This is a genomic window from Streptomyces sp. NPDC058758, assembly GCF_042746075.1.
Taxonomy (GTDB): Bacteria; Actinomycetota; Actinomycetes; order Streptomycetales; family Streptomycetaceae; genus Streptomyces.
Window position 1 is genome coordinate 1 of the sequence record NZ_JBHYPS010000013.1, and the last position, 115,343, is coordinate 115,343.

The 115,343-nt window shown below is 74.7% G+C and carries 88 protein-coding genes, 1 tRNA gene and 1 pseudogene (1 of these 90 running past the window's edge); 45 read left to right on the forward strand and 45 right to left on the reverse strand.

Features of this window, described 5'->3' with window-relative positions; all coding sequences use genetic code 11:
• The first annotated feature begins 492 nt into the window (after positions 1-492).
• From ACFW6A_RS17685 to ACFW6A_RS17740, 12 genes and pseudogenes are all read left to right on the forward strand, one after another.
• Positions 493-1,932 (forward strand): hypothetical protein, encoded by a 1,440-nt coding sequence (locus tag ACFW6A_RS17685; protein ID WP_386484114.1) that lies wholly within the window; start codon positions 493-495, stop codon positions 1,930-1,932.
• Between the two features lie 11 nt (positions 1,933-1,943).
• Positions 1,944-2,975 (forward strand): glutamate ABC transporter substrate-binding protein, encoded by a 1,032-nt coding sequence (locus ACFW6A_RS17690; RefSeq protein WP_351842934.1) that lies wholly within the window; start codon positions 1,944-1,946, stop codon positions 2,973-2,975.
• Positions 2,976-3,008: 33 nt separating this feature from the next.
• A complete protein-coding gene (locus ACFW6A_RS17695) occupies positions 3,009-4,286 on the forward strand; it encodes a hypothetical protein (protein WP_386484118.1) in 1,278 nt (425 codons plus the stop codon).
• Positions 4,283-6,841, forward strand: coding sequence for a tetratricopeptide repeat protein (locus ACFW6A_RS17700; protein WP_386641375.1), 2,559 nt, complete (start codon positions 4,283-4,285; stop codon positions 6,839-6,841). The genes ACFW6A_RS17695 and ACFW6A_RS17700 overlap by 4 nt, the downstream gene beginning before the upstream one ends.
• 2 nt (positions 6,842-6,843) lie before the next feature.
• Complete coding sequence (locus ACFW6A_RS17705; protein ID WP_386641378.1) at positions 6,844-8,256, forward strand: PP2C family protein-serine/threonine phosphatase; 1,413 nt, start codon at positions 6,844-6,846, stop codon at positions 8,254-8,256.
• Between the two features lie 50 nt (positions 8,257-8,306).
• Complete coding sequence (locus tag ACFW6A_RS17710) at positions 8,307-9,632, forward strand: VWA domain-containing protein (protein ID WP_386641381.1); 1,326 nt, start codon at positions 8,307-8,309, stop codon at positions 9,630-9,632.
• 1,358 nt (positions 9,633-10,990) lie between these two features.
• A pseudogene (locus ACFW6A_RS17715) lies at positions 10,991-11,872 on the forward strand (FHA domain-containing protein); the annotation flags it as partial.
• A 74-nt stretch (positions 11,873-11,946) separates the two neighbouring features.
• Positions 11,947-12,354, forward strand: a complete 408-nt coding sequence (locus ACFW6A_RS17720; RefSeq protein WP_351842922.1) for a globin — start codon at positions 11,947-11,949, stop codon at positions 12,352-12,354.
• Between the two features lie 237 nt (positions 12,355-12,591).
• Positions 12,592-15,918 carry an FtsX-like permease family protein gene (locus tag ACFW6A_RS17725; RefSeq protein ID WP_386641384.1) on the forward strand — a complete coding sequence of 1,109 codons (3,327 nt, stop codon included), beginning with the start codon at positions 12,592-12,594 and terminating at the stop codon, positions 15,916-15,918.
• Positions 15,918-18,770: an FtsX-like permease family protein gene (locus ACFW6A_RS17730; protein ID WP_386641387.1), complete on the forward strand. Its 2,853-nt coding sequence runs from the start codon at positions 15,918-15,920 to the stop codon at positions 18,768-18,770. Before ACFW6A_RS17725 ends, ACFW6A_RS17730 begins: the two co-directional genes overlap by 1 nt.
• Positions 18,767-19,714 (forward strand): ABC transporter ATP-binding protein, encoded by a 948-nt coding sequence (locus ACFW6A_RS17735; protein ID WP_351842916.1) that lies wholly within the window; start codon positions 18,767-18,769, stop codon positions 19,712-19,714. Before ACFW6A_RS17730 ends, ACFW6A_RS17735 begins: the two co-directional genes overlap by 4 nt.
• Positions 19,715-19,764: 50 nt before the next feature.
• Entirely contained in the window at positions 19,765-20,385 is a 621-nt protein-coding gene (locus ACFW6A_RS17740) for a hypothetical protein (protein WP_386484571.1), read from the forward strand.
• Between the two features lie 147 nt (positions 20,386-20,532).
• Here the strand turns inward: ACFW6A_RS17740 and ACFW6A_RS17745 are convergent, their stop codons facing one another.
• The 7 genes from ACFW6A_RS17745 to ACFW6A_RS17775 all read right to left on the reverse strand — a co-directional run bounded on the left by ACFW6A_RS17745 (position 20,533) and on the right by ACFW6A_RS17775 (position 29,257).
• On the reverse strand, positions 20,533-21,195 hold the full coding sequence (locus ACFW6A_RS17745) for a hypothetical protein (protein ID WP_351842912.1): 663 nt from the start codon (positions 21,193-21,195) through the stop codon (positions 20,533-20,535).
• Entirely contained in the window at positions 21,192-21,617 is a 426-nt protein-coding gene (locus tag ACFW6A_RS17750) for a thioesterase family protein (RefSeq protein WP_030494013.1), read from the reverse strand. The genes ACFW6A_RS17745 and ACFW6A_RS17750 overlap by 4 nt, the downstream gene beginning before the upstream one ends.
• A 7-nt stretch (positions 21,618-21,624) precedes the next feature.
• Positions 21,625-23,289, reverse strand: a complete 1,665-nt coding sequence (gene ettA / locus ACFW6A_RS17755; RefSeq protein WP_351842910.1) for an energy-dependent translational throttle protein EttA — start codon at positions 23,287-23,289, stop codon at positions 21,625-21,627.
• A gap of 192 nt (positions 23,290-23,481) precedes the next feature.
• The gene (locus ACFW6A_RS17760; protein ID WP_386641390.1) at positions 23,482-24,930 is read right to left on the reverse strand and encodes an LAETG motif-containing sortase-dependent surface protein; all 1,449 of its coding nucleotides are present in this window, start codon (positions 24,928-24,930) and stop codon (positions 23,482-23,484) included.
• 224 nt (positions 24,931-25,154) lie between these two features.
• A complete protein-coding gene (locus ACFW6A_RS17765; RefSeq protein WP_351842906.1) occupies positions 25,155-25,634 on the reverse strand; it encodes a single-stranded DNA-binding protein in 480 nt (159 codons plus the stop codon).
• Between the two features lie 187 nt (positions 25,635-25,821).
• Positions 25,822-27,633 (reverse strand): GTPase, encoded by a 1,812-nt coding sequence (locus ACFW6A_RS17770; protein WP_351842903.1) that lies wholly within the window; start codon positions 27,631-27,633, stop codon positions 25,822-25,824.
• Position 27,634: 1 nt separating this feature from the next.
• Positions 27,635-29,257, reverse strand: a complete 1,623-nt coding sequence (locus ACFW6A_RS17775) for a dynamin family protein (protein ID WP_386641393.1) — start codon at positions 29,255-29,257, stop codon at positions 27,635-27,637.
• Positions 29,258-29,556: 299 nt separating this feature from the next.
• Here ACFW6A_RS17775 and ACFW6A_RS17780 point away from each other — a divergent pair.
• Positions 29,557-29,629: transfer RNA gene (locus tag ACFW6A_RS17780), tRNA-Arg, on the forward strand.
• A 232-nt stretch (positions 29,630-29,861) separates the two neighbouring features.
• Here the strand turns inward: ACFW6A_RS17780 and ACFW6A_RS17785 are convergent.
• The 4 genes from ACFW6A_RS17785 to ACFW6A_RS17800 form a co-directional block, all read right to left on the reverse strand.
• Entirely contained in the window at positions 29,862-30,128 is a 267-nt protein-coding gene (locus tag ACFW6A_RS17785) for a hypothetical protein (RefSeq protein WP_351855602.1), read from the reverse strand.
• A gap of 538 nt (positions 30,129-30,666) precedes the next feature.
• On the reverse strand, positions 30,667-31,482 hold the full coding sequence (locus tag ACFW6A_RS17790; protein WP_351855600.1) for a hypothetical protein: 816 nt from the start codon (positions 31,480-31,482) through the stop codon (positions 30,667-30,669).
• Between the two features lie 532 nt (positions 31,483-32,014).
• On the reverse strand, positions 32,015-34,318 hold the full coding sequence (locus ACFW6A_RS17795) for an ABC transporter permease (RefSeq protein ID WP_386641396.1): 2,304 nt from the start codon (positions 34,316-34,318) through the stop codon (positions 32,015-32,017).
• Entirely contained in the window at positions 34,315-35,025 is a 711-nt protein-coding gene (locus tag ACFW6A_RS17800) for an ABC transporter ATP-binding protein (protein ID WP_386641399.1), read from the reverse strand. Before ACFW6A_RS17800 ends, ACFW6A_RS17795 begins: the two co-directional genes overlap by 4 nt.
• A gap of 149 nt (positions 35,026-35,174) precedes the next feature.
• Here ACFW6A_RS17800 and ACFW6A_RS17805 point away from each other — a divergent pair, with 149 nt between their 5' ends.
• A complete protein-coding gene (locus ACFW6A_RS17805; RefSeq protein WP_386641402.1) occupies positions 35,175-36,107 on the forward strand; it encodes a sensor histidine kinase in 933 nt (310 codons plus the stop codon).
• Positions 36,104-36,841 carry a response regulator transcription factor gene (locus ACFW6A_RS17810; RefSeq protein WP_351855591.1) on the forward strand — a complete coding sequence of 246 codons (738 nt, stop codon included), beginning with the start codon at positions 36,104-36,106 and terminating at the stop codon, positions 36,839-36,841. The genes ACFW6A_RS17805 and ACFW6A_RS17810 overlap by 4 nt, the downstream gene beginning before the upstream one ends.
• 21 nt (positions 36,842-36,862) lie before the next feature.
• On the opposite strand, the gene ACFW6A_RS17815 is transcribed toward ACFW6A_RS17810, so the two are convergent.
• Together ACFW6A_RS17815 and ACFW6A_RS17820 are read right to left on the reverse strand one after the other, a co-directional pair.
• Positions 36,863-37,948: an ABC transporter substrate-binding protein gene (locus ACFW6A_RS17815; RefSeq protein WP_351855588.1), complete on the reverse strand. Its 1,086-nt coding sequence runs from the start codon at positions 37,946-37,948 to the stop codon at positions 36,863-36,865.
• A gap of 289 nt (positions 37,949-38,237) precedes the next feature.
• On the reverse strand, positions 38,238-38,621 hold the full coding sequence (locus ACFW6A_RS17820) for an ArsR/SmtB family transcription factor (protein ID WP_386484507.1): 384 nt from the start codon (positions 38,619-38,621) through the stop codon (positions 38,238-38,240).
• A 95-nt stretch (positions 38,622-38,716) separates the two neighbouring features.
• Here ACFW6A_RS17820 and ACFW6A_RS17825 point away from each other — a divergent pair, with 95 nt between their 5' ends.
• The 3 genes from ACFW6A_RS17825 (at position 38,717) to pucL (ending at position 43,139) form a co-directional block, all read left to right on the forward strand.
• Positions 38,717-40,735: a heavy metal translocating P-type ATPase gene (locus ACFW6A_RS17825; protein ID WP_386641407.1), complete on the forward strand. Its 2,019-nt coding sequence runs from the start codon at positions 38,717-38,719 to the stop codon at positions 40,733-40,735.
• A 107-nt stretch (positions 40,736-40,842) separates the two neighbouring features.
• The gene (locus ACFW6A_RS17830) at positions 40,843-42,018 is read left to right on the forward strand and encodes a winged helix DNA-binding domain-containing protein (RefSeq protein ID WP_386641410.1); all 1,176 of its coding nucleotides are present in this window, start codon (positions 40,843-40,845) and stop codon (positions 42,016-42,018) included.
• 200 nt (positions 42,019-42,218) lie between these two features.
• Positions 42,219-43,139, forward strand: coding sequence for a factor-independent urate hydroxylase (pucL, locus tag ACFW6A_RS17835; protein WP_351855577.1), 921 nt, complete (start codon positions 42,219-42,221; stop codon positions 43,137-43,139).
• Positions 43,140-43,154: 15 nt separating this feature from the next.
• On the opposite strand, the gene crcB (ACFW6A_RS17840) is transcribed toward pucL, so the two are convergent.
• Positions 43,155-43,502, reverse strand: a complete 348-nt coding sequence (gene crcB / locus ACFW6A_RS17840; RefSeq protein ID WP_351855575.1) for a fluoride efflux transporter CrcB — start codon at positions 43,500-43,502, stop codon at positions 43,155-43,157.
• On the reverse strand, positions 43,499-43,912 hold the full coding sequence (gene crcB / locus ACFW6A_RS17845; protein ID WP_351855572.1) for a fluoride efflux transporter CrcB: 414 nt from the start codon (positions 43,910-43,912) through the stop codon (positions 43,499-43,501). Before crcB (ACFW6A_RS17845) ends, crcB (ACFW6A_RS17840) begins: the two co-directional genes overlap by 4 nt.
• 444 nt (positions 43,913-44,356) lie before the next feature.
• Here crcB (ACFW6A_RS17845) and ACFW6A_RS17850 point away from each other — a divergent pair, with 444 nt between their 5' ends.
• Positions 44,357-45,625: a transposase gene (locus ACFW6A_RS17850; protein WP_351855570.1), complete on the forward strand. Its 1,269-nt coding sequence runs from the start codon at positions 44,357-44,359 to the stop codon at positions 45,623-45,625.
• A 79-nt stretch (positions 45,626-45,704) separates the two neighbouring features.
• Here the strand turns inward: ACFW6A_RS17850 and ACFW6A_RS17855 are convergent, their stop codons facing one another.
• From ACFW6A_RS17855 to ACFW6A_RS17870, 4 genes are all read right to left on the reverse strand, one after another.
• The gene (locus ACFW6A_RS17855; RefSeq protein ID WP_351855567.1) at positions 45,705-47,765 is read right to left on the reverse strand and encodes a helix-turn-helix domain-containing protein; all 2,061 of its coding nucleotides are present in this window, start codon (positions 47,763-47,765) and stop codon (positions 45,705-45,707) included.
• A 180-nt stretch (positions 47,766-47,945) separates the two neighbouring features.
• Entirely contained in the window at positions 47,946-48,953 is a 1,008-nt protein-coding gene (locus ACFW6A_RS17860; RefSeq protein WP_351855564.1) for an AfsR/SARP family transcriptional regulator, read from the reverse strand.
• Positions 48,954-49,290: 337 nt separating this feature from the next.
• The gene (locus ACFW6A_RS17865) at positions 49,291-49,758 is read right to left on the reverse strand and encodes an anthrone oxygenase family protein (protein WP_351855561.1); all 468 of its coding nucleotides are present in this window, start codon (positions 49,756-49,758) and stop codon (positions 49,291-49,293) included.
• Between the two features lie 119 nt (positions 49,759-49,877).
• Positions 49,878-51,455 (reverse strand): von Willebrand factor type A domain-containing protein, encoded by a 1,578-nt coding sequence (locus tag ACFW6A_RS17870; RefSeq protein WP_351855558.1) that lies wholly within the window; start codon positions 51,453-51,455, stop codon positions 49,878-49,880.
• A gap of 287 nt (positions 51,456-51,742) precedes the next feature.
• On the opposite strand from ACFW6A_RS17870, the gene ACFW6A_RS17875 reads away from it, so the two are divergent.
• Entirely contained in the window at positions 51,743-52,459 is a 717-nt protein-coding gene (locus ACFW6A_RS17875; RefSeq protein WP_386641415.1) for a DNA-binding response regulator, read from the forward strand.
• 49 nt (positions 52,460-52,508) lie between these two features.
• Here the strand turns inward: ACFW6A_RS17875 and ACFW6A_RS17880 are convergent, their stop codons facing one another.
• A complete protein-coding gene (locus ACFW6A_RS17880) occupies positions 52,509-53,396 on the reverse strand; it encodes an ABC transporter permease (RefSeq protein ID WP_351857255.1) in 888 nt (295 codons plus the stop codon).
• Positions 53,393-56,038, reverse strand: a complete 2,646-nt coding sequence (locus ACFW6A_RS17885) for an alpha/beta fold hydrolase (RefSeq protein ID WP_351857257.1) — start codon at positions 56,036-56,038, stop codon at positions 53,393-53,395. The genes ACFW6A_RS17880 and ACFW6A_RS17885 overlap by 4 nt, the downstream gene beginning before the upstream one ends.
• A gap of 211 nt (positions 56,039-56,249) precedes the next feature.
• On the opposite strand from ACFW6A_RS17885, the gene ACFW6A_RS17890 reads away from it, so the two are divergent.
• Positions 56,250-56,426: a hypothetical protein gene (locus ACFW6A_RS17890; RefSeq protein WP_158821969.1), complete on the forward strand. Its 177-nt coding sequence runs from the start codon at positions 56,250-56,252 to the stop codon at positions 56,424-56,426.
• A gap of 162 nt (positions 56,427-56,588) precedes the next feature.
• Here ACFW6A_RS17890 and mmsA read toward each other — a convergent pair whose 3' ends face one another.
• From mmsA to iolC, 4 genes are all read right to left on the reverse strand, one after another.
• Entirely contained in the window at positions 56,589-58,091 is a 1,503-nt protein-coding gene (gene mmsA, locus ACFW6A_RS17895; protein WP_351845047.1) for a CoA-acylating methylmalonate-semialdehyde dehydrogenase, read from the reverse strand.
• Positions 58,092-58,114: 23 nt separating this feature from the next.
• Entirely contained in the window at positions 58,115-60,004 is a 1,890-nt protein-coding gene (gene iolD, locus ACFW6A_RS17900; RefSeq protein ID WP_351845049.1) for a 3D-(3,5/4)-trihydroxycyclohexane-1,2-dione acylhydrolase (decyclizing), read from the reverse strand.
• Entirely contained in the window at positions 60,001-60,822 is an 822-nt protein-coding gene (gene iolB, locus ACFW6A_RS17905) for a 5-deoxy-glucuronate isomerase (protein WP_351845051.1), read from the reverse strand. The genes iolD and iolB overlap by 4 nt, the downstream gene beginning before the upstream one ends.
• Positions 60,823-60,883: 61 nt before the next feature.
• Entirely contained in the window at positions 60,884-61,852 is a 969-nt protein-coding gene (iolC, locus tag ACFW6A_RS17910) for a 5-dehydro-2-deoxygluconokinase (RefSeq protein WP_351845199.1), read from the reverse strand.
• A 179-nt stretch (positions 61,853-62,031) separates the two neighbouring features.
• Here iolC and ACFW6A_RS17915 point away from each other — a divergent pair, with 179 nt between their 5' ends.
• Together ACFW6A_RS17915 and ACFW6A_RS17920 are read left to right on the forward strand one after the other, a co-directional pair.
• Entirely contained in the window at positions 62,032-62,943 is a 912-nt protein-coding gene (locus tag ACFW6A_RS17915) for a sugar phosphate isomerase/epimerase (protein ID WP_351845053.1), read from the forward strand.
• Positions 62,944-63,207: 264 nt separating this feature from the next.
• Positions 63,208-63,405, forward strand: a complete 198-nt coding sequence (locus tag ACFW6A_RS17920; RefSeq protein WP_351101846.1) for a MerR family transcriptional regulator — start codon at positions 63,208-63,210, stop codon at positions 63,403-63,405.
• Between the two features lie 66 nt (positions 63,406-63,471).
• Here the strand turns inward: ACFW6A_RS17920 and ACFW6A_RS17925 are convergent, their stop codons facing one another.
• Positions 63,472-65,760 (reverse strand): MMPL family transporter, encoded by a 2,289-nt coding sequence (locus tag ACFW6A_RS17925; RefSeq protein WP_351845055.1) that lies wholly within the window; start codon positions 65,758-65,760, stop codon positions 63,472-63,474.
• 165 nt (positions 65,761-65,925) lie between these two features.
• On the opposite strand from ACFW6A_RS17925, the gene ACFW6A_RS17930 reads away from it, so the two are divergent.
• Positions 65,926-66,579: a TetR/AcrR family transcriptional regulator gene (locus ACFW6A_RS17930; protein ID WP_351845057.1), complete on the forward strand. Its 654-nt coding sequence runs from the start codon at positions 65,926-65,928 to the stop codon at positions 66,577-66,579.
• Here ACFW6A_RS17930 and ACFW6A_RS17935 read toward each other — a convergent pair.
• Positions 66,557-67,765: a cation:proton antiporter gene (locus tag ACFW6A_RS17935; protein WP_351845059.1), complete on the reverse strand. Its 1,209-nt coding sequence runs from the start codon at positions 67,763-67,765 to the stop codon at positions 66,557-66,559. The genes ACFW6A_RS17930 and ACFW6A_RS17935 overlap by 23 nt on opposite strands.
• Before the next feature lie 64 nt (positions 67,766-67,829).
• On the opposite strand from ACFW6A_RS17935, the gene ACFW6A_RS17940 reads away from it, so the two are divergent.
• The 3 genes from ACFW6A_RS17940 (at position 67,830) to ACFW6A_RS17950 (ending at position 71,324) form a co-directional block, all read left to right on the forward strand.
• Positions 67,830-68,774, forward strand: coding sequence for a PrsW family glutamic-type intramembrane protease (locus ACFW6A_RS17940; protein ID WP_351845061.1), 945 nt, complete (start codon positions 67,830-67,832; stop codon positions 68,772-68,774).
• A gap of 48 nt (positions 68,775-68,822) precedes the next feature.
• The gene (locus ACFW6A_RS17945) at positions 68,823-69,047 is read left to right on the forward strand and encodes a heavy-metal-associated domain-containing protein (RefSeq protein ID WP_030749905.1); all 225 of its coding nucleotides are present in this window, start codon (positions 68,823-68,825) and stop codon (positions 69,045-69,047) included.
• Positions 69,048-69,119: 72 nt separating this feature from the next.
• Complete coding sequence (locus ACFW6A_RS17950; protein ID WP_351845063.1) at positions 69,120-71,324, forward strand: heavy metal translocating P-type ATPase; 2,205 nt, start codon at positions 69,120-69,122, stop codon at positions 71,322-71,324.
• 369 nt (positions 71,325-71,693) lie between these two features.
• On the opposite strand, the gene ACFW6A_RS17955 is transcribed toward ACFW6A_RS17950, so the two are convergent.
• Both ACFW6A_RS17955 and ACFW6A_RS17960 read right to left on the reverse strand, forming a co-directional pair.
• Positions 71,694-72,983: a citrate synthase gene (locus tag ACFW6A_RS17955; protein WP_043224185.1), complete on the reverse strand. Its 1,290-nt coding sequence runs from the start codon at positions 72,981-72,983 to the stop codon at positions 71,694-71,696.
• 178 nt (positions 72,984-73,161) lie between these two features.
• The gene (locus ACFW6A_RS17960; RefSeq protein ID WP_351845066.1) at positions 73,162-75,393 is read right to left on the reverse strand and encodes an ATP-dependent RecD-like DNA helicase; all 2,232 of its coding nucleotides are present in this window, start codon (positions 75,391-75,393) and stop codon (positions 73,162-73,164) included.
• 99 nt (positions 75,394-75,492) lie between these two features.
• Here ACFW6A_RS17960 and ACFW6A_RS17965 point away from each other — a divergent pair, with 99 nt between their 5' ends.
• Positions 75,493-75,966 carry a DUF937 domain-containing protein gene (locus ACFW6A_RS17965; protein WP_351845068.1) on the forward strand — a complete coding sequence of 158 codons (474 nt, stop codon included), beginning with the start codon at positions 75,493-75,495 and terminating at the stop codon, positions 75,964-75,966.
• 84 nt (positions 75,967-76,050) lie between these two features.
• On the opposite strand, the gene ACFW6A_RS17970 is transcribed toward ACFW6A_RS17965, so the two are convergent.
• The 3 genes from ACFW6A_RS17970 to ACFW6A_RS17980 are packed head-to-tail and all read right to left on the reverse strand — an operon-like array spanning position 76,051 to position 79,153.
• The gene (locus tag ACFW6A_RS17970; RefSeq protein WP_351845070.1) at positions 76,051-76,854 is read right to left on the reverse strand and encodes a sugar phosphate isomerase/epimerase family protein; all 804 of its coding nucleotides are present in this window, start codon (positions 76,852-76,854) and stop codon (positions 76,051-76,053) included.
• Positions 76,851-78,005 carry a dihydrodipicolinate synthase family protein gene (locus ACFW6A_RS17975; RefSeq protein WP_351845071.1) on the reverse strand — a complete coding sequence of 385 codons (1,155 nt, stop codon included), beginning with the start codon at positions 78,003-78,005 and terminating at the stop codon, positions 76,851-76,853. The genes ACFW6A_RS17970 and ACFW6A_RS17975 overlap by 4 nt, the downstream gene beginning before the upstream one ends.
• Entirely contained in the window at positions 78,002-79,153 is a 1,152-nt protein-coding gene (locus ACFW6A_RS17980; protein WP_351845073.1) for a Gfo/Idh/MocA family oxidoreductase, read from the reverse strand. The genes ACFW6A_RS17975 and ACFW6A_RS17980 overlap by 4 nt, the downstream gene beginning before the upstream one ends.
• Before the next feature lie 198 nt (positions 79,154-79,351).
• Here ACFW6A_RS17980 and ACFW6A_RS17985 point away from each other — a divergent pair, with 198 nt between their 5' ends.
• Positions 79,352-80,398 carry a LacI family DNA-binding transcriptional regulator gene (locus tag ACFW6A_RS17985; RefSeq protein WP_351845075.1) on the forward strand — a complete coding sequence of 349 codons (1,047 nt, stop codon included), beginning with the start codon at positions 79,352-79,354 and terminating at the stop codon, positions 80,396-80,398.
• Positions 80,399-80,588: 190 nt separating this feature from the next.
• Here ACFW6A_RS17985 and ACFW6A_RS17990 read toward each other — a convergent pair whose 3' ends face one another.
• Both ACFW6A_RS17990 and ACFW6A_RS17995 read right to left on the reverse strand, forming a co-directional pair.
• Entirely contained in the window at positions 80,589-81,176 is a 588-nt protein-coding gene (locus ACFW6A_RS17990; protein WP_351845077.1) for an AAA family ATPase, read from the reverse strand.
• Positions 81,173-82,114, reverse strand: coding sequence for an EamA family transporter (locus ACFW6A_RS17995; protein WP_351845079.1), 942 nt, complete (start codon positions 82,112-82,114; stop codon positions 81,173-81,175). The genes ACFW6A_RS17990 and ACFW6A_RS17995 overlap by 4 nt, the downstream gene beginning before the upstream one ends.
• Before the next feature lie 99 nt (positions 82,115-82,213).
• Here ACFW6A_RS17995 and ACFW6A_RS18000 point away from each other — a divergent pair, with 99 nt between their 5' ends.
• A complete protein-coding gene (locus ACFW6A_RS18000; RefSeq protein WP_351845080.1) occupies positions 82,214-83,125 on the forward strand; it encodes a LysR family transcriptional regulator in 912 nt (303 codons plus the stop codon).
• Positions 83,126-83,436: 311 nt separating this feature from the next.
• The gene (locus ACFW6A_RS18005) at positions 83,437-85,278 is read left to right on the forward strand and encodes a glycoside hydrolase family 3 protein (RefSeq protein ID WP_351845082.1); all 1,842 of its coding nucleotides are present in this window, start codon (positions 83,437-83,439) and stop codon (positions 85,276-85,278) included.
• 42 nt (positions 85,279-85,320) lie between these two features.
• Here ACFW6A_RS18005 and ACFW6A_RS18010 read toward each other — a convergent pair whose 3' ends face one another.
• The 8 genes from ACFW6A_RS18010 to ACFW6A_RS18045 form a co-directional block, all read right to left on the reverse strand.
• Positions 85,321-86,769: an aminopeptidase gene (locus ACFW6A_RS18010; protein WP_351845084.1), complete on the reverse strand. Its 1,449-nt coding sequence runs from the start codon at positions 86,767-86,769 to the stop codon at positions 85,321-85,323.
• An 86-nt stretch (positions 86,770-86,855) separates the two neighbouring features.
• On the reverse strand, positions 86,856-87,185 hold the full coding sequence (locus ACFW6A_RS18015) for a hypothetical protein (RefSeq protein ID WP_351845201.1): 330 nt from the start codon (positions 87,183-87,185) through the stop codon (positions 86,856-86,858).
• Positions 87,186-87,418: 233 nt separating this feature from the next.
• On the reverse strand, positions 87,419-87,790 hold the full coding sequence (locus tag ACFW6A_RS18020; protein ID WP_351845086.1) for a hypothetical protein: 372 nt from the start codon (positions 87,788-87,790) through the stop codon (positions 87,419-87,421).
• Between the two features lie 49 nt (positions 87,791-87,839).
• Positions 87,840-91,583 (reverse strand): ABC transporter ATP-binding protein, encoded by a 3,744-nt coding sequence (locus ACFW6A_RS18025; RefSeq protein ID WP_351845088.1) that lies wholly within the window; start codon positions 91,581-91,583, stop codon positions 87,840-87,842.
• Between the two features lie 107 nt (positions 91,584-91,690).
• Positions 91,691-92,014, reverse strand: coding sequence for a hypothetical protein (locus ACFW6A_RS18030; protein ID WP_351845090.1), 324 nt, complete (start codon positions 92,012-92,014; stop codon positions 91,691-91,693).
• Positions 92,015-92,110: 96 nt separating this feature from the next.
• Positions 92,111-93,793, reverse strand: a complete 1,683-nt coding sequence (locus ACFW6A_RS18035) for a thiamine pyrophosphate-binding protein (RefSeq protein ID WP_351845092.1) — start codon at positions 93,791-93,793, stop codon at positions 92,111-92,113.
• A gap of 74 nt (positions 93,794-93,867) precedes the next feature.
• A complete protein-coding gene (gene speB, locus ACFW6A_RS18040) occupies positions 93,868-94,833 on the reverse strand; it encodes an agmatinase (protein ID WP_351845094.1) in 966 nt (321 codons plus the stop codon).
• A 69-nt stretch (positions 94,834-94,902) separates the two neighbouring features.
• A complete protein-coding gene (locus ACFW6A_RS18045) occupies positions 94,903-96,375 on the reverse strand; it encodes a sodium:solute symporter (RefSeq protein WP_351845096.1) in 1,473 nt (490 codons plus the stop codon).
• 162 nt (positions 96,376-96,537) lie between these two features.
• Here ACFW6A_RS18045 and ACFW6A_RS18050 point away from each other — a divergent pair, with 162 nt between their 5' ends.
• The gene (locus tag ACFW6A_RS18050) at positions 96,538-97,980 is read left to right on the forward strand and encodes a PucR family transcriptional regulator ligand-binding domain-containing protein (protein WP_386484043.1); all 1,443 of its coding nucleotides are present in this window, start codon (positions 96,538-96,540) and stop codon (positions 97,978-97,980) included.
• Positions 97,981-97,989: 9 nt separating this feature from the next.
• Here ACFW6A_RS18050 and ACFW6A_RS18055 read toward each other — a convergent pair whose 3' ends face one another.
• Positions 97,990-98,595: a hypothetical protein gene (locus ACFW6A_RS18055; protein WP_351845100.1), complete on the reverse strand. Its 606-nt coding sequence runs from the start codon at positions 98,593-98,595 to the stop codon at positions 97,990-97,992.
• A 165-nt stretch (positions 98,596-98,760) separates the two neighbouring features.
• Between ACFW6A_RS18055 and ACFW6A_RS18060 the strand changes: the two genes are divergently transcribed.
• From ACFW6A_RS18060 to ACFW6A_RS18075, 4 genes are all read left to right on the forward strand, one after another.
• On the forward strand, positions 98,761-99,915 hold the full coding sequence (locus tag ACFW6A_RS18060) for a helix-turn-helix transcriptional regulator (RefSeq protein WP_351845102.1): 1,155 nt from the start codon (positions 98,761-98,763) through the stop codon (positions 99,913-99,915).
• Positions 99,916-99,986: 71 nt separating this feature from the next.
• On the forward strand, positions 99,987-101,144 hold the full coding sequence (locus tag ACFW6A_RS18065) for an acyl-CoA dehydrogenase family protein (RefSeq protein ID WP_351845104.1): 1,158 nt from the start codon (positions 99,987-99,989) through the stop codon (positions 101,142-101,144).
• Positions 101,145-102,017 (forward strand): acyl-CoA thioesterase II, encoded by an 873-nt coding sequence (locus ACFW6A_RS18070; RefSeq protein WP_351845106.1) that lies wholly within the window; start codon positions 101,145-101,147, stop codon positions 102,015-102,017.
• A 21-nt stretch (positions 102,018-102,038) separates the two neighbouring features.
• Positions 102,039-102,980 carry a cation diffusion facilitator family transporter gene (locus ACFW6A_RS18075; RefSeq protein WP_386641430.1) on the forward strand — a complete coding sequence of 314 codons (942 nt, stop codon included), beginning with the start codon at positions 102,039-102,041 and terminating at the stop codon, positions 102,978-102,980.
• On the opposite strand, the gene ACFW6A_RS18080 is transcribed toward ACFW6A_RS18075, so the two are convergent.
• Positions 102,977-103,759, reverse strand: a complete 783-nt coding sequence (locus ACFW6A_RS18080) for a phosphatase (RefSeq protein WP_351845110.1) — start codon at positions 103,757-103,759, stop codon at positions 102,977-102,979. The two genes, ACFW6A_RS18075 and ACFW6A_RS18080, sit on opposite strands and share 4 nt — an antisense overlap.
• 43 nt (positions 103,760-103,802) lie before the next feature.
• Entirely contained in the window at positions 103,803-104,402 is a 600-nt protein-coding gene (locus tag ACFW6A_RS18085) for a TetR/AcrR family transcriptional regulator (RefSeq protein ID WP_351845112.1), read from the reverse strand.
• 86 nt (positions 104,403-104,488) lie between these two features.
• Here ACFW6A_RS18085 and ACFW6A_RS18090 point away from each other — a divergent pair, with 86 nt between their 5' ends.
• The 9 genes from ACFW6A_RS18090 to ACFW6A_RS18130 form a co-directional block, all read left to right on the forward strand.
• Positions 104,489-106,096, forward strand: coding sequence for a carboxyl transferase domain-containing protein (locus ACFW6A_RS18090; RefSeq protein ID WP_351845114.1), 1,608 nt, complete (start codon positions 104,489-104,491; stop codon positions 106,094-106,096).
• Between the two features lie 11 nt (positions 106,097-106,107).
• A complete protein-coding gene (locus tag ACFW6A_RS18095; protein WP_386641433.1) occupies positions 106,108-108,042 on the forward strand; it encodes a biotin carboxylase N-terminal domain-containing protein in 1,935 nt (644 codons plus the stop codon).
• Positions 108,039-108,974 carry a hydroxymethylglutaryl-CoA lyase gene (locus ACFW6A_RS18100; protein ID WP_351845116.1) on the forward strand — a complete coding sequence of 312 codons (936 nt, stop codon included), beginning with the start codon at positions 108,039-108,041 and terminating at the stop codon, positions 108,972-108,974. Before ACFW6A_RS18095 ends, ACFW6A_RS18100 begins: the two co-directional genes overlap by 4 nt.
• A gap of 2 nt (positions 108,975-108,976) precedes the next feature.
• The gene (locus tag ACFW6A_RS18105; protein WP_351845118.1) at positions 108,977-110,137 is read left to right on the forward strand and encodes an acyl-CoA dehydrogenase family protein; all 1,161 of its coding nucleotides are present in this window, start codon (positions 108,977-108,979) and stop codon (positions 110,135-110,137) included.
• A gap of 188 nt (positions 110,138-110,325) precedes the next feature.
• Positions 110,326-111,375 (forward strand): ABC transporter substrate-binding protein, encoded by a 1,050-nt coding sequence (locus ACFW6A_RS18110; protein WP_351845120.1) that lies wholly within the window; start codon positions 110,326-110,328, stop codon positions 111,373-111,375.
• A gap of 4 nt (positions 111,376-111,379) precedes the next feature.
• On the forward strand, positions 111,380-112,249 hold the full coding sequence (locus ACFW6A_RS18115) for a siderophore-interacting protein (protein ID WP_351845122.1): 870 nt from the start codon (positions 111,380-111,382) through the stop codon (positions 112,247-112,249).
• Positions 112,250-112,392: 143 nt separating this feature from the next.
• Positions 112,393-113,832 carry an aspartate aminotransferase family protein gene (locus ACFW6A_RS18120; protein ID WP_351845124.1) on the forward strand — a complete coding sequence of 480 codons (1,440 nt, stop codon included), beginning with the start codon at positions 112,393-112,395 and terminating at the stop codon, positions 113,830-113,832.
• Complete coding sequence (locus ACFW6A_RS18125) at positions 113,819-115,102, forward strand: SidA/IucD/PvdA family monooxygenase (RefSeq protein WP_351845126.1); 1,284 nt, start codon at positions 113,819-113,821, stop codon at positions 115,100-115,102. Before ACFW6A_RS18120 ends, ACFW6A_RS18125 begins: the two co-directional genes overlap by 14 nt.
• Positions 115,099-115,343, forward strand: partial view of a GNAT family N-acetyltransferase gene (locus ACFW6A_RS18130; protein WP_351845128.1) — the 5' end (the start) only. The gene runs 304 nt beyond the window's last position; the window shows 245 of its 549 coding nt (coding positions 1-245); the start codon lies at positions 115,099-115,101; its stop codon lies off the right edge, out of view. Before ACFW6A_RS18125 ends, ACFW6A_RS18130 begins: the two co-directional genes overlap by 4 nt.

Genomic DNA, 115,343 nt, shown 5'->3' on the forward strand with positions numbered 1-115,343 from the left:
CCTTGGGGTGGGGGGGGGGGGGGGGGGTGGGGGGGGGGGGGGGGGGCGACCTCGCCGGCGCCCCGGCGGCGGGGGGGGGGGCCCCCCCCCCGCGGCCCCCCCCCACCGGCATGTTCGCCCGTTCGAACGATCCCCCGGACGGAACCGATCCGGGGGATCCGGCGTATTCGGGGTGAAGGGTGTGCGGGGAGGTGCTCGGGTGGGCGGGCAGGGAGATGTTCGGGTGGGCGGGCGGAAAGGTGTTCGGGCGGGCGGGAAGGTGATGGGGGCGGGTTCGAGGAAGGTTCCGGAGGGCGTGCGCGGAGGCGCCGAGGGAAATCCGGGAGAAGTCCGGGGCGAGTCCGGGGACGGTAGGGGGCCTCGCCTGCGGAAGTCCCGTCCGGGTGGGGCACGATAGGCACAAGATCGTGTCATTCCCGGTGTGCGGGTGGGTCGCCTGCGGCCATACTGCTCGCCGGGGTCGATCGACGTCGAGACCGAGGGGGAGGTCACGTGACACAGCCACCGAGCGCGCCCGCCGCCGCGCGGGGCCCAGCCGCCGCGCCCGCCCGGCCGGCGGTGCCGGGGCAGGTCTCGCGCGCCGCCGCCGGGGCCGCGCCGCCGCCCGCGCGCGGAGCGTGGGCCGTCGGGCGCGAGGTGCTGCGGGAGGCCGCGACCACCGAGCCGGGCCGGCTGCGGATCCTGGGCGCCGTCCTGGCGCTGCTCGTCCTCGCGCTCGGCACGATCGCCGGACTCGAGGCCGCCGACCGGGCCACGTCCGCCGAGGACGTCGTCGGACGCAGCCAGCCGCTGAGCGCCGACGCCGCCGCGATCTACCGCTCCCTGGCCGACGCCGACTCCACGGCCGCGGCCGGCTTCCTCGCCGGGACGCTCGAACCCGCCGAGTCCCGCGCCCGCTACGACCGGGACCTCGCCACCGCCTCCCGGCTGCTGGTCAAGGCCGCGGCGAACACGGCCGGTTCGGACGAGTCCGCCCGCGAGATCACCGCGCTCAACGAACTCCTCCCGCGGTACGCGGGCCTCATGGAGCGGGCGCGGGCCGCCAACCGGCAGGGCCTGCCGCTGGGCGGCGCCTACCTGCGGTACGCCAACCAGGAGATGACGTCCCGCCTGCTGCCCGCCGCCGAGCGGCTGTACGCGGCGGAGACCGCCCGGCTGCACCGCGACGACGACGAGGCCCGCGCCTGGCCGTACCTGGCGCTGGGCGCCGGGGCGCTCGCCCTCGGCGTCCTGGTGTGGGCGCAGCGGCGGGAGTACCGGCGGACCAACCGGGTGTTCAGCCGGGGGCTGCTCGCCGCGAGCGCCGCCTCCGTGCTGGTGCTGCTCTGGCTGGCCGGGGCGCACACCGTGGCCCGCGCGGAGCTGGGCTCCGCGCGGACCGAGGGGCAGCAGTCGCTCCAGCTCCTCAACGAGGCGCGGATCAGCTCCCTCAAGGCCCGTGCCAACGAGAACCTGACGCAGGTCGCCCGGGGCGCGGTGCTCACCGAGGACGGCAAGAACGACAAGTACGAGGCGGAGTACGCCACCGGCATGGCGGCGCTCACCGACGCGCTCGCCGGGGCCACCCGGCTCGCCGACGACGAGGCCGGGCGGGCCCCGCTGACCGAGGCGACGGCCCGGGCCTCCGAGTGGCGGGAGCGGCACGCGGCCGCGCGGGAGCTCGGCGAGGCGGGCGACTACCAGGCCGCCCTGGACCGGATCATCGGCCCGAAGGGGGCCCGGGAGCCGAAGGACTCGGCCGGCTGGTCCTTCGACCAGGTCGACGCGGCCCTGGAGCGGGCGCTCGCGCACGAGCAGGAGCAGTTCACCGACTCCGCGCGCGGGGCGGTGGACGCGCTGACCGGGCTGCCGCTGGGCGCGGCGGCGCTGGGCGCCCTCGGCGCCCTCGGCGCGGTGCTCGGCATCAACCGAAGACTGTCGGAGTACCGGTGAGAGGGGGCGGAATGGCACACGGCGGCGAGCCGGTGGCGCGACGGGCGGCACGGCGGCTGCGGGGCTGGGGCGGAGTGGCCGCGATGGGCGCGGCCTGCGCGCTGACCGCCTCCCTCACCCTGCTGCCGCTGGCCAGGGACGCGGCCGAGGCCGGCCCGCCCGCCGGCCCCTCCGGGCCGGGACCGGGCGTGGCCACCGGGCTCCAGGTCAGGGCCGACACCTGCGCGCACCCGGAGGCGTCGCTGCGGCCCTCGACCGAGGACGGGCCCTCGGTCACCGCGATCAAGCAGCGGGGCAAGCTGATCGTCGGCGTCGACCAGTCCAGCTACCGCTGGGGCTTCCGCGACCCGGAGACCGGCACCCTGGAGGGCTTCGACATCACCCTGGCCCGGGCGATAGCGAAGGACCTCCTGGGCAGCGAGGACGCGGTGGTCTTCCGCGCCGTGCCCACCAACCAGCGGATCGCGGCGCTGGACGGCGGCAAGGTGGACCTGGTGGTCCGCACGATGACGATCAACTGCAAGCGGATCCAGCAGGTGGCCTTCTCCACCGCCTACTTCCGGGCCGGGCAGCAGGTCCTGGCGCCCAAGACCTCCCCGATCACCGGCTACGACGCCTCGCTGAAGGGGCGGCGGATCTGCACCGCGGAGGGCTCCACGGCCCACGACGCCCTGGAGGAGGAGTCCTTCGGCGCGGTCATCAGGGACGAGGGCGACGGCACCCCCGCCGACCGGAACCTGCTCACCGTGCCCAACCAGCTGGACTGCCTGGCCCGGCTCCAGATGGGCGAGGTCGACGCCGTCGTCACCGACAACGCGCTGGGGGCCGGCCAGGCCGCGCAGGACCCGGCGGTGGAGCTGAAGGGGAAGCCGTTCACCGAGGAGTACTACGGGGTGGCGGCGAAGCTCGGCAACGACGACCTGGTGCGCCGGGTCAACAAGGTCCTGGAGGACTACCGGAAGGGCCGCTGGCAGGAGGCGTACGGGATCTGGCTGGAGGCCGGGCTCGGGAAGGCCGAACCGCCCGAGCCGCTGTACAAGTAGCCCCCGCACGAACCGAACGAGATGAGGAGAGCGATGGGCGTCACGGGGCCCCCTGGGCCGGTGATGGACCGGGACGAGGTGGACCGTGCGCTGGCGCGCCTCGGCGCGGAGCACAAGGCGGTCGAGGACTCGCTCCTCGCGCTCCAGGACCACGCCGGGCGGCGGCTGCTCGAAGGCGCCGGGCTGACCGGCACCACCCGGGAGCGCTGGGCGGAGACCGAGCGGGCCATCACCGTGCTCTGGAGCTGCTTCGACGCGTACACGGCGGCGCTGCGGGAGGCCCGGGAGATCCGGTCGCGGCGCAAGTGGCCGAACCGGGAGGAGCTGGCGGAGCTGACCGAGCGGCTGCGCGGGGAGACGGTCCACGTGCCGGGCGGCGCGGGCGAGCGGGCGCTGCTCGCGGAGCGGTTCACCCTCGACGGGCTCGTGCGGCGGATGAACGAGCTGTACGCGTCCTCGCTCGACGTGGTGGTCACGGCGGACGCCGTGTGGTCGGCGCTGCCCGCGCGGATAGACCTGCTCGCGGCCGAGCTGGGGCGGACCCGCTCGCTGGCGCACTCGGTCGGGGTGCGCCCCGGCGAGCACCCGGCCGGCGACGAACTGGAGTCGATCACGGCCGAGCTGGCGGAGCTGCGGTCCCTCGTGGTGACCGACCCGCTGGCGTTCTGGCGCCCCGCGGCGGGCAGTTCGGCGCCCGGCGGGGGCCGGCCCGACACCGTGCGCTACGACCGGGCGGCGCTCGCCCTGGAGGACGTGCGGCGGGAGGTCGAGGCGGTCCTCGCGGTGCGGCAGGACTCCGAGGAGCGGCTGCTGCGGCTGCGGGACGTGCTGTCCCGGGCGGACCGGACCCTCGCGGAGGCCCGGGTGGCGCGCGGCGAGGTGCTCGCGAAGATCGCCGCCTCCGAGGTGCCGGCCGTGAGCGGCCCGCCGACAGCGCTCCAGGAGCGGCTCCAGGCCGCCGCCGAGTACCGCCGGCACGCCCTGTGGCACCGGCTCTCGCCGCTGCTCGACGCGCTGGAGCGGGAGGCGGAGGAGGAGCTGCTGCGGGCCCGGGACTCGCTGACGGCGGTGACGGCGCCGCTCGCGGTGCGGGCCGAGCTGCGCGGCCGGCTGGACGCGTACCGGGCGAAGGCGAACCGGCTCGGCGGGGCGGAGGACCCGGTCCTCACCGAGCGGTACGACACGGCGCGCCGGATGCTGTGGAGCGCGCCCTGCGACCTGCGGGCGGCGGAGCAGGCCGTGCTGCGTTACCAGGGGGCGGTGGCGGAGCTGCTGTCCGGGCCCTCGGACACGGGAGGACGACAGTGGTGAGCGGTCAGGCGGCGGGCGGGGCGGCAGGCTGCCAGCGGCCCACGTGCGAGGGCGCGTACGAGGACGTGGGCGGCGGCGAGCTGTACTGCGACACCTGCGGGCTGGCACCGGTGGTGGCGCCGAGCGGACGGCTCCAGGCCAATCCGACCGGGGTCGCGGTGCCGGGGAAGCACGGCGCCGGGACGGGCACGGGTTTCGGGAGGCCGTCCGAGGCGGCGGCCTGGGGGCCCGACTCCTCGTCCGCGCGCAGCGGTTCGCGGGCGTCCTCGCGGGCCTCGTCCCGCTCGTCGTCCTCGCGCCGCTCGGTCTCCGGGCGGCTGTCGCGGGCGCTGTCCGGGCAGGCCACGGGCCGCTCGGTGTCGGTGCGCAGTTCCGGTTCGTCGACCGCGCAGTCGGCGCGGAACCGGCTGGGCGCGGGGCTGGTCTCGATCCCGGAGGTGCCGCGTCCCGACCCGCGCGCGGCGGTGATGGCGCACCCCGAGGTGCCCGAGCGGAAGCGATTCTGCTCCCGCTCCGACTGCGGTGCGCCGGTGGGGCGTTCGCGCGGCGACCGGCCGGGCCGCACCGAGGGCTTCTGCACCTCGTGCGGGCACCCGTACTCCTTCGTGCCGAAGCTGCGGGCGGGCGACGTGGTGCACGGGCAGTACGAGGTGGCGGGCTGTCTCGCGCACGGCGGCCTCGGCTGGATCTACCTCGCCGTCGACCGGGCCGTCTCGGACCGGTGGGTGGTCCTCAAGGGCCTGCTCGACACCGGCGACCAGGACGCCATGGCGGCGGCGATCTCGGAGCGCCGCTTCCTCGCCGAGATCGAGCACTCCAACATCGTCCGCATCTACAACTTCGTCGAGCACCTCGACCCGCGCACCGGCTCCCTCGACGGCTACATCGTCATGGAGTACGTCGGCGGCAAGTCGCTCAAGGAGATCGCCAACGACCGGCGGACCCCCGAGGGCCGGCGCGACCCGCTCCCCGTCGAACAGGCCTGCGCGTACGGCATCGAGGCCCTGGAGGCGCTCGGCCACCTGCACAGCCGCAACCTGCTGTACTGCGACTTCAAGGTGGACAACGCGATCCAGTCCGAGGACCAGCTCAAGCTCATCGACATGGGCGCGGTCCGGCGGATGGACGACGCCGAGTCGGCGATCTACGGCACGGTCGGCTACCAGGCCCCCGAGGTGGCGGAGGTCGGCCCCTCGGTCGCCAGCGACCTGTACACGGTCGCCCGCACGCTCGCCGTGCTCACCTTCGACTTCCAGGGCTACACCAACGTCTTCGCGGACTCGCTGCCCGAGCCGCAGCACATCGACGTCTTCCAGCGGTACGAGTCGTTCTACCGCTTCCTGGTCCGCGCCACCGACCCGGACCCGGCGCGCCGCTTCGCCTCCGCCGAGGAGATGGCGGAGCAGCTGACCGGGGTGCTGCGGGAGGTCGTGGCGCTCCAGTCGGGGCGGCCCCGGCCCGCGCTGTCCACGCTCTTCGGTGCGGAGACCCGGGTCACCGACACCGTGCTCTTCGCCGAGCGGACCGAGGACGTGTCGGTGCTCGGCGCCCGCCGCACCGGCCGGGCCCGGCGCTCCGCTCCCCCGGCCGCGGCGGGCATCCCGGCCGGGCAGCAGCTCGGCTCGCTGCTCGCCCCGCTCGACGTGGCGGCCACCGCGCTCGCGCTGCCGGTGCCGCGGGTCGACCCGGCGGACGCCAACGCCGGCTTCCTCGCCGGTCTGCTGGCCGCCGCGCCCGCCGAACTCCTCGGCGCGCTGCGGGCCGCGCCCGCGGACACCCCCGAGCTGCGGCTGCGCGCCCTGCGGGCCCAGCTCGACCTGCGGGACCTGGTCTCCGCCGGGCAGACGCTGAACGCCCTGGAGCAGTGGGACGCCGACGACTGGCGGGTGGTGTGGCACCGGGGCGTGGCCTCGCTGGTGGGCGGCGACCTGACCCACGCGGCGCTCGCCTTCGACGCCGTCTACGACGCCTTCCCCGGCGAGCCCGCGCCCAAGCTGGCGCTCGGCGTCTGCGCCGAGGTGCTGGGCCAGCTCGACAACGCGACCGAGTACTACCACCTGGTGTGGGCGACCGACCCCGGTTTCGTCAGCGCCGCCTTCGGGCTCGCCCGGGTGCGGCTCGCCGCCGGGGACCGCGCGGGGGCGGTCGCCGCGCTGGAGTCCGTACCGGAGTCGTCCATCCACTACACGGCGGCGCGGGTCGCGGCCGTCCGGGCGCGGCTGCGGCGGCGCCCGCCGCGCGAACCGCTCGGCGCCGACCTGACGGCCGCCGCCGCGCAGGTCTCGGCGCTGGGCGGCTTCGGCCTGGACCCGGTGCGCCGGGAGCGGTTGTCGACGGAGGTGCTCGGTACGGCCCTCGACTGGGTACTCTCCGGGAGTCCCGGTGCCGCGCCGGGCGGCGGGGAGCCGCTGCTCGGAAGCTCCCTGGACGAGAGCGGGCTCCGCTTCGGCCTGGAGCGCGCCTACCGGGTGCTGGCCCGGCTCGCCCAGCGGGGCGAGGAGAGGATCGAACTGGTGGAGCGGGCCAACCGCTACCGCCCCAGGACGTGGGTGTGAGGATGGACCAGAAGCCCCAGCCGCCGTCGCACGGCCTCGCCGCCTGCCCGAACCCGGAGTGCGCGGAGCCCGTGGACCCCAGGGACCGCTACTGCGGGGCCTGCGGCTACGACCTGTCGGCCGCCGCGGAGCTGCCGGCCGGCCAGGACCGGCCGACCATGCCGATCGCCGCGCCCGTCTGGCCCGAGGCGCCGCCCCGGGACCCCGGCTCGCTGTCGACGCTGACCCAGCACCCCGGCGAGCTGCCGGGCACGGACTCGGGCGGCCGGGACCTGCCGACGGTGCCGGTGCGGACGGACGCGCCGGTGGAGCCCCCGGCGCCGGCCCCGCCGCGCGGGGAGACGGTGCGGGGCGGGGGCGACTTCGAGCTGGCCGCGCCCGACCCGCGGGCCGCCGTGCGCGCCGACCCCAAAACCGCCGCGGAGCCCGGGAGCGGCGCCGCGGAGCCCGGGAGCGGCGCCGCGGAGCCCGGGGCCTCCGGCGGGGGGCCGGCCGAGGGGATCTGCGTGGCCTGCCGGGCCGGGCGGGTCGACGGGGACGGGTACTGCGAGAACTGCGGGCACGCCCAGCCCCGCGAGCGCGACCACATGGAGCGGGAGCTCGGCACGGTCGCCGCGGTCAGCGACCGGGGCCTGCGCCACCACCGCAACGAGGACTCCTTCGCGCTCACCGAGACCCGCCTGCCCGACGGCCGGCCGGCGTCCGTCGCGATCGTCTGCGACGGCGTCTCCTCCGCCCACCGCCCCGACGAGGCGTCCGCCGCCGCGGCCCGCGCCGCCGGCGCCGTGCTCGACGAGGCCCTGCCCCGCGGCACCCACCCGCAGCAGGCGATGCACGAGGCGATCGTCGCCGCCGCCGAGGCCGTCACCGCGCTGGCCCGCACCGCGGACGGCGGCGCGGGCGCGGACTCCCTGCACGGCGGGAACTCCCCCGCCTGCACCATCGTCGGATCCGTCGTCACCGACGGGCTGCTCGTCGTCGGCTGGGTCGGCGACAGCCGCGCCTACTGGGTGCCCGACGACCGCACCGCGCCCGCCGCCCGCCTCACCGAGGACGACTCGTGGGCCGCGCAGATGGTCAAGGCGGGCCTGATGAACGAGGCGCAGGCGTACGCGGACGAACGCGCCCACGCCATCACCGGCTGGCTCGGCGCCGACGCGTACGAACTGGAGCCGCACACCGCCGCGTTCAAGCCCGACCGGCCCGGGGTCGTCGTGGTCTGCACGGACGGGCTGTGGAACTACGCCGAGGCCGCCGAGTCCATGGCCGGGGCGCTCCCCGCCGACGCGGCGCTCCGGCCGCTGCACGCGGCACGGGTCCTCGTCGGCCACGCCCTCGACGGCGGCGGACACGACAACATCACGGTCGCGCTGACGCCGTTCGCCCCGCCGCCCGCGGGGGCAGGCTCTTCCTGACCCCCCGTCACCCGCCGCGTCCGCACGCCCCTCCGAGGAGCCGAAACCAGATGGCGAACTTCGCCAAGCCGTCCGTGCCGCAGTTCTCGGTGGACGTCTACCAGAACGAGTACCTGCCGGTCGGCGGGCGGGACGTCGACGCCGTCGTCACCGTGACCGCGACCGGCGGCGGCACCAGCGGGGCCGCCGGGGTGACGGCCGGCGGGCCCGCCGGCGTGGTGATCGTGGTCGACTGCTCGGGCTCGATGGACTACCCCCCGACCAAGATGGAGGGCGCCCGGGCCGCCACCGCCGCCGCGATCGACACCCTCCGCGACGGCACCTCCTTCGCCGTCGTCGCCGGCAGCCACGTCGCCACCCCGCTCTACCCCGGCGACGGGCGGCTCGCGGTCGCCGGCGCCCGGACCCGCGCCGAGGCCAAGGAGGCCCTGGGCCGGCTCCGCGCCGACGGCGGCACCGCGATCGGCACCTGGCTGCGGCTCGCCGACGCGCTCCTCGGCGGCGAGGACCTGGTCATCCGGCACGCCGTGCTGCTCACCGACGGGCGCAACGAGCACGAGTCGCCCGAGTCCCTGCGGGCCGCGCTCGACGCCTGCGCGGGCCGCTTCACCTGCGACGCGCGGGGCGTCGGCACCGACTGGGAGGTCAAGGAGGTCACCGGGATCGCCGCGGCGCTGCTCGGCTCCGCCGACATCGTCGCCGATCCCGCCGGTCTCGCCGCCGACTTCACGGCCATGATGGAGAACGTCATGGGCAAGGGCGTCGCCGACGTGGCCCTGCGGCTGTGGACGCCGCTCGGCGCGGAGGTCGTCTTCGTCAAGCAGGTCGCCCCGGCCGTCGTGGACCTCACCGGCCGGCGCGTCGACGGCGGGCCGCGCGCCGGGGACTACCCGACCGGCTCCTGGGGCGACGAGTCCCGCGACTACCACGTGCGCGTGCGGGTGCCGGCGAACGCGGTCGGGCGGGAGATGCTCGCCGCCCGGGCCTCCCTGATCGTCCCCGACCCGGCCGGCGGCGACGCCCGGCCGGTGTCCCAAGGACTGATACGGGCCGTGTGGACGCACGACGTGGCGATGACCACGGCCATCAATCCGCAGGTCGCCCACTACACGGGCCAGGCCGAACTCGCGGACGCCATCCAGGCCGGTCTGGACGCCCGCAAATCGGGCGATCAGGACGGAGCGACCGCGAAACTGGGCCGCGCGGTACAGCTGGCCGCCGCCTCCGGGAACGCGGATACCGCGAAACTCCTTTCGAAGGTGGTGGACGTGGTCGACGCGGCGGCGGGTACTGTGCGGTTGAAGGCGAAGGTCGCGGAGGCGGACGAGATGACACTCGAGACCCGTTCCACCAAGACCGTTCGCGTCAAGAGGTAGCCCGGCCACCGGGCCGGACGACGAGAGGGGGAAGCACCGACATGCCGACCTGCCCGAACGGACACCAGTCGGTCTCCGACGACTGGTGCGAGGTCTGCGGCCATCGCATGGCCGGGGCGGGTGCGCCGGCGGGTGCGGTACCGCCGCCTCCCCCTCCGCCCCCCGGTCCCCCCGGCCCCCCGCCCCCACCCCCGGCGTACGGCTACCCCCACCCGACCCCCGCCCCCGGCGGCCCCGACAGGCCCGGCTTCCCGAATGCTCCCGGCCCCGGGGGCGCCTCCGGCTTCCCCGGTAACCCCGGCGGCCCCGGCGCACCCGGTGGCCCTGAGCGCCCCGGTTTCCCGGGTGGCGCCGGCCCTTCGGGCGGCCCCGGCGCGCCCGGCGGCGCCGACCGCCCCGGCTTCCCGGGCGACCCGGCGGGTGCCGGGAGGTCCGGCTTCCCCGACGGTCCGGGTGCGCCCGGCGGCCCTGAGCGGCCCGGCTTCCCGGGCGGCCCCGGCCTCGCGGGCAACTCCGGCTTCCCCGGTGGCCCCGGTCCCTCCGGGGGCCCTGGCGCGCCCGGCAACTCCGACGGTCCCGGCGGCCCCGGCGCTTCGGGCTTCCCCGGTGGTCCCGGCCCCTCGGGCGGCTCCGGCTTTCCCGGTGGACCCGGCGGTCCGGCGGGCTCCGGCGGTCCGGCGGGCTCCGGCGGTCCCGGTTTCCCTCACCGCCCGGGCACGCCCGGCGGTCCGGCGGGCCCCGGCGGCCCTGGGTTCCCCGGTGCGCCCGGCGGGCCCGGCTTCTCCGGTGGCCCCGACGGCCCCGGCTTCCCCGGTGGTCCGGCGGATGCCGGGAGATCCGGCTTCCCTGACGGTCCCGGCGCGCCCGGCGGCCCTGAGCGCCCCGGCTTCCCGGGCGGCCCCGGCCCTTCGGGCGGTCCCGGCGCGCCCGGCGGTCCTGAACGGCCCGGCTTCCCCGGCGGCCCCGGCCCTTCGGGCGGTCCCGGTGCGCCCGGCGGCCCTGACAGGCCCGGCTTCCCCGGCGGTCCGGCCGGTGCCGGCGGACCCGGCGGTCCGGCGGGTGCCGGAGATCCCCGCTTCTCCGGTGGACCCGACGGTCCCGCACGCCCCGGCGGCCCCGGTTTCCCCGGCGGGCCCGGCGCTCCGGCGGGTTCCGGCGGCCCCGGTGCCCCGGGTGGGCCCGGGTTCCCCGGCGCGCCCGGCGGTCCTGAACGGCCCGGCTTCCCCGGTAACCCCGGCCCCTCCGGCGGCCCTGGCGCGCCCGGTGGGCCCGGTGGCCCTGAGCGCCCCGGGTTCCCCGGTGGGCCCGGTGGCCCCGGCTTCCCCGACGGTCCTCGTGCGGCCGGTGGGGGCGGTACGCCGCCGCCTCCGCCCGGGGGGTCGTACCAGGGGGGCGGGTTCGCCTCCGGCGGGGATCCGAACGCGACCGCCCAGGCGGAGCTGTGCCCGCAGTGCCGTACGCCGCGCGAGCACATGGCGCCGTACTGCGAGGAGTGCCGGTGGAACTTCCTGACCGGTACCGCGACCTCGTACACGCCGATCGCGCCCGCCCCGCAGCCGAACCGTCCCGCCGGGCCGCCGCCGGGGCTGAACCTGCCGCCGGGCTTCCAGTCGCCACCGGCACCGGCACCGGCACCGGCACCGGCGCCCGCGCCGCCGCAGGACCCGTTCGGGTACCACGACTCGCGGCCCTCGCAGGTGAACCGGCCGGCCGAGCCGCTCGGCGCGGAGCCGACCCACCATCAGGCCCCGCCGCAGCCGCGCGCCGACGACGACTGGGTGCTCTCCCCGCCGTCCCAGGCACAGCCGCCGCAGGCCCCGCAGCCGCAGGGCCCGCAGCGGTGGACCGCGCACATCGGTCCGGACCGTGACTACTTCATGGCGATGATGCGCCGCAGCGGCCCGGAGGCCTCGGGCCTCAACATGCCCGCGTACGCCCCGCCGAAGCAGCTGCCGCTCCAGGGCAACCAGGTCTCCATCGGGCGCCGCCGGCACTCCACCGGCGAGGCCCCGGACGTCGACCTGGCCGTGCCGCCGGAGGATCCGGGCGTCTCGCACCAGCACGCGGTGCTGGTGCAGCAGCCGGACGGCTCGTGGGCGGTGGTGGACCAGAACTCCACCAACGGCACCACGGTCAACGGCGGCGAGGAGCCGATCCAGCCGTACGTCCCGGTGCAGCTCCAGGACGGCGACCGGGTGCACGTCGGCGCCTGGACGACGATCACCGTCCGCCGCGGCTGACGTCCGTACCGCCCGGAAGGGCCGGGGGTCCTAGACCTCCGGTCCTCCGCCGCCCCGTCTGAGACGATGGAACGGTGAACGAGATTCCCGGGGACGGCACGGTGCAGGAGCAGACCTTCTACGAGCAGGTCGGCGGCGAGGAGACCTTCCGCCGCCTCGTCCGGCGCTTCTACGAGGGCGTCGCCGAGGACCCGCTGCTCCGCCCGATGTACCCCGAGGAGGACCTCGGCCCCGCCGAGGAGCGGTTCGCGCTCTTCCTGATGCAGTACTGGGGCGGGCCCGGCACCTACAGCGAGCGCCGCGGCCACCCCCGGCTGCGGATGCGCCACGCGCCCTTCGCCGTCGACCGGGCCGCGCACGACGCCTGGCTCCGGCACATGCGGGCCGCGATCGACAGCCTGGAGCTCGCGCCGGAGCACGACGCCCGGTTGTGGCGGTACATGACGTACGCGGCGGCCTCGATGGTGAACACCGCCGGCTGATCCCCTCCGCCGTCCCCGTCTTCGTTCGCGCCCGGTTCGACAGGTTCAGACCACTCCGTGCCACCGGATGAACACATTCCGGGGATGACTGACCGATTAACGGTCACGATCGCATCAAGGTCCGTACGCAAGCGGTTTCCAGCAGCACGTGGCCGATGAAAGCATTCCCCGAACGTGTCGAGGGTTCGACAGACGTCCGCAGGAACGCGGACGCGCGTGGAGCGGCCAGGGGGATGGGTGACGGGGTTCGTACTTCTGCGCGTCAGGGCTCACCGGCTGCTGCTCGGCGCGGCCTTGCTCGCCGTCGTCCTGACCACCACCGTGCTCGCTGCCCTCGCCGGCTTCTCCGGCTCCATAGGGGACGCGGCGCTCCAGGCCGTCCTGCGTGACCGCTCCGCCGCCGCGGCGACCCTGCTCGTCTCCGGGCAGATACCGGCCGAGCGCGGCGACGCCGCCGACGCGAAGGTGACGGAGAGCGTCGAGCGCTCCTTCGACGGACTGCCCGTCACCGTGCGGCGCCTGAAGAGCTCGGGGCCGTACGCGCTGCCGCGCTCGCTCCAGCCTCCCGCCGCCCGCGCGGGCGAGCCCGACCTGACCCACTTCGCGGCCCTCGACCGCTCCCGGCTCTCGCTCGTCCGCGGCGCCTGGCCGTCGGCCGCGCGCGCCGGCGGCGTGGTGGAGGCGGCGCTGCCCGCGGAGGCGGCCGAGCGGCTCGGGACCGGCCCGGGCACCGTCCTCGAACTCACCGACCGGCTCACCGACAAGCGCGTGAAGGTCCGGATCACCGGCGTCTACGCGCCGGCCGACCTCACCGACCCGTACTGGCTGCTCGACGAGGCCGGCGGCCACGGCGTGCGGACCGTCTCCTTCACCACCTACGGCCCGCTGCTCGCCGACCCGGCCGTGCTCGCCTCCGGCGCCCTCGCCCCCGGCGGGACCTCCTGGCTCGGCGCCGCCGACTTCTCCCGCCTCGACACCGGCGGGATGGAGTCCCTGCGCGCGGCCGCCACCCGCGAGCCGGAGCGGCTCCTCGCCGACGAGACGACCTTCGGGACCACCCTCAGCGTGACGACCGGCCTGCCGACCGTCCTGGCCCAGACCGAACGCGCCCTCGCCGTCTCCCGCTCCACCCTGCTCATCGTCGCCGTCCAGCTGGTGATGCTCGCCGCCTACGCGCTGCTGCTCGTCGCCCGGCTGCTGAGCACCGAACGCTCCGGCGAGACCGCGCTGCTGCGCGCCCGCGGCGGCTCCCGGCGCCGGATCGCCGGACTGGCCGGCGCCGAGGCGCTGCTCCTCGCGGTGCCCGCCGCCGTCGTCGCCCCGCTGCTGGCCGGCCCGCTGACCCGGCTCTTCGCCGAGCGCTCGGCGCTCTCCTCGCTCGGGGTGCGGCTCGACACCTCGGCCGGCCCGACGGTCTGGCTGGTCTCCGCCGGAGTGGCGCTGGCCTGCGCGGCGGCGGTCGTCGCCCCCGCGCTCGCCGCCCGGGACGGCGACGCCGTCTCGCTGCGCAAGGCACGCGCCGGCACCCTGCCGTGGCCGGTGCGGGCGGGCGCGGACCTCGCCCTGCTGCTCGTCGCGGGCATCGCGCTCTGGCAGCTCCAGCGGCAGCCGGAGGCGGCCGCCGACGGCGCCTCCGTCGATCCGGTGCTCGTCGCCGCGCCCGCGCTGGCGCTGCTCGCCGGCACCGTCCTGACGCTGCGTCTGCTGCCGCCCGCCGCGAAGCTGGCCGAGCGGCGCGCCGCGGGCGGCCGGGGCCTGTCGGCCGCGCTGGCCGGCTGGCAGTTCAGCCGCCGGCCGCTGCGCGGGGCCGGACCGGTGCTGCTGCTGGTCCTCGCGGTGGCGATGGGCATGCTGGCGATCGGGCAGAGCCGCTCCTGGGAGCGGTCGCAGCACGACCAGGCCGACTTCCGGGCCGGCGCCGAGATCCGCGTGGTCGGCGTCGGTCCCGGCGACCCGGCCGCCACCGCGCGGCTCGCCGCGGTCCCGGGCGTCCGCGGGGTCGCGCCGGTCCACCGGGCCGCCATGGACCTGGCCGGCCGCAACGCGACGGTCCTCGCCGTCGCCACCGAACGCCTCGCCGACGGCATGCTGATCCGCGAGGACCTGGCCGGCGGCAGCGCCGCCGAGCTCCTCGGCACGCTCTCCCCCGAGGGCGGCGCCCGGCCCGGCCTCGCCGTGCCGCCAGGCAGCCGCTCGGTCGTCGTCGGCCTGCGGAGCCAGGCCCCGCCCGGCACCTCGGCGGCACGGGTCACACTGGTCCTGGAGGACGCGTACGGCGTGCCGTACCGCCAGGACGCGGGGTCGCTGCCCGCCGACGGCCGCACCCACCGGCTGACGTTCGACCTGACGAAGCTCACCGCGCACGCCACCCGCGCCGACGGCGGCCTCGTCCTCACCGGCATCGAGCTCTCCGCCGACTTCACCGAGGGCGACGAGCGCGCGCAGACCCTCCACGTCGACCTGCTCGGCACCACCGGCAAGGACGGGGCGCTGCGCACCGCCGACCCGGCGCGCACGCTGACCGGCTGGACCGCCTCCCGCGAGCAGACCGAGCGGGGCGCCGTCCAGGAACCCGAGTCGCTCACCGGCCGGGCCGGCTCCCCCGCCGCGGGCGGCCGGGGAACCCCGTACACCGTCGCGTACGGACTGAAGGGCTTCTTCTCCCAGCCCCTGGCACCGCTGTACGAGGACTACACGGTGCGGCTGTCCTCCCCGGCGGGGGACGAGGACCGGCCGCTGCCGGCGATCGCCTCCGAGGCGTTCATGAGCGCGGCCAAGGCCGAGCCGGGCGACCGCCTGGAGCTCTCGCTCGGCGGCCGGCACCTCTACGTCGTCGTGAACCGGGTCGTCGAGGACCTGCCGACGACCGGCACCGGAGGCCGGACCACCGACGCGGAGGCCGCCAGGGACCTGCCGCAGGACGGCGGCGGCGTGCTCGTCGACCTGACGGCCGTCAACCGCCACCTGGCCGCGATCGACCCGCTGGCCCCGGTCGCACCCACCGAGTGGTGGCTGACCCCCGAGCCGGGCGCCGCGGACGGCGTCGCGAAGGCGCTGCGCACGGCCGCCGACGGCACGGCCGGCGAGCTCGTGGTCCGCGACGAGATCGCCGCCGAACTGCTCGGCGACCCGCTCGGCGCGGGCCCCCACACCGCCCTGATGGCGGCGGCCGCCGCCGCGGCGGCCCTGGCCGCCGTCGGTTTCGCGGTCGGCTCGGCCGGGTCGGTACGGGAACGGTCCGCCGAGTTCGCGGTCCTGCGGGCCCTCGGCGCACCGCGCCGCCGGCTCGCCCGGCTCCTCGCCGCCGAACAGGGCGTGCTGATCGGGGTGGGCCTGCTGGTCGGCCTCGCCCTCGGCAGCCTGCTGGCCCGGGTGGTCGTCCCGCTGGTCGTGCTCACCGGCCGGGCCACCCGCCCGGTCCCGCCGGTCCTGGTCGAGCTGCCCCTCGGGGAGGTGGCCCTGCTCCTGGCGGGCGTCGCCGCCCTGCCGCTCGCGGTCGTCGCGGCCATCGCCCTGCGCCGCAACGACCCGGCGGTGACCCTGCGCCACCAGGGAGACAACTGATGCCCGACGCCCCGCGCGAGGAGTCCCGCCCGATGCAGCCCGCAGGCGAGTCCCCCGACCACCGGCCGACCGCCCCCGCGAAGGGCGCGGCCCGGCCCGTCGCCCCCTGGGTGCGGACCCGGCTGCGGGCCTCGCCCGGCGCCGCGGCCGGATTCGCCCTGCTGGTCTTCGTCACCGCGCTGCTCGCCGCCGCGCTGCCGCGGGTGACGGACGCGTACGAGACGAGGGGGCTGCGGCACGGCATCCGCACCGCGGCACCCGGCCAGTCCCAGCTGGAGGTCACCTACCCGCTGCCGCAGGGCGCCACGGTGGCGCCCGCCACCCTGCGCGAGGAGCAGGAGGAGCTGCGGGGCCTGCTGCCCGCGCCGCTGCGCACCGACCCCGGGCAGACCGTGAACGGCATCCGGACGATGGAGCCGGTCCAGGGCCTCGACCCGTGGCTGCCCCAGCCGGACCACGAGCCGGCCCGGTTCACCCTCTCCTCGCCCTCGGACCTCGCCGCGCACGCCGTCCTGCGGCAGGGACGCATGGCCCGGGGCACCCCGGAGCGCCCCGAGGCCGTGGTGACGACGGCGACGGCCCGGGCCCTCGGGATCAAGCCCGGGTCCGTCGTGCACGTGCCCGGCATCTCCGCCGCCCCGGTCGCCCTCACCGTCACCGGCGTCGTGGAACCCCGCGACCCCCGGCGGCCGTACTGGGTGGTGGACCCGCTGCTGTCCGCACCGGTGCTGGCCATGACCGACCACCCGACGGAGCCGAAGCGCTACTGGCGGGCCTCCCTCGTCGTCGCCCCGGAGTCGGGCTCCGCCCTCACCTCCACCACGGGCACCCCCGAGGTCTTCTGGCGCTTCCCCGCGGTCGCCGACCACCTGACCGCGCGGGACGCCGCGCCGTTCGCCGCCGCCGTCGACTCGGCGCGCAGCGGCCCCGCCTCGGCCGAGATCCGCGAGGTCACCGGCCCCACCGGTCTGGTCACCACCGGCCTCGACGAGATCTCCGCGGCCTACGCGGCGACGAAGGACGCCATCGGCCCGGTCGTCGCCGTCGCCGTCTTCGGCATCGGCTCGGTCGCCGCGGTGGTCGTCGCCATGACCGGCGGCCTCTTCCTCAGCCGCCGGGACGGCGAGCTGACCCTGCTGCGCGCCCGCGGCGCCTCCCTGCCCGGCATCGGCTTCCGGCTGCTCGGCGAGACCGTCGCCGTCGCGGTCCCGGCGGCCCTGCTCGGCCTGGTGGCGGCGGTGGCCCTGGTGCGCGGACCCGAGACCCCCGGCGCCTCCGCCCTGACGGGCTCCGTACCGCTCCTCCCGTCGGTCCTCGGCGCCGCCCTGGTGGCGCTGGTCGCCGCCCTGGTGCTGCCCGTCCGGGCCGTGCTGCGGCACCGGGCGCTCCGGCTGCACGGGGCCCGCGAGGACCTGGTGGACGCCAAGCCGTCGCGGCGCCGCACCGTCGCCGAGCTGACCCTGCTCGTCCTGGCGGCGGGCGCGATCGGCTCGCTGCGGCTGCGCGGCACCGCCGACGCCGGCGACCACCTGGTCAGCGCCGCGCCGGTGTTCGTCGGCGTGATCGCCGCCCTCGCGCTCGTCCGGATCCAGCCGCTGCCGCTGCGCTGGCTGGCCCGCCCGGCCGCCCGGATGCGCGGTGTCGTCGGCCCGCTGGCCATCGCCCGCGCCGCCCGCTCCTCGGCCACCGGCGTGCTGCCGCTGCTCGCCCTCGTCCTGGCCCTGACCACGGCCGCCTTCGGCGGCTCCGTGCTCGCCGGGGTCGCCGACGCCCGCGACCGGGCCGCGGTGCTCGCCACCGGCGCCGACGCCCGCATCGAGGGCCGCACCGAGGGCGTGCCGCTGCCGGCCGGGCTGACCGAGGCCGTCCGCGGCGTGAAGGGCGTCGAGGAGGCGCTGCCGGTCCAGGTCGAGTACGGAGTGGCGCTGCCGTCGCCGGTCGCCACCGACCAGCCGATGAGCGCCCCGCTCGTCTCCGTCGACCCGGCGGCCTACGCCCGGCTCGCCGGGCGGACCGCGAACGGCGCCTTCCCCGAGGGGCTGCTCGCCTCCACCGGGAAGGGCGGCCCGGAGGCGGTCGGCGACACCGACCGGGTGCTGCCCGCGATCGCCTCGCCCGAGGTCGCCGCCCGCCTCGGCGACCAGCCGATGGGGCTGATCGCGGCCTCCGGCAGCTTCCGCGTGAAGGTCGTCGCGGTGCGGAGCTCCACCCCCGCCGTGCGCGGCGAGGACTTCCTCGTGGTCAACGCCGCCGACATCACCAACCGGCGGCCGACCGCCGTGCTGGTGAGCGGCGCGCCCGCCGGCGCGGCGCTGCGGACGGCCGTCGAGGCGAAGTCGAAGGAGTTCGCGGTGACGCTGAGCACCGAGACCCGCCACTCGTACGTCGACTCGCCGCTCCAGTCCGGAGCGGAGGGGCTGTACTCGGCGGCGATCGGCGCGGGCGCCGCCTACGCGGTGGTCGCGGTGCTGCTGTCGCTGACGCAGAGCGGCCCCGAGCGGGCGACGCTGCTGTCGCGGCTGCGGACGATGGGCCTCACCCGCCGGCAGGGGCGCCGGCTGCTCGGCCTGGAGGCGCTGCCGCCGGCGGTCTTCGCCGCGCTCGGCGGGGCGCTGGCCGGCTGGGCGACGGTGCCGCTGCTCGCGCCCGGCGTCGACCTGCACCGGCTGGCGCTGGCCGCGGCGGCGGGTGGCGTGGGACCGGGCGGCGTGCCGCTGCGGGCCGACCCGTGGTCGCTGGTGCTGCCGGCCCTGGCCGTGGTCCTCCTGACGGGGGCGACGGCGGGCGTGCAGGCGTGGTGGACGGGGCGGAGGAGCTCGGTGAAGGAACTCAGGGCAGGAGACGCACGATGACGACGACCGCGAACACGACCCTGGAGGAGCTGGAGCGGCGGGCCAACGCGCACCGCGACCGGCCCTCGTACGGCCACGACGCGCTGATCGCCTGCGACCGCCTGGTGCGGATCTTCACCACCGACGGGGTGGAGGTGCAGGCCCTCCAGGGGCTCGACCTGCTCGTCAAGGAGGGCGAGTTGATGGCCCTGGTCGGCGCGTCGGGCTCCGGCAAGTCGACCCTGATGAACATCCTGGCCGGTCTGGACGTGCCCACCGCGGGCGCGGCCCGGGTGGCCGGCTGCGACCTGCTCGCGATGACGGGCAAGGACCGGCTGCGCTACCGCCGGGAGGTCGTCGGCTTCGTCTGGCAGCAGACCGCCCGCAACCTCCTCCCCTACCTGACGGCCGCCCAGAACGTGGCCCTGCCGATGCAGTTGGCCGGACGCAAGGAGAAGCGGGTCGAGCGGGCCGCGGAACTGCTCGCCATGATGGACATCGCGCACCTCTCCGACCGGCGGCCGCACCAGCTCTCCGGCGGCCAGCAGCAGCGGGTCGCGATCGCCGTGGCCCTCGCCAACGACCCGAAGGTCCTCCTCGCCGACGAGCCGACCGGCGAGCTGGACTCGGCCACCGGCGAGCAGGTCTTCGCCTCCTTCCGCCGGGCCAACGAGGAGCTGGGCACCACGATCGTCATCGTCACCCACGACCAGGCGGTCGCCACCGAGGTGCGCCGCACGGTCGCGATCCGCGACGGCCGCACCTCCTCCGAGGTGCTGCGCCGCACGGAGGTCGACGAGGCGGGCCGGGAGTCGCTGGTGGCGCGGGAGTACGCGATGCTCGACCGCGCGGGCCGGCTCCAGCTCCCGGCGGACTACACCAAGGCGCTCGGCATGGAGCACCGCGTGGCGCTGGAGCTGGAGCAGGACCACATCGGGGTGTGGCCGGACGACGCCGAGGACTGAGGAACCGGTCCCGCCCCGCGCCCCGTCCCAGTCCGGGGGGGGTGGTCGGGATGTCCGGGACGGCCGGGAGGGGCGGGGGACGCGTCCTCGCGTACGCCGGGGCGGTGGCCGTGCCGTTCGGCTCCGGCGCGCTGCTGCACCTGTGGGCCGGCTGGTCGATGCGGTCCCCGCTGGGCACGCCGACCGCGCTCGCGGTGATCGTCGGCCTCGTCCTCGCCGGGCTCGCGGTGGCGGCGCACGACGCGCTCTTCCGGGAGGGCGGCAGCGTCCTGGCCCTGGTGCTGCTGCTCGCGGGCCTCGGCGCGGTGTGGATCGAGGCCCGGGACTCGCGGGTGCGCGGGGAGACCGTGGAGTGCGTGGTGGTGGGGAAGGTGCGGGTCACCGACCATCCCACCTTCGGCGAGGGCGCCCCGGAGGCGAAGCGGCTGTACCACCACGCGCTGGACTGCCCGGGCGGCCGTCCGAAGGAGTTCTCCTGGGAGGAGAAGCTCGGCGAGGCGGGCGAGTCGATCCGGATCGCCTACGATCCGGCGGGCCGGATGGACCCGGTCCCGGCCGGCGAGAACGTCGCCCGGGGCGCCCTCTACGTCCCCGCGGGCCTGCTGCTGCTCGCGGCGGGCCTCTCGGTGGCCGCGCTGGCGGCCGAGGGGACGGACGGCCGGGTCTGGTGAGGCGTCCGGCCGGGCGGGCCCGGTGAGGCCTCCGGCCGGGCCCGGTGAGGCCTCCGGCCGGGCCCGGTGAGACCTCCGGCCGGGCCCGGTGAGACCTCCGGCCGGCCGGGCTCAGGAACGCCGGGTGGCGGGGCCCCGGAGCCGGGCTCAGGGCGCCGGGGTGACGGTGAGCGCGGAGGGGGCCGTGCGCAGGGCGACGGAGCCGTACGGGGTGCGCAGCCGCAGCCACGGCCCGGCGGCCATCAGCGCGACGGGCACGTCCCGCGGCGGCAGGAAGCCCAGCGACTGGGCGGCGTGCACGGCCCGCAGCGGCAGGCCGGTGGGGCCGAGGACGCGGGACCAGATCTCCCGGCCGACGCGGTCGCGCTCGGCGCGGGTGCGCCGCTCCTCGGGCAGTTCCGCGTCGCGGCGGCGGAACTCGGCGACGGCGGCGGCGACCGCCCCGCGCAGTTCCCCGGCGCCCGGCAGGCCTTCGACGGGCCGCCAGCCGGTGCGCGGCGGGAGGACCCCGGCCCAGGGCGGGCCGGTGACGGCGCCGGGGACGACGGCCTTGCCGGCCGCCTCCTCGACCCCGTCGAGGAGTTCCCCCGCGGAGACGGTGACGTCGAGGTCGACGGCGTCCTCCAGCCGGGCCGTGCGGATCGCGAGGACCTCGAAGGACGGCGGGCGTCCGAAGACGGCGAGCGCGCCGCCGGCGGCCTGGAGGCGGACGGCGGCGGCGCGGTCGTAGTGCACGAGCCGGCCCAGGAAGGCGGCGAGGGCCGCCGCCTCCCTGGGGTCGGCGAAGTGCAGCGGGGCGAGCACGGTCATGCGGCGGACGTCATCCCGTCGTCGACGTACTCCTGGAGGAAGCGGCGCTCCTCCTCGGAGATGCGGCGGGGCCGCTGCGCCTCCAGGTCGAAGGGCACGACGACCGTGGACGCCCGGACGTAGGTCACGTCGGGGTCCTTGATCTCGTACGCGATCGTCAGCGACGCCGCGCCGATCTTCGTGACCCAGGACTCGATGGTCACCGGCTCGTGCCGGTGGACCAGCGGGCGGAGGTAGTCGATCTCGTGGCGGGCCACGACGGACCCCCCGGAGAAGGACGGGCTGCCGTCCCCCGGCGCCAGCCGGAACATGAAGTCGATCCGGGCCTCCTCCAGGTAGCGGAGGAAGACCACGTTGTTGACGTGCCCGAAGGCGTCCATGTCCGACCAGCGGAGGGGGCAGCTGTAGAGGTGTCTCGCCACGACGGCCTCAGCCCCGGGTGAGCTTCTTGTGCGTGGCGCGGTGCGGACGGGTCGCGTCCGGGCCGAGCCGCTCGACCTTGTTCTTCTCGTACGACTCGAAGTTGCCCTCGAACCAGAACCACTTGGAGTCGCCCTCGTACGCCAGGATGTGCGTGGCCACCCGGTCGAGGAACCAGCGGTCGTGGGAGACGACCACGGCGCAGCCGGGGAAGTCGAGGAGGGCGTTCTCCAGCGAGGAGAGGGTCTCGACGTCGAGGTCGTTGGTGGGCTCGTCGAGGAGCAGCAGGTTGCCGCCCTGCTTGAGGGTGAGCGCGAGGTTGAGGCGGTTGCGCTCACCGCCGGAGAGCACGCCGGCCGGCTTCTGCTGGTCCGGGCCCTTGAAGCCGAACGCGGAGACGTAGGCGCGGGACGGCATCTCGACCTGGCCGACGTTGATGTAGTCCAGCTCGTCGGAGACGACGGCCCACAGGGTCTTCTTCGGGTCGATGTTGGCGCGGCCCTGGTCGACGTAGGAGATCTTGACCGTCTCGCCGATCTTGATGTCGCCGGAGTCCGGCTTCTCCAGGCCCTGGATCATCTTGAACAGCGTGGTCTTGCCGGCGCCGTTCGGGCCGATGATGCCGACGATGCCGTTGCGGGGCAGGGTGAAGGACAGGTCGTCGATGAGGACCTTCTCGCCGAAGGCCTTGGAGAGGTTGTTGACCTCGACGACGACGGAGCCCAGGCGCGGGCCCGGCGGGATCTGGATCTCCTCGAAGTCCAGCTTCCGCATCTTGTCGGCCTCGGCGGCCATCTCCTCGTAGCGCGCGAGACGCGCCTTGGACTTGGCCTGACGCCCCTTGGCGTTGGACCGCACCCACTCGAGCTCTTCCTTGAGGCGCTTGGCGCGCTTCTCGTCCTTCTTGCCCTCGACCTTGAGGCGCTCGGCCTTCTTCTGGAGGTAGGTCGAGTAGTTGCCCTCGTACGGGATGGCGCGGCCGCGGTCGAGCTCCAGGATCCACTCGGCCACGTTGTCGAGGAAGTACCGGTCGTGGGTGATGGCCACGACGGTGCCCTTGTACTTGGCGAGGTGCTGCTCCAGCCAGTTCACCGACTCGGCGTCGAGGTGGTTGGTGGGCTCGTCGAGGAGCAGCAGGTCGGGGGCCTCCAGGAGGAGCTTGCAGAGCGCCACGCGGCGCTTCTCGCCACCGGAGAGGTTGGTGACCGGCCAGTCGCCGGGCGGGCAGCCCAGGGCGTCCATGGCCTGCTCCAGCTGGGTGTCGAGGTCCCACGCCTCGGCGTGGTCCAGGTCCTCCTGGAGCTTGCCCATCTCGTCCATGAGCTCGTCCGTGTAGTTCGTGGCCATCTCCTCGGCGATGGCGTTGAACCGGTCGAGCTTGCCCTTGATCTCCGCGACGCCGTCCTCGACGTTCTCCAGGACGGTCTTGGACTCGTCGAGCTTCGGCTCCTGCATGAGGATGCCGACCGAGTAGCCCGGGGAGAGGAAGGCGTCGCCGTTGGACGGCTGCTCCAGCCCGGCCATGATCTTCAGAACGGTGGACTTACCGGCACCGTTCGGGCCGACCACACCGATCTTCGCACCCGGCAGGAAGCTCAGCGTCACGTCATCGAGGATGACCTTGTCGCCGTGCGCCTTGCGCGTCTTGCGCATCGTGTAGATGTACTCAGCCAAGAGAAACCGTCCGGCAAGAGAGTGAGTGGGCAGATACACCCATCTTGCCGCACCGCCGCCCCCAGGCGGAAACCAGTACCGTCCGGCGGCCGCCGGAACCCCGCCGACGTGCGACGGCCCCGGACGCGCTCGCGTCCGGGGCCGTTCCCGTCACCGGGCGCTTTCACCCGGTGACGTCATGCTCTGTCGTGCTTACTGACCGGCGGCCTTCTTCTTGCGGAGGAAGAACACCGCGCCGCCGCCGACCAGGACGAGCGCGACGGCGATGCCGGCGATCATCGGGGTGGCGTTGGAGCTGCCGGTCTCGGCCAGGTCACCGCCGGTGGTGCCGGTGGTGCCGGTGGAGGCGTCCGTGGAGGCGCTGGGCGCCGGGGTGGACGCGCTCGCCGAGGGGGTCTCGGACGGGGTGCCGGTCGACGGGGTCGCCGACGGGGTGGCGGTGGACGGCTGCGGGCTCGGGGCGGTCTTGCAGTCGAGGACGCCCTGGAAGGACTTCGAGAAGCCGTTCGGACCGGTGATGGTGAAGTCGTACGCGGTGTCCTCGGGGACCGGGACCGTGACGGTCTTCGTCTCGCCGGCCTTGATCGTGTAGGAGACGCCCTTCACGTCGAAGGTCCAGTCCTCGTCGCCCTCGTTGGAGGCGGTGATGTCGAGGCCGCCCTTGGCGCAGTTCTCGGCGACGGTGACGGCCGGGACCGCACCCTTCTTCGCCCAGGCGGCGGTGACCTCGGCGTTGACCGAGGACTTGCTGCTGCCGGCGAGGATCAGGGTCTGCTCGTGGCCCTCGACGCTGCCGAAGACGCGGCCGATCGCGACCTCGGTCTCGGTCTGGAGGGAGATCTTGGTGGTGCCGTCGGGGGTGCCGGCCGGGACGTCGAGGAAGAGCTCCTTGCCGTTGCCCGTCGTGGTGGCGGCCTGGCCGGCCGCGTCGACGACCTTGACGCCCGCCGGGGCGTCGGCCGGCAGGGAGACCTTGACGGCGCCGTCGGCGGCCGTGGTGGTCACCTTGAAGGGGCCGATCTTGTCGCCGGCCTTGCCCGCGATGGAGGCCGGGGCGGCGGCGAGGGAGACCTTGGGCTCCTCCTGCTCCGGGGCCTTGGCGGCCTCGGCGACCAGGTAGCCGGCCAGCGCCTTGGCCTCCGGGTCCAGCGGGGTGGCCTTGACGTTGTCGGAGTAGGTCCAGATCGCGGCCTGGGTGGCCGTGGCGGCCTCCTCGCCCGTCAGGGCGGCGACGCCGGCCTTGCCGGCCAGCGCGTTGAGGTCGTTCACCTCGGGGTACGAGTGCTGCAGGATCCAGCGGATCTTGCCGGCGTTCGGGTTGTCGTGGAGGGTCGACTTGTCCCAGTCGGTCTCCTTGTACGCCGTGCCCGGGTCGGTGGAGGTCCACAGGTCGATGCAGTACGCCTGCAGCGAGCCGCCGCCCTCCACGGTCAGGTCGAAGAGACCGCCGCGCTCGACCGAGTCGCCCCGGTCGCTCTCGATCTGGATCTTGCCGGACTCCTTGAGGCCGCCCAGCGTCGCGGCGACGCCGCCGTCGGCCATCGCCGGAGCCGCGAGGGCTATCGCGCTGGAGGCGACCAGGCCGGAGACCAGGGTCGCGGCTGCCGCACGGGCAGCACCGCGCCCACGAACTGAAAACATTGCATTCCCCTCCGGGCGAGTCGCTCCGCGAACTTGGTCGATTCGCGTGGGGGGAGCGCCCGCCAGCAGACTCAGTGACTCGATGGGCTCACGTGCCTCATGAGTACTCAGGGATCCTAGGGATGCGGAAGAGCCCGGTCCCCGGTCCTACGGTGAGATAACCATTCCGTCTCGGAATCGTTATACCTCCGGCGAGTTGGTCGACAAATCCCCACAACTCAAGGTCAGGGCGCGGTTACCAGCTGGTGCGCGGCGCTCGTCCAGGGGTCCTTTCCGTCCGCCGGGACGAGCTCCGGAACCGTCCCGCTCTCCGTCAGGTCGCCCTCTCCCGCGGGCCTCTGCTCTCCCCGCGGGCTCCTCCGGAACGCGGAGGTCCCCCGGGTGAGGTCGTGTCCGACGGCCAGCGCGTCGACGTCGACGAAGGTCTTGCGCTGTCCGTCGCGCTCGTCCTCACGGACCTTCAGCCGGCCGTGCACCACCAGGGGTTCCCCCACCGAGACCGAGGCGAGGAGGTTGGCTCCGAGCGAGCGCCAGGCCGAGACCGTGTAGAAGCTGGTCGGCCCGTCGGTCCACACCGCCCGCTCGCGGTCCCAGCGCCGGGCGGTCACCGCGAACCGGAAGCGGGCCACCGTCCCCGCCGCCGTCTCCCGGCTGTCCACCTGCGTCGCCACGTTCCCCACCAACGTCACCATCGTGTCGTTCATGCCTTCCACGCCCCTCCCCGATCACCGGGCTTCGCGCCCTGTCGCCGTCCTGGTGCACACCATGCTGGCGGGGCGGCGAAAAGCCCGCCGACGCCTGTGGACGACCGACGGGCTGTGGACAACTCCCCCACCCGGAAGGGGGATGGACAGGCGCGCGCCTTCCGGGAACGGCCCTGCCGGGAGAGGCCTACCGGACGCGGGCCCCCGCTCGCGTCGCGCCCAGCCGCGGCGCGGCCCCGCGACCGCCGCCGCGGCCGCCCGCGCCGACGATCCGCGCCGAGGGCCGGGGGCCGGCGACCTTCGCGTACTGCTCGCGCACCTCGCGGTAGCGCAGCAGTTCGGCCGAGACGGGGTCGAGGACCCGGGCCCTGCCGCAGGCCGCGGCCGCTTCCGCGAGCTTGCGTTCGGCCTCCTGCCCGTACCGCCGGGCCGGTCCCTTCACGGCGCTCTCGCAGGCCCATTCGATCAGCGGCCCGCCGACGATCCCGCCCACCATCACCAGGACCGGGGGCAGCAGCCCCGGCTCCACGAAGCCCACGATCTGGCCGACCAGCCACAGGGCGCCGAAGAGCTGGAGCAGCGTCATCAGCGCCTGCCCGAGGACGGCGGCCGGCCACCAGGCGGGGCGGGGCGGCCGGGCGGCCGGGTCGCCGAGGTCGGCGGCCAGCTCGTCCAGCGCCTCGGGCAGCCCCTCGGCGCCGCGCGCGGCGGCCTCCCGCACGGCGTGGGCCCAGGGCGCGGGGAGCCCGTGCGAGGCCTCGTCGGCCACGATCCGCACCGCCTGCTCGACGCGCTGCCGGGCGGTCAGCTCGTCCTCGACGGGCGAGGCGAGCCGGGGGTCGGTGGAGCCGTGCGCGCGCCGGCGCTCGTACCAGCGGTGGAGCCGCAGCCAGGGCGAGCCGCAGGCGCGGATGGCGCCGCGCCGCCAGACCCGCTCGGCGGCCTCGCCGGCCGCCTGGGCGCCGACGGCGACGGCGAGCCGGCCGGCGAACTCCTCGCGGCTCCGCTCCCCGAGCCCCGTCCGCCCGTCGGCGACGTAGGCGGACCGCAGTCTGGCCGCGGCGGCGTCGATGTCGGCGGCGATGCGCCGCTCGGGCGCGGTGCGTTCCTGGACGAACCGGGCGAGGAGTTCGCGGAGTTCGGCCACGCCCTCGCCGGTGAGGGCGGAGACGGGCAGCACGGTGGCGCCGGGCTCGCCGTGCTCGCCGAGGGCCATGCCGTCCTCGTCGAGGAGCCGGCGCAGGTCGTCGAGGACGAGCTCGGCGGCCTCGGGGCCGAGCCGGTCGACCTGGTTGAGCACCACGAAGGTGACCTCGGCGTGCCCGGCGAGCGGCCGCAGGTACCGCTCGTGCAGGGCCGCGTCGGCGTACTTCTCGGGGTCCACCACCCAGATGACGGCGTCGACCAGGCCGAGCGCCCGGTCGACCTGGTCGCGGTGGGCGGTGACGGCCGAGTCGTGGTCGGGCAGGTCGATGAGGACGAGGGGCTGGAGTTCGGCGTCGGCGGCGCCGCCCGCGAGGGGCCTGCGCCGCAGCCGCCCGGGCACCCCCAGCCGGTCGAGGAGCCCGGCGGCCCCCTCCGACCAGGTGAGGGCGAGCGGCGCGGAGGTGGTCGGCCGGCGCAGCCCGGTCTCCGAGACGGACACCCCGGCGAGGGCGTTGAAGAGGGTCGACTTGCCGCTGCCGGTGGCGCCCGCGAGGGCGACGACGGTGTGCCGGGAGGAGAGCCGCTGCCGGGCGGCGGCCTCGTCCAGCACCCGTCCCGCCTCGGCGAGGGCCTCGCTCTCGACCCGCGTGCGGGAGAGCCCGACGAGCTCGTGGAGGGCGTCGAGCCGGGTCCGCAGCCCGCTGCCGTAAGTCCCCCCGAACCGCTCGGTGTCCTCGTCCCCCTCCCTTTCCGCGGCCGGCTCCTCGGGGGCGGCCCGGTCGGCGGCGCGCCGCGCGATCAGACCGTCGTCCCACGGCTTCCGGCCGTCCTTCTCCTGCGGCTTCTCCGTCACGTCACTTCTCCTTCTGCAGTACGGAGAGCGCGGCGATCAGCTCCGCCTGCGGCTCGGGGGTGACGCCCAGGGCGTCGAGGGGCGCGAGGCTCCGGTCGCGCTCGGCGTGCAGGACGCGGTCGACGTGGGCGAGGACGAGGTCGCCGCCCTTGTCGCGCAGGCGCAGCGCGGCCTGGGCGCCGAGGAGTTCGGCGAGCCGTTCGCCCGCGGGCCGGGCGCGCCGGCCGCCGAGGAGGGAGGAGGCGAGCAGGGCGGCGACGGTCTCGGCGTCGGGCAGGGCGACCCGGGCGGCGCCCCGCCCGGTCGGCTTCTCCACGCCCCGCACCTCCTCGTCGGCCAGCTCCTCCAGGACCCGCCGCCAGCGGCGCACCTCCAGCCCGATCCGCTCGGCGACCTCCCGGTCGCCGCCGGCGGGGACGGTGCGCAGGGCGGCGGCGGCCGGCTCGCGGCGGTGGACCTCGCGGATCTCCTCCTCGGCGGCGGAGACCGCGCAGTGGAGGAGGGCGGCGAGGGACTCGGTGAGCGCGTCGAGGAGTTCCTCGGCGTTGCTGTCACGGGGGTAGGCGCGCCAGCGGGCCCGCGCGTCCCCGGCGAGCACGGCGCCCTTGCCCAGGTCCTTGCGCACCCGTGCGCCCTGCCGGCGGTAGGCGGTCTCGACGGCGCCCCCGAGGCGCCCGGCGGCGGCGTACTGGGCGGCGACGGCGCCGGCCAGTTCGGGGAGGCGGGTGTCGAGCGAGTCGATGACGCCGGAGGCGGTGCGGGAGACGGCCTGCTGCCGGGCGGCCGGGTCCTGCGCGCAGTGCGCGAGCCACCCCCGGAGCGCGGCGACGGCGCTCTCGGGCAGCAGCCCGCTCCCACCGCCGGTCGACTCGGGCAGCTCGGGGATGGTGAACCTCGGTACGTCCCCGAGCCCGGCCTTGTCGAGCAGCGCCCCGTACTGCCGGGAGACCTCGCCGACGACCTGGTGCGGCACCCGGTCGAGGACGGTGACGAGGGTGGCGTCGTACTCCTTGGCGGTACGGAGCAGGTGCCAGGGCACGGCGTCGGCGTACCGGGAGGCGGTGGTGACCATCACCCAGACGTCGGCGGCGCACATCAACTCGGCGGCGAGCAGCCGGTTCTCGATGACGAGGGAGTCGATGTCGGGGGCGTCGAGCAGCGCGAGCCCGCGGGGCAGGGTGGCGGCGGTCTCGACCCGCAGCGCGTTGTCCTCGGAGTCGTCCGCCTCGGCGGCCGGGTGCTCGTCGTCGGTCTGCGGCAGCCACACCCGGGTGAGCTGCGGCAGCACCCGCAGCCCCGCGAACCAGTGGTGGTCCTCGGGGTGGCAGACCAGCACCGGCGTCCGGGTGGTCGGCCGCAGCACCCCCGCCTCGCTCACCCGCCGCCCGACGAGCGAGTTCACGAGCGTGGACTTCCCGGCCCCCGTCGACCCGCCCACCACGGCGAGCAGCGGCGCGTCCGGGTCCTTCAACCGCGGCACCAGGTAGTCGTCGAGCTGCGCCAGCAGCTCGGCCCGCGTCTGCCGGGCGCGCGGCACGTCGGGCAGGGGAAGGGGAAGACGCACGGCCGCGACTCGGTCGCGCAGGGCCGAGAGTGCGTCGATCAGCTGAGGCCGTTCGTCCAAGGTCACCACATGCGAAGAATGCCCAATTTATGAGCGTTTTTGAAGCGTATGGCGGCCCTGCGCGCCGAAGAAGGGGAGGCCACCCGGAACCCCGGGCATAACGAGTGCACAACACCCGCAGCGCGTGGCGCGAAAAGCGCTGCGCGAATCGCACCTGCCTGCGATTATCGGTTCGCTTCACCGAACCTCCACATCGTGCCACGCAGGCGAAGCACCCGGGCCAAGGCGACAGGACCCCTATCCTTGTCCCGGCAGTCCCACCCCACCCACCAGGGCCACCAGGCCCAAGGCCACCACCGGCCCCCGTAGCTCAGCGGATAGAGCAGGTGCCTTCTAAGCACTTGGCCGCAGGTTCGAGTCCTGCCGGGGGCGCACGACGAAAGACCCTCCTTCGGGAGGGTCTTTTTGCTGGTCAGGGGTGGTTTTCAGTCAGGCGAGGAGGGGTCGGCAAGGGCACCTCCGATGGCTGGATGTGTCCGGCTGGATCCGGTCAGAGGCGGTCTCTGGCGGCTGGATTTCCCGAAAACTTCCCGAAGGTTCGGGTCCGGCCGCCGCCCGCCCCGGGCCGCGCGCCCTTCGCTGCCGCCCGCTTGCCCGGTCCCTCTCAGCCTCGTGCGACTTCGAACGACAGCGGGGTACGGGCGCCCAGGCGAGCGGCGGCGTCGGCGAGGGTCTCGGCCGGCCGGCCGATCGCGTCGCACGACCACTCGGCGAGTTCGCCGTGGAGGGGCGGGCCGTTTTGGAAGTCGTCGTGGAACGGCGGGGGTGGGGCGCGGTCCCCGTCGGCGCCCTCCGCGCCCCCGCAGCGGAACACGTCCTGGTCCAGGGCCGCGAGGTCACCGGCCGGTTGTCGCGCGACCGTGGAGATCACGGGGTCGCGCCCGCTGTCGATGCCGGCCCGTACCGCGGTCCGGGCCCCCGGATCACGCTCGCCGAACCAGTGCCGGGTGCCCGGGGAGGGTACGGGCGCGTAGGGCGGGGGCGAGGCCTTGGAGGGGCAGGAGGATCCGCACCGCCGACAGGCGGACCGTGCCGATGCGGGCCACCGTGCCCACGGCACAGCGCAGGAACGGCTGGACGGGAAGCGGGCGGTCGGCCGCCGGCGTGCTGCACCCGACCCGGAACCGGGCGACGGGTTCGGAAGCGGCCGCGGCACGGGGGCACCCCAGCCGGCGTCGTTCATGCCCCACAGGCCCGGTGCCGTGGACGCGCGGCTTTCGGGAGGAACGCCTGGCTGCGGGGTGGCGTCCGGCGTGGACAACTGGCCCTCCTCCGCTCCGGTCTCCGCGGCCCCGCCCTCATGCCAGGGAGCCGGAAGGTTCCCCTGCCGCAACCGGCACGCGACGGTCCTTCCCCTCATGGGCTGCTCGGCGGTGGGGCCGGGCTCGGTGTTCGGGGCGTCCTCGTGGTCAGGCGGTGCGGCGGTCGCCCCGGTCGTCGCAGGGGAGGCGCCGGTCGGGGTGGTCTTCGGCGTAGTCCTCGCCGATGTCGTCCACGGTGTCCTCCATGACCGCGCTGGAGATGTGGATCTGCCCGGAGAACGGCCGGTCGATGTCCTCGATGAGGAGCAGGGAACCGGTGAACAGGCCGGTCAGGACGCACAGCAGCACGAGGTGCGAGGGGCCGCGACGGGCCGGCAGCCCGAACGCGAAGGCGCCGATGGTGGCGGCGAGGGCGACGACCATGAACCAGTAGACGACCGGCGGGATCGCCGGGGCGGCCTCGGCCAGCCGGGCCTGACGGGCCACGGAGCGCTCGTCGTCGGCCGCGACCAGCAGGTCCAGGGTGGCGTCGTCGCTGCGGGCGAGCGCCTTGAAGTGGCGGCGGAAGTCCGAGGACCAGACGGACGCCTGGGGGGCCTTCTCGCCGTTCCTGTCCATCTGCGGCCACTCGTACGCGAGGATCGCGCGGGCGTAGCAGACGGCGTCGGCCTGGATGTGCCCCCGGTGGGGCTCCGGGGCGTAGTCGGCCACCTCGTAGAGCTGGTCCACCCGGTGGGCCTCGGCCCCGACCGCCTGGCCGGCCGAGCCGAACGACTCCGCGGCCAGGACGATGACGAAGGCCACGAGGAGGACGGCGAGCGTCTCCAGCGGGCTCACGAGGTCGCTGACGGACGCCTCTTCGTCGTCCCCCTGCGGGGACGCGCGCCGGCGCCGGTAGCGGTTCGCCGCCAGCCCGAAGGCGAGCGCGGCGGCCATCGCCGCGATGGTGATGATCGTCAACATGCCCAGGCCCCAGACAGAAGGTCGGTCGTCTCCGGCCACCCCCGCCCACCAGCCGATCACGCCGGAAACGCTCCGTCGGGAAGGACGCGCCCGCGATGCTCCATGTGGCCCAGGGGCGTCGCGAGGACGTCGGCGGGACCGGTGGCGCGGCGCGCACCATCCTCGCCGCCCTCGTCGCGCTCCCCCGTCCGCCGGGTGCTTTCCGAACACGTGGGCGCAGGTTCGGGTCCTGCCGGGGCGCATGGCGAGACCCCTCCTTCGGGAGGGGCCTTCTGCCGGTCGGGAGCGGAGCCGTACGGGCGGGGGGAGCCGTACGGGCGGGGGGAGCCGTACGGGCGAGGGGCGGAGCCGTACGAGCGAGGGGCGGAGCCGTACGAGCGAGGGGCGGAGCCGTACGAGCGAGGGGCGGAGCCGTACGAGCGAGGGGGCGAGCCGTACCGGCGGGGGCGAGCCGTACCGGCGGGAGCGAGCCGTACCGGCGGGAGCGAGCCGTACCGGCGGGGGCGGGCCGTACGGGCGGGGGCCGGGGTTCCTACTCGTTGTGCAGGACCTTGGCGATGGTCAGGCGTGCTGCCGAGCGGGCCGGGAGGAGGGCGCCCAGGACGGCGATGGCCACGCCCGCGAGGGCCAGTGCCGCCAGTTGGGGGAGGTGGTAGACGTCCTTCATGGACTCGGGGAAGGCGATGAAGCCGACGTGGTCCACCAGCAGGCGGTGGGCGGCGATGCCGAGCGGAATGCCGGCCAGTCCGGCGACCAGGCCGGGGCCGGCCACCGAGGTCACCGTCATCAGGACGACCTGGCGGGGGGTCATCCCGATCGACTTGAGCATGCCGAGGTCGCGCCGGCGTTCCCGGGTGTTCAGGAGCACGGTGTTGAAGACGCCGAGCGCGGCGACGGCCGACAGCAGCACGGTGAACACGGTGGCGAACCCGACCACGGTGGTGGTGGCCGCGTTGCCCGGTTCCCTCAGTTCCGGGTGCAGGCCCGGGTCGATCGCGGCGACGGCCGTCCGGGCGGCCTTCGCGTCGGCGGCGGGGGCGAGGCGGACCAGGTACTCGATCGGCTCCGCCCGCGGGGCGAGGAGGTCCCGCGCCCGCCAGGTGGCTTCCAGCGCCTGGGCGTTGCCCTGCGCCAGCATGCCGACGAAGGTGACGTCCAGCCGGCGTCCCTCCAGCTGGAGCGTGGTCCGGTCGCCGACCGCGAGGCCGTGCTGGGCGAGGAAGGACGGCCCGGCCGCCACCTCCCCCGGCCCGGTCGGCCGGTGTCCCCGGACGACCGGTTCGGCGGAGTCGGCGCGGTCCCCGCGGTAGAAGTCGACGAAGACCGTGCCGCCCGCGCCGGCCAGGCTCGCCTTGGTGAACGCGCGGGCGGTCACCGTCGCCACCCCGGGCACCGCCCGCAGGCGCCGCTCGATCTCGGCGTCGCCGAGCACCGGCGGCGTCTGGCCTCCGGCTTCGGAACCCACCCCCACCTGGAGGGTGCCGCCCTCCCCCTTCCCGGTCTCGCCGTACGCGAGCACGGTGCCGGTCAGGCCGGTGGTCAGGGTGACCGTGGTGACGCCGAGGGCGACGGCCGCCATGGTCAGCAGGGCGCGTCCCGGCCGGGCGAACGGCTGGCCCATGCCGAGGCTGAGCGCCCGCGGCAGCCGGGTGCCGCTGAGGCGGCGCTGCACCCGCAGGCCGCGCCGGGTGCCGGGCGCGCTGCCGGCGGAGATCGCCCGGGCCGCGGGCAGCCGGTGGGCGCGCAGGGCGGGGACCAGCGCGGTGAGCAGGACGAGCGTCGGCAGGCCGAGCAGGCAGACCACGAAGAGCCACGGGCCGGCCTCGACCGACGCGGTGCCGGTCTCGATGCCGGAGAAGGCGATGCCCAGGACCGGCCGGGAGATCAGGGCGCCGACGAGGGTGCCGAGCACCGTGCCGAGCACGGTGGGCACGGAGAGCATCGCCAGGTAGACCGCGACCACCTGGTTCGGGGTGAAGCCGATGGCCTTGAGGACTCCGATGTGCCGGTAGCCCGAGACGACCGCGCCGCTGACGACGTTGCCGACGATGAGCACCGAGACCAGCAGGCCGAGCACGCCGAAGAGCGTCATGAAGGGCAGATAGCCCTCCGCCTGCGCGGAGAAGGCCCGCTTGAGCGTGAAGTAGTCCTGCGTGCCGGTCACCGCGCCGGCGGGCAGGCCGGCCGTGACCCGGTCGACGTCGTCCCGCAGCCGCTCCTCGGAGCCGGCCTCCGTGAACCGGTAGAGCATCTGGGCGGAGGCCGGGTGGAGGGCCCGGGCCTGCTCGGGGGTGACCCACGCGTTCGCGGACTTGCTCATGGAGACGGCGAAGCCGACCACGGTGAGCGGCGGCGCGCCCGGGGACCGCAGCTCCCGGCCCAGCCACTCGGGGTTCGGCCCCCCGCCGACCGGCCAGTTCAGGACGAGTTCGCCGGGGCCGGTGGCCCACCGGCCGGTCAGCAGCTCCAGCCGGTCCACCGGTCCCGCCGGGTCGGCCCGGCCCACCACGGTGAGGGCGCCGGGTCCCATCCAGAGCCAGTCCTCGGGGATCGTCACCACCGCCTGGGCGAACGGCCCGGCGGCGGCCTCGACCCCGGCCCGGCGGGCGGTCGCGCCGAGCCGCTCGTCCGAGACCTTCGCGGAGTCGAAGGCGACCGTCGCGTGCGCGCCGCGCTGCTGGGCGAAGGCCCGGTCGAAGGGGCCGGAGGCGGCGCTCAGCAGGGACAGGGCGAGCAGCACCGTCACCGAGGAGCAGAGGACGACGAGACCGATCACGAAGGTCTGCACCCGCCGGCGCTTCACCGCGGCGCGCGAGGCGCTCCACACCGCGCTCATGCGAGCCGCTCCAGGGTGCTCTGGCGGGCCACCCGGCCGTCGGCGACCTCGACCAGGCGGCTCGCGCAGCGGGTGGCCAGCTGCGGGTCGTGGGTGACGATCAGCAGGGTCTGGCCGATCTGGTTGAGGTCGATCAGCAGGTCCATCACCTGCTCGCCCGACCGGCTGTCCAGCGCACCGGTCGGCTCGTCGGCCAGCAGGAGGGCCGGACGGTTCATCAGGGCCCGTGCCACCGCGACCCGTTGGCGCTCGCCGCCGCTGAGCGCGGCCGGGTAGGTGTTCCTGCGGTCCGCGACGCCGAGCTCGTCCAGGAGTTCCAGGGCGCGGCGGCGGGCCTGCCGGGCGGAGGTGCCGGTCAGCTGGGCGGCCAGCGCGACGTTGTCCAGGGCCGGCAGGTCGTCGATCAGGTTGAAGAACTGGAAGATCATGCCGACCTGCCGGCGCCGGAACAGCGCCAGTCCGGTCTCGTTCAGCCGTCCGAGGTCCTCGCCGTTGACGTGTACGGTCCCCGTGGTCGGGCGGTCGAGGCCGGCCACCATGTTGAGCAGGGTGGACTTGCCGCAGCCGGAGGGACCCATCACCGCGACCGCCTCGCCGGCGCGGATCTCCAGGTCCAGCCCGTCCAGTGCCTTGGTGTCGCCGTACTCCTTGTGCACGCCGTCCAGCCGGACGACGACCTGTCCCGCTCGCTCGTGGTCTGTGGTCATGGCCCGAATCTAGGAGCGGCCGGGCGGCCGGATCGTCCCCCGCCGGATGTAACTCCCGGGCGCGGCCGCCGGCGGGTCATCCCGTGGATGTACGGGGGCGGTCCCGCGGGAGGAGGCTGCCGCCCGGGTCGGGTGCGATGCTTACGGGCATGGGGGATTCCGGGACCGGCCTGCTGGCCGTCGCGCTGCTCGTGTCGCTCGCCGCGACCGGGGTGCTCGCCGCCGCACTCGTCAGGACGGGCCGCCGCCACCGCGCGGCCCTGGAGGAACGCGGCTGGCTGCTGGAGCGGGAACGGGAGGCCGCGGCCGCCACGGCGGTGGACGCCGAACGGGCCAGGATCGCGGCCGAACTGCACGACGTCGTCAGCCACAACGTGAGCCTGATGGTCGTTCAGGCGAGCGCGGCGCGCGAGGTGCTGGCCACCCTGCCCGACGAGGCGGCGGCGGCGATGGGCGCCGTCGAGGCGGCCGGCCGGGACGCGATGACCGAGCTGCGCCACCTGCTCGGCCTGCTCGCCCCCGCCCAGAACGGCGAGGACGGAGCGTACGGCCGGGAGACCGACCTCGCCCCGCAGCCGAGCCTGAGCCGGCTCAGCGCGCTGATCGACCGGATCTCCTTCGCCGGCCTGCCGGTCGAGGTGCGGATCTCCGGGGAACCGCGCCCGCTGCCGGTCGGGATCGACGTCACGGCGTACCGGATCATCCAGGAGGCACTGACCAATGCGCTCAAACACGGCGTCGGGGCGAAGGCGGAGGTGACCGTGCGGTACACGGAGCACTGGCTGCGGGTCGAGGTGCTGAACAGCGGTCCGAGCGTCCTGTTCGCGGACCGGTCCCCCATGGGCCGGCCCCCCGCGGACGACTTGCCGAAACCCGCGGACGACCGGACCCTCGCGGGTGACCGGTCCCTCGCGGCCGACCGGACCTTCGCCGACGGCCGGTCGAGGCCTGCGGGTGGCGCCGGCCGCGGCCTGATCGGCCTGCGCGAGCGCCTCGCGGTCTACGGCGGCGACCTGGACGCCCGGCGCCGGCTCGGCGGCGGATACCGCGTCCGCGCCCGGATCCCGCTGGACCGGCCGTGACGGCCCCCACCACGCCCGCGTCCGCACCCGAGGAGCGGGCCCTGCGGGTGGTCGTCGCCGACGACCAGGAGCTGGTCCGCACCGGCTTCCGGCTGATCCTGACCGCCCGTGGCATCGACGTGGTCGGCGAGGCGTCCGACGGCGCCGAGGCGGTCGAGCTGGTCGGCGCGCTGCGGCCGGACGTCGCCCTGCTGGACATCCGGATGCCCGGCATGGACGGCCTGGAGGCCGCCCGCCGCATCCTCGACCGGTCACCGGAGTGCCGGGTGATCATGCTGACCACCTTCGACCTCGACCACTACGTCTACGCCGCCCTCGCCGCGGGCGCCAGCGGCTTCCTGCTCAAGGACGTCACGGCGGCCCACCTGGCCGCCGCGGTACGGCTGGTGGACACCGGCGACGCGCTGCTCGCCCCGTCGATCACCCGACGGCTGGTCGAGCGCTTCGCCTCGGGCGACGGCCCCGCCCCGGCGGGGACCGGCGGCCGGGCCGCCCCGGCTCGCGCCGTGCACCGCGACCTCGCCCCCCTGACACCGCGCGAGCTGGAGGTGCTCACCCTGATGGGCCGTGGCCTCTCCAACGCCGAGCTCGCCCTGGAACTGACGCTGAGCGAGGCCACCGTGAAGACCCACGTGGCCCGGATCTTCGCCAAGCTCTCGCTGCGCGACCGGGCCCAGGCGGTCGTGCTCGCCTACGAGACGGCCCTCGTGCAGCCGGGGGAACCCGCCGGCTGACCCGTCCGCGCCGGCCGGGGGTCAGGCCGTGTGGAGGGTGCGGAAGCGGGCGGGGGCGGCGGGGTCCCGGTCGGCCACCTGGAGCGGGGGGTCGGTCCACTGCCACACGGGGGAGCCCTCGGGGCGGGAGAAACGGATCTTCCCCCGGGTGCCTTCCACGACCACGTGCGGCCAGGAGCCGGCGACGGCCTGGCGGTCGGGGCCGTGGGAGCGGAGGGCCTCGGCGAGGACGGTGACCGTGTCGTGGCCCTCGAAGGCCACGAAGGAGGGCTCCGCGCCCAGCCGTTCGCGGAGGGCAGCCGCCACCCGGGCGCCGAGGGGGGTCGGGACGGCGGGGAGGTAGCGCAGGAAGGGGACCGCGGCGCCGTCGTCGCCCAGGAGTTCCGCCCACCCGGCGAACTCCGGCTGGCCGGCCGGCGCGCCGATCAGGAGTCCCGCGAGCCGGGGGTCCCGGCGTACGGCCCTGACCAGCGGGACCGCCGGGTCCGGGAAGCCGGTCAGGAGGAGCAGCGCCGTCGCGTCCCCGGCGGCCAGCGCGTCGCGGAGCGCCTCGGGGGGCAGGGCGCGGGCGTCGAGTTCGGTGACGGTGCCGCCGTGCGGGGCCAGGTGTGCGCGGAGGACGCGGGTGCCGGCCGCCCAGTAGGCGCTCGGCTCGGTGGCCACCGCCACGCGGGTGCGGCCGGCGGCGAGGAGGAGGTCCGCGTAGGCGCGCCAGCCGCGGGACTGGGGCGGGGCGAGCCGTGCGACCCGGTCCGTCGGCCGCTCGGCGAGCGCGTCGATCACGGCCGAGGAGCAGAGGAAGGGCAGCCCGAGGGCGTCGGCCCTGGCGGCCGCGGCACGGGCGACGACGCTGTGGTACTCCCCCGCCAGGGCGACCGCGCCGAGGCCGGCGAGTTCGTCCACGGCCGCCTCGGCCCGGTGCGGGTCGCCCGCGGTGTCCCTGACCAGGAGTTCGAGGGGCCTTCCGCCGATCCCGCCGGTCGCGCCGACCTCCTCGGCGGCCAGTTCGAGACCGGCGAGCAGGTGCCGTCCGGCCTCCGTCCAGCCTGGGCGGCTCAGCGGGGCGAGGGCGCCGATCCGGACGGGGGGCGAGGGCGGTGCGCTCATGGGCGGGAGCTCCCGTGGGGTGGTTCGGGCGGTACGTACGGTTCCACCCCATTCTTCGTACGCCGCCGGGCGCGCGGCCCCGCGCCGCGCCGGGCCCCGCCGCCCGATCGGACGGCCTGACCGAACCGCCCGGCCGAACCACGCGGTCACACCACCCGGCCGAACCACGCGGTCACACCACCCGGCCGAACCACGCGGTCACACCACCCGGCCGAACCACGCGGTCACACCGCCCGATCAGGCAGCCCGGTCAGGCAGCCCGATCAGGCCAGTCCGGTCGAACCCCCGGTCAGGCCCCCCGGTCCGCCGGGGGTTCCGCGGCGTTGTCGCGGACGCCGAGGCGGAGGTGTTCCACGTGGTAGAGCGCCTGGTCGAGGAGTTCGGCGACGTGGTTGTCGTAGAGCGCGTAGACGATCGAGCGGCCGTGGCGCTCGCCGGTGACCAGGCCGAGGTTGCGCAGCAGGCGCAACTGGTGGGAGCAGGCGGAGGGTTCCATCCCGACGGCCTCGGCGAGGTCGCCGACCGCGCAGGGGCCTTCCTGGAGCCTGGCGAGGATGTACAGGCGGGACGGGGTGGCGAGGGCCTGGAGGGTGGCGGCGACGTCGGCGGTGCCGACGGCGTCGAGCCGCTCGCGGGGGGTGGCGGCGGTGGCGGCGTCGATTCCGTGGCCCATGGGAGCCATCATACGGATGACACATGAATAGGTGTTCAGGTGTTCCGTTATGGTGAAGGGGTCGATGCCGCCTGCCCGCGAAGGGTCGCCCCGTCATGCCTTCCTCCCTGGATCGGCGCCCCGTCCCCGCACCGGACGGCTCCCGCCCCGCCCCCTCCCCGGACCCCGGACCCGTCCCCGCCCCCTCCCCCCGCCGCACGCGCGCGTACGCCCTGCCCGAGGTGCGGTGGGCGGCGGCGGCGCTGGGGCTGTTCCTCCTCGCCCTCCCCCCGTACCTGCTCGGCGGCCCGGCCTGGCTGTGGGGGACGCTCTTCGCCGCCGCCTACGCCACCGGCGGCTGGGAGCCGGGCCGGGAGGGGCTCAAGGCGCTGCGGGAGCGGACGCTCGACGTGGACCTGCTGATGGTCGTCGCCGCGCTCGGCGCCGCCGCGATCGGCGAGGTCCTGGACGGCGCGCTCCTCATCGTCATCTTCGCGACCTCCGGAGCCCTGGAGGCGGTCGCGACCGCGCGGACCGCGGACTCGGTGCGCGGACTGCTCGACCTGGCGCCCGCCACCGCCACCCGGCTGCTCGCGGACGGCTCGGAGGAGACCGTCGACGCGGGGCTGCTCGCGGTCGGGGACACCGTCCTGGTGCGGCCCGGGGAGCGGGTCGGCGCGGACGGGCGGGTCGTCGGCGGGGCGAGCGAGGTCGACCAGGCGACGATCACCGGCGAGCCGCTGCCGGTGGCCAAGGAGACGGGCGACGAGGTGTTCGCCGGGACCGTCAACGGCACCGGCGCCCTGCGGGTGCGCGTCGGGCGCGACCCCTCGGACTCGGTGATCGCCCGGATCGTGCGGATGGTCGAGGAGGCGTCGCGGACCAAGGCGCCCACGCAGCTCTTCATCGAGAAGGTCGAGCAGCGGTACTCGGTCTCCATGGTCCTCGCGACCCTGGCCGTCTTCGGCGTCCCCCTCGCCTTCGGCGACGACCTGACGTCCGCGCTGCTGCGGGCGATGACCTTCATGATCGTCGCCTCGCCCTGCGCGGTGGTCCTCTCCACCATGCCGCCGCTGCTGTCCGCGATCGCCAACGCCGGCCGGCACGGCGTCCTGGCCAAGTCCGCCGTGGTCATGGAGCGCCTGGGGCAGGTCGACGCCGTCGCGCTCGACAAGACCGGCACCCTCACCGAGGGCACCCCGCGCCTCACCGACGTCCGCCCGCTGCCCGGCGGCGGACTGGACGCCGACGCCCTGCTCCGGCTCGCCGCCTCGGCCGAACACCCCAGCGAGCACCCGCTGGCCCGTGCCGTCGTCGGCGCCGCCCGGGAACGCGGCCTCGCCCTGGCCCCCGCCGACGGCTTCGCCGCCGCGCCCGGGCGGGGCGTCACCGCCACCGTGGGGGGCCGGCGGGTCGAGATCGGCTCCCCCGCCCGCCTGCTGCCCGACGGCGACCACGCGCGCGTGGCGCCCGGACACGACCACGCGCGCGTGGTGCGGGAGCTGGAGGAGGCGGGGAGCACCGCGGTGCTCGTGCTGTGCGACGGGAGGCCCGTGGGAGTCCTCGGCGTCGCCGACCGGCTCCGTCCCGACGCCGCCGCGACCGTCGCCGCGCTCACCCGGCTGACCGGCCGCGCCCCGACCCTGCTGACAGGCGACAACGAGCGGGCCGCGCGGCGGGTGGCCGGGCGGGTCGGCATCACCGACGTGCGCGCCGGGCTGCTGCCCGAGGAGAAGGTGGCGGCCGTGCGGGCCTGGGAGGCGGAGGGCCGCCGGGTGCTGGTCGTCGGCGACGGCGTGAACGACGCCCCGGCACTGGCCGCCGCCCACTGCGGGGTCGCGATGGGCCGGGCCGGTTCCGACCTGGCCCTGGAAACCGCCGACGCCGTCGTCGTACGCGACGAGCTGGCCGCCGTCCCCGCGGTCGTCGCCCTCTCCCGGGCCGCGCACCGGCTGGTCGTCCAGAACCTGGTGATCGCGGGCGCGTTCATCGCGGTCCTCGTCGCCTGGGACCTGTGCGGGACCCTGCCGCTGCCCCTGGGCGTGGCCGGCCACGAGGGCTCCACCGTCCTGGTGGGCCTCAACGGCCTGCGGCTGCTCCGCTCGTCGGCGTGGCCCCGCCCGGCGGGGAGCTGAGGACCGCCGCCGGCCCGGTCACCGCACACGGCTCCCCCCGAGGCCGCGCGCGGTGACCGCCCCCGGCGCGGGGCCCGTTGTCGGTCCCCCGCGCCACAATCGGAGCCATGACCGCGACCGCTCCCCCGCCCGCCCTCACCGCCCGCGCGCTCAACCGGGCCACGCTCACCCGCCAGTCGCTGCTCGCCCGGCAGCCGGTCGCCGTCGAGGAGGCGGTGCGGCGGGCGGTGGCGCTCCAGGCGCAGCAGCCGGGCTCGCCGTACGTGGCGCTGTGGAACCGGGTGGCGGGCTTCGACCCGGCCGACCTCGACGCGGCGATCGAGGGCTTCCGGCTGGTCCGTTCGACGCTGATGCGGATCACCCTGCACCTCGTGCACGCCGACGACTACCGCCCCTTCCGGGAGGCGGTGGAGCCGACGCTGCGCGGGAGCCGGCTGCGCGACCGGCGGTTCACCGGCACCGGGATCACGCCGGACGGCGCCGACGCGCTGCTGCCCCGGCTGCTCGCGTACGCGGACCGTTCCCGTACGGGCGAGGAACTGCGGCTGCGGGCGGAGGAGTTGTGGGGCGGCGGGAGCCTCACCCCGGCGGCCGGCCGGATGCTGCGGCAGTACGCGCCGCTGTGGCACGTGCCGAGCGGCCCGCCCTGGCAGTACGCCGCCTCCCCCGGTTTCGTCGCCTCGGGGCCCGCGCCGGTGCCGACGGCCCCGGAGGCGGCGGCCGGGGGTCTGGAGGTGCTCGCCGCCCGCTATCTCGCGGGCTTCGGCCCCGCGTCGGCGGCGGATCTCGGCCAGTTCGGCCTGGTGCAGCGCGGCCGGGCCCGCGCGGCGCTCGACGCGCTGGTCGCGAAGGGCGCGGCGGAGGTCCTGGCCGGCCCGGACGGCACGGTGCTGTACGACCTGCCGGGGGCGGCCCGCCCGGACGGGGAGGTGCCGGCGCCGCCGCGGCTGATGGCGATGTGGGACAGCACCCTCCTCGCGTACGCCGACCGCGGCCGGATCGTCCCCGCCGCGTACCGCCGGCACGTCATACGGGTCAACGGCGACGTGCTGCCGACGCTGCTGGTCGACGGGTACGTGGCGGGGGTCTGGCGGCCCGTCGAGGGCGGGATCGAGGCGGCCGCCTTCCACCCGCTGCCGGCCGGCGAGTGGGCCGGGCTCGCGGCCGAGGCGGCGTCGCTGGGGAGGCTGCTCGCCGACCGCGACCCGCGGGTCTACGGCCGCTACGACCACTGGTGGGCGAAGGGCCTGCCGGCCGCCGAGACCCGGCTGTTGCCCCGCTGACCTCGCCCTCCCCCATTGCCAGTGGCCGGGAAGGCCCTTATCTTCGAGCCACGACCTACGGACCGGGATGCTCGTCAGTCCCGGGGCGGTCCGCCGTTCACGGACCGGACGGCGGGGGGCGCACGACCGCGGGACGCGGGCGCGCCGGACGCCGGGCGTACGGGATATCCGTATCCGCGTACCCGCAGGAGCTGAACCGCATGAGCAAGCACGTCCTGGCCCAGAACCAGTACGGCAAGGCCGAGAACCGCATCGTCCGCATCGCCCGCAGGGGCGGCGAGGACGGCGCCTGGCACGAGATCCGCGACCTGAACGTGTCGGTGGCGCTGCGCGGCGAGTACCGCGACGTCCACCTGACCGGCGACAACGGCAACTGCCTGCCGACCGACACCACCAAGAACACGGTCTACGCCTTCGCCAAGGAGCACGGCGTCGCCTCCCCCGAGGCCTTCGCGATCCTCCTCGCCAAGCACTTCGTGACCTCCCAGGAGGTGATCCGGGAGGCGCAGATCCGCGTCGAGGAGTTCGCCTGGGAGCGGATCCCGGTCCCGACCCGCAAGGAGCAGCACTCCTTCGTCCGCCAGGGCCAGGAGGTGCGCACGGCCCAGGTCACGTACAGCGAGACCACCGGTCTGCAGGTGCTGTCCGGCCTGAAGGAGCTGACCGTGATGAACTCGACCAACTCCGAGTTCCACGGCTTCATCAAGGACGAGTACACGACGCTCCAGGAGGCGTACGACCGGATCCTGGCCACCAAGGTCACCGCCCGCTGGGCGAACTCGGCCACGGCGGCCGCGGACCCGGAGCACGACTGGGACCGCTCCTACCGGAAGGCCCGCCGCCACATGCTGGAGGCGTTCGCGGAGACGTACAGCTACTCGCTCCAGCAGACCCTGCACGCGATGGCCTGCCGGGTCCTCGACCACGTGCCGACGGTCAACGAGGTCCGGCTCAACCTGCCGAACAAGCACCACTTCCTGGTGGACCTGGAGCCCTTCGGCCTGAAGAACGACAACGAGGTGTACTTCGCGGCCGACCGCATGTACGGCCTCATCGAGGGCACCGTCCACCGCGACGGCGTCCAGCCGGTGATCGCCACCTCGGACTGGATCACCGCCTAGCCGCGGGCGGCCGGGTCAGGCCGCCGCCGCCACGCCGAGCCAGGCGGCTCCGAGGCCGGCGGCCAGACTGACCAGCACGTAGAGGACGGCGCGGCCCTTCGCGCCGTCCTCGTACAGCTTCAGCGTCTCGTACGAGAACGTCGAGTACGTGGTGAGGGCGCCGCACAGGCCGGTGCCGAGGAGCAGCTGGGCGTTGGCCGAGGCCAGGCCCGTCACCAGGCCGAGGACCAGGGAGCCGGAGACGTTCACGGCGAGGGTGCCCCAGGGGAAGCCCGGGCCGAAGCGGCCCTTGGCCGCGAGGTCCGCGAAGTACCGCAGGGGCGCCCCGACGGCGGCGCCGGCGACGACGAGCAGCCAGTTCACGCGCCCTCCGTCCGCCGGCGCGCGAGGCTCCGCGTCAGGGCGGCCCCGGCCCAGACGGCGGCCAGGGCGGCGAGGAGCGTCCCGGCGAAGTAGCACAGCCCCCGGACCGGGTGACCGGTGCTCAGCAGCCGCTGGGTGTCCACCGCGTACGTGGAGAAGGTGGTGAAGCCGCCGCAGACCCCGGTGCCGAGGAAGGGCCGCAGCAGGTCGGGGGCGGTGCGGAACTCGGTGAGCAGCACCATGAGGACGCCGAGCAGGGCGCAGCCCGCCGCGTTCACGAGGAGGACCGTCCAGGGGAACCCGCCGGCCGGAACGGGCCACAGGAGCGTGGCGCCGTAGCGCGCGGCAGCGCCGATCGCGCCGCCGGCGGAGACCGCCAGGGCGACCGGCAGCTGACCGCGCACATCCACGGCCCCAGGGTACGGGGGGCCGTCGGAGCGAGGCGCACGGGCGCGGTTCCGGCCTGGGGCATTAACCGGATCCCGCCCGTGTCGCCTCGCTCCGCGATGGTCCGGCGACGGAGCGCGACGGGTCAAAGCGCGTCCGGTGAGTCTGTCAGCTCCTCCCCGGGGGTGTGGCCGGACCACCACCCTGGGCCTTCGGGGGTGGTTCCGGGGCACTCCCGGGGCACTCCCGGGGTGCTCCCGGGGTGCTCCCGGGGTGTTCCGGGCGGCCTTCGTGGCCCCGCCGGAGGGGTGAGAGGCCCAGGTCAGGGGCGGGACGGTGGTCCGGCCACCATCCGACGGCCGTTTCGGGTGCCGGGTCCACCTCGTCGGGACGCGGGTGGACGGGAGACGGTGAAGGGGCAGCGGAAGCCGGCTGCGCAACCCTCGGGCAGGACGGGCAGGAGTGTCGTGAGTACATCCGTCGCAATCAAGCGCGGGACGGCCGCCGTGGCCGTCCCCCCGACCGTGCCGCGCCCCCGGGTCCGCGCCGTGCCCCGGGCCGCCGCGCCCCGCCCCGGCGAGGACGTCTACACCGAGCTGACCTCCGCGCTCTTCTCCGGCTTCGCCCGCCGCGACCAGCGGCTGAAGGCGGAGCAGTACCTGCACGGGCTGCTGACCGCGCAGGGCCGCAAGTCGATCCGGAACATCGCCGCGCAGATCGGCGGGCCGGCCGCCGAGCAGAGCCTGCACCACTTCATCTCCAGCTCCACCTGGGACTGGCAGCCGATGCGGGCCGCCCTCGGGCGGTTCCTGGAGCGCGGCGGGCACCCGCAGGCGTGGGTCGTGCGGCCGATGCCGATCCCGAAGGCCGGGGAGCACTCGGTGGGCGTGGACCGGCGCTTCGACCCCGAGCGCGGACAGGTCTTCCAGGGCCAGCAGGCGTTCGGCGTGTGGTTCGCCGGCGAGGAGCTGAGCGCGCCGGTCAACTGGCGGCTGTTCCTGCCGGACCCGTGGGTGAAGGACCGCACGCGGCGCGACCGCGCGGAGGTCCCCGTCGAGGCCGGCGAGGAGACGCTGGAGGAGTGCGCGGTCGCGGCCGCCCTCGACACCGCCCGCTGGACCGACATCACCCGCAAGCCGGTGCTCCTGGACATCCGGGGCGGCGCGGGCCGGGCGGCGCTGACCCGGCTCGCCGCGGCCGGGGTGCCGGTGGTGGCGCGGATCGGGGCCGGCTCGCGGCTGGCCATCGCCGACCGCTCGCTGCCCGGTTTCGGCGCGGGCCCGCTGCCCGCCGCGCAGATCCTGGAGTCCCTGAAGGGGCTGCGCCGGCCGGTGAGCTGGGTGGACACGGTGGGCGGCGCGCGGACCTCGCGGACCTCGCTGGCCACCGCCGTGCGGGTCGCGCTGCCCTCCCCCGGCGGGGAGCGGATGCGGCCGCTGATGCTCCTCGGCGAGTGGGACGACCCGCGCCGGGGCCCGGCCCGGGTGTGGATCAGCGATCTGACGCAGGCGACGGTCGGTTCGCTGCTGCGGCTGACGAAGCTCGCGCAGCGGGTGGACCGGGACTTCGCCGCGGTCGGCGAGGAGGCAGGACTGCGGGACTTCGTGGGCCGCTCGTACCGGGGCTGGCACCGGCACATCACGCTGGCCTCGGCCGCGCACACGGTCACGGTGCTCGGCTCGGCGTGGGACGCGACGGGCTCGACGGGTTACGGCACGCGCCGCGCGGCCGGCTGACGCCCGGCGGATCACCCCGGCCCGCCTCCCGCCGGTCCCGGGTCCGCGCCGGCGGACCGCCGGCGCGGGGCGGCCGGGTTCAGTCGGCCGGGCCCGCCGGGGGGCGGGCCGGGGCGGTGGCGGCGCGGCGGCGGGTCAGCACCTCGCGGGTGCGCTGGAGCCGCAGGGCGAGCTGGACCTCCAGGACCTGGCCGGGCTTCTGCCACTCGGGGCCGAGGAGTTCGCCGATCCGCTCCAGGCGGCGGGAGACGGTGTTGGGGTGGACGTGCAGGGCCTCGGCCGCGTTGGTGGGGCTGGCGCCGGAGGCGAAGTACGCCTCCAGGGTGCGGGTGAGGTCGGTGAGCCGCTCGGCGTCGTAGTCGAGGACGGGCCCGATCGCGTTCTCCACGAAGCCGTCCACGTCGTGGTCGTCGGAGAGCAGCATGCCGAGGAAGCCGAGGTCGGCGACGGCCGCGGCGGAGCCCGTACCGCCGAGGGCGCTCATCGCGTCCAGGCAGCGCAGCGCCTCCGCGTACAGCGGCCCGACCGCGTCGGGGCTGCCGCCGGGTCCCGCGGCGGCGACGGAGACCGGGTGGCCGAGGAGCGGGGTGAGTTCCTCGGAGACGGCGGACGCTGCGGCGGAGGCGTCCACCCCGGGGAGCAGCAGCACGACGCAGCCGCCCTGCACGGTCTTGAGGCCGGAGAGCCGGTAGGCGTACGAGGACGCCCAGACCACGGCCCTGCCCTGCTCGCCGCCCTCGGGGCGGGCGACCACGAGGACGTGCGGCTTGCGGAGGTCCACGCCGAGGCGCCGGGCGCGCCGGGCGCTCTGCTGCGGGGCGTGCGGCGGGTCGGCGATGAGGTCGTCGAGGAGTTCGTCGCGGACGGGGCCCTCGGCGACGGCGGTGGAGCGCTGCATGAGGAGGAGCAGGGCGACGGACTGGGCGACGAGTTCGAGGAGCCGTTCGTCCTCGTCGGTGAGGCCGCCCTCGGCGCGGACCACCAGTCCGCCGAGGTCCTCGGAGCCGGCGATGACGGGGGCGACCCAGACGGATTCGGCGGCGAGGACCGGCCGGCGCAGCGCGTGGGCGTCGAGGGAGGCCTTGGCGACGGCTTCCTCGTCGAGGCCGGGGAAGTCGCCGCTGGCGGCGAGGCGGCGGCCGCCGGGGTCGCGGACCATGACGGTGGCGTCGAGGGCGTCGCCCGCGGCCTTGGCGACGTGCGGGAGGTCGCCGCCGGCCAGGACCAGGTTCATGATCCGGCCGTGGGCCTCGCTGACGTGCCGCATCCGGGTGAGGCTGGTGCGCACGCGCGCGCTGTCCCGCTCCAGTTCGAGGAGTTCGGCGCGGGTGCGGTCGAGGAGTCCGGCCTTCTCGACGGCGAGGGCGGCCAGGTCGGCGAGGGCGCCGAGCAGGGCGATCTCCTGGGGGGTGTGCTCGCGGACCCGGCGGTCGGCGCCGAAGAGGGCGCCGATGACGGAGTCGCCGCTGCGCAGCGGGACGGCGACGATGGCGCGGAGCCCTTCGGCGCGGACGGCCTCGTCGCCGGGGTCGACCGCGCCGAAGGTCTCCGCGCCGTCGGGGGCGGCGGCCGGGTCGGGGACCTCGCCGCCGGTGAACCGCTCGTCGGCGGGGTAGTCGGGGGTCCAGACGGGTTCGCCGGTGCGGTGGACGATGCCGCCGAGGCAGTTGCCGGCGCCGATGCGCAGTCCGACGCAGAGCCCCGGGCCGGTGGGGCCGCCGGTGTCGCCGCCGGTGCGGGATCCCTCGGTGACGCGGATGTAGCAGGCGCCCTCGGGGCCGCGCAGGGTCACGTACGCCATGTCGAGGCCGAGGAGGCGGCGGGCGCGGCGGGTGACGACCCTGAGCAGGCCGTCCAGGTCGTAGCTGAGCGTCAGGTCGCGGGCGGTGTCGGTGAGTACGGCGAGGGAGGCGCCGCTGCGGGCGGCCAGCGACCGGTCGTCGGCGCGCTCGTCGTGGACCGAGCGGGCGAGGGCGACGGCCCGCTCCAGCCGGGCGAGTCCGGTCGCGTCGAGTCCGGCGAGCCGGGCCTCGTCGAGGAGGGTCTCGAACTGGCCGGGCAGGCCCTGTCCCGCGAGCAGCTCCAGGACGGCGAGCAGCGCGTCGGCGCCCGCGTCCCCGTCCGCGCCGTGCGTGTCCATGGCCCCCACCCCCGTAGTCGAGCTTAAATCGGGCACCTCGGAGGAAACCCGTCCTCACGGCCGAAACTAATTCGGTCCCGGAAGCGGGTCAACGGTGACGTGCGGCACTTCATTCCCCGCGGGCCGGTGTCCCTCCGCGGGCGGAGCCGGTGTCCCTCGGCGGGCGGGGCCGACGTTCCGTCAGACGGCGACCGGCATCTCCGCGGTGACGGCGTCCGCGCGGGCCGCCTGAGGCTGGGCGGGGACGCGGGGCAGGGCGGGGCCGTACCAGGTGACGGCCGGCGTCCCGCCGGTGTGCGCGGGCCCGGCGCCGGGGGCGGGGGCGTGGCCGAAGACGTTCCCGCCGGGGGCGCCGGGGAGCGGGGGGTGACCGGCGTTTCCGGCGGCCACGCGCGTGTGGCGGACGGCGAGGACGGTGTGCTGGAGGCGGCGGAGGCGGGCGGAGGGCTCCATGCCGGTCTCCCGGTGGAGGATCGCGCGCAGCCGCTCGTAGACGGCGAGGGCCTCCTCGTGGCGGCCGCAGCGGAGCAGGGCGACCATGAGGTGGGCCTGGAGGGGTTCGTTGGTGGCGTAGCGGGCGGCGAGTCCGGGCAGTTCGGAGAGGATCTCCTCGTGCCGGCCGAGGCCGAGCTGGGCCTCGACCCACTGGTCGAGGACGCTGAGGCGGGCGCTCTCCAGGCGTTCGATCTCGCGGCGCAGGCACGGGCCCGCGGCCACGCCCGCGTAGGGCTCGCCGCGCCAGAGGGCGAGGGCCTCGCCGAGCCGCAGGGAGGCGCGGACCAGGTCGCCGGCGTCCATGGCGCGGTAGCCGGCGCCGGCCGCGCGCTCGAACTGCCCGATGTCGTGGACGCCGACGCCGGTGTCGAGGCGGTAGCCGCCGGGGAGCGAGACGAGGACCGCGTCGGCGGTGCGGCGCTCGGTCCAGCCGCCCGCGGCGCCCTCGTCCTCGGTCTCGTGCAGGGCGCGGGCGATGAGCGCGCGCAGCTCCGCTATGTGGGTCGCGAGTTCGGTCCGCGCGCCGCGCGGGGCGCCGGAGGGCCACAGCTCCTCGGTGAGGACGGTGACGGGGACGACCTGGCCCGCGAAGGCGGTGAGCAGGGCGAGGACCTGGCGCGGCGCGGCCGCGGTCGGGGTGATCGGCACCCCGCCCTCGCGGACCGACAGTCCCCCCAGGATGTGGACGTCCACTATGCCCCCTCGGTGTCTGCGCACGCGGATCCTCGGGTTGATTAAAAAAAGACCCCCCTGGTCATGTCAATAAGAAACCGGAAGGTATGAAATCCGGATCCCTGAAATCGGGGTGATTCACCCTCTTTGATGGGATATAAGGACGGCGGGTTTTCGCCAGGGGCCTGAACTTGATGCATGCCAGCACCATGTTTCGGACTCGGTAGTTTGCTTTTGAAGGGACCCTGCGGATGCGGAAGGGGTGATCTTGGACGAGATCGCGCCACTCCGGAGGACAAGCCGACCCGACGGTCCGTTTCGGCGCCGGGCCGGGAGTGCGGAGGGCCGGGTTCCGGGCTCAGCCGACGGCGGCCGCGGTGAGCAGGCCGAAGGCGACGACGCTCAGGGCCGTACGGACCCGGTGGTGGGCGTTCCAGCGCGGCTCGAAGGCGGCGCGGCTCGCGGCCGGGTCCTCGTCGGACCCCTCCGCGGCGGCGAGGGCCGCGTTCAGCGGGACGTTCCCGACGACCGTGACCAGGTGGTTGAGGACCGCGCAGACGAAACCGGCGAGCACCAGCCAGCGCTGCGCGCCGGTCCGGCCGTCCACCGGCACCAGGTAGGCGGCGAGCGGGAGGACGGCGACGGCGGCGAAGACGGTCAGGAAGACCGCCCTGGGCACCGCCTCGTTCACCCGGCGCATCGCGGTGACGAACGCGGCGTCCGTGAGGCGGCCCAGGGCGGGCATGATCCCGGTGAGGAAGATCAGGAGGAAGCCGGCGTAGAGGCCGGTGCTTCCTACGGCGAGGGCGAGCAGCAGGGTGGCCATGGGGGTCATGATGCCGCCCCCGCGGCGGAGCCGCCCGTTCCCCTCGGGGCCCCTTCCCCGCGCGGGAGGAAGGGTCCCCGGGGGGCGGGCGGACCGGGCGCGCCGAGCGGGGGTACGGCTCAGGCGTACGGGTCCGAGGAGCGGAACTCGCCCTCGCCCGAGGGCCGTTCCCCGATCAGCCGGTCGGCCTGCCGCACCGCCTCTGCCAGCTCGCCGACCACCGCCGAACCGGAACGCGCGCGGATGGAGTCGGCGTACCCGGCCAGTTCGCGCAGGCGGGGCGCGCCCGGCAGCGATCCGCCGCGCAACTCCTCGGCGAAGTAGGCGGAGATCGCGGACAGCCGCAGGCTGTCGTGGCCGGAGTCCCAGAGCCCCGCCGCCAGCGCGCCGGACGCGACCGAGCCCGAACGCTCCCGCGGGGAGCGGGAGTCGGGGTCGAGCCAGCGCACGGTGGCGGTGGCGATCCGGCCGCTCGCGCCGGGCCGGGTCTTCACCACGTACAGGGCGGTGACCGTGTGGCCGGCGCCGACCTCGCCGCCGTCGACCCGGTCGTTCCGGAAGTCCTCGTCGGCGACCTCTCGGTTCTCGTAGCCGATCAGCCGGAACCGCTCCACGGTCTCCCGGTCGAAGGCGACCTGCGCCTTGGCGTCCCGCGCGCGCAGCTCCACCTGGGCGGGCAGCTGGTCGACGAAGACCTTGCGGGCCTGCTCCCGGGTGGAGACGTACGCGGTCTGGCCGTCGCCCCGGTCGGCGAGCCGCTCCATCAGCTCGTCGCCGTACTCGCTGCCGACGCCCACCCCGAAGAGGGTGATGCCGTGCTCCCTGCGCTGCTCGTCGATGCGACCGAGGAGGGCGTCGGCGGCCGTCTCCCCGCTGTTGGCGAGGGCGTCGGAGAGCAGCACGACCCGGTTGGTGGCGCCCTTCCTGTGCCCCTCGGCGGCCACGTCGTAGCCGGTGCGCAGGCCGGCCTCCAGGTTGGTGGAGGAGCGGACGGCGAGGGAGTCGACGGCCTCGCGGACCCGGTGGCGGGCGTCGCCGAGCCGGGTCATCGGCAGCAGGGTCTCGGCCTCGTCGCTGAAGGCCACCAGGGCGACGGAGTCGTCGTCGCGGAGCTCGTCGGCAGTGAGGCGCAGGGCGTGCTGGACGAGGTCGAGGCGGCCGGTCTCGCCCATCGAGCCGGAGACGTCGACGACGAAGGTGAGGGCGGCGGGCGGACGCTCGCCCGCCCGGTCCGCACCCCGGGTGGCGAGGCCGACCCGGACGAGGGACCAGCCCTCGGCGTCCGTGCGGGCGCCGTCGACGGTGACGCTGAAGCCGTCGTCGGCGGGACGGGGGTAGTCGGGGCGGAAGCTGTTGACGAACTCCTCGGGCCGCACAGTGGCGGGGTCGGGCAGCCGGCCGTCCGCGAGCGAGCGTCGGGCGTAGCCGTACGAGGCGGTGTCGACGTCGAGGGCGAAGGTGGAGAGGTAGTCGGGGGCGGGGCTCGGGGCCCGCTGCTCGCCCTCGGGCCCGTCCGCGGACCGCCCGTCGGACGGCGCGGAGGGCGCGGGCGCGGCGGTGCGGCCGCCGTCGGGGACGTGGGGCACGGCCTGGTGGTCGGACGCCGAGCGTTCCTCCCCTGCGGCGCAGCCGCCGAGGAGGAATCCGGCGGCGAGCGCCCCGGCGAGGACGACGTTTCTCCGGTGCGGACGTTTCATGAGCAACTCCCCGTTGTCGCAAGGCTCTTGTCTTTCCGTTACGGACCGGGTCCGGGCGCGGGCCACCACCGGGTGCGGCGGGGAGCCGCGCCCGGCTCCTGCGACTGTGACGAACGGGAGGCGCGCGCGGACCCCGCGAAGGAGTTGCGGATGGATCTCGATGTGGCAACGGAAGGCGGAACGGGAGCCAATGGCATGGAGACGCCACGTTTGTCCACAGGGCTTGTCACCGTACGCAGTCGCATGCGTACATGGAGTGGACATCGATCGGGCGGGGGTGGTCAGCGGTGGCAGAGAGCGCGGGCTCCGTGGTGCTCGCCCGCTCGGCGATGAACCGGGCCGCGACCGAGGGACAGCGGCCGGCGGGGCGCCCGGTCCGGGGCGCGCGGCGCATCAGCGCGGCGCTCGCCGGGCTGGCCGCCTCGACCCGGCACGAGCTGCTGACCTTCGACGACCCGGTGGCCTCGGCGGACCGCGCGATCCCCGAGCCGTTCCTGGAGCTGGCGGGAGCGTGCATGCGCGCGGCGGCGGAGCGGGCCGGGGAGGTGCGGCGGATCGTGCCCCGGCACGCGCTGCCCCGGCTGGAGGACGGGCCGCGGATACCCGGGCGGGCGCGGTTCGCCGACGCGATCCCGTTCAAGCTGATCGTGGTGGACCGGACGGTGGCGGCGGTCCCGCTCGATCTGGAGCTGCTGTACAACGGCCTGCTGCTGATCCGGGACCCGGTGGTGGTGCAGGCCCTGGTGCGGGCCCATCACGCCTGCTGGACGACGGCGGAGGAGCTGGTCCGCGTCCCGCCGCCGCGCCCCGGGGACGCGGCGCCCGAGCCGCTGCGGCCGGTCCTGGAGGCGCTGCTGTCGGGGCTGACGGACGAGGCGGCCGCGGCGCGGCTCGGCATGTCGGCGCGGACGTACAGCCGGCGGGTGGGCGAGCTGCTCGCCGCGCTGGGGACGACGAGCCGCTTCCGCGCGGGCGCGGAAGCGGCTCGGAGGGGGTGGGTGTGAGGGGGTGGTGCGGGGGCGGGGCCGTCCGTGAGGGCCGGCGCGCCCCGGGTCAGGACACGATGTCCTTGCGGGCGAAGCCCCGGAAGGCGAGGGCGAAGAGGACCAGGGCGTAGGTGACGGAGATCGCCGCCCCCTGGGCCATGCCGCCCCATTCCAGCCGGGGCTGGAGGGCGTCGATCCAGGCGAACTGCCAGTGCGCGGGCAGGAAGTCGCGCCAGTCGCCGAGCGCCGTGACCGCGTCCAGGACGTTGCCGACGATGGTCAGGCCGACGGCTCCGCCGACCGCGCCGAGCGGGGCGTCGGTGCGGGTGGAGAGCCAGAAGGCGAGGCCCGCGGTGACCAGTTGGGAGACGAACACGAAGGAGGTGGCGATGAGCAGGCGCAGGACGGCGTCCCCGGCCGGGAGCGCGCCGCCGGTGGGGAGCCGGAGCGGGCCCCAGCCGTAGGCGACCGTGCCGGCGGCGAGCGCGAGGAGCGGCAGGAGGAGGAGCGCGGCGGCGCTGTAGCCGAGCGCGACCGCCAGCTTGGCGGCGAGCAGCCGGGCCCGGGGCACCGGCGCCGCCAGGAGGTAGCGCAGCGAGGACCAGCCGGCCTCGGAGGCGACGGTGTCGCCGCAGAACAGCGCCACGGGGATGACGAGGAGGAAACCGGCGGAGACGAAGAGGCAGGTCGCCGCGAAGTTGGCGCCCGAGGCGGTCGCCGTGTCGATCAGGGTGATCCGGCCGCCGCGGTCGTCGGCGTCGGGGCCGCCGATGGCGAAGGCCACGATCAGGACGAAGGGCAGGGCGGCGAGCACCCCGGCCATCACCAGGGTGCGGCGGCGCTTCCACTGGCGCAGGGCCTCGACGCGCAGCGGCAGGGTGCGCCCGGGGCGGTAGCCGGGGGCGAGGGCCTCCGGGTCGGGTCCGGGGCGGGGGCCGGTGGCCGTCGCGGTCATGCGGATCCTCCGATCAGGGTCAGGAAGGCGTCCTCCAGGCGTCGGTGCGGGCCGACGCCGGTCAGCGGGACGTCCAGGCGGACGAGTTCGCCGATCAGCGCGGTGGCGTCGGCGGGGCCGCCGTCGGGGGTGTCGAGCCGGACGAGGAGGCCGTCCTCGGCGCGGACCGCGGAGCCGACGCCGGGCAGGGCGGCGACCTTCTCGACGAGCGCGTCGGGGACGGGCGCGCCGAGAGTGACGAGCAGGGTGTCCCCGGCGCCGGTGATCTCGGCGACCGGGCCCGCCTGGACCAGCCGGCCGCGGTCCATGACGACGAGGTGGGTGCAGGACTGCTCGACCTCCGCGAGGAGGTGGCTGGAGACGATGACGGTGCGGCCCCCGGCGGCGTACCGGATCATCACCTCCCGCATCTCGCGGATCTGCGGCGGGTCGAGGCCGTTGGTGGGTTCGTCGAGGATGAGGAGGTCGGGCAGGCCCAGCATGGCCTGGGCGATGGCGAGGCGCTGCCGCATGCCCTGCGAGTAGGTGCGGACGGCCCGTTCGAGGGCGCCGCCGAGGTTGGCGATGCGCAGGGCCTCGTCGAGGTGGGCGTCCTCGGCGGGGCGGCCGGTGGCCTTCCAGTACAGCTCCAGGTTCTCCCGGCCGGTGAGGTGCGGCAGGAAGCCGGCGCCCTCGACGAAGGAGCCGACCCGGGAGAGGACCGGAGCGCCGGGGCGGACGGCCTGGCCGAAGACCCGGATCTCGCCCTCGTCGGGGGTGATCAGGCCCATGAGCATGCGCAGGGTGGTGGTCTTGCCGGCGCCGTTGGGGCCGAGGAGGCCGAGGACCTGGCCCTGCTCCACCCGGAAGGAGAGCTCGCGGACCGAGTACCGCTCGCCGCCCCTGTACTTCTTCGACAGGCCGGTGATCCGGAGGGGGACGGAGGCGAGTTCCGGGTCGGGGGCCGGGGTGGCCGTGCGGCGGCGGGCGGTCAGCAGGAGGGCCGCGGCGACGGCGAGGCCGGCGAGCGGCAGGCCCCAGACCCACCAGGGCAGGCCGGCGGCCTGGGTGGCGACGGCGGGTGCGGTGGGCACGGTCAGCGGGCCCTCGACGGCGACGGTGTAGCCGGCGGTGGCGACCGGGGAGGCGTAGCCGAGGTCGGTGGCCGAGACGACGAGCCGGAGCCGGTGGCCGGCCTCCACCTCGTGGTCGACGGCGGGGAGGGTGAGGGTGACGGAGCGGCCCTTTCCGGCGTCCTCGACGCGGACCGGGGCGACGAGCTGGGCGGGCAGCACCTGCTGCCGTCCGTCGGGCCCGACGTCGTACACCTTGCCGAAGAGGACGGCGGAGCCGTCGGGGGCGGTGGAGGTGACCTTGACGCGGACGGTCGGGGTGCCGGTGATCCGGAGCGGTTCGGCCTGCGGGGCGGCGTCGAAGCGGGCGTGCTGGCCGGGGAAGTCGAGGGCGAGGCCGACGCCGAGGGAGGAGGAGAGTCCGCCGAGGCCGCCGCCGAGGCCGGGGACGGAGGAGACGGCGGGCGGGGCGCCGCCGGCCGGGTTGGTGAAGCGCTGCGCCGGTCCGGCGAGGGCCAGTGCGCGGGTGCCCTCGCGCAGGCCCGGGTAGCGGTCGGCGGTGGCGGCGCGCAGGGTGGCGCGGCCGTCGGTGGAGTCGACGCCGCCGGTGCGGCTGACGCGGAAGGCGGGGCCGGTGTCGACGGAGGCGTCCTTCTTCAGCCAGCGGTCGAACCAGGCGGCGGTCCGGTCCTCGACGCGCGCGGCCTCGCGGTCGCCGCCGTCGTGGCCGCCGGCGATCCAGTCGACGGCGACGGGGGCGCCGTTGGCGGCGAGGGCGCGGGCCATGGCGTCGGACTGGTCGAGGGTGAAGAGGGAGTCGTTCTGGCCCTGCACGATGAGGGTGGGGACCTTGACGCGGTCGGCGACGGCGGAGGGGCTGCGGGCTTCGAGCAGGGCGCGGGCTGCGGCGTCGGGCCGCCCGGAGACGGCGACGCGTTCCCTGAGGGCGCAGATCTCGGGGGCGAAGCGGCCGCAGGCGTCGCCCCGGGCGTCGGTGCCCATGGAGAAGAGGATCCCGGACCAGAGCTTCTTGTAGACGCCGTCGGGGAAGAGGGCGTCGGCGAGGTTCCAGTAGGTGATCTGGGGGGCGATGGCGTCGATGCGCGGGTCGTGTCCGGCGGCGAGGAGGGAGATCGCGCCGCCGTAGGAGGCGCCGCCGACGCCGACGCGCGGGTCGCCCTGGCGGTCGAGCAGAACCTCGGGGCGGGCGGCGAGCCAGTCGACGAGGCCGCGGACGTCCTGGACCTCGTGCGCGGGGTCGTTGAGGCCGATCTTCCCGCCGGAGGCGCCGAAGCCGCGGGCGGACCAGGTGAGGACGGCGTAGCCGTCGCGGGCGAGCCGTTCGGCCTGGGGGCGGACGTCGTCCTTGGAGCCGCCGAAGCCGTGCGCGAGCAGGACGGCGGGGCGGCGGCCGGCGGCGCCGGCGGTGAAGTACGAGGTGTCGATCCGCACCCCGTCGAGGGTGAGGGCCCGGTCCTCGCGCTGGACGGGCGGGGGTTCGTCCAGCGCGGCGGCGGTCCAGGTGCCGGCGCCCGCGAGGACGGCGAGGGCGGCGGTGACCGCGGCCCACCGGGGAAGTCGGAGTCGCATGGTCCCGAGCCTAGGCGGCCCGTCGGTGCGGCGGCGGCGCCCCGGGGCGGAGATGCCCGGCCTCCTGGAGGCGTAGGCCGTCCGGTCCGCGTACAGCGGTCGCGGTACGCCCGGGCGGCGGGGACCTCCACCCGATCGCGTCTCCCGGCGTGCGGCGGGCCGGGGGGTGCCGAAGAGTCGTGGCGAACACCCCCACTTCGAAGGAGAGAACATGCTTCGGCGCATCTCGATCGCTCTGGCCGGTCTGCTCGCTGTCGGCTTCATCGCCGCCTCCCCGGCGGCCGCGCACGCCGGCGACGTGGACGGCTGCTGGTTCAGCGCGGTCGAAGCCTCGGCGGGCAGCGTCCACGTGTCGGACTTCGACGCCACCTGCTGGCACGTGGGCTGACCCGCGGTCCGGTCGACCGCTCCGGGCGGGCACCCTTCGGGGTGCCCGCCCGGCGGCACGCGCGGCGGCACGCGCGGCGGCACGCGCGGCGGCACGCGCGGCGGCACGCGCGGCGGCCCCGGGCGCGGTGTGCGCCCGGGGCCGCCGTGGGCCCACGAGGGGTCAGTGGTTGCGCGGGAAGCCCAGGTCCACGCCGGCGGGGGCGTCGGCCGGGTCGGGCCAGCGGGTGGTGACGACCTTGCCGCGGGTGTAGAAGTGCACGCCGTCGTTGCCGTAGATGTGGTGGTCGCCGAAGAGCGAGTCCTTCCAGCCACCGAAGGAGTGGTAGCCCACCGGCACCGGGATCGGCACGTTGACGCCGACCATGCCGGCCTCGACCTCCAGCTGGAAGCGGCGGGCGGCGCCGCCGTCGCGGGTGAAGATCGCGGTGCCGTTGCCGAACTTCGAGGCGTTGATGAGGGCGAGGCCCTCCTCGTACGTCTCGGCGCGCAGCACGCACAGGACCGGGCCGAAGATCTCGTCCTGGTAGGCCTTGGCGGTGGTCGGCACGTGGTCCAGGAGGGAGAGGCCGATCCAGTGGCCGTCCTCGTACCCCTCGACCGTGTAGCCGGTGCCGTCGAGGACGACGCGGCAGCCCTCGGCCTCGGCGCCGTGGACGTAGGAGGCGACCTTGTCGCGGTGGACGGCCGTGATGAGCGGGCCCATCTCGGAGGTGGGGTCGGTGCCGGGACCGATCTTGATCTTCTCGGCGCGCTCGCGGATCTTCTCGACCAGCTCGTCGCCGATGGCGCCGACGGCCACGACCGCGGAGATCGCCATGCAGCGCTCGCCGGCGGAGCCGTACGCGGCGGAGACGGCGGCGTCGGCCGCGGCGTCGAGGTCGGCGTCCGGGAGGACCAGCATGTGGTTCTTGGCGCCGCCGAGCGCCTGGACGCGCTTGCCGTTGGCGGAGGCGGTGGTGTGGATGTACCTGGCGATCGGGGTCGAGCCGACGAAGGAGATCGCGGCGACGTCCGGGTGCTCCAGGAGGCGGTCGACGGCGACCTTGTCGCCGTGCAGGACGTTGAAGACGCCGTCCGGCAGACCGGCCTCGGCGAGCAGCTCGGCGATCTTGAGGGAGGGCGACGGGTCCTTCTCGCTCGGCTTGAGGACGAAGGTGTTGCCGGTCGCGATGGCGATCGGGAACATCCACATCGGGACCATGGCCGGGAAGTTGAAGGGCGTGATGCCGGCGACGACGCCGACCGGCTGGCGGATCGAGGCCACGTCCACGCGGTTCGACACCTGGGTGGACAGCTCGCCCTTGAGCTGGGTGGTGATGCCGCAGGCCAGGTCGACGATCTCCAGGCCGCGGGCGACCTCGCCGAGGGCGTCGGAGTGGACCTTGCCGTGCTCGGCGACGATCAGCTCGGCGATGGCGTCGCGGTTGGCGTCGAGCAGCGCGCGGAACTTGAAGAGGATCGTGGTGCGCTGGGCCAGCGAGGAGGTGCCCCAGGTGGCGAAGGCGTCCTTCGCGGCGGCGACGGCCGCGTCGACCTCCTCCACCGAGGCGAGGGCGACCTGCGTGGTGACGGCGCCGGTGGCCGGGTCGGTGACCGGGCCCCAGTTGCCCGACGTGCCCTCGACGGTCTTGCCACCGATCCAGTGGTGGACGCTCTTCGTCATGACGTGTTACTCCTTCGGGGCCTTCAGAGATGGCGGCGTCGGGCGGTGACGTGCCGGTCGTACTCCTCGCGGGCCTTGACCGCCGACGGGCGGGTCGAGATCTCGGCCACGGGCACATCCCACCACGCCTGGGCCGGGGGCGGGCCCGACACACTGTCTGCCGTTTCGGTCTCGACGTAGACACATGTGGGATCCGTGGCGGCGCGGGCGTCCGCGAGGGCTTCCCGCAGGTCACGGATGGTGCGGGGGCGCAGCACCCGCATCCCGAGGGACGCGGCGTTGGCCCCGAGGTCGACGGGGAGCGGGGGGCCGGTGAAGGCTCCGTCGGCGGCGCGCAGGCGGTAGTCGGTGCCGTACCGCTCGGCGCCGACCGCCTCGGAGAGGCCGCCGATGGAGGCGTACCCGTGGTTCTGGAGGACCACCAGCTTCAGCGGCAGCCGCTCCTGCACGGCGGTGACGATCTCGGTGGGGTTCATCAGGTACGTGCCGTCCCCGACGAGCGCCCAGACGGGCCGGCCGGGGTCGGCGAGGAGGACGCCGATCGCGGCGGGGATCTCGTAGCCCATGCAGGAGTAGCCGTACTCGACGTGGTACTGGTCGCGGGAGCGGGTCCGCCACAGCCTGTGGAGGTCGCCGGGGAGCGAGCCGGCGGCGTTGACCAGGACGTCGGTGTGGTCCACCAGGGCGTCGAGCACGCCGAGGACCTGCGCCTGGGTGGGGCGGGCGGTCTCGTCGGGGGCGGCGTAGGCGGCGGTGACGCGGGCCTCCCAGCGGAGCTTCTCCTCGGCGTACTCGTGGACGTAGGGGGCGGCCACGTGGTGCGGGGCGAGGAGGGCGTGGAGCCGTTCGATCCCCTCGCGGGCGTCCGCGACCAGGGGCAGCGCCGCCAGCTTGTGCGCGTCGAAGGCGGCGACGTTGAGGTGGACGAACCGCACGGCGGGGTGGCCGAAGAGGGTCCCGGAGGCGGTGGTGAAGTCCGTCCAGCGGGTGCCGATGCCGAGGACCACGTCGGCCGTGCGGGCCAGGCGGTCGGCGACGGCGGTGCCGGTGTGGCCGACGGCCCCGACGTCCTGGGGGTGGTCGTGGGGCAGCGCGCCCTTGCCGGCCTGGGTGGAGGCGACCGGGATGCCGGTCAGCGAGGCGAACGCGGCCAGCGCCGCCTCGGCGCCGCTGTGCCGGACGCCGCCCCCGGCGACGATCAGCGGGCGGGCGGCCCCGCGGAGCGCGTCGGCGGCCGCGTCCAGCTCGTGCCCGTCCGGCGCGGCGCGACGGATCCGCCAGGTCCGCTCGGCGAGGAACGCCTCGGGCCAGTCGTACGCCTCCGCCTGGACGTCCTGCGGGAGGGCGAGGGTGACGGCGCCGGTGGCGGCGGGGTCGGTGAGGACCCGCATCGCCTCGAGCGCGGCCGGGATCAGCGCCTCGGGGCGGACGATCCGGTCGAAGTAGCGGGAGACGGGCCGCAGGCAGTCGTTGACGGAGACGTCGCCGGCGTACGGCACCTGGAGCTGCTGGAGGACCGGGTCGGCGGGGCGGGTGGCGAAGGTGTCGCCGGGGAGCAGCAGCACCGGGAGGTGGTTGACGGTGGCGAGGGCGGCGCCGGTGACGAGGTTGGTGGCGCCGGGGCCGATGGAGGTGGTGACGGCGTGGGCGGAGAGCCGGCCGGTCTGGCGGGCGTGGCCGACGGCGGCGTGCACCATGGCCTGCTCGTTGCGGCCCTGGTGGAAGGGCATGGCGTCGGCGTGCTCGACGAGCGCCTGGCCGATCCCGGCGACGTTGCCGTGGCCGAGGATTCCCCAGGTGGCGGCGATGAGCCGGCGCCGGTCGCCGTCGCGCTCGGCGTACTGGGCGGCGAGGAAGCGCACCAGGGCCTGGGCGACGGTGAGGCGGACGGTGCCGGTGGGGCGGACGCTCACGCGTATCCCTCCGTGTGGTCGGGGTGGAAGCTGATCCGCCACTCCCGGGCGGGGCCGGGTCCGGCCATGACGTTGAGGTAGTAGAGGTCGTGGCCGGGCTGGGCGATGGAGGGGCCGTGCCAGCCGTCGGGGACGAGGACGGCGTCGCCGCCGCGGACCTCGGCGAGCAGTTCGGCGCCGCCGGGCCGGGAGGGCGAGATCCGCTGGTAGGCGTAGCCGCGCGGGTCCTCGATCTCGTAGTAGTAGATCTCCTCCAGGACGGACTCGGTCCCGGGGCGGTGCTCGTCGTGCTTGTGCGGCGGGTAGGAGGACCAGTGGCCGCCGGGGGTGATCACCTCGACGGCGATCAGCCGGTCGCAGGGGAAGGCGTCGGCCGAGGCGAAGTTCCGCACGGTGCGGGCGCGGTCGCCGCTGCCGCGGGTCTCCACGGGAACCTCCGGCGCGGGGCCGTAGCGGGCGGGGAGTCGTCGCTCGCAGTTCGCTCCTGCCAAAGCGAAGCGGCCTCCCGCGCCGGAGGCGATCTGGGCGTGGGCGTCGCGCGGTACGTAGACGAAGTCGGACACGGAGGCGAACACGCTTCTCCGGCCCCCGAGTTCGAAAAGCTCCCCGTCGACGCGCACGGTACAGGCACCGGCGAGGGGAAGCACCACCCACTCGGCGTCCGCGGTGTCGAAAGTGTGTTCTGCCCCCGGCGGGAGGTCGAGGACGCGGAGCGCGGAACGGCTCCATCCGGCGGCCCCCGGGTCGATGTCCAGGGCGTACGGACCCCGGGCTGCGGTCCCGGCGGGGAGGTGGAGGCGGCGGTCGGGGCTGGTCATGTGCGGGGGTCCTCGGTGGGGAGGAGACGGGGGGCGGGGGCCCGGCGGCGGGGCGGGGCGGTCACCGGCGGGGGGCCTCCGGCGGGAGCGTGCCCGAGCCGGCCGCGAGGGCGCGGTCGATCTCGGCGGCGTCCGGCATGGCGGGGGCGCAGCCCAGGCGGCCGGCGACGATCGAGCCGGCGGCGCCCGCGCGGCGCAGGGTCTCCTCCAGCGGGAGCCCGGCGAGGAGGCCGTCGACGAGCGCGCCGCCGAAGGCGTCTCCGGCGCCGAGGCCGTTGACGACCTCGACCGGCAGCGGCGGGACGGCGGCGCGGCGCCCGTCGGCGGCGAGCGCGAGGACTCCCTCGGGCCCGCGCTTGACCACGGCCAGCCGGAGGCCGTCGCCGGGGGCGAGGAGGCCGAGGAGGGCGCGGGCGGCGGCCTCCGGGTCGCGGGCGCCGGTGGCGACCTCGCACTCCTCGGCGTTGCCCACGGCGACGGTGGCGTGCCGCAGGGCCTCGGTGTAGTGGGGGCGGGCGGTGGCCGGGTCCGGCCAGAAGGCGGGGCGCCAGTCGAGGTCGAGGACGGTGTGGGCGCGGCCGGCGCGGGCCCGCAGGGCGGTGAGGGTGGCGGCGCGGCTGGGCTCCTCGCTGAGGCCGGTGCCGGTGGCCCACAGGACGCGGGCGGCGCGCAGCGCGTCGAGGTCCAGCTCGTGCGGGTGGATCTCCAGGTCGGGGGCCTTGGGGCGGCGGTAGAAGGTGAGGGGGAAGTCGTCCGGCGGGAAGAGGGCGCAGAAGGTGACGGGCGTGGGATGGCCGGGGACCTCGGTGACCCAGCGGGCGTCCACCGCGCACTCCTTCAGCTCGCGCCGGAGGTAGGTGCCGAAGGCGTCGGCGCCGGTGCGGCTGACGAGGGCGGTGCGCCGGCCCAGCCGGGCGGCGGCGACGGCCACGTTGGCCGGGGAGCCGCCGAGGAACCGGCGGAAGGTCTCGACCCGGTCGAGTCCGACGCCGCTCTGGAGGGGGTAGAGGTCCACGCCGAGCCGCCCCATGGTGATCAGCTCGTACGGCTCCGACTCCACCCGTGCCACCTCTCGACTCCGGCGCCCGCTCCCAGGTCTAACCCTCCTCCGGGAGGCGTGTCAACGACATGTCCGGACATTCGGGCGCGCCCCGGGCGGGTCCGGCGGCCGTCTTGACGCTGCTCCGGGGCGGGGTCAAGGTGGCTGGCATGACGAAGCCGTCGCCGTCGCCGTCCCGCATCCGGATCGGATCCGCCCCGGACTCCTGGGGGGTGTGGTTCCCCGACGATCCCCGGCAGGTGCCGTGGCAGCGGTTCCTCGACGAGGTGGCGGGCTCCGGGTACGAGTGGATCGAGCTGGGGCCGTACGGCTATCTGCCCACCGATCCGGCGCTGCTCGCCGAGGAGACCTCCCGGCGCGGGCTGCGGGTGTCGGCGGGCACCGTCTTCACCGGGCTGCACCACGGGCCGTCCGTGTGGGAGCGGACCTGGGCGCACGTCGCGGAGAACGCGGCCCTGGCGCAGGCCGTGGGGGCCCGGCACCTGGTGGTGATCCCCTCCTTCTGGCGGGACGACAGGACCGGCGCGGTGCTGGAGGACCGGGTGCTGACGCCGGAGCAGTGGCGGCACCTGACGGCGCTGACCGAGCGGCTGGGGCGGGAGGTGCGGGAGCGGTACGGGCTGCGGATCGTGGTCCATCCGCACGCCGACACCCATCTCGACGACGAGGAGAGCGTGACCCGCTTCCTCGACGCCACCGATCCGGACGCGGTGGCGCTCTGCCTGGACACCGGGCACTACGCGTACGCGGGCGGGGACAGCGTCAAGCTGATCGAGACCTACGGGGAGCGCATCGGCTACCTCCATCTGAAGCAGGTGGATCCGGTGGTGCTCGCGGAGGTGCGGGCCGAGGGGCTGCCGTTCGGCCCGGCGGTGGCCCGGGGCGTGATGTGCGAGCCGCCGGCCGGGGTGCCGGCCCTGGAGCCGGTCCTGGCCGCCGCCGCGGCGCTGGGCACGGAGCTCTTCGCGATCGTGGAACAGGACATGTACCCGTGCGAGCCGGACGCCCCCTATCCGATCGCCCTGCGCACCCGCGGCTACCTCCGCTCCTGCGGGGTGTAGTCCCGCGGGGCCCGGCGGCTCCGGCGCACGGGGGCGCGCCGTGGTGACCGTGCGTCACTTCTGTCACGGCCTTCGCGCCCCCGTCACACGTGTCTCCGTTACGCGGGCTTCGTGTCACAGGCGTTCGACAGCCGCTTCCCGGCGGTCCGGAAGGGTCGTTCACCGGGCACAGGACCGGTGATCACCGACGCCACCGCCCGCAGCGCCCCCGAACGGCACCCCCCGCCACCGCTGCGCGGCACGGGGCGTGAGGGAGGTACAGGCATGACGGACAGAAGCCTCTGGACGTACAAGGACATCGCCGCGCACATCCGGGTGCAGCCCGACACCGTCCGCTCCTACCGGAAGCACGGGCTGCTGCCGCCACCCGACCGCGTGGAGTCCGGCAAGCCCTTCTGGTACGCGGACACCGTGCGCGCCTGGGTCGCGAGCCGTCCGGGCAACCGGGCGCGCCGCGACTGATCCGCGCTCCCCCGCGCCGTGCGGCGCCGGCTCCCGGTGGTCCGGGGGCCGGCGCCGCGCGGCGTCTCAGCCCCGGGCGCCGACGGGCTCGCGTATCTCCCCCGGGTCGCCGGCCGTCGTGTCTGGCGCGGCCGGTGCCCCGGACTCGCTGATGCCGAAGCGGTCGTGGAAGCGGCGCAGCGGCCCGGGGGCCCACCAGGTGAGGCGGCCGGTGAGCTTCATGACCGAGGGGACGAGGAGGCTGCGGACGACCATGGCGTCCATGACGACGGCGAGGGCGACGCCGAGGCCCAGCATCTTGGTGTTGGTGACCCGGGAGGTGCCGATGGCGACCATGACGACGGCGAGGATGACGGCGGCGGCGGTGATGAGGCCGCCGGTGCGGGCGAGGCCGAAGCGGACGGCGCCCTCGTGGTCGCCGGTGGTGTCGTACTCCTCCTTGATCCGGGAGAGCAGGAAGACGCCGTAGTCCATGGAGAGGCCGAAGGCCACGCAGAACATGAGGACCGGCAGGGTGGTCTCGATGTCGCCGGTGGCGGTGAAGCCGAGGAGGCCGGAGAGGTGTCCGTCCTGGAAGACCCAGACGACGGCGCCGAACATCGCGGTGAGGCTGAGGGCGTTGAGGACGACGGCCTGGACGGGGATGACGACGCTGCCGGTGAGCAGGAAGACCAGCAGCAGGGTGACGAGGACGATGATGCCCGCGGCCCAGGGCAGCCGCTCGCCGATGGCGTCCTTGGAGTCGACGAGGACGGCGGCCTGTCCGGTGACGGAGGTGTCGAAGGGGGCTTCGGCGGCGCGCAGTTCGCCGACGGCCCGCTGGGCGGCGGTGCCGGCGCCGGGGCCTTCGGGGACGACGCTGTAGTAGGCGTGGGCGTCCGCTCCGGTGCCGGAGACGACGGGGCCGTCGACACGGACGACGCCGTCGAGGGCGGCGATCCGCTCGCGGTAGGCGCCGTACTCGGCGGGGGTGGCGGGGCCCTGGGCGAGGACGGTGAGGCTGCCGCCGGGGTCGCCGGGGAAGCCTTCGCGCAGCTCCTCCTGGACGATCCGGGAGGTGGCGGTGGCGGGCAGCTGCCGGTCGTCGGCGGTGCCGAACTTCACGCCGAGGAAGGGCAGTCCGAGCAGGACGAGGCCGGCGGTGGTGAGGACGGCGAAGACGGGGGCCCTGCGCATCACCAGGCCGGCCGCCCGGGACCAGCCGGCGCCCGCCGGGGCGTCCTTCGCGGGGACGCGGCGGCGCCGGAGCAGGCGGCGCAGGTCGAGGGCGTCGACCCGGTGGCCGAGGAGCACGAGGGCGGCCGGGAGCAGGGTGAGGGCGGCGGCCGCGGCGAGCAGGACGACGGCGATGCCCGCGTAGGCGAAGGAGCGCAGGAAGTACTGCGGGAAGACGAGCATGGCGGCGAGCGAGACGGCGACGGTGAGGGCGGAGAAGAGCACGGTCCGCCCGGCGGTGCGCAGGGTGGTGCGGACGGCGGCGGCCGGTGCGGCGCCCGCGGCGAGCTCCTCGCGGTAGCGGCGGACCACGAAGAGCGCGTAGTCGATGGCGAGGCCGAGGCCGAGCGCGGTGGTGAGGTTCTGCGCGAAGACGGAGACGTCGGTGAACTCGGTGAGGCCGCGCAGCACGGCGTTGGTGCCGAGGATGGCGACGATGCCGACGCCGAGCGGCAGCAGGGCGGCGACGGCGCTGCCGAAGACCATGACGAGCAGGACCAGGGTGAGCGGCAGGGCGATCAGCTCGGCCCGCAGCAGGTCCTCCTGGATGATCGTCTGCATCTCGTGGCGGACGGCGAGGCCGCCGCCGAGGGTGACCTCGACGGGCCCCCGGGTGCCCCGGTAGGAGGGGGCGATCCGGTCGAGGACCTCGCCGGCCGCCTTCTCCTCGCCGGCGATCCGGGCGGCGACGACGGCCTGGGTGCCGTCCTCGGAGCGCAGTGCGGGCGAGCCGGTGGTCCAGTAGGAGCCGACGCCCTCGACGCCGGGCTCGGCGGCGAGCCGCTCGGTGAGCCGGCGGGCCTCGGCGGCCACGGCGGGGTCGTCGACCCCGGCCTTCCCGGCGTCGACGAGGAGCAGCAGATTGGGCTGGGAGCCGGGGAACTCCCGCTCCAGCGCCTCGGTGGCGTAGGTGGATTCGGCGGCCGGGTCCTCCCAGCCGCCGCTGCCCATCCGGTCGCCGACGCCGCCGCCCGCGAGGACCGCGAGGGCGGTGAGGACGAGGGCGACGAGCAGGGTGAGCCGGGGCCGCGCGGTCACCAGCCCCGTCCATCCCCCGCCGGGTGCTCCGGCGGGCCGCCCGGCCGGGCCGCCACCCGGGTCCCCGCCCCGCGCGGGGGCCGGATTCTTGACTTCGGACATGACGCGGTGTCCCCTTCACCGTGGCCCCCGCTCTCGCTTCCCGGCAGGTCGCGGGGGCCGCCCATTGCCATAGACTGGCAAACACGAGTGATCTCTCGCGTTTCTCTAGAATGCGAGCGACCTCTCGTGTTTGTCAACGCGTATCGAGGGAGGCCGGGGACGGACATGCCCGAGGACCCCAAGCCGCGCCGCCGCCAGGCGCGCGGCGAACGCCGCATCGCCCAGCTGCTCCAGGCCGCCGCGGACGTCTTCTGCGCCCAGGGCTACACGGCCACCAGCACCAACGCGATCGCCCGCGAGGCCAAGGTCTCGCCGGGCACGCTCTACCAGTACTTCCCCAACAAGGAGGCGATCGCCGTCGAGCTCGGCGGCCGCCTCATCCACGAGATGCGCGAGCGGCACGGCCAGGTCTTCACCCCGGAGAACGTGGCGCTGCCGCTGCCGGAGCTGATCGACGCGGTCCTCGACCCGATGATCGAGTTCAACTGCCTCAACCCGGCCTTCCTCGCCCTGATGCACGGCTCCGACGTGCCCGGCCGGATCGCCGAGGAGCACGACGAGCTGCACGCCTCGCTGCTCTCCCAGGTCCGCGGGCTGATCGGCGCGCGGGCCGTCCCCACCCTGCCCGCCGAGGAGCTGGACTCGGTCGCCGACATGGCCTTCGCCGTCTTCAAGGGCGGCCTCGCCCTGATCGTCGCCGCCCCCGAGGGCCCCGTCAGGGACCGGGCCGTCGCCGAGCTGAAGAAGGTCCTGCTCCGCTACCTGGGCCCGCTCCTCGCCGGGGAGGGGGCCGGGGTCACCACGACTCCGACCCGCTGACCGCCTCCTCCGGCACCCGGTCCCGGCCGGCCCGGATCCGCAGCGCCAGCAGCGGGAGGACCAGCACGGAGACCATGCCGGCGCCCACCAGCGCCGCCGCCTCGCCCGCCGACAGGGCCTTGTCGTCCACGCCGATGGTGGTGATGGCGACGACGAGCGGCAGCGCGGTGGAGCCGTACAGCACCAGCGCGCCCCGGTCCTTGCGGTCGAGGTCGCGCGGGGCGAGGAACCACATCGGGCCGCCGCGCACCACCAGGAAGAGCACCAGGAAGACCGGCAGGAGCAGCAGCGTCCGGCCGCCGGAGAGCAGCGAGTCCAGGTCGAACTCGATGCCGGTGACGACGAAGAAGACCGGCACCAGGAAGCCGAAGCCGACCCCCTCCACCTTCTCCAGGATCTCCGGGCCCGCCTCGGGCGCGGCCCCGGTGAGCACCAGCCGGGTGATGAGTCCGGCGGCGAAGGCGCCGAGGAGGACGTCGAGGCCGAGGGCCGTGGAGGCGCCGAGCATCAGGGCGAGGAGCAGGAAGACGAAGCGGACCGCGAACTGGCCGCTGGTGTGCAGGGTCTTGGCGATGACGCGCGCGAACCACGGGGGCCGGGGCCGCAGCGCCCAGTAGACGGCGGCCGCGGTGAGCGCGGCGAAGACGGCGAGCAGCACCGTGGACTCGGCGGCGGTGCGCCCGCTGAGCAGCAGCGCCATGGCGATGATCGGGCCGAACTCGCCGACCGCGCCGAAGGCCATCACGACCGAGCCGAAGCGGCCGCGCAGTCCGCCGGAGTCCCGCAGCACGGGCAGGACGGTGCCGAGGGCGGTGCTGGTGAGGGCCACCCCGATGAAGACGCCGGTGGAGTAGCCCCCGCCGAGCAGGATGCCGGCGGTGAGCCCGAGGGCGAGGGCGGCCAGCCAGGCCCACACCGAGCGCCTGAGGGTGTCGCCGCGGACCTTGCCGAACTCGATCTCGTACCCCGCCAGGAAGATCAGCATGGTGAGGCCGAGCTCGGAGAGGCCGTCGATCAGCTCGTCGGAGCGGGCCCAGTCGAGGACGTCGGGGCCGACGCAGATGCCGAGGAGGATCTCGAAGACGGCGAGCGGCACGGGGACGCGGCGGCCCACCCAATAGGCCAGCAGGGGCGCCAGGACGGCGATCACCATGATCAGGACGAGCGTGCTCCCCGAATGCGACATATCGGGTATCTACCATAGGCTCCGGTCAGATGCCCTGTCGGCGGAGGGACGTGGAGGCCCGCGGATGTACGACTACCGGACGACGCCCCAGCCCCCTCCCCCGCCCCAGGCCCCGCCGCCGGAGACCGGGCCGCGCCCCGGCCTGTGGAAGCGCTGCCTCGGGGGCGGACTGGCCCTGTGGGCGCTGACCGCCGTGGTCACCTACGCCACCGCCAACACGACGCTGCTGCCCACCCTGATCCTGCTGGGCAGCTTCCTGGTCCCGGGCGTCTTCGTCCTGTGGGCGTACGAGCGGCACGGCCGCGACCTCGGGCTGCCGGTGATCCTCGGCTGTTTCGTCACCGGCGGCGTCCTGGGCGTCCTGGGCGCCTCGGTCATGGAGTACTACCTGCTCCACCCGTCGCTGTGGATGTTCGTCGGGGTGGGGCTGATCGAGGAGGCGGTGAAGCTCGCCGCCCTGATGTTCGTCGTCCGCCACCGGCCGCGGCTGCGCGGCCGGCGCGCCGGCCTGGTGCTCGGCGGGACGGTCGGCTTCGGCTTCGCCGCCTTCGAGAGCGCGGGGTACGCCTTCAACGCGGCCGTCACCATGGACGGCATCGACCTGCGCTCCCTGCTGGAGACGGAGATCCTGCGCGGGGTGCTCGCCCCCTTCGGGCACGGCCTGTGGACGGCGATCGCCGGCGCGGTGCTCTTCTCCTTCCGCCGCCCCGACGGCCGCTTCCGCCTCGCCGGACCGGTCGTCGGCGCGTACCTGGGGGTGGCGGCGCTGCACGCGCTCTGGGACTCGATGCACGGGATCGCCCTCTGGCTGGTGCTGCGGACGACCGCCACGGACCTGGACCGCTCGCTCTTCGCGCAGGGGTACATCCCGCAGCCCACGGCCGAGCAGGAACACCTCTTCACCCTCTTCTCGGTGGGCGGTCTGGTGCTGGTGACACTGGTGGGGCTGGCGTGGCTGAGATCGCTCGCCCGACGCGCGCCGGACCCGACTGGCCTTTATACCCCCTAGGGGTATAGCATCGACGACGTAAGGCTCCGAACCGAAGAGGAGAACCCCATGGCCGCCGAGACGCAGACCGAACTCACCACCGTCTACCAGGTCAAGGGCATGACCTGCGGCCACTGCGAGGGCGCCGTCTCCGGCGAGATCTCCGCCCTCCCTGGCGTCTCCTCGGTCACCGCCGTCGCGAAGACCGGCGAGGTCACCGTGGTCTCCGCCGCCCCGCTCGACCGCGAGGCCGTCGCCGCCGCCGTCGACGAGGCCGGATACGAGCTGGTCTGACCGCCCGCCGCACCGACCCCGCAGGGCCGTACCGTTGACCGGTACGGCCCTGCTCCCCTTTTGGAACCGCACATGCCCAGCACCACCGTCACCGAGCTGACCATCGGCGGGATGACCTGCGCCTCCTGCGCGGCCCGCATCGAGAAGAAGCTCAACCGGATGGACGGCGTCACCGCCACCGTCAACTACGCCACCGAGAAGGCACACGTCGAGCACGCCTCCGAGGTCGGCGTCGACGCGCTGATCGCCACCGTGGTGAAGACCGGCTACACCGCCGAGGAGCCCGCGCCGCCGGAGCCCGAGGCGGCGGCGGAACCGGACGGCGACCCCGAACTCGCCGCCCTCCGGCAGCGCCTCACCGTCTCCGCCGTCCTCTCCGCCCCGGTCGTCCTGCTCGCCATGGTCCCCGCCCTCCAGTTCGACGGCTGGCAGTGGCTCTCCCTCACCCTGGCCTCCCCCGTCGTCGTCTGGGGCGGCCTGCCCTTCCACCGGGCCGCCTGGACCAACCTCCGGCACGGCGCCGCCACCATGGACACCCTCGTCTCGATCGGCACCCTCGCCGCCTACGGCTGGTCCCTGTGGGCCCTCTTCCTCGGCGACGCCGGCCTGCCCGGCATGCGCCACGGCTTCGACCTCACCGCGGACCGCGCCGACGGCGCCTCCGCGATCTACCTGGAGGTCGCCGCCGGCGTCGTCACCTTCCTCCTGCTCGGCCGCTACCTGGAGGCCCGCGCCAAGCGGAAGGCCGGCGCCGCGCTGCGGGCCCTCATGGAGCTCGGCGCCAAGGACGTGGCCGTCCTCCGGGAGGACGGGGAGGTACGGGTGCCGGTGGCCGACCTGCGGACCGGCGAGCTCTTCGTCGTGCGCCCCGGGGAGAAGATCGCCACCGACGGCACCGTCACCGAGGGCTCCTCCGCCGTCGACGCCTCCCTGCTCACCGGCGAGTCCCTGCCCGTCGACGCCGTCCCCGGCTCCGCCGTCACCGGCGGCTGCGTCAACGTCTCCGGACGGCTCGTCGTCCGGGCCGGCCGGGTCGGCGCCGACACCCGCCTCGCCCGGATGGCGAAGCTCGTCGAGGAGGCGCAGAGCGGCAAGGCCGAGGCGCAGCGGCTCGCCGACCGGATCTCCGCCGTCTTCGTCCCCGTCGTCCTGCTGATCGCCCTCGCCACCCTCGGCTTCTGGCTCGGCTCCGGCGCCGGCGCGACCGCCGCGTTCACCGCCGCCGTCGCCGTCCTGATCATCGCCTGCCCCTGCGCCCTGGGACTGGCCACCCCGACCGCGCTGCTCGTCGGCACCGGCCGGGGCGCCCAGCTCGGCATCCTCATCAAGGGCCCCGAGGTCCTGGAGTCCACCCGTCGCGTCGACACCGTCGTCCTCGACAAGACCGGCACCGTCACCACCGGCCGGATGGCCCTCACCGGCGTCCGCCCCGCCGCCGGGACCGGCGAGCGGGAACTGCTGCGGCTCGCCGGGGCCCTGGAGCACTCCTCCGAGCACCCGGTCGCCCGGGCCGTCGCGGCGGGCGCCGCCGAGCGGCTCGGCCTCCCCGCCGGCGAACTGCCGGTCCCCAAGGGCTTCGAGAACGTGCCGGGGCTCGGCGTGCGCGGCTCCGTCGACGGGCACCTCGTCCTCGCCGGACGGGCCGCGCTGCTCGCCGCCGAGGACGTGGCGGTGCCCGAGGACGCGCCGGCCGGTGCGGTGCTCGTCGCCTGGGACGGGGTCTTCCGCGGCTCCCTCGCCGTCGCCGACGCCGTCAAGGACACCAGCGCCGAGGCCGTCGCCCGGCTCCGGGCGCTCGGCCTGCGGCCGGTGCTGCTCACCGGCGACCACCGGGCCGTCGCGGAGGCCGTCGCGGCCGAGGTCGGCATCGACGAGGTGATCGCCGGGGTGCTGCCCGAGGAGAAGGCCGGGGTGGTCCGGCGGCTCCAGGAGGAGGGCCGCACGGTCGCCATGGTCGGCGACGGCGTGAACGACGCGGCGGCGCTCGCCACGGCCGACCTGGGGCTCGCGATGGGCACCGGGACGGACGCGGCGATCGAGGCGGGCGACCTCACCCTCGTCCGGGGCGACCTGCGGGCCGCCGCCGACGCGATCCGGCTCTCGCGGCGGACCCTGGCGACGATCAGGGGAAACCTGGCGTGGGCCTTCGGCTACAACGCGGCCGCCCTGCCGCTCGCCGCGGCCGGACTGCTCAACCCGATGATCGCGGGCCTGACCATGGCCTTTTCGTCCGTGTTCGTGGTGACCAACAGCCTGCGACTGCGGCGGTTCCGTTGATTTCACCTACACGTGACGCACAAGTCCTTCACAAAGAGACCTAGATCACAGATATTGGGGGGTAACCATCTGGGCTGTTCGCGAGTCTAAGTGGGCGATGCCAGAACGTCTTGGGGGACGTTCGCCGGGAGGTCTTGGGGGACGTCCCGGCAGGCAAGCGCGGCCGGGGCACGTGCACCGGGGAGCTTTGAGCGGCCCTCCCGTACGTACCCCGGCAGACCGCGCACCGGACGCCCGGCCCGGATCCCGTGGGGGGAATCCGCACCGGGAATATGAGAAGCGCCCCGCTCGCCGACCCGTGGGGGGATCGGAGGGCGGGGCGCTTCTGTACGACCCGGAGGCCTCTCAGCCGACCTGTGCGGGGCCGGCTCAGCGCTCCTCGACCGGGACGAAGTCGCGGAGGACCTCGCCGGTGTAGATCTGGCGCGGACGGCCGATGCGGGAGCCGGGCTCCTTGATCATCTCGTGCCACTGGGCGATCCAGCCGGGGAGGCGGCCGAGCGCGAAGAGCACGGTGAACATCTCGGTCGGGAAGCCCATCGCGCGGTAGATGAGGCCCGTGTAGAAGTCCACGTTCGGGTAGAGGTTGCGCGAGACGAAGTACTCGTCGGAGAGCGCGTGCTCCTCCAGCTTGAGCGCGATGTCCAGCAGCTCGTCGGACTTGCCGAGGGCCGAGAGGACGTCGTGCGCCGCCGCCTTGATGATCTTGGCGCGCGGGTCGAAGGACTTGTACACCCGGTGGCCGAAGCCCATCAGGCGGACGCCGTCCTCCTTGTTCTTCACCTTGCGGATGAAGGAGTCGACGTCGCCGCCGTTGGCCTTGATGCCCTCCAGCATCTCCAGCACCGACTGGTTGGCGCCGCCGTGCAGCGGGCCCCAGAGGGCGGAGATGCCGGCCGAGATCGAGGCGAACATGTTCGCCTGCGAGGAGCCGACCAGGCGCACGGTGGAGGTCGAACAGTTCTGCTCGTGGTCCGCGTGCAGGATGAGGAGCTTGTCGAGCGCCGAGACGACGACCGGGTCGAGCTCGTACTCCTGGGCCGGCACGGAGAACGTCATGCGCAGGAAGTTCTCGACGTAGCCGAGGTCGTTGCGCGGGTAGACGAACGGGTGGCCGATCGACTTCTTGTACGCGTACGCGGCGATCGTCGGCAGCTTCGCGAGGAGCCGGATCGTCGACAGGTGGCGCTGGGTCTCGTCGAACGGGTTGTGGCTGTCCTGGTAGAAGGTGGACAGCGCGGAGACCACGGAGGACAGCATCGCCATCGGGTGGGCGTCCCGCGGGAAGCCGCGGAAGAAGTTCTTGACGTCCTCGTGGACCAGCGTGTGCTGGGTGATCTCGTTCTGGAACGTGGAGAGCTCGTCGCCCTTCGGCAGCTCGCCGTTGATCAGCAGGTAGGCCACCTCCAGGAAGGTGGACTGCTCGGCCAGCTGCTCGATGGGGTAGCCGCGGTACCGCAGGATGCCCTGCTCACCGTCGAGGTAGGTGATCGCGGATTTGTAGGCGGCGGTGTTGCCGTATCCGCTGTCCAGGGTGACCAGACCGGTCTGGGCTCGCAGCTTCCCGATGTCGAAGCCCTTGTCGCCGACGGTGCTCTCGACCACCGGGTAGGTGTATTCACCGTCCGCGTACCGCAGTACTACAGAGTTGTCGCTCACGTCATCCCTCACCGACGTAGTGCCTCTTCTTCGAGGTGCCCTGACTGTCTCTACCATCCCCCACTTGGCTCAGGAGAGTGCACTCGGGGTCGCCATTGGGCCAATCGGCGGCACTCAGTGCCGCCAACCTGCTCATCCTGCCCCCTTCGCCCCGGTTCCGGTAGTCCTCCGTGATCTTTCACACGGGGGCGGCCCCTGTGAGGCGATGGGCCAGTGCGGTAAAGCGCCGGCCGGCCGAGACCGTCCGGACCGCCTGGGCGATCGCGCGGCGCGAACCGACCAGGACGACGAGCTTCCGCGCCCGGGTCACGGCCGTGTAGAGCAGGTTCCGCTGGAGCATCATCCACGCACTCATGGTGACCGGGATCACCACGGCCGGATACTCACTGCCCTGCGAACGGTGGATGGTGACCGCGTACGCGTGCGCCAGCTCGTCCAGCTCGTCGAAGCCGTACGGCACCTCCTCGTCCTCGTCCGTCCGGACGGTCAGGCGCTGCTCCTCGGGGTCCAGCGCCGTCACCACTCCGACCGTACCGTTGAAGACCCCGTTCGCCCCCTTCTCGTAGTTGTTCCTGATCTGGGTGACCTTGTCCCCCACGCGGAAGACCCGGCCGCCGAACCGCTTCTCCGGGACGTCCGGGCGGGCCGGGGTGATCATCTGCTGGAGCAGCCCGTTCAGCGCGCCCGCGCCCGCCGGCCCGCGGTGCATGGGGGCCAGGACCTGCACGTCCCGGCGCGGGTCGAGGCCGAACCTGGCCGGAATCCGCCGGGCGGCGACCTCGACGGCGACCCGGGCCGCGTCCTCCGTCTCCTCCTCCGCGAAGAGGAAGAAGTCCGGCAGACCGGTGGTGGCGGGCGGCAGGCCCTCGTTGATCCGGTGCGCGTTGGTCACCACGCCGGACTGCTGGGCCTGGCGGAAGATCCGGGTCAGCCGGACGGCCGGGACCGGGCTGCCCGGCGCCAGCAGATCGGCGAGCACCTCGCCGGCGCCGACCGACGGCAGCTGGTCCACGTCCCCCACCAGGAGCAGGTGGGTACCCGGCGCCACCGCCTTGACCAGCTTGTTCGCCAGCAACAGGTCGAGCATGGACGCCTCGTCGACCACGACGAGGTCGGCGTCGAGCGGCCGGTCCCGGTCGTACGCCGCGTCCCCGCCCGGCTTCAGTTCGAGCAGCCGGTGGACGGTGGACGCCTCGGCGCCGGTCAGCTCGGCCAGCCGCTTGGCGGCGCGGCCGGTCGGCGCGGCGAGCACCACCTTCGCCCGCTTGACCCGGGCCAGCTCCACGACGGACCGGACGGTGAAGGACTTGCCGCAGCCGGGGCCGCCGGTGAGGACCGCGACCTTCTGGGTCAGGGCCAGCCGGACGGCCTGCTCCTGCTCGGGCGCCAGGGTGGCCCCCGTGCGCTCCGCGAGCCAGGCCAGGGCCTTGTCCCAGGCCACGTCCCGGAAGGCGGGCATGCGGTCCTCAGGGGTGCGCAGCAGCCGCCGCAGCTGCCCGGCGAGCGAGAGCTCGGCCCGGTGGAAGGGGATCAGGTAGACGGCCGTGACCGGCTCCCCCTCCGGCCCCGGGACCGTCTCCCGGACGACCCCCTCGGGGTCCCCGGCCAGCTCGGCGAGGCACTCGATGACCAGTCCCGTGTCCACCTGGAGCAGCTTCACCGAGTCGGCGATCAGCCGCTCCTCGGGGAGGAAGCAGTGCCCCTGGTCACTGGACTGGGAGAGGGCGTACTGGAGCCCGGCCTTCACCCGCTCGGGGCTGTCGTGCGGGATGCCGACGGACTGGGCGATCCGGTCGGCGGTGAGGAAGCCGATGCCCCACACGTCGGCGGCGAGCCGGTAGGGCCGCTCGCGCACGACGGTGATCGAGTCGTCGCCGTACTGCTTGTAGATGCGGACGGCGATCGAGGTGGAGACGCCGACGGTCTGGAGGAAGACCATCACCTCCTTGATCGCCTTCTGCTCCTCCCAGGCGGCGACGATCCTCGCGGTGCGCTTGGGCCCCAGTCCGGGGACCTCGACGAGACGGCCCGGCGCCTCCTCCAGGACGTCGAGGGTCTCCAGGCCGAAGTGGGTCGTGATGCGGTCGGCGAAGACGGGGCCGATGCCCTTGACCAGGCCGGAGCCGAGGTAGCGGCGGATGCCCTGGACGGTGGCGGGCAGAACGGTCGAGTAGTTGTCCACCTGGAACTGCCGGCCGTACTGCGGGTGGGAGCCCCAGCGGCCCTCCATCCGCAGCGACTCCCCCGGCTGGGCGCCGAGCAGCGCGCCGACGACGGTGAGGAGCTCGCCGCCGCCCCGGCCGGTGTCGACCCGGGCGACCGTGTAGCCCGTCTCCTCGTTGGCGTACGTGATCCTCTCCAGCACGCCCTCCAGGACGGCGGGGCGGTGCGGCTGACCCTCGTTGGACATGCACCGACGGTAGCGAAGGGCACCGACAGCGGGGGCGGGCCCGCGGCGGACTCCCCCGCCGGGGTGCCGGGGCGGGGGATCGACCGTAGCGTTTCGGACATGAGCGAAAGCAGTGACTCCTTCCAGGACGACGTCCTGGCCGAACTCGGCGAGGACCGCCTGGCGGAGATCGCCGCGCTCGCCGGCACCGACGCGACCGGGGCCCGGAGCCTCGTCGGCGACTCGGTCGCGGAGCTCTCGGGCGGGCTGCGGCAGGCGGCGGCCGAGCCCGGCAGCGCGGACGAGGTGAGGGCCGCCGTCGACGAGGCGACCGCCGCGGACCCCCCGCTCCAGGGGGTCGCCGCCTTCGGCGGCCTCGCGGCCGGCGGTCTGATGGCAGGCGTCCTCGCCAAGCTGGCGAAGCCCGCCGCCAACGCCGTCGCCAAGCGCACCGGCATCCCCCCGGCCACCGTGAACCGCGCGGTCGACCTGCTGCTCCCGGTCGTCCTCGCGGTCCTCACGAAGCGCGCCGCGGGGAAGGCGGGGAAGAGGGACGGCGGCCTCGGGGACCTGCTGGGCGGCGGGCGGAAGTAGCGCGGGCCGTCCGGCGCCGCACACGCCGGACGGCCCCGGCGCGGGTCCCGGCCGCACACCGGGATCCGCGCCCTCTCGGGGGCCTCAGACCTTGAGGAAGGCCTCCAGGGTCTCCTCCAGGACCTCGACGCCGTCCCTCGCCCACAGGGCGTCGTTGAACAGCTCGACCTCCACCGGGCCCGTGTAGCCGACCCGTTCGAGGAGGGCCGCCCACCACGTGAGGTCGATCGCGCCGGTGCCGAGCTGCCCGCGCCCGTTGAGGACGCCCTCCGGGAGGGGGGTCGTCCAGTCGGCGAGCTGGAAGGAGTGGATCCGGCCGCCGGCCGCGGCGCGCTCCACCGCCGCGGGGGCGTTCTCGTCCCACCACAGGTGGTACGTGTCGACGGTGACGCCGACCTGCTCGGCCGGGTGGCGCTCGGCGATGTCCAGGGCCTGGTCCAGGGTGGAGATCGCGCAGCGGTCGGAGGCGTACATCGGGTGGAGCGGCTCGATGGCGAGGCGGACCCCGCGCTCGCCCGCGTAGGGGGCGAGGACGCCGATGGCGTCGGCGATGCGCGCACGGGCGCCGGGCAGGTCGCGGCTGCCGGCGGGCAGGCCGCCGGAGACGAGCACCAGGGTGTCGGTGCCGAGCGCCGCCGCCTCGTCGATCGCCGCCCGGTTGTCGGCCTCCCAGCCGTCGCCGGTGAAGAAGCCGCCCCGGCAGAGGGTGGTGACCGCCAGGCCCGCCTCCTGGATCAGGGCCGCCGTCTCGTCGATCCCGTACTCCTTCACCGGGTCGCGCCACAGGCCGATCCCCGGGACCCCGAGGCGGACGCACTCCGCGACCAGCTCGGGGAGGGGGAGCTGCTTCACCGTCATCTGGTTGATGCTGAAGCGGTCGGGGTTCACCGGGGCACTCCGTGGACGGTGAGGAGGGCGCGCATCCGGGCTTCCGCGCGGGCCGGGTCCGGGAACAGGCCGAGGCCGTCGGCGAGTTCGTAGGCGCGGGCCAGGTGCGGCAGGGAGCGGGCCGAGTGGAGGCCGCCGACCATGGTGAAGTGGTCCTGGTGGCCCGCGAGCCAGGCGAGGAGGACCACGCCCGTCTTGTAGTAGCGGGTCGGGGGCTCGAAGAGGTGGCGGGAGAGCGCGACCGTCGGGTCGAGCAGCTTGCGGAAGCCCGCCGTGTCGCCGGTGTCGAGGGTCCTGACCGCCTCCGCCGCCAGCGGGCCGAGCGGGTCGAAGATGCCGAGCAGGGCGTGACTGAAGCCCTGTTCGTCGCCCGCGATCAGCTCCGGGTAGTGGAAGTCGTCGCCGGTGTAGCAGCGGACGCCCTCGGGGAGCCGGCGGCGCAGCGCGACCTCGCGGCCCGCGTCGAGGAGGGAGATCTTGACGCCGTCGACCTTGTCCGGGTGGGCGGCGATGACCTCCAGGAAGGTCTCGGTGGCCGCGTCCAGGTCGGCGGAGCCCCAGTACCCCTCCAGGGCCGGGTCGAACATCGGGCCGAGCCAGTGGAGGATCACGGGTTCGGCGGCCTGGCGCAGCAGGTGGCCGTAGAGGTCGAGGTAGTCCTCGGGTCCGGCGGCCGCGGCGGCGAGCGCGCGGGAGGCCATGAGGACGGCCTGGGCGCCGGACTCCTCGACGACCGCGAGCTGTTCCTCGTAGGCGGCCCGGATCTCGGCGAGCGTGGCGGGGCCGGTGAGCTGGTCGGTGCCGACGCCGCAGGCGATCGCGCCGCCGGCGGCCTTCGCCTCGGCGGCGGAGCGGCGGATCAGTTCGGCGGCGCCGGCCCAGTCGAGGCCCATGCCGCGCTGGGCGGTGTCCATGGCCTCCGCGACGCCGAGGCCGTGGGACCACAGGTGGCGGCGGAAGGCGAGGGTGGCGTCCCAGTCGACGGCGGCGGGGCCGTCGGGGGTGGCGTCGGCGTACGGGTCGGCGACGACGTGCGCGGCGGAGAAGACCGTGCGGGAGGCGAGCGGGCCGGACGCGGTGGGCGCGAGCGGTTCGGCACGGGGCTCGTACGCGCGCGTGCCGCCGCCGGGGAGGGGGAGGCGGAGGGTCACAGCGACACCTCGGGGACGTCGAGGCGGCGGCCCTCGGCGGCGGACTTCAGGCCGAGTTCGGCGAGCTGGACGCCGCGGGCGCCGGCGAGGAGGTCCCAGTGGTAGGGCTCGTCGAGGACGACGTGGCGGAGGAAGAGCTCCCACTGGGCCTTGAAGCCGTTGTCGAACTCGGCGTTGTCGGGGACCTCCTGCCACTGGTCGCGGAAGGAGTAGGTGGCGGGGATGTCGGGGTTCCAGACCGGCTTGGGGGTGGCGCTGCGGTGCTGGACGCGGCAGTTGCGGAGGCCCGCGACGGCGGAGCCCTCGGTGCCGTCGACCTGGAACTCGACGAGTTCGTCGCGGTTGACGCGGACGGTCCAGGAGGAGTTGATCTGGGCGATGGCGCCGCCCTCCAGGTGGAAGGTGCCGTAGGCGGCGTCGTCGGCGGTCGCGTCGTACGGCTTGCCCTGCTCGTCCCAGCGGCGCGGGACGTGGGTGGCGATCTCGGCGGAGACGGAGGTGACGCGGCCGAACAGCTCGTGGAGCACGTACTCCCAGTGCGGGAACATGTCGACGACGATGCCGCCGCCGTCCTGGGAGCGGTAGTTCCAGCTGGGGCGCTGGGCCTCCTGCCAGTCGCCCTCGAAGACCCAGTAGCCGAACTCGCCGCGCACGGACAGGATCTCGCCGAAGAAGCCGCCGTCGATCAGCCGCTTGAGCTTGAGCAGGCCGGGGAGGAAGAGCTTGTCCTGGACGACGCCGTGCTTGACGCCCTTCTCCGCGGCGAGGCGGGCGAGGTCGAGGGCGCCGGCGAAGTCGGCGGCGGTGGGCTTCTCGGTGTAGAGGTGCTTGCCGGCCGCGATCGCCTTGGTGAGGGCCTCGACGCGGGCCGAGGTGACCTGGGCGTCGAAGTAGACGTCGATCGTGTCGTCGGCGAGGACGGCGTCGAGGTCGGTGGACCACTCGGTCAGGCCGTGCTTCTCGGCGAGGGCGCGCAGGGCGTGCTCGCGGCGGCCGACGAGGACCGGTTCGGGCCAGAGGACCTCGCCGTTCCCGAGGTCGAGGCCGCCCTGCTCGCGCAGCGCGAGGATCGAGCGGACGAGGTGCTGGCGGTAGCCCATGCGTCCGGTGACGCCGTTCATGGCGATGCGGACTGTCCTGCGTGTCACGGAAGGTTCCTCTCCCCGGCGGGCTCGCGCCCTCGTGGCCTGCGATCCGCGGTCTGCGTTCGCTGTGTCGGGGCATGACGGAAGACGCCATGCACGGCAGAAAGCGCTTCCGGCGCGACGATAGAAAGCGCTTTCTGCCGTGGATGACGCTAGCCTGCCGACAACACGTCGGACAAGGCCCCCGGAGGTACGCACGCGATGACCGTCACCCTGGCGGACGTGGCCGCCCGCGCCCGGGTCTCCCCCGCGACCGTCTCCCGCGTCCTCAACGGCAACTACCCGGTGGCCGCCTCCACCCGGGAGCGGGTCCTCAAGGCCGTCGAGGAGCTGGACTACGTCCTGAACGGGCCCGCCAGCTCCCTCGCCGCCGCCACCTCCGACCTGGTCGGGGTGCTGGTCAACGACATCGCGGACCCCTTCTTCGGGATCATGGCGAGCGCCGCGCAGAGCGCCATCGGCGAGGGCGGCTCGGGCCGGGCGGGCGGCGAGAAGCTGGCCGTCGTCTGCAACACCGGCGGCTCCCCCGAGCGCGAGCTGACCTACCTCACGCTGCTCCAGCGGCAGCGCGCCGCCGCCGTGATCCTCATGGGCGGCTCGCTGGAGGACCCGCGGCACCTGGCCGCGACCGCCGCGAAACTGGCCCGGATGGCCGAGGCCGGGACCCGGGTCGTGCTGTGCGGGCGCCCGCCCGTGCCCGGGGACGCGCACCTCGCCGCGCTCGTCTTCGACAACCGCGCCGGGGGCCGGCGGCTCACCGAGCACCTGCTCGGCCTCGGCCACACCCGGATCGGTTACGTCGCGGGCCCCGCCGACCGCACCACCACCCGGCACCGCCTGGAGGGCCACCGGGAGGCCCTCGCGGCGGCGGGCGTCGCCGAGGGGCCGACCGTGCACGGCCCCTACGACCGCGCCGCCGGCCGCGCGGCCGTCGACGGGCTCCTCGCCCGGGACCCGGGGCTGACGGCGATCGTCGCCGCCAACGACACGGTGGCCCTCGGCGTCTGCGCGGCCCTGCGGGAGCGGGGCCTGTCGATCCCCGGCGACGTCTCGGTGGCCGGCTTCGACGACCTGCCCTTCTCGGTCGACGCGGTCCCCGCCCTCACCACCGTCCACCTCCCCCTCCACGCGTCCGGCGTCCGCGCCGGCCGCCTGGCGATGGGCACCGAGGACGCCCCGCCGCACGGCACGGAGACGGTCCCGGGCGAACTGGTGGTACGGGACTCGACGGCGGCGTCGCGGGGGTAGGGGGCGGGCACGAGGCGCCGGGCGCGGGCCGCCGGGCCGGCCACCGCCGGGCCCGAGCCGGACCGAGGCCGGCCACCGCCGGGCGCGCCTTCGGAGCGGGTCTCCGCCAGGGGGCCGTCGGGCGCGGAGCGGGTCGGGGCGGGCCCCGTCGCGGGTGGGGCGCCCGTCGTCGGGCGTGGGGCGGCCGGGCTTACGGGGCGGGGGTGCCCTTCGCGTCGGCGTGGGCGGTCAGGCCGGTGGCGGCGAGGACCGCGTCGACGGTCTCGTCGACGGTCTGGTCGGCGTTGTCGATCCAGAGGGCCCGGTCGGAGAGTTCGGCGCGCATGGCCTCGTCCAGGAAGGCCCAGTTGGTGGTGAGGCGCTTGTGGCGGGCGTTGTTGCGCTCCCAGGCCTTGTCCGGGCCGGGGGCCAGGATCACCGCGTGGAGGGGGGTGGAGCCCAGCTGCGCCCGGTAGAAGTCCAGGTGCGAGCGGCGGACCACCACGTCGTCCACGACCGGGAGGAAGCCGGCGGCGGCGAAACTGCTCGCGAGGAGGCAGGCGTTGCGGGCGCGCAGCAGGATCTGGCGGTCCGCCTCGGGGTCGCCGTCCGGGGTCGGCCAGTGGCCGCCGCTGACGATCAGCTCCTGGAGGTGGTCGACCTCGATGTGCGCGGCGCGGGCGAAGCGGGCCGCGAGGGCGGCCGCGACCGTCGACTTGCCGCTGCCGGGGATGCCGGCGAGGAGCAGGGCGCCGGGCGCGGGGACGAGGGCGTCGACGGTCACGTTCTCGAAGGTCATGCGGGCCTTTCCTCGCCGGTGGGACGCCCGGACGATACGGGAACGGGGGCCCGCCGTTCCAGGGGTTTCGGAGCCGTGGCGGCCCGGCCGGGCGTCAGCGACGTCAGGGCCACTCCGCCGACCAGGAGCGCGGCGGCCGCCCAGCGCAGCGGGGTCACCGGCTCGCCGAGGAAGAGCGCGGCCGAGGACATGCCGAAGACGGGGACGAGGAGGGAGAAGGGGGCGACGGAGGAGGCGGGGTGGCGGCGGAGCAGCCAGCCCCAGGCGCCGAAGCCGAAGACGGTGGTCACCCAGGCGACGTAGAGGATGACGCCGGCGCCGGTCCAGTCGAGGGCGCGGAGCGCGGCCAGGTCGCGCTCGGGCCCCTCCAGGAGGAGGGAGAGGGCGAGCAGCGGCAGGACGGGCACGGTGCTGACCCAGACCATCCAGTTGAGCGGGTCGGGCGGGGCGGCCTTGCGGGTGAGGACGTTGGAGACGCCCCAGCAGGCGGCGGCCGCGATGACCAGGACGAAGCCGGTGACGGGGCCGGAGGTGCCCTCGTCGACGGCGGCGACGCCGATGCCCGCGAGCGCCACGCCCATGCCGAGGACGGTGAGCCGGCGGGGGCGCTCGCCGAGCGCGGCGAAGGCGAAGAGGGCGGTGAAGACGGCCTGCACCTGGAGCACGAGGGAGGAGAGTCCGGCGGGGGCGCCGAGGTCCATGCCGGTGAAGAGCAGGCCGAACTTGGCGACTCCCAGGGCGAGTCCGACGGCGACGATCCACTTCCAGGCGACCTTGGGCCGGCCGACGAGGAAGACGGCGGGGAGGGCGGCGACGAGGAAGCGGAGGGCGGAGAAGAGCAGCGGGGGGAAGTGGTCGAGGCCGATCTCGATGACGACGAAGTTGACCCCCCAGACCGCGGCGACGAACGCGGCGAGGGCGACGTGAGCGGGGCGCATGGACCGAGCATGGCCGCCGGTGACCGTGTAGCACCAGCACAGGTCTCTTCATGGTTGGATGAAGCACTGCTACATCCAGGACGCCCGTCGGAGGTTCCCGTGCTCGATCTCGGCCGGCTGCGCGCCCTGCACGCCGTCTCCGTCCACGGCAGCGTGGGCGCCGCCGCGACGGCCCTCGGCTACACGCCGTCGGCGGTCTCGCAGCAGATCGCGAAGCTGGAGCGGGAGACCCGCACGACGCTGCTCGAACGGAGCGGGCGGGGCGTCCGGCTCACCGACGAGGCCCGTCAGCTCGCCGGCACCGCACGGCAGTTGCTGGCGCTGGTGGAGGAGGCGGAGGTGCGGCTGGAGGAGCGGCGGGGGCTGCCCGCCGGGCGGCTCGCGATCGGCTGCTTCCCGAGTGCGGCGCGCGGTCTGATGCCGCGGGTGCTCGCCGATCTGGCGGTGCGCCATCCGGGCCTGGACGCCCGGCTGACCGAGGTGGACCCGCACCTGTCGGTGGACCTGGTGGCGCGCGGGGTGCTCGACCTGGCGGTGGCGCACGACTGGGACATCGCCCCGCTGCCGGCGCCGGCCGGGGTGGAGCAGGCGGTGATCGGCGACGACGGCTGCGACGTCCTGGTCCACCGGGAGCACCCGCTGGCGGCGCGGCGGTCGGTGCGGCGGGAGGAGCTGGCGGGCGAGCGGTGGATCTCGCAGCCGCCGGGGACGGTCTGTCACGACTGGCTGGAGCGGACGCTGCGGGCGACCGGCGTGGAGCCGCTGATCGTCCATCAGGCGGAGGAGAACCACACGCAGGTGGCGCTGGTCGCGGCCGGTCTCGGCATCGCGCTGGTGCCCCGGCTGGGGCGCGGCGGGCTGCCGCCGGAGGTGGCGCCGCTGCGGCTCGACCCGGCGCCGACGCGGCGGCTGCACGCGCTGTGGCGGGCGGGGGCGGCGCGGCGCCCGGCGATCCGGGAGACGGTCCGCACCCTCCAGGAGCTGTGGCCGTCGATCGCGACGACCCCCTGAGCCCCCACCGGAGCCGCGCTCCGGCACCGACCCGGCGGATCACGCCCCTCGGACTCGCCTTCCCGGCACCGCCCCCGGCAGGTCGCACCCCTCGGAGCCGCCTTCCCGGCACCGCTCCCCGGCGGGCGGAGTCCCGGGCCGGGGTGGGCCCCGGGTCCTCCGGCGTGGGGTCCGGCGGGCTTCGGCCCTCGGAGCCGTACCGCTGACTTCTCGGCGATTCGTGCGGGAGTCCTTGACCTGGTAGTTACTTTCAGACTATCCGTTCACCTTGGAAGTTTCTTTCACCCCTTGCACGGCCGGAAGGAGCACCAGTGCCCCACCCCGCCCACGCCCCCACCCGCCGCACCCTGCTCGCCGTCGGCGCCGCGGCGGCCGCCGCGGCCGTCACCGGGGCGGCCGGTCCCGCCGCCCAGGCCGCCCCCGCCGCGCTCGACGCCCGCACCGAGGAGCGGCTGCGCCGGCTCGTCGGCCGGATGTCGCTGGAGGAGAAGGTCGGCCAGCTCTTCGTCACCCGGGTGTACGGCCATTCGGCCACCGCCCCCGAACAGGCCGACGCCGACGCCAACCTCCGGGAGTTCGGCGTCCGCACCGCCGCCGAGCTGGTCGAGCGCTACCACGTCGGCGGGATCATCTACTTCGCCTGGGCCCACAACACCCGCGACCCGCGGCAGATCGCCGAGCTGTCCAACGGCATCCAGGCCGCCGCGCTCGCCGCCCGGACGCCCGTCCCCGTGCTGATCTCCACCGACCAGGAGCACGGCATCGTCTGCCGGGTCGGCGAGCCCGCGACCCTGCTGCCGGGCGCGATGGCGCTCGGCGCCGGCGGCTCCCCGGCCGACACCCGCAAGGCGGCCCGGATCGCGGGCGCCGAACTGGCCGCGCTGGGCATCCGGCAGAACTACGCCCCGGTCGCCGACGTCAACGTCAATCCCGGCAACCCGGTCATCGGCGTCCGCTCCCTCGGCTCCGAACCCGACGCGGTCTCGGCCCTCGTCACCGCGCAGATCCGCGGCTACCAGGGCGCCGGCGTCGCGGCCACCGCCAAGCACTTCCCCGGCCACGGCGACACGGCCGTGGACAGCCACTACGGCCTGCCGGTCATCACCCACACCCGCGCCCAGTGGTCGGAGCTGGACGCCCCGCCGTTCCGGGCCGCGATCGCCGCCGGCATCGACGCGATCATGACCGCGCACCTCGTCGTCCCGGCGCTCGACCCCTCCGAGGACCCGGCGACGCTCTCGTACCCCATCCTCACCGGGGTGCTCCGCGAGGAGCTCGGCTACGACGGGGTGGTGGTGACCGACGCCCTCGACATGCAGGGCGTCCGCACCAAGTACGGCGACGACCGGGTGCCGGTGCTCGCCCTCAGGGCCGGGGTGGACCAGCTGCTCAACCCGCCGAAGCTCGACGTCGCCTGGAACGCGGTGCTCGGAGCCGTGCGGAGCGGCGAGCTGACCGAGGAGCGGATCGACGAGTCGGTGCTGCGGATCCTGCGGCTCAAGGCCCGCAGGGGCCTGTTCGCCGAGCCGTGCACGACCCGGGAGGCGGTGGACGCCACCGTCGGCACCGCCCGGCACCTCGCGGAGGCCGACCGGATCGCCGAGCGGACCACCACCCTGCTGGTCAACGAGGGCGGCTTCCTGCCGCTGGACCCGGCCTCGCACGGGAAGGTGCTGGTCGTCGGCGCCGACCCCGCCTCCCCGTCCGGCACGACGGGACCGCCGACGACCACCCTGGCGGGGGCGCTGCGGGAGCTGGGCTTCGAGGCGGCCGCGCTCTCCACCGGGATCACCCCGACGGCGGCGCGGATCGACGAGGCGGTGGCCGCCGCCGAGGGCCGGGACGTGATCGTGGTGGGCACGTACAACCTCTCCGCGACCAGTCCGCAGCGCACCCTGGTGGCCCGCCTGGTGGCGACCGGGGTGCCGGTGGTGACGGTCGCGATCCGCAATCCGTACGACGTCGCCCGGATCACCGGGCAGCGGGCCACGCTCGCCGCCTACTCCTGGACCGACGTCGAACTGCGCGCCGCCGTACGGGTGCTGGCCGGGCGGGCGAAGCCGCGCGGGCGGCTTCCGGTGCCGGTGCGCAGCGCCGAGGACCCGGCGGTGACGCTCTACCCGGTCGGCTTCGGGCTCTCGTACGACCGCTGACGGCGAAGGGGGTGCGCCCGGCCGGGCGCACCCCCCGGGGAGCTACGGCCGCAGGCCGTGCTCCTTCGTCACGTCCTCGTCCACCGGCCGGTCCAGGCGGGCGTCGAAGCGGGCGAGCGGCCGGGCCGCCTCGACGGCGGGGGCGTCGACCCCGGCCCAGGCGAGGATGCGGGCGGTGGCCTTCTCCCGCTCGGCGTCGACGAGTCCGGCGACGTTGGCGCCGTGGTTGCCGCCGGGCGCGTAGTAGACGTAGCTGTCCCGGGCGCCCTTGTCGACGCGGAACGGCTCGGCGCCCCACGGGTCGTTCTCGCCGTAGACGAAGAGCATCCGGTGCGCGTTCTTGCGGACCCAGTCGTCGACGTCGCGCATGACCCACGGCTTGAACGTCATCGGGATCTCGCGGGGCACGAAGTTCGACGCCGGCTGGTAGCCGTAGCGGCTCAGGCCGTCGAGGTGCGGCTGCTTGATGGTGGGCGAGCCCAGCTCGGTGGCCGCCTGGTAGTAGTACGGCGTGTAGTACTCCAGGCCCTGGTCGGTGTAGGCGGACCAGCCGGCGTAGGCGTCGATCGTGTCGTAGACGACGTCGTCGCTCGCGGTCCTCGCGTCCGGGACGGTGTCGCAGACGTCCTCGCCGTAGTACTGCCAGAAGCCCCAGACGAAGTCGAGGACGGTCGCCTCCCACGCCTTGTCGAGCGAGCCGACGGTGTTGAAGGTGGCGCCCTCGGCCGCGGCCCAGGTCTTGAACTTCTCCTGGAGCGGGCCGCGGCGGAGCAGGGCCTCGCGCTGCATGGAGTTCAGGCGGTCGCGGCACTCCTTGGTGCCGACGTTCGCGAAGAACCGGTCGTAGGCCGAGTCCTCCTTGTTCACCACGTCGTTGGGGGCCACGTAGGCGACGACGCCGTCCATGTCGCGCGGGTAGAAGCGCTCGTAGTAGGTGGCGGTCATGCCGCCCTTGGAGCCGCCGGTGGAGAGCCAGTTCTCGCCGTAGACCCTCTTCAGCGCGGTGAAGATGCGGTGCTGGTCGCTGGCGGCCTGCCAGATGTCGAGCTTGGACCAGTCGGCGGGCGCCGGGCGGGACGGCGTGAAGAAGCGGTACTCCATGGAGATCTGGTTGCCGTCCACGATCCGGGTCGGCTCCGCCCGGCTCGGGGTGGTGCTCAGGCCGTAGCCGCTGGTGCGGAAGACCGTGGGGCGGTCGGTGCCCTTGTGGAGGACCGAGATCCGCTGCTGGAACGTTCCGGCCCAGGGCCGCTTGTGGTCGATCGGCTGCTCGTAGTTGAGGACGAAGAAGCGGTAGCCGGCGTACGGCTTCTCCTCGATCAGGCTCATCCCGGGGATCGCCAGGAGGCGGTCCTTGATGTCCGAGCTCTGCGCCTCCGCGACCGTGCCGGCGGACTCCGTCTCCGCGGCGGTGGCGGTGGCCACGCCGGTGGAGCCCACGGTGCCTATGAGCACCGAAAGCGACAGCATCAGTCTCAGCGACTTGCGCATGCACCCTCCCATGATTCACAACGGTGCCGTGAACCTAGCGGGGTGAACGTCCGGGCCGCCAGACCCGGTTGGGTCTTACCTCTGCATCAGCACAGGATCCAGCCGGTCGCGGCGGAGCGTCCGGAGACGGTCGCGGTGGCGCGGACGCAGCGGTTGAGGGCGTGCACGGTCACCGGTCCGGCCTGCCGGCCGGAGCGTCCGCTCACGACGGCGGGCCTGCCGCCGCGCGGCTGGAGGGTGACCTTCATGGGCCGCACCGCGCCGGGCCGCTTGGCGAGGACCAGGGCACAGGCGTAGTGGCGGTTCCGGTAGAGGCGCAGTTCCCCGGTGGCGAAGGAGACCGTGCGGGCGGGCCGCCCCTGGCAGACGGAGGCGGCGTCGGCGGTGCCCGCGCCGGGCCCGGCCAGGGTGAGCAGCCCGGCGGCGAGGACGAGGACGAGGGCGTGCGCGACGGGGTGCGGGCGGGCGAGGAAGGCGCGGGCGCACGCGCGCGCGTGGGCGGCGGCGCGCCGGACGTGGGCGCGCGTGCGCCCGGCGGGCGGTCGGCCCGCTGTGCCTCCGGACATGCCCGTTCCTCCCCCGCTCCAACCTGTTGCCGTACACGCTTACGACGTGTCCGACGCCCGTACGGTTGCCCTCGGGCGCCGGTTCACCCCGCGAAGTAGCCCGCGACCAGCCCGAGGAAGACCAGCTCGGCGCCGATCAGCGTCCACAGCGCGGCCCAGCGGGCCCGGCTGGGCGGGGCGCCGTCCGGGACGGTGAGCGCCCTGGTCCAGGCGCCGCCCGCGACGGCCAGGGTGGCCGCGTAGAGCCAGCCCGGGATCTCGCCGCACGTCCCCCGCGTCACGCACGCCGTGCCGGTCTCCGAGGAGAGGGCGAGCACCACGGCGAGCAGCGTCGCCGGGAGGAACAGCAGCCCGGCCCAGAGCGCGCAGCGGCGCAGCGTGCGGGCCGGGACGACGGGGGCGGGAGCGGGGGCGGAGACGGGAGCGGGGGCGGATGCGGGGGCGGGGTCGTTCATGCTCCCGATCCAACCCCCGCCCGCCGGGCCCTGGCATGAGCCCCCGTACTCAGATCGCGGCGGGCTCCTCCTCCTGCTCCGGGTCCGCCTCGCCGACGAAGGTGCGCCACAGGGTGGCGTAGCGGCCGTCGCGGGCGAGGAGTTCGTCGTGGCTGCCGTCCTCGGCGACCCGGCCGCGGTCCATGACGACGACCCGGTCCGCGCGGGCCGCCGTGGTGAGGCGGTGCGCCACGATCAGGGTGGTGCGCCGCCCGGACAGCCGCTCGGTGGCGGCGTTGACCTGGGCCTCGGTGGCCAGGTCCAGGGCGGCCGTGGCCTCGTCGAGGAGCAGGACGTCCGGGTCGACCAGCTCGGCGCGGGCCAGGGCGATCAGCTGCCGCTGGCCCGCCGAGAGGTTCCGGCCGCGCTCGGCGACCTCGTGGAGGTAGCCGCCGTCCAGGGTGGCGATCATGTCGTGCGCGCCGGCCGCCCGGGCGGCGGCCTCCACCTCGGCGTCGGTGGCGCCGGGGCGGCCGTAGGCGATGGCGTCGCGGACCGTCCCGGCGAAGAGGTACGCCTCCTGCGGGACGACGCCGAGCCGGTGCCGGTACGAGGTGAGGTCGAGGTCCCTCAGGTCGGCGCCGTCGGCGGTGACCCGGCCCGAGGTCGGGTCGTAGAAGCGGGCGACCAGCTTGACCAGGGTCGACTTGCCCGCGCCGGTCTCGCCGACGAAGGCGACGGTCTGGCCGGCGGGGATCCGCAGGTCGATCCCGGTGAGGGCGGCCTCCTCGGTGCCGTAGGCGAAGGAGACGGACTCGAAGGCGATGTCGCCGCGCAGCGACACCACCTCGCGGGGCGCGTCGGCCTGGGCCGTGGACGTCGGCTCCTGGAGCAGCTCCCGCATCCGGCCCAGCGAGACGGCGGCCTGCTGGTAGCCGTCGAAGACCTGGGAGAGCTGCTGGACGGGGGCGAAGAAGAGGTCGATGTAGAGGAGGTAGGCGACGAGCGCGCCGGTGGTGAGGGTGCCGGCCTCGATCCGGTTGGCGCCGACGATCATGACGGCCGCGGCGGCGGCCGAGGACAGCAGGGTGACGAACGGGAAGTAGACCGAGATCAGCCACTGGCCCCGCACGCGCGCGTCCCGGTAGGCGTCGCCCCGCTCGGCGAACCGCGCGGCGCCGGACCGCTCCCGGCCGAAGGCCTGCACGATCCGCAGCCCGGCCACGGACTCCTGGAGGTCGGCGTTGACGACGCTGATCCGCTCGCGGGCCAGCTCGTACGCCTTCACGCTGGAGCGGCGGAACCAGTACGTGGCGACGGCGAGGAACGGCAGGGTCGCGAAGACGACCAGGGCCAGCTGGAGGTCGAGGACCAGCAGCGCCCCCATGATGCCGAAGAAGGTGACGACCGAGACGAAGGCGGTGACCAGGCCCGTCTGGAGGAAGCTCGACATGGCGTCGACGTCCGTCGTCATCCGGGTCATGATCCGGCCGGTCAGCTCGCGCTCGTAGTAGTCCAGGCCGAGCCGCTGGAGCTGGGCGAAGATCTTCAGGCGGAGCGCGTAGAGCACCCGCTCGCCGGTGCGGCCGGTCATCCGGGTCTCGGCGGTCTGCGCCACCCACTGCACGAGGACGGTGACCAGGGCGAGCGCGGAGGCGGCCCAGACGGCGCCGATCGCGAGCCGGTTCACGCCCTCGTCGATGCCGTGCCGGATGAGGACCGGCAGGAGCAGGCCGGCGCCCGCGTCGAGCGCGACCAGGCCGAGGCTGATGAGGAGGGGGGTGCCGAAGCCGCGCAGCAGCCGGCGGAGCCCGTAGCCCGCCTCCGGCTGGACGGCCCGGGCCTCGTCCACGTCCGGGACGTCGGCGGCGGGCGGCAGGGCGGCGACGGCCGCGAGCAGCTCGGGGGTGGCCCCGGCGGCCTTCGCCTCACGGCCGGGGGTCTCGTCCCGCACCCACAGGGCGGGGGTGATGCCGCGCTCGGCGTCGAACTCGGCGTCCAGCTCGGCCCGCAGGGCGGCGTCGTCCTCGGGGCCCGCGCCGGCCGCCTTCAGGAGGTGGCCCGGCGAGACGCCGCCCAGCTCGTCCGGGTCGGTGAGGAGCCGGCGGTAGAGCGCGGAGCGCTCCTGGAGCTCCTCGTGGGTGCCGAGGTCGGCGAGCCGGCCGCCGTCGAGGACGGCGATCCGGTCGGCGAGGTTGAGGGTGGAGCGGCGGTGCGCGATGAGCAGGGTCGTGCGGCCCGCCATGACGGCCTTCAGGGCCTCGTGGATCTCGTGCTCGACCTTGGCGTCGACGGCGGAGGTGGCGTCGTCGAGGACGAGCAGCCGGGGGTCGGTGAGGATCGCGCGGGCCAGGGCGACGCGCTGGCGCTGGCCGCCGGAGAGGGTGAGGCCGTGCTCGCCGACCTTGGTGGCGTAGCCGTCCGGCAGCTCGGCGATGAAGCGGTCGGCGCGGGCGGCCCGGGCGGCGGCCTCGACCTGCTCGTCGGTGGCGTCGGGGACCCCGTAGGCGATGTTGGCGCGGACGGTGTCGGAGAAGAGGAAGGAGTCCTCGGGGACGAGGCCGATCGCGGCCCGCAGGGACTCCAGGGTCAGCTCGCGGACGTCGTGGCCGCCGACGAGGACGGCGCCGCGGTCCACGTCGTAGAAGCGGGGCAGGAGGAGGGAGACGGTGGACTTGCCGGAGCCGGAGGAGCCGACGAGGGCGACGGTCTCGCCGGCCCGCAGCTCCAGCGAGAACCCGTCGAGGACGGGCTGCCCGTCGCCGTAGCCGAAGCTCACGTCGTCGAACTCGACGGTGGCCGGGGCGTCGGCCGGCAGCTCCTTCGTGCCGTCCTCGATGGCCGGCTCGGTGTCGATCAGCTCGACGACCCGCTCCACGCCCGCGCGTGCCTGCTGGCCGACGGTGAGGACCATGGCGAGCATCCGGACCGGGCCCACGAGGGACGCCAGGTAGGAGGAGAAGGCGACGAAGGTGCCGAGGGTGATCTGGCCGCGGTAGGCGAGCCAGCCGCCGAGGGCGAGGACGGCGACCTGGCCGAGGGCGGGGACGGCCTGGAGGGCGGGGGTGTAGAGCGAGTTCAGCCGGATCGTCCGCAGCCGCGCGGCGAACAGCTTCCGCCCCGCCTCCCGGATCTTCCCGGTCTCCTGCTCCTCCTGTCCGAAGCCCTTCACGACCCGGACGCCGGTGACGGCCCCGTCGACGACGCCCGCGACGCCGGCCGCCTCCTGCTGGGCGGCCCAGGTAGCCGGGTGGAGCCGGGCGCGGCTGCGCTTGGCGATCCACCACAGCGCGGGGGCGACGGCCAGGGCGACGAGGGTCAGCGGGATCGACAGCCAGGCCATGACGGCCAGCGAGATCACGAAGAGCAGCACGTTCCCGACCGTCATCGGGAGCATGAAGAGCAGGCCCTGGATGAGCTGGAGGTCACTGGTGGCACGGCCCACGACCTGCCCGGTGGACAGCTCGTCCTGCCGCCGCCCGTCGAGCCGCAGGATCGTCCCGTACATGTCGTCCCGGAGGTCCCGCTGCACGTCGAGCGCGAGCCGCCCGCCGTAGTACCGCCGCACGTAGGTCAGCCCGTACACGAGCACGGCGGCGGCGAGCAGCAGCCCGGTCCACACGGCCAGGGACCGGGTCCCGGACCCGATCACGTCGTCGATGATCACCTTGGTGATGAGCGGCACGAGCGCCAGCAGCGCCATGCCGGCCAGGGACGAGCCCAGTGCGAGCACGACGTCCGTCCGGTACCGCCAGGCGTACGACCACAGCCGCCGCGCCCACCCCTGTTCCCGCTGCTGCCCCACCACCGCCACGTGGCACCTCCCGTCCGTCCTGGTCTACCGGAAGGCCACAACGTGTCCGACGTGCCGTTTCATCCCGCCGTCACAAATCCCGGGCTTTGGTCCTAGGACCGGGCGGCTCACCAGAGGAGCGGTCCGCAGCCGCAGTACGCCACGAGACCGGCGCCGGCCGCGAGCGCGACGAAGACGGCGAGGGCGGTGCCCGCGAGCCACCCCTTGCGCCGTTCGGCCCCCCGGGCGTACTGCACGCCGCCGTACCCGGCGAGCCCCAGGAGCCCGGCGCCGCCGGCGAGGGCCCCCACCGGGCTCGCCGCGTACGCCGCGGCGCCGAGGAACGCGACGCCGAACAGGAGTCCCACGGCCAGCGCGCACAGCAGGAGCTCCCCCACCACCTCCACGACGAACTCCCCGAAGAACCTGCCGATCTTCCCCAGTGCGCGCATCCCGCGGCCCCCCGCCCTCCCCGGCCCGGCGGGCCGCTTCGGAAAGGAGAGACCCGTCGGGGGGCTGCGGGGTTGAGCGGCGGGGGCCGGCCCCGGTCAGAGGTGGGTGGGTTCGAACATCCTCAGGAGGGCCGGGAGGACGACCACCGAGGGGCCGGGGGTGGCGAGGGACTTCGCCAGGTCCGTGGTGAGGGCCTCGGGGGTGGTGCGGACGGCGGGGACGCCGAAGGACTCGGCGAGGGCGACGAAGTCGGGGCGGGCCAGCTCCGTGCCGGTGGCCTCGCCGAACGCCTCCGTCATGTACTCGCGGAGGATGCCGTAGCCGCCGTCGTCCACGATCAGCCAGGTGACGTCCAGGCCGTACTGCTTCGCCGTCGCCAGCTCCGCGATCGAGTACATCGCGCCCCCGTCGCCGGAGACCGCGAGGACCGGGGTCGTCGGGTCGGCGGCGGCCGCGCCGAGCGCGGCGGGGAAGCCGTAGCCGAGGCCGCCGGCGCCCTGCGCGGAGTGCATCGTGTTGGGGTGCCGGGCGTCGAAGGCGGACCACGCCCAGTAGGCGAGGATCGTCATGTCCCAGAAGCTGGGGGCGCGGTCCGGCAGCGCCTCGCGGACGGCCGCCACGACCTGCCGCTCCAGGGTCAGGTCCTGTGCGGCGAGGCGGGCCGCGACCTTGTCCAGGACCGCGCGGACCCGGGCCGGGGCGGTCGCGTCGGTGCGGTCCCCGACGGTCTCCAGGAGCGCCTGGAGGGCGAGCCGGGCGTCCGCGTGGATGCCGAGCGCCGGGTGGTTGGACTCCAGCTTGCCCGCGTCCGCCTCGATCTGGATCACCCGGCCGCGCGGGGCGAAGGTGTGGTAGTTCGAGGACAGCTCGCCGAGCCCGGAGCCGACCACGAGGAGGACGTCGGCGTCCTCCAGGAAGTCGGTGGTGTGCCGGTCCTCCAGCCAAGACTGGAGGGAGAGCGGGTGCTCCCACGGGAAGGCGCCCTTGCCGCCGAAGGTGGTGACCACGGGCGCGTCGAGCTTCTCGGCGAGCGCGAGGAGCTTGCCGGAGGCGTCGGAGCGGACGACCCCGCCGCCGGCGATGATCGCGGGGCGCTCGGCGGTGGACAGCAGGTGCGCGGCGACGGCGGTCAGCTCGGGGCGCGGGACGACGTCCTCGGGGGTGGCGTCCATGGCCGTGACGACGGGCAGCGTCGTCTCCGCGAGGAGCACGTCCTGCGGGATCTCGACCCAGACCGGGCCGTGCGGGGCGGTGAGGGCCGACTCCCAGGCCGCGGCGATCGCGGACGGGATCTGGGAGTGGGTGCGGACCGTGTGGACGGACTTCACGACGTCCCGGAAGCTGGCCTGCTGGTCGCGCAGCTCGTGCAGGTAGCCGTGGCGGCCGCCGCCGAGTCCGGCGGCGGGGATCTGGCTGCCGATGGCGAGGACCGGCGCGGAGGCGGCGGCGGCCTCCTGGAGCGCGGCGAGCGACATCAGGGCGCCGGGGCCGGTGGAGAGGAGCAGGGGCGCGGCCTCGCCGGTGATCCGGCCGTAGGCGTCGGCGGCGAAGCCCGCGTTGTTCTCGACGCGGAGGCCGACGTAGCGCAGGGAGGAGCGGCGCAGGGCGTCGAACATGCCGAGGGCGTGCTGCCCGGGGAGCCCGAAGACCGTGGTGGCGCCGAGGCCGGTGAGGGTCTCGACGACGAGGTCGCCGCCGTTGCGCCCGGAGGGCGGGTTGAGCGCGGCCTCGGTCTGGGCGGCGGTCGGTCGCAGGACCAGGTCGTGGTCGTGGGTCATGTGCGGGTCCCTGGGCGTCGTGGTCGGTCGTGCGCGAAGGGGGCCCGGCCCGGCCGGGCCGGGCCCCCCGGGAATTATCGGCTCGCCGCGATCTGGCGGCTCATGATCGTGGTCAGCTCGTACGCCGTGTGGGAGGCGGCGACGGCCGTGATCTCGGCGTGGTCGTAGGCGGGGGCGACCTCCACCACGTCGGCGGAGACGAGGTTGCAGGAGGAGAGGCCGCGGAGGATCTCCAGGAGCTCGCGGGAGGTCATGCCGCCCGCCTCGGGGGTGCCGGTGCCGGGGGCGTGGGCCGGGTCGAGGCAGTCGATGTCGATGGAGATGTAGAGCGGGCGGTCGCCGATGCGCTGGCGGAGCTGGTCGGCGACCTCGTCGGCGCCGCGGCGGTAGATGTCCGCCGAGGTGACGATGCCGAAGCCCATCTTCTCGTCGTCGGTCAGGTCCTGCTTGCCGTAGAGCGGGCCGCGGGTGCCGACGTGGGAGAGCGCCTCGGTGTCGAGGATGCCCTCCTCGACGGCGCGGCGGAACGGGGTGCCGTGGGTGTACTCGGCGCCGAAGTAGGTGTCCCAGGTGTCGAGGTGGGCGTCGAAGTGGAGCAGGGCGACGGGGCCGTGCTTCTTGGCGACCGAGCGGAGCAGCGGGAGGGCCACGGTGTGGTCGCCGCCGAGGGTCATCATGCGGGCGCCGGTGGCGAGGAGGTCGTCGGCGGCGGCCTCGATGGTCTCGACGGCCTCGTTGATGTTGAAGGGGTTGGCGGCGATGTCGCCGGCGTCCGCGACCTGGGCGAGGGCGAACGGGGAGGCGTCCTGCGCCGGGTTGTAGGGGCGCAGCAGGCGGGAGGCCTCGCGGATGGCGTTGCCGCCGAAGCGGGCGCCGGGGCGGTAGGAGACGCCGCTGTCGAAGGGGATGCCGACCACGGCGACGTCGGCGGTGCCGACCTCGTCGAGCCGCGGCAGCCGGGCGAACGTCGCGGGACCGGCGTACCGCGGGATGCGGGACGAGTCGATCGGGCCGCGCGGGGTGTTCTGGTCGCTGCTCATGGTCGGCTTCCTCCTGGAGGCGTGGGGTGTTCGGTGGACCGGGCGGCCGGGTCTCGGCCGCCCGGGAGGTCAGACGACGGCGCCGGCGGCGGCCGGCTCCGGGGCTTCGGCGGACTCCCGGCCCGCGAGGCGGGCCCGCCAGTGGGCGAGGACGGCCTCGTCGGTGGGGCGGGTGGCGAGGGAGACGACCACGTAGGCGGCGAGGGAGGCGAGCAGGCCGAAGTAGATGGGCTGGTTCGCGAGGATCCCGTAGGCCGCCATCAGGCCGACGACGGTGAGGCCGCCGGCGGCGATGGCCGCGAGGGCGCCCTGGACGGTGCCGCGCTTCCACAGCAGGCCGCCGAGGATGGGCACGAGGAGGCCGCCGACGAGCAGGTTGTAGGCGACGGTGAGGGCCTGGACGACGTCGTTGAGGGCGATGGCGATGAGGATGACGCCGACGCCCATGACGAGGATGAAGACGCGGTTGCCCTTGACCTCGTCGTGGTCGTCCTGGGCCTGCGGCTCCTTGGCGAGTCCGCGCAGCCGGGACCAGATGTCGTTGTTGGCGACGGTGGCGCAGGCGATGAGGGCGCCGGAGGAGGTCGACATGACGGCGGCGAGCGCGGCGGCGAGGACGAGGCCGCGGACGCCCATGGGCAGCTCGTCCTTGACGATGGTCGCGAAGGCGGCGTCGGCGGAGGGCAGGTTCGGGTACATGACCTTGGCGGCGGTGCCGATGACGGCGCCGGCGATCGCGTAGGCCAGGCAGTAGGTGCCGGCGACGGTGCCGCCCCACTTGGCGACCTTGTCGGTGCGGGCGGTGAAGACCCGCTGCCAGATGTCCTGTCCGATGAGCATGCCGAAGGTGTAGATCAGCACGTAGGTGAAGATCGTCTCGCCGCCGATGCCGAGGGGCTCGAAGTACGCGGTGGGCAGGGCGGCCTTCATCTCGGCGAAGCCGCCGGCCTTGACGACGGCGATCGGCAGCAGCAGGAGCAGCACGCCGATGGTCTTCACGACGAACTGCACCATGTCGGTGATGGTGATGGACCACATGCCGCCGAGCGTCGAGTAGGCGACGACGATGGTGCCGCCGAGGACGATGGCGACCGTGCGGGGCAGGTCGAAGAGGACGTCGAAGATGGTGGCGTAGGCGATCGTCGAGGTGACGGCGAGCATGAGGGTGTAGGCCCACATGACGACGCCGGAGATCATGCCCGCGCGGCCGCCGTAGCGGAGGTCCAGCATCTCGGAGACGGTGTAGACCTTCAGCCGGGCGATGCGGGCGGAGAAGAAGACGCTGAGGGCGAGGAGCCCGAGGCCGATGGTGACGACCATCCAGGCGCCGGAGAGGCCGTACTTGTAGCCGAGGCCGACGCCGCCGATGGTGGAGGCGCCGCCGAGGACGATCGCCGCCATGGTGCCGGAGTACATCCAGGGGCCGAGGCGCCGACCGGCGACCAGGAACTCGCTCTTGGACTTGGCGCGGCGCATGCCCCACCAGCCCATGGCGAGCATGCCGGCCAAGTACAGGACGATCACTGTGTAGTCGACGGCCATGGGGCCCTCCTTCGCGCACCTCGGTGGCGTGTCGTGCGGGGAATGGGTGCCCAGGGGTGTTCGCGGGGACATCCGCCCGTACCCGTGACCCTGGATCCCTCGACAGTAGGTGGCCGGAAAGCGACGATGAAGTGTACGTTTCCTCCACTGTAGGGGCGGGGGATGTACGAAGGGTCCATGGCCATGAACGCGGCGCGCGAAGCCTCCACGACCCCTCCCGTGCCCCGGGTCACCCTCGCGGCGCTGCTCGGCCGCAGGGAGCTGGGGCTGCGGCTGCTGGCCGGCCCGGACGACGTGGCCCTGCACTGGGTGCACACCTCGGAGATGGCCGACCCGTATCCGTATCTGCTCGGCGGCGAGCTGCTGCTGACGGCGGGCGTGCAGCTGACGGATCCGGCGCGGTACGTGGAGCGGGTGGTGGAGGCGGGCGCGGCGGCGCTCGGCTTCGGCGTGACGCCGGTGTACGACACGGTGCCGGCGGAGCTGGTGGAGGCGTGCGTCCGGCACGGGCTGCCGCTGATCGAGGTGCCGCCGCGGACGCCCTTCACGGCGGTGGCCCGGGCGCTGTGGCGGCTGATGGCGGAGGCCAGGCTGTACGAGCTGCGCCGGGTGACGGAGGCGCAGCAGTCGCTGGCGACGGCCGCCGCCCGCCCGGCGCCGGTCCCGGCGGTGCTGGGCGCGCTGGCGTCCCGGCTGGGCGGCCGGGCGGTGCTGTACGGCGCGGACGGCACGGAGTGGGCGGCGGCCGGCCGGGAGCTGCCGCCGGAGGCCGCGCGGGCGCTGGCGGACCTCGCCGGAGTGGTCGGCCCCCGGCCGGGCGGCCCGGCGTCGGCGAGCGGCGAGGGCGGCGGGCGGCGGCTCGCGGCGTACGCGCTGGGCGGCGGCGACGGGCTCGCGCTCGGGGTGGCGACGGAGCGGCGCGACCCCGGCGACCACACGGTCGCCGGGGTGGCGGTGGTGCTGCTGTCGCTGCTGACCGCCCCCTCCCGGGCCGGCGACGTGTCGGCCCGGGACGGCGCGCTGACCCGGCTGCTGCTCGGCGCCCCCGCGGCGGAGGCGGCCGCCGCCCTCTCCCCCGGCCCGTGGACGGTGGTGCACGCCCGGGGCGGCGACGGCACCCCCTTCGCGGCGGCGTCGCTGGCGGCCGAGCTGGGCACGGAGCTGGTGGACGCGGGGCCGACGGTACGGCTCCTGCTGGCGCCGGGCGCGGCGGCGACGGCCCGGCCCGGCTGGACGCTCGGGGTGAGCGCCCCCGCCGAGGCGTCCGCGCTGCCGGCGGCCGACGCCCAGGCGGCGCGGGCCCTGCGGCGGGCGGAGGCGACCCGGGCGCCGCTGGTGCGCCACCGGGCGAACGGCCTCGCCGGGCTCGTCGACCCGGCGGAGGCCGCCGCCCACGCGCGCGTGCTGCTCGCCCCCCTCAGCGAGCCGCAGGCCGAGACCCTGCGCACGTGGCTCTCCCTGCACGGCAGCTGGGACCGCACGGCCGCGGCGCTGGGCGTCCACCGCAACACGGTCCGCCAGCGGATCGCCCGCTGCGCGGTCCTCCTGGACCGCGACCTGGACGACGCGGACGTGCGGATGGAGCTGTGGTTCGCGCTCCGGTAGCGGCCGGCCTCAGTAGAGCTTGTTCACCGCCGTCTTCGTCGTCGTCCTGAAGCCGGTCAGCGGGGCGTCCGCGAGGTCGCCCATCTGGCCCCAGCGGACGAGGGTGACGGTGCGGCCGTCGCGGCCGACGGAGAAGAGGTGGATGTCGGTGGTCCCGACCTGCGGGTCGGCGGTGTCCAGGCTGTAGACCCAGGCGCCCTCCTCGACGGCGAGCTTGCCGTGGTAGGCGCTGACGGCGTGCAGGCCCGGGTTCTGCCGCTCCAGGAGGGGGCCGCAGCCGGCGAGGGCCTTGCGGAGGGTGTCGACCAGCTTCACGGCGTCGGCCTCGGTGCGGGCGACGGTGGTGACCTGGACGCCGTTGGTGTCGAGCTCGGTGCTGAACTCGCGGTAGCGGGTGTTCTGCGCCGGGATCTTGTACGGGGCGCAGAGGACGCCGCCGTTCTCGGGCACGCCGGGGAAGACCTGGGTGGCGGTCCAGGGCGTCGACGACGGCGGCATCTGGGAGGCGGAGAGGAAGGCGGGCTGGGCGGCGGCCTGCGCCGGGGCGGCGGCGAGGGCGGCGAGGCCCAGGGCGGCAGCGGCGGCGGTGGCGAGCGCGGTACGGAGCCTGTTCATGGCGGTGGATCCCCCGTGGGTCGTTCGGTCGGGTGCTGACACCAGACTCGGCCCGTCGGCGGGCGTCGGCAACGGTGACGCGCCCACCACCCGTCCCGGAACCATTCCACCCCCCGTGACGTGGGAGGACGTGAAGGTGTGGGACGCCGAGGGCAGGGGGACGGAATGCCGAAGGACGCCGCCGTCGAGGAGTTCGCGCGGCTCGTGCGGGAGGTGAAGGCGCGGGACGGGCGGAGTTACGAGGCGCTCGGCCGCCGTCTGAGCGTCAGCGCGTCCACGCTCCACCGCTACTGCTCGGGCGTGACCGTCCCGGAGGACTTCGCCGTCGTCGACCGTCTGGCGGTGCTGTGCGGCGCGGACGGCGGGCAGCGGCGGGCCCTGGAGGAGGCGTGGTCCCGCGCGGCCCGCACCCGACGCCCCCCGGAGCCGGAGCCGGTCCATGAGCCGGAACCGGTCCCGGAACCGGTCCCGGAGCCGGTGTCGGCGCCCGTCCCGGTGCGAGAGCCGGGGGCGGCGGCGGCCGGGTCCGCCGGCGACCCGGCGGGCCTCCCGTCCGTGCCGGGGCGCCGGCGGTGGGGGCGGGTGGGCCTGATCGGCGGGGCGCTGGCGGTCGTGGGGGCGGTGACGCTCGGAGTCGTACTCCTTCCCGGGAAGGAGCGGGAGCCGGCCGCACCGCCGCCTCCGCCGCTGGCCTGGACCGTCGCCTCGCACCTCTGGTCGAACGGGTGCGGGCACACCTACCTCGCGGAGCGGACGCCCGCTCCCCCGCCGGAGCCGGCCGACGCACGCCGGTGGGCGGCGGCCGCGGGGGCGGTGCACGGCGGGGAGACGCTGGTGCGGGTGTCGGTGCAGGGGAAGGGGGCGTCGGCGGTGGTGCTCCAGGGGCTGCACGTGCGGGTGGTGGAGCGGGGCGCGCCGCCGGCGTGGTCGGCGTACCGGATGGACGACGGGTGCGGCGGGGCGGTGACGCCGCGCCGTTTCGAGGTGGACCTGGACCGGCCGAGGCCGGTTGCCCGGCCCGTGGACGGGTACGACGCCTCCGGGCAGGAGGGCCGGACGCTGCCGGCGGTCTCCTTCCCGTACGCGGTCTCGGCGGCCGATCCGGAAGAGCTGCTGGTCTCGGCGCGCACGGCGGGCTGCGACTGCCGCTGGTTCCTGGAGCTGGAGTGGAGCGCGGAGGGGCGGAGCGGGACGGTGCGGATCGGGGACGAGGACGGATCACCCTTCCGGACGAGCGGGACGGAGGGCCGGCCCGTATACGGGTACGACTCCACGGGACGGGCCTGGATCACAGCCCCGGAGTCTGGACAGAGTGGTTGACCGCTGGGTAACTTCGACCGTGACAGGCTGAGCAAGCGCTTAGACAACTGGCAGCGATGAGGAGGCGGCTCGTGCGCCGTACCGTATTCAACGAGGACCACGAGGCGTTCCGGGAGACCATCCGGGCCTTCATCGAGGCCGAGGTCGTGCCGGTCTACGACGAGTGGTTCGCGGCCGGCCAGGCGCCGCGCGACTTCTACTACAAGCTCGGCGAGCTGGGCGTCTTCGGCATCAACGTGCCGGAGGAGTTCGGCGGCGCCGGTCTCGACACCCACAAGTTCGAGGCCGTCCTCTACGAGGAGACCTCCCGCGCCGGCGTGCAGTTCGGCGGCTCCGGTGTGCACGTGCTGCTCGCCCTGCCGTACATCAAGATGCTCGCCACCGACGACCAGAAGAAGCGCTACCTGCCGAAGTTCGTCTCCGGCGAGGAGATGTGGGCGCTGGCGATGACCGAGCCGGGCACCGGCTCCGACGTCGCGGGCATGAAGACCACCGCCAAGCTCTCCGAGGACGGCACCCACTACGTCCTCAACGGCGCCAAGACCTTCATCACCGGCGGCGTCCACGCCGACCGCGTGATCGTCTGCGCCCGCACCTCCGCCCCGTCGGCCGAGGACCGCCGCTTCGGCATCTCCCTCTTCGCCGTCGACACCAAGTCCGAGGGCTACTCCATCGGCCGCAAGCTCGACAAGCTCGGCCTGAAGACCTCCGACACCGCCGAGCTCGCCTTCGTCGACGTCAAGGTCCCCGTCGAGGACCTGCTCGGCGAGGAGGGCAAGGGCTTCTCCTACCTCGGCCACAACCTCGCCTCCGAGCGCTGGGGCATCGCCTTCGGCGCCTACGCCCAGGCCAAGGCCGCCGTCCGCTTCGCCAAGCAGTACGTGCAGGAGCGCACCGTCTTCGGCAAGCCGGTCGCGCACTTCCAGAACACCAAGTTCGAGCTGGCCGCCTGCCAGGCCGAGGTGGACGCCGCCGAGGCCGTCGCCGACCGCGCCCTGGAGGCCCTGGACGCGGGCGAGCTGACCCCGGCCGAGGCCGCCTCCGCCAAGCTCTTCTGCACCGAGGTCGCCCACCGCGTCATCGACCGCTGCCTCCAGCTGCACGGCGGCTACGGCTACATGAACGAGTACCCGATCGCCCGCCTGTACGCGGACAACCGCGTCAACCGCATCTACGGCGGCACCAGCGAGATCATGAAGTCGATCATCGCGAAGAGCATGGGCCTGTAAGTGCCCGAAGCGCCTTCCGCACTGGATGACCTGCTCGCCCTGCTCGACCTGGAGCGGATCGAGCAGGACATCTTCCGGGGACAGTCCCGGTCCGCGATCGTCCCCCGCGTCTTCGGCGGCCAGGTGGCCGCCCAGGCGCTGGTGGCGGCGGGCCGGACCGTCCCCGCCGACCGGCTCGCCCACTCCCTGCACGCCTACTTCCTGGTGCCGGGCGACCCGGGCGCGCCGATCGTCTACGAGGTCGACCGGATCCGCGACGGCCGCTCCTTCACCACCCGGCGGGTCGTCGCGATCCAGCACGGGCAGCCGATCTTCCACCTCTCCGCCTCCTTCCAGGCGCACGAGGAGGGGCTCGACCACCAGGACGCGATGCCGGACGCGCCCGACCCGGAATCGCTGCCGACCGCCGAGGAGATGCTCCCCCGGCACCTGCCGGAGGGCGTGGCCCGCCGGCTCGTCGAGGCCCGCGCCGCCGTCGACCTGCGGTACGCCGAGACCCCGCCGTGGGGCACGGTCGGGGAGCCGCGCGCACCGCGCTCGCAGGTGTGGTTCCGCACCAACGGCAAGCTGGCCGACGACCCCCTGCTGCACGTCGTCCTCGCCACCTACGTCTCCGACATGACGCTGCTCGACTCGGTGCTGCTCGCCCACGGGCGGGGCGGCTGGGCCGTCGGCGACGTGGTGGGCGCCTCGCTCGACCACGCCATGTGGTTCCACCGGCCCTTCCGGGCCGACGAGTGGCTGCTCTACGACCAGGAGTCGCCGTCCTCCTCCGGCGGACGCGGCCTCGGCCGGGCCGGGATCTGGACCCGGGACGGACGGCTGGCGATCTCCGTCATCCAGGAGGGTGTCGTTCGCGTCCCGCGCCGCTGACCGGACATACCGTCCGATGTCATGACGGACGGGACGGATGTCAAGGACGGGAACGGCGAGAGCACCTTCACGGTGCTCGTGGCGGCGGGCGCGAACCTCGGGATCGCGGTCGCCAAGGCCGTCGCCGGTGTCATCAGCGGATCGAGCGCGATGCTGTCGGAGGCCGCCCACTCGGTCGCCGACACCGTCACCGAGGTCATGCTGCTCACCGCGCTCAAGCGGAGCGAGAAGCCCGCCGACGAGGACCACCCGGTCGGACACGCGGGCGAGCGGTACGTGTGGGCGATGCTCGCCGCCGTCGCCACCTTCGTCGGCGGCGCCGTCTTCTCGGTCTACGACGGCATCCACACCCTCACCCACGGCGAGGAGCTCGGCGACCCGCTGGTCTCCTACGTCGTGCTCGGCGTCTCCTTCGTCCTGGAGGCCTTCTCCCTGCGGACCGGCGTCAAGCAGGTCAAGGCCGAGGCGGAGCGGATGCGGGCGCCCTTCGCCGCGTACCTGCGGCTCACCCCCGACACCACCGTCAAGGCGGTCGTCATGGAGGACTCCGCCGCCCTCGCCGGCCTGATGCTCGCCGCCGGCGGCCTCCTCGGCGGCCAGCTCACGGGCTCCGGCGTCTGGGACGGCGTCGCCTCGATCCTCATCGGCTGCCTGCTCGTCTACGTGGCCTGGGTCCTGGGCCGGGCCAACGCCCAGCTCCTCATCGGCCGCCCGCTGCCGCGCGCGATGCGGGCGGAGGTGCGGGAGGAGCTGCTCGGCGTCGCGCACGTGGTGGGCGTCCTGGACCTGATCACCCTGATCCAGGGCCCCGGCGAGGTCCTGATCGCCGCGAAGGTCGACTTCCGGGACGTGGTGACGGCCGCCGAGGTGGAGCGGGCCTGCGAGCAGGCGGAGGCGCGGCTGCGGGCCCGCTTCCCGTCGGTGCGCCGGGTCTACCTGGACCCGACGCCGGGCCCGTCCTAGCCGAGCAGCCCGGCGGCGCCGAGCAGGTACGCGGTCACCGGCTCGTAGAAGCGCGGGTCCACGACGTGGTCGTCCAGGGGGACGGTGACCTTCATCGTCCCCTCCGCCTCGGCGACGAAGAGCGCCGGGTCGTTGCAGTCCGCGTAGCCGACGGAGTCGATGCCGCGCTGGGCGGCGCGGCCGGCCCAGCCGTGGTCGGCGACGACGAGGTCGGGCACGGCCTCGCCGAGCAGGGCGAGGCCGTCGAGGATCGCGTTCATCGGCTCCGGGGAGTGGGTGTGCCAGAGGCTGGCGCCGCGCTCGAAGACGGCGACGTCCGCGAACTGCACGACGTACCCCTCGTCGGCGGTCAGCCCGCCCGGGATCCGCACGATGTCGCAGCCCTGCGCCCGCAGGGCGGCGGCGACCCGGCCGTGGGCGTCGATCAGCGCGCCCGGGTGCCCGGTCGCGAAGAGCACCCGCTGCCGGCCCGCGGCGGCCTCCTTGAGCCGGGCCGCCATCCGGTCCAGGGCGTCGACGGTCAGCTCGGGGTCGATGGTGTCCTGGCCGGTGCGGTGGGCCGGGTCGTCGACGACCCCGCAGCGCTCGGCCATGACGGCCAGCACGTCCTGCTCGTCCGTCCACCGGTCGCCGAACTCCAGGCCGAACCAGTAGTGCCGGTCGCCGTTGGCGAGCTTCCGGTAGTGGTCCAGGTTGTTCTCGCGGGGCGTGGCCACGTCCCCCGCGATGCGGCTGCGGAGGAGGTGCTCGACGAGGGCGTCACGGCTGAGTATCGGCATGCGCAACATTCTGCCGCGCCCGCTCCCCCGCCGGGGCGGTGTCTCAGGGGGCCGGGGCGTCCAGGGCGCCGAGCGCGCCGTGGGCCAGGTTCCTCAGGAGGTGCTCCAGGGCGGGGCGGGCCAGCGGGGTGCGCAGGTGGGGGGTGGAGTTGAGGAGGCCGAAGACGGCGTGGACGGCGGCCCTGGCCTCGGGCTCGCCGGCCGCCGGGTGGAGGGCCCGGACGACCTCCACCCACAGTTCGACGTACTGGCGCTGGAGCTGGCGGACCCGCTTGCGGTCCTCGTCCTTGAGGCGGTCGAGCTCGCGGTCGTGGAGGGTGATCAGCGGGCGGTCGTCGAGGGCGAAGTCGATGTGGCCGTCGACGAGGGCGGCCAGCAGGGCCGCCGGGTCGCCGTCCGCCTCGGCGGCCCGCAGCCGTCCGCCCGCGAGCAGCCGCTCGCTGATGCCGACGAGCAGCTCCGCGAGCATCGCGTCCTTGCCGGGGAAGTGGCGGTAGAGGCCGGGACCGCTGATGCCGACGGCGGCTCCTATCTCGTCGACGCCGACGCCGTGGAACCCCCGCTCGGCGAAGAGGCGGGCGGCCTCCTTGAGGATCTGCTCGCGGCGGGTCGGCGCGTCCATCCGCGTCGGGCTGGTGGTCATGCCCCAATCCTAGACAACGCGGTTAGCGCTCGTTAACCTGAGCGCCGTACGTTAACGCTCATTAACCGGACAAGGGAGATCGGTCGATGCAGCAGGCACCTGTGCTGTCGAGTGCGGCGGATCCCGCCTCGGCCGCCTGGCGGGCCAACGAGGCGGCGCACCGGGAGCTCTCCGAGACCCTCCGCGCCAAGCTGGCGGAGGCCGCGCTCGGGGGCGGTGAGAAGTCCCGCGCCCGGCACACCGCGCGCGGGAAGCTGCTGCCGCGCGACCGGGTGGACACCCTCCTGGACCCGGGCTCGCCGTTCCTGGAGCTGGCGCCGCTCGCGGCGAACGGGATGTACGGCGGCCAGGCCCCGGCCGCCGGCGTGATCGCGGGCATCGGCCGGGTCTCCGGCCGCGAGTGCGTGATCGTCGCCAACGACGCCACGGTCAAGGGCGGCACCTACTACCCGATGACCGTGAAGAAGCACCTGCGGGCCCAGGAGGTGGCGCTCGACAACCGCCTCCCCTGCCTCTACCTGGTCGACTCCGGCGGCGCCTTCCTGCCGATGCAGGACGAGGTCTTCCCGGACCGCGAGCACTTCGGCCGGATCTTCTACAACCAGGCCCGCATGTCGGGCGCCGGGATCCCGCAGATCGCGGCCGTCATGGGCTCCTGCACGGCCGGCGGCGCGTACGTCCCGGCGATGAGCGACGAGGCCGTGATCGTCCGGAACCAGGGCACGATCTTCCTCGGCGGCCCGCCGCTGGTGAAGGCCGCCACCGGCGAGGTCGTCACGGCCGAGGAGCTGGGCGGCGGCGAGGTGCACTCCCGGATCTCCGGCGTCACCGACCACCTCGCCGAGGACGACGCGCACGCCCTCAGGATCGTCCGGAACATCGTGGCGACCCTCCCCGAGCGGGGTCCGCTGCCGTGGAAGGTCGAGCCCGTCGAGGAGCCGAAGGTCGACCCGTACGGGCTGTACGGCGCGGTCCCGGTCGACTCCCGCACCCCGTACGACGTGCGCGAGGTCATCGCCCGGGTGGTGGACGGCTCCCGCTTCCAGGAGTTCAAGTCCGAGTACGGGCAGACCCTGGTCACCGGCTTCGCCCGGATCCACGGCCACCCGGTCGGCATCGTCGCCAACAACGGCATCCTGTTCGCCGAGTCCGCCCAGAAGGGTGCGCACTTCATCGAGCTGTGCGACCAGCGCGGCATCCCGCTGGTCTTCCTCCAGAACATCACCGGCTTCATGGTCGGCAAGGCGTACGAGCACGGCGGCATCGCCAAGCACGGCGCCAAGATGGTGACGGCGGTCGCCACCACCCGCGTCCCGAAGCTGACGGTCGTCGTCGGCGGCTCCTTCGGCGCGGGCAACTACTCGATGTGCGGCCGGGCCTACTCCCCCCGCTTCCTGTGGATGTGGCCCAACGCCAAGATCTCCGTCATGGGCGGCGAGCAGGCCGCCTCGGTCCTCGCCACCGTCAAGCGCGACCAGCTCGGCGACGCCTGGAGCGCCCAGGAGGAGGAGACCTTCAAGGCGCCGATCCGCGAGCAGTACGAGACCCAGGGCAGCGCCTACTACGCGACCGCCCGCCTCTGGGACGACGGCGTGATCGACCCGCTGGAGACCCGGCAGGTGCTGGGCCTCGCGCTGACCGCCTGTGCCAACGCGCCCCTGGGTGACCCCCAGTTCGGCGTCTTCCGGATGTGAGGACCCTGACGATGCAGCAGATGTTCGACACCGTCCTCGTCGCCAACCGGGGCGAGATCGCGGTCCGCGTCATCCGCACCCTGCGGGCGCTCGGCGTCCGCTCGGTCGCGGTGTACAGCGACGCCGACGCCGATGCCCGGCACGTGCGGGAGGCGGACACGGCGGTACGGATCGGGCCCGCGCCGGCCTCGGAGTCGTACCTCTCCGTCCCCGCCCTGCTCGACGCGGCCCGCCGCACCGGCGCGCAGGCCGTCCACCCCGGCTACGGCTTCCTCGCGGAGAACGCGGCCTTCGCCCGCGCCTGCGCCGAGGCCGGCCTCGTCTTCATCGGCCCCTCCGCCGAGGCCATCGCCCTCATGGGCGACAAGATCCGGGCCAAGGAGACCGTGAGGGCGGCGGGCGTGCCCGTCGTCCCCGGCGACGCCGACCCCCGGGTGGCCGAGGCCGCGCGGGAGATGGGCCCGCCCGTCCTGCTGAAGCCCAGCGCGGGCGGCGGCGGCAAGGGCATGCGCCTGGTGCGGGACCTGGCGGTCCTGGACGAGGAGATCGCGGCGGCCCGCCGCGAGGCCCGGGCCTCCTTCGGCGACGACACGCTCCTGGTGGAGCGGTGGATCGACCGGCCCCGGCACATCGAGATCCAGGTCCTGGCCGACGCCCACGGGAACGTGGTGCACCTCGGCGAGCGCGAGTGCTCGCTCCAGCGCCGCCACCAGAAGATCATCGAGGAGGCGCCCAGCGTGCTCCTCGACGGGGCGACCCGCGCCGCGATGGGCGCGGCGGCGGTGGAGGCGGCCCGGTCCTGCGGCTACGTCGGCGCGGGCACGGTCGAGTTCATCGTGCCGGGCGGCGACCCGTCCGCGTACTACTTCATGGAGATGAACACCCGCCTCCAGGTCGAGCACCCGGTGACCGAGCTGATCACGGGCCTGGACCTGGTGGAGTGGCAGCTGCGGGTGGCGGCCGGCGAGCCGCTCTCCTTCGGCCAGGACGACGTCCGCCTCGACGGCTGGGCGGTCGAGGCCCGGATCTGCGCGGAGGACCCCTCCCGCGGCTTCCTGCCGTCCGGCGGCACGGTCCTCGCCCTCCACGAGCCCTCGGGCGACGGCGTACGCACCGACTCCGGCCTCCTCGAAGGCACCGAGGTCTCCTCGCTGTACGACCCGATGCTGTCGAAGGTCATCGTCCACGCGGCCGACCGCCCGACGGCCCTGCGCAAGCTCCGCGCGGCCCTGGCGGAGCTGACCACCCTCGGCGTCCCCACCAACGCGGGCTTCCTGCGCCGGCTCCTCGCCCACCCGGACGTGGTCTCCGGCGCCATGGACACCGGCCTGGTGGAACGGGACGCGGAGTCGCTGGTCCCCCGGGGCGTGCCGGACGAGGTGTACGCGGCGGCGGCGGCCGTACGAGGCGCGGAGCTGGCCCCGGAGCCGCGCGGCGGCTGGGCGGACCCCTTCGACGCGCCGACCGGCTGGCGGCTCGGCGGCACGCCGAAGCCCCTCGCCTTCCCGCTGCGGGCGGCGGGCGGCGAACCCGTCACGGTCGAGGCGCCCGGCGGCGCGCGCGTGACGGACCGTTCGGTCACCGTCACAGTCGACGGGGTCGTCCACTCCTTCCGCCGGGCCGGCGCCTGGCTCGGCCGGGACGGCGACTCCTGGCACGTCGTGGACCACGACCCGGTGGCCGCCGCGCTCTCCGGGGCACGGCACGGCGGGGCGGACACGCTCGCCGCGCCGATGCCCGGCACCGTCACCGTCGTCAAGGTCGCGGTCGGGGACGAGGTGGAGGCCGGACAGAGCCTGCTGGTGGTGGAGGCGATGAAGATGGAGCACGTCATCTCCGCCCCGCACGCCGGCACCGTCACCGAACTCGACGTCACGCCCGGCACGACCGTCGCCATGGACCAGGTCCTGGCGGTCGTCACCCCCCGCGAGGAGGCCCCGGAATGACCGGCCTGCCCATGACCGTCCCCGACCCGGCGCTGCCCGCCCGGGTCCGGATCCACGAGGTCGGCCCCCGGGACGGGCTGCAGAACGAGAAGACGGCCGTCCCGACCGAGGTCAAGGCGGAGTTCATCCGGCGGCTCGCCGCCGCCGGGCTCTCCACCGTCGAGGCGACCAGCTTCGTGCACCCCCGGTGGGTGCCCCAACTGGCCGACGCCGAGACGCTGTTCCCCCTCGTCAACGGCCTTCCGGTACGCCTCCCGGTCCTGGTGCCGAACAAGCGCGGCCTCGACCGGGCGCTCGCGCTCGGCGCCCGCGAGGTCGCCGTCTTCGCCTCCGCTACGGAGTCCTTCGCCAAGGCGAACCTCAACCGGACCATCGACGAGGCGCTCGCCATGTTCGAGCCGGTCGTCATCCGGGCCATAGAGGCCGGCCTCAAGGTCCGCGGCTACCTGTCGATGTGCTTCGGCGACCCGTGGGAGGGCGCCGTCCCGGTCGAGCAGACCGTCCGCGTCACCAAGGCGCTCGCCGACATGGGCTGCGACGAGCTGAGCCTCGGCGACACCATCGGCGTCGCCACCCCCGGGCACGTCCAGGCGCTCCTGACCGCCCTGAACGGGGCCGGGGTGCCCACCTCCCGCCTCGCCGTGCACTTCCACGACACCTACGGGCAGGCGCTCTCCAACACGCTGGCCGCGCTGCGGCACGGCGTGACCACCGTGGACGCCTCCGCGGGCGGCCTCGGCGGCTGCCCCTACGCCAAGTCCGCCACCGGCAACCTCGCCACCGAGGACCTGGTGTGGATGCTCGACGGCCTCGGCATCGAGACCGGGGTCGACCTGGCCGCCCTCACCGCCACGAGCGGGTGGATGGCCGAACAGCTGGGCCGCCCGAGCCCGTCCCGCACCGTCCGCGCCCTCTCCCACAAGGAGTCCTGAGCATGTCCCTCGACCACCGGCTCTCCGCAGAGCACGAGGAACTCCGCCGCACCGTCGAGGCGTTCGCCCACGACGTGGTGGCGCCGAAGATCGGCGACCACTACGAGCGGCACGAGTTCCCGTACGAGATCGTCGCCGAGATGGGCCGCATGGGCCTCTTCGGCCTGCCGTTCCCGGAGGAGTACGGCGGCATGGGCGGCGACTACCTCGCCCTCGGCATCGCCCTGGAGGAGCTGGCCCGCGTCGACTCCTCCGTCGCCATCACCCTGGAGGCGGGCGTCTCGCTCGGCGCGATGCCGCTGCACCTGTTCGGCACCGAGGAGCAGAAGCGCGCCTGGCTGCCGAAGCTGTGCGCGGGCGAGATGCTCGGCGCCTTCGGCCTGACCGAGCCGGGCGCCGGCTCGGACGCGGGCGGCACCCGCACCACCGCCGTCCGGGACGGCGACCACTGGGTCATCAACGGCTCGAAGTGCTTCATCACCAACTCCGGCACGGACATCACCGGTCTGGTGACGGTCACCGCGGTCACCGGCCGCAAGCCCGACGGACGGCCGCTGATCTCCTCGATCATCGTCCCCTCCGGCACCCCCGGCTTCACCGTCGCCGCCCCCTACTCCAAGGTCGGCTGGAACGCCTCGGACACCCGCGAGCTCTCCTTCGACGACGTCCGCGTCCCGGTGGAGAACCTCCTCGGCGAGGAGGGCCGCGGCTACGCCCAGTTCCTCCGCATCCTCGACGAGGGCCGCGTCGCCATCGCCGCGCTGGCCACGGGCCTCGCCCAGGGCTGCGTCGACGAGTCGGTGAAGTACGCGAAGGAACGGCACGCCTTCGGCCGCGCGATCGGCGACAACCAGGCCATCCAGTTCAAGATCGCCGACATGGAGACCCGCGCCCACATGGCCCGCATCGGCTGGCGCGACGCCGCCTCGCGCCTGGTCCTGGGCGAGCCCTTCAAGAAGGAGGCGGCGATCGCGAAGCTGTACTCCTCCACGGTGGCCGTCGACAACGCCCGCGAGGCGACCCAGATCCACGGCGGCTACGGCTTCATGAACGAGTACCCGGTGGCCCGCATGTGGCGCGACTCGAAGATCCTGGAGATCGGCGAGGGCACCAGCGAGGTCCAGCGCATGCTGATCGCCCGCGAACTGGGCTTCACCGCCTGACCCGTTCGTGTCCCGCGCGCCCGTCGCCCCCTCGCGGGGCGGCGGGCGCCGCCGTGCCGGGGCACGGGCCGTGACCGCAATGTGACGCAGCCCTCGGGGACCCGGATCTGTTGATCCGTGTGAGGTTAGGCTAACCTCACATCGACTTGCCCAGGCCGACCCCGGCACGTACCGAAAGCGACCCCGCCATGCCCAGCAACGCCCGAGCCACCTCCCTCACCCGCCGCGGCATCCTCGCCGCGGGCGGCGCCCTCGGGCTCGGCGCCGTGCTCGCCGCCTGCGGCGACGGCGACAAGGGGAAGGACGCGAGCCCCTCCGCTTCGGCCAAGGCCGGCTCCTGGGAGTTCAAGGACGACCGCGGCCAGACCGTGAAGACCAAGGCGGTCCCGAAGAACATCGTCGCCTTCACCGGCACGGCCGCCGCCCTCAAGGACTTCGGCGTCGAGGTCACCGGCGTCTTCGGCCCGACCTACGTCGAGGACCCCAAGACCAAGGCGAAGAAGCCCGACGTCCAGGCCGGCGACCTCGACATCACCAAGGTCAAGGTCATCGGCAACGTCTGGGGCGAGTTCAACATCGAGGAGTACCTCAAGCTCCAGCCCGAGGTCCTCATCACCGACATGTGGGAGAAGGACGCCCTCTGGTACGTGCCGGAGGAGCAGAAGGCCAAGATCCTGAAGATCGCGCCCAGCGTCGCCCTGTGGGCCGCCGGCAAGTCGATGCCGTCCGTCCTCCAGCGCCACGCCGACCTGGCCGCCTCGCTGGGCGCCGACGTGAACAGCGAGCGGGTCAAGAAGGACAAGGCCCGCTTCGAGGCCGCCGCCGAGCGCCTGCGCAAGGTCGCCCAGGGCAAGAAGGACATCAAGGTCCTCATCGGCTCCGGCGCCCCGGACACCTTCTACGTCTCCACCCCGGTCCGTCCGACCGACACGCTCTTCTTCCAGGAGCTGGGCCTCAACATCGTCACCCCGAAGAAGCTGGACCCGTCCGGCTGGTTCGAGCTCCTCAGCTGGGAGAACGTCGACGCCTACGCGGCCGACGTCATCCTCCTCGACAACCGCACCGGCACCCTCCAGCCGGAGCAGCTCAAGGCCAAGCCGACCTGGGCCGCGCTGCCCGCCGTCAAGGCCGGCCAGGTCTTCCCGCGCGTGACCGAGCCCGTCTACTCCTACGCCAAGTGCGCCCCCCTCCTGGAGGACCTGGCCACCGCCCTGGAGAACGCGAAGAAGGTGTCCTGACCCGATGACGAACGCCGAGACCGCCCCGTTCCAGTTCTTCTCCCTCCAGGTCGACCGGACGCGGCGGCTCGGCCCGTCGCTGGTCCGCGTCACCTTCACCGGGGAGGACCTCAAGGGCTTCGCCGCCGGCGGGCGCGACCAGTCCCTCTCCCTCTTCCTGCCGCACCCCGGCCAGGAGGCCCCCGTCCTGCCGCCGCTGGACGACCCGGACATGTACGCGATCCTGGGCGCCTGGCGGGCCATGCCCGACGACGTGCGGGCCGTGATGCGCTCGTACACCGTCCGCGAGCAGCGCACCGAACCCCACGAGGTCGACATCGACTTCGCCGTCCACGAGGACGGCGGGCCGGCCTGCCGCTGGGCGCAGCACGCGAAGCCCGGCGACCGGGTGGTCGTGCTCGGTCCCGCGGTCGCCGACAACACCGGGGTCCGCTTCCGGCTGCCGGAGGGCGCCGACTCGGTGCTGATCTGGGCGGACGAGACGGCGCTGCCCGCCGCCTCCGCGATCCTGGAGTGGCTGCCGGCCGAGACCCGGGCCCGGGTCTTCCTCGAAGTGCCCTACTCCGGCGACCGGATGGAGCTGTCGACGGAGGCGGACGCCACCGTCACCTGGCTCGTGCGGGAGGAGGGCGCGCCCTCCGGCCCGGAGGCGGTCGCGGGCGCGGAGCTGCCCGGGGAGTCGCCGTACGTGTGGATCGCGGGCGAGTCCGGCGCGGTGAAGGCGCTGCGGCGGCACTTCGTGCGCGAGCGCGGGCTCGACCGGCGCCGGGTGACCTTCGTGGGCTACTGGCGCAAGGGCCTGTCCGAGGACGCCCTGCGCGAGGTGCCGGACGAGGCGACGCAGGACGCGGAGCGGGACGCGTCCTCCACGTAGCCGACGCGATTCGGCCATTCGGCACACGGCCCCCCAATCTTCACCGATCGGGGGGCCGTTGTCATGCAAAATTAGGTTAGGCTAACCTTACTTAAGCACCACGGTTGCGTGTTCCGCGTCCCCGTCCCGGAAGGGTCCCCCACATGCGTTCGCACCTGCTCAACGACACGACGGCGGAGAGCTACCGACGCTCCGTCACCGAAGGAGTCGAGCGGGTGGCGAGGAAACTCGCCACGACGCGCGGCCCGTTCACCGGCGTCACGCCCGCCGAACTGGCGCCCGTGATCGACGCCGTGGACCTCGACCGCCCCCTCGGTGACGCCTCCGCCGCCCTCGACGAGCTGGAGGACGTCTACCTCCGCGACGCGGTCTACTTCCACCACCCGCGCTACCTGGGCCACCTCAACTGCCCGGTCGTCATCCCCGCCGTCCTCGGCGAGGCCGTCCTCTCGGCGGTCAACTCCTCCCTGGACACCTGGGACCAGTCCGCCGGCGGCACCCTCATCGAGCGCAAGCTCATCGACTGGACCGCCGCCCGCATCGGCCTCGGCCCCCTGGCCGACGGCGTCTTCACCAGCGGCGGCACCCAGTCCAACCTCCAGGCACTGCTGCTCGCCCGCGAGGAGGCCGGCACCGCCGACCCGTCGAAGCTCCGGATCTTCTCCTCCGAGTGCAGCCACTTCTCCGTCCAGAAGTCGGCCACCCTCCTCGGCCTCGGCCGCGAGTCGGTCATCTCCATCCCGGTCGACCGGAACAAGCGGATGCAGTCCGTCGTCCTCGCCGCCGAGCTGGAGACCTGCCGCGCCGAGGGCCTCGTCCCGATGGCCGTCGTCGCCACCGCCGGCACCACCGACTTCGGCTCCATCGACCCGCTGCCCGAGATCGCCACCCTCGCCGAGGAGTACGGCGCCTGGATGCACGTCGACGCCGCCTACGGCTGCGGACTGCTCGCCTCGCTGAAGCGCCGCCACCTCCTCGACGGCATCGAGCGCGCCGACTCGGTCACCGTCGACTACCACAAGTCCTTCTTCCAGCCGGTGAGTTCCTCCGCGATCCTGGTCCGCGACCGGGCCGCCCTGCGCCACGCCACCTACCACGCGGACTACCTCAACCCGCTCCGCACGGTCGCCGAGCAGATCCCCAACCAGGTCGACAAGTCCCTCCAGACCACCCGCCGCTTCGACGCCCTCAAACTGTGGATGACCCTCCGCGTCATGGGCGCCGACGGCGTCGGCGAGCTCTTCGACGAGGTCTGCGACCTGGCCGCCGCCGGATACGACCTGATCGCCGCCGACCCCCGCTACGACGTGGTCGTGGAGCCGCAGCTGTCCACCCTCGTCTACCGCTACGTCCCCGACGCCGTCACCTCGCCCGCCGAGATCGACCGGGCCAACCTCTACGCCCGCAAGGCGCTCTTCGCCTCGGGCGAGGCCGTCGTCGCCGGCACCAAGGTCGACGGCCGCCAGTACCTCAAGTTCACCTTGCTCAACCCCGAGACCACGGTCGCCGACATCGCCGCCGTCCTCGATCTGATAGCCGGCCACGCCGAGCAGTACCTGGGAGAGAACCTTGTCCACGCCTGAGAACGCCGGGATCCACGACTTCATCGGCATCGGGCTCGGTCCCTTCAACCTGGGCCTCGCCTGCCTGACCGAGCCGATCGCCGAACTGGACGGCCTCTTCCTGGAGTCCAAGCCGGACTTCGAGTGGCACTCGGGGATGTTCCTCGAAGGCGCCCACCTCCAGACGCCGTTCATGTCGGACCTGGTCACCCTCGCCGACCCGACCTCGCCGTACTCCTTCCTCAACTACCTGAAGGAGAAGGGCCGGCTGTACTCGTTCTACATCCGCGAGAACTTCTACCCGCTGCGCGCCGAGTACAACGACTACTGCCGGTGGGCGGCGGGCAAGGTCACCTCGATCCGCTTCTCCACCACCGTCTCCTCCGTCGCCTACGACGAGGCCGGCGAGGTGTACGTCGTCACCACCGAGGCCGGAGAAACGTTCCGGTCCCGCCGGATCGTCCTCGGCACCGGCACCCCGCCGTACCTCCCCGACCCCTGCCGGGAGCTGGGCGGCGACCTGATCCACAACTCGCGCTACGTGCCGAACAAGGAAGCCCTCCAGCGCAAGAAGTCGATCACGATCGTCGGCAGCGGCCAGTCCGCCGCCGAGATCTACCACGACCTCCTGTCGGAGATCGACGTCCACGGCTACCGGCTCAACTGGGTGACCCGCTCCCCGCGCTTCTTCCCGCTGGAGTACACCAAGCTCACCCTGGAGATGACCTCGCCCGAGTACGTGGACTACTTCCACGCGCTCCCCGAGGAGACCCGCTACCGCCTGGAGACCCAGCAGAAGGGCCTCTTCAAGGGCATCAACGGCGACCTCATCGACGGCATCTTCGACCTGCTCTACCAGAAGAACTTCGCCGGTCCCGTCCCCACCCGGCTCCTCACCAACTCCGCGCTGCACACCGCCTCGTACGACGAGACGGCCGGCACGTACACCCTCGGCTTCCGCCAGGAGGAGCAGGAGAAGGAGTACGAGATCGAGACCGAGGGCCTGATCCTCGCCACCGGCTACAAGTACGCCGTCCCCGCCTTCCTGGAACCGCTGAGGGACCGCCTGCGCTTCGACGGCCAGGGCCGCTTCGACGTCGCCCGCAACTACGCGGTCGACACCACCGGCCGCGAGGTCTTCCTCCAGAACGCCGGCGTCCACACCCACTCGATCACCTCGCCCGACCTGGGCATGGGGGCGTACCGCAACGCCTACATCATCGGGGAGATGCTGGGTTCCGAGTACTACCCCGTCGAGAAGACCATCGCGTTCCAGGAGTTTTCCGTATGACCGCCCCCGCCACCCCCGCCGTCGAGATCCGCCCGCTCGATCCCCTCAAGGACGCGGAGCTGATCCACCCCTGGGTCACTCACCCCAAGGCCGCCTTCTGGATGATGCAGGACGCCAAGCTCCAGGACGTCGAGCGCGCCTACATGGAGATCGCCGCCCACCCGCACCACGACGCCTTCCTCGGCCTCGTCGACGGCGAGCCCGCCTTCCTCATGGAGCGGTACGACCCCGCGCGGGTCGA

What these genes read in the sequence shown, in the direction of transcription:
- ACFW6A_RS17690 (WP_351842934.1), top strand. Translation starts at nt 1,944, where the DNA reads ATGGCACACGGCGGCGAGCCGGTGGCGCGACGGGCGGCACGGCGGCTG.
- ACFW6A_RS17695 (WP_386484118.1), top strand. Translation starts at nt 3,009, where the DNA reads ATGGGCGTCACGGGGCCCCCTGGGCCGGTGATGGACCGGGACGAGGTG.
- ACFW6A_RS17705 (WP_386641378.1), top strand. Translation starts at nt 6,844, where the DNA reads ATGGACCAGAAGCCCCAGCCGCCGTCGCACGGCCTCGCCGCCTGCCCG.
- ACFW6A_RS17710 (WP_386641381.1), top strand. Translation starts at nt 8,307, where the DNA reads ATGGCGAACTTCGCCAAGCCGTCCGTGCCGCAGTTCTCGGTGGACGTC.
- ACFW6A_RS17730 (WP_386641387.1), top strand. Translation starts at nt 15,918, where the DNA reads ATGCCCGACGCCCCGCGCGAGGAGTCCCGCCCGATGCAGCCCGCAGGC.
- ACFW6A_RS17735 (WP_351842916.1), top strand. Translation starts at nt 18,767, where the DNA reads ATGACGACGACCGCGAACACGACCCTGGAGGAGCTGGAGCGGCGGGCC.
- ACFW6A_RS17740 (WP_386484571.1), top strand. Translation starts at nt 19,765, where the DNA reads ATGTCCGGGACGGCCGGGAGGGGCGGGGGACGCGTCCTCGCGTACGCC.
- ACFW6A_RS17745 (WP_351842912.1), bottom strand. Translation starts at nt 21,195, where the DNA reads ATGACCGTGCTCGCCCCGCTGCACTTCGCCGACCCCAGGGAGGCGGCG.
- ACFW6A_RS17760 (WP_386641390.1), bottom strand. Translation starts at nt 24,930, where the DNA reads ATGTTTTCAGTTCGTGGGCGCGGTGCTGCCCGTGCGGCAGCCGCGACC.
- ACFW6A_RS17765 (WP_351842906.1), bottom strand. Translation starts at nt 25,634, where the DNA reads ATGAACGACACGATGGTGACGTTGGTGGGGAACGTGGCGACGCAGGTG.
- ACFW6A_RS17790 (WP_351855600.1), bottom strand. Translation starts at nt 31,482, where the DNA reads ATGTTGACGATCATCACCATCGCGGCGATGGCCGCCGCGCTCGCCTTC.
- ACFW6A_RS17795 (WP_386641396.1), bottom strand. Translation starts at nt 34,318, where the DNA reads ATGAGCGCGGTGTGGAGCGCCTCGCGCGCCGCGGTGAAGCGCCGGCGG.
- ACFW6A_RS17800 (WP_386641399.1), bottom strand. Translation starts at nt 35,025, where the DNA reads ATGACCACAGACCACGAGCGAGCGGGACAGGTCGTCGTCCGGCTGGAC.
- ACFW6A_RS17805 (WP_386641402.1), top strand. Translation starts at nt 35,175, where the DNA reads ATGGGGGATTCCGGGACCGGCCTGCTGGCCGTCGCGCTGCTCGTGTCG.
- ACFW6A_RS17815 (WP_351855588.1), bottom strand. Translation starts at nt 37,948, where the DNA reads ATGAGCGCACCGCCCTCGCCCCCCGTCCGGATCGGCGCCCTCGCCCCG.
- ACFW6A_RS17820 (WP_386484507.1), bottom strand. Translation starts at nt 38,621, where the DNA reads ATGGGCCACGGAATCGACGCCGCCACCGCCGCCACCCCCCGCGAGCGG.
- ACFW6A_RS17825 (WP_386641407.1), top strand. Translation starts at nt 38,717, where the DNA reads ATGCCTTCCTCCCTGGATCGGCGCCCCGTCCCCGCACCGGACGGCTCC.
- ACFW6A_RS17830 (WP_386641410.1), top strand. Translation starts at nt 40,843, where the DNA reads ATGACCGCGACCGCTCCCCCGCCCGCCCTCACCGCCCGCGCGCTCAAC.
- pucL (WP_351855577.1), top strand. Translation starts at nt 42,219, where the DNA reads ATGAGCAAGCACGTCCTGGCCCAGAACCAGTACGGCAAGGCCGAGAAC.
- ACFW6A_RS17855 (WP_351855567.1), bottom strand. Translation starts at nt 47,765, where the DNA reads ATGGACACGCACGGCGCGGACGGGGACGCGGGCGCCGACGCGCTGCTC.
- ACFW6A_RS17865 (WP_351855561.1), bottom strand. Translation starts at nt 49,758, where the DNA reads ATGGCCACCCTGCTGCTCGCCCTCGCCGTAGGAAGCACCGGCCTCTAC.
- ACFW6A_RS17870 (WP_351855558.1), bottom strand. Translation starts at nt 51,455, where the DNA reads ATGAAACGTCCGCACCGGAGAAACGTCGTCCTCGCCGGGGCGCTCGCC.
- ACFW6A_RS17880 (WP_351857255.1), bottom strand. Translation starts at nt 53,396, where the DNA reads ATGACCGCGACGGCCACCGGCCCCCGCCCCGGACCCGACCCGGAGGCC.
- ACFW6A_RS17885 (WP_351857257.1), bottom strand. Translation starts at nt 56,038, where the DNA reads ATGCGACTCCGACTTCCCCGGTGGGCCGCGGTCACCGCCGCCCTCGCC.
- ACFW6A_RS17890 (WP_158821969.1), top strand. Translation starts at nt 56,250, where the DNA reads ATGCTTCGGCGCATCTCGATCGCTCTGGCCGGTCTGCTCGCTGTCGGC.
- mmsA (WP_351845047.1), bottom strand. Translation starts at nt 58,091, where the DNA reads ATGACGAAGAGCGTCCACCACTGGATCGGTGGCAAGACCGTCGAGGGC.
- iolB (WP_351845051.1), bottom strand. Translation starts at nt 60,822, where the DNA reads ATGACCAGCCCCGACCGCCGCCTCCACCTCCCCGCCGGGACCGCAGCC.
- iolC (WP_351845199.1), bottom strand. Translation starts at nt 61,852, where the DNA reads ATGGGGCGGCTCGGCGTGGACCTCTACCCCCTCCAGAGCGGCGTCGGA.
- ACFW6A_RS17915 (WP_351845053.1), top strand. Translation starts at nt 62,032, where the DNA reads ATGACGAAGCCGTCGCCGTCGCCGTCCCGCATCCGGATCGGATCCGCC.
- ACFW6A_RS17920 (WP_351101846.1), top strand. Translation starts at nt 63,208, where the DNA reads ATGACGGACAGAAGCCTCTGGACGTACAAGGACATCGCCGCGCACATC.
- ACFW6A_RS17925 (WP_351845055.1), bottom strand. Translation starts at nt 65,760, where the DNA reads ATGTCCGAAGTCAAGAATCCGGCCCCCGCGCGGGGCGGGGACCCGGGT.
- ACFW6A_RS17930 (WP_351845057.1), top strand. Translation starts at nt 65,926, where the DNA reads ATGCCCGAGGACCCCAAGCCGCGCCGCCGCCAGGCGCGCGGCGAACGC.
- ACFW6A_RS17935 (WP_351845059.1), bottom strand. Translation starts at nt 67,765, where the DNA reads ATGTCGCATTCGGGGAGCACGCTCGTCCTGATCATGGTGATCGCCGTC.
- ACFW6A_RS17940 (WP_351845061.1), top strand. Translation starts at nt 67,830, where the DNA reads ATGTACGACTACCGGACGACGCCCCAGCCCCCTCCCCCGCCCCAGGCC.
- ACFW6A_RS17945 (WP_030749905.1), top strand. Translation starts at nt 68,823, where the DNA reads ATGGCCGCCGAGACGCAGACCGAACTCACCACCGTCTACCAGGTCAAG.
- ACFW6A_RS17950 (WP_351845063.1), top strand. Translation starts at nt 69,120, where the DNA reads ATGCCCAGCACCACCGTCACCGAGCTGACCATCGGCGGGATGACCTGC.
- ACFW6A_RS17960 (WP_351845066.1), bottom strand. Translation starts at nt 75,393, where the DNA reads ATGTCCAACGAGGGTCAGCCGCACCGCCCCGCCGTCCTGGAGGGCGTG.
- ACFW6A_RS17965 (WP_351845068.1), top strand. Translation starts at nt 75,493, where the DNA reads ATGAGCGAAAGCAGTGACTCCTTCCAGGACGACGTCCTGGCCGAACTC.
- ACFW6A_RS17985 (WP_351845075.1), top strand. Translation starts at nt 79,352, where the DNA reads ATGACCGTCACCCTGGCGGACGTGGCCGCCCGCGCCCGGGTCTCCCCC.
- ACFW6A_RS17990 (WP_351845077.1), bottom strand. Translation starts at nt 81,176, where the DNA reads ATGACCTTCGAGAACGTGACCGTCGACGCCCTCGTCCCCGCGCCCGGC.
- ACFW6A_RS17995 (WP_351845079.1), bottom strand. Translation starts at nt 82,114, where the DNA reads ATGCGCCCCGCTCACGTCGCCCTCGCCGCGTTCGTCGCCGCGGTCTGG.
- ACFW6A_RS18010 (WP_351845084.1), bottom strand. Translation starts at nt 86,769, where the DNA reads ATGCGCAAGTCGCTGAGACTGATGCTGTCGCTTTCGGTGCTCATAGGC.
- ACFW6A_RS18020 (WP_351845086.1), bottom strand. Translation starts at nt 87,790, where the DNA reads ATGAACGACCCCGCCCCCGCATCCGCCCCCGCTCCCGTCTCCGCCCCC.
- ACFW6A_RS18030 (WP_351845090.1), bottom strand. Translation starts at nt 92,014, where the DNA reads ATGCGCGCACTGGGGAAGATCGGCAGGTTCTTCGGGGAGTTCGTCGTG.
- ACFW6A_RS18035 (WP_351845092.1), bottom strand. Translation starts at nt 93,793, where the DNA reads ATGACCCACGACCACGACCTGGTCCTGCGACCGACCGCCGCCCAGACC.
- speB (WP_351845094.1), bottom strand. Translation starts at nt 94,833, where the DNA reads ATGAGCAGCGACCAGAACACCCCGCGCGGCCCGATCGACTCGTCCCGC.
- ACFW6A_RS18045 (WP_351845096.1), bottom strand. Translation starts at nt 96,375, where the DNA reads ATGGCCGTCGACTACACAGTGATCGTCCTGTACTTGGCCGGCATGCTC.
- ACFW6A_RS18050 (WP_386484043.1), top strand. Translation starts at nt 96,538, where the DNA reads ATGTACGAAGGGTCCATGGCCATGAACGCGGCGCGCGAAGCCTCCACG.
- ACFW6A_RS18055 (WP_351845100.1), bottom strand. Translation starts at nt 98,595, where the DNA reads ATGAACAGGCTCCGTACCGCGCTCGCCACCGCCGCCGCTGCCGCCCTG.
- ACFW6A_RS18060 (WP_351845102.1), top strand. Translation starts at nt 98,761, where the DNA reads ATGCCGAAGGACGCCGCCGTCGAGGAGTTCGCGCGGCTCGTGCGGGAG.
- ACFW6A_RS18075 (WP_386641430.1), top strand. Translation starts at nt 102,039, where the DNA reads ATGACGGACGGGACGGATGTCAAGGACGGGAACGGCGAGAGCACCTTC.
- ACFW6A_RS18080 (WP_351845110.1), bottom strand. Translation starts at nt 103,759, where the DNA reads ATGCCGATACTCAGCCGTGACGCCCTCGTCGAGCACCTCCTCCGCAGC.
- ACFW6A_RS18085 (WP_351845112.1), bottom strand. Translation starts at nt 104,402, where the DNA reads ATGACCACCAGCCCGACGCGGATGGACGCGCCGACCCGCCGCGAGCAG.
- ACFW6A_RS18090 (WP_351845114.1), top strand. Translation starts at nt 104,489, where the DNA reads ATGCAGCAGGCACCTGTGCTGTCGAGTGCGGCGGATCCCGCCTCGGCC.
- ACFW6A_RS18095 (WP_386641433.1), top strand. Translation starts at nt 106,108, where the DNA reads ATGCAGCAGATGTTCGACACCGTCCTCGTCGCCAACCGGGGCGAGATC.
- ACFW6A_RS18100 (WP_351845116.1), top strand. Translation starts at nt 108,039, where the DNA reads ATGACCGGCCTGCCCATGACCGTCCCCGACCCGGCGCTGCCCGCCCGG.
- ACFW6A_RS18105 (WP_351845118.1), top strand. Translation starts at nt 108,977, where the DNA reads ATGTCCCTCGACCACCGGCTCTCCGCAGAGCACGAGGAACTCCGCCGC.
- ACFW6A_RS18110 (WP_351845120.1), top strand. Translation starts at nt 110,326, where the DNA reads ATGCCCAGCAACGCCCGAGCCACCTCCCTCACCCGCCGCGGCATCCTC.
- ACFW6A_RS18115 (WP_351845122.1), top strand. Translation starts at nt 111,380, where the DNA reads ATGACGAACGCCGAGACCGCCCCGTTCCAGTTCTTCTCCCTCCAGGTC.
- ACFW6A_RS18120 (WP_351845124.1), top strand. Translation starts at nt 112,393, where the DNA reads ATGCGTTCGCACCTGCTCAACGACACGACGGCGGAGAGCTACCGACGC.